At 62.3% G+C, this 115,343-nt stretch carries 86 protein-coding genes, 2 tRNA genes and 1 other RNA gene (2 of these 89 cut by a window edge); 28 read left to right on the top strand and 61 right to left on the bottom strand.

Features of this window, described 5'->3' with window-relative positions; genetic code table 11:
- The 6 genes from KB554_RS10705 to KB554_RS10680 all read right to left on the bottom strand — a co-directional run.
- Positions 1-438, bottom strand: the 5' portion of a protein-coding gene (locus KB554_RS10705; protein ID WP_141428388.1) for a DUF4136 domain-containing protein. Its footprint begins 204 nt before the window's first position; only the first 438 of its 642 coding nucleotides appear in the window; it begins with the start codon at positions 436-438; the stop codon falls past the left edge of the window.
- 278 nt (positions 439-716) lie between these two features.
- Positions 717-1,325, bottom strand: coding sequence for a GTP cyclohydrolase I FolE (gene folE / locus KB554_RS10700; protein WP_141428389.1), 609 nt, complete (start codon positions 1,323-1,325; stop codon positions 717-719).
- 17 nt (positions 1,326-1,342) lie between these two features.
- Positions 1,343-1,924 (bottom strand): RdgB/HAM1 family non-canonical purine NTP pyrophosphatase, encoded by a 582-nt coding sequence (gene rdgB, locus KB554_RS10695; protein ID WP_211036036.1) that lies wholly within the window; start codon positions 1,922-1,924, stop codon positions 1,343-1,345.
- Positions 1,925-1,934: 10 nt separating this feature from the next.
- On the bottom strand, positions 1,935-2,624 hold the full coding sequence (locus KB554_RS10690; RefSeq protein ID WP_141428391.1) for an ATP-binding cassette domain-containing protein: 690 nt from the start codon (positions 2,622-2,624) through the stop codon (positions 1,935-1,937).
- Positions 2,611-3,183 carry a hypothetical protein gene (locus KB554_RS10685; RefSeq protein ID WP_211036035.1) on the bottom strand — a complete coding sequence of 191 codons (573 nt, stop codon included), beginning with the start codon at positions 3,181-3,183 and terminating at the stop codon, positions 2,611-2,613. Before KB554_RS10685 ends, KB554_RS10690 begins: the two co-directional genes overlap by 14 nt.
- Positions 3,184-3,185: 2 nt before the next feature.
- The gene (locus KB554_RS10680) at positions 3,186-4,025 is read right to left on the bottom strand and encodes an HAD family hydrolase (protein ID WP_211036034.1); all 840 of its coding nucleotides are present in this window, start codon (positions 4,023-4,025) and stop codon (positions 3,186-3,188) included.
- Positions 4,026-4,105: 80 nt separating this feature from the next.
- Here KB554_RS10680 and KB554_RS10675 point away from each other — a divergent pair, with 80 nt between their 5' ends.
- From KB554_RS10675 to KB554_RS10665, 3 genes are all read left to right on the top strand, one after another.
- The gene (locus KB554_RS10675) at positions 4,106-4,633 is read left to right on the top strand and encodes a nitroreductase family protein (protein ID WP_211036033.1); all 528 of its coding nucleotides are present in this window, start codon (positions 4,106-4,108) and stop codon (positions 4,631-4,633) included.
- Positions 4,634-4,741: 108 nt separating this feature from the next.
- On the top strand, positions 4,742-5,059 hold the full coding sequence (locus KB554_RS10670) for a hypothetical protein (RefSeq protein ID WP_211036032.1): 318 nt from the start codon (positions 4,742-4,744) through the stop codon (positions 5,057-5,059).
- A gap of 188 nt (positions 5,060-5,247) precedes the next feature.
- Positions 5,248-6,156 carry a hypothetical protein gene (locus KB554_RS10665; RefSeq protein ID WP_211036031.1) on the top strand — a complete coding sequence of 303 codons (909 nt, stop codon included), beginning with the start codon at positions 5,248-5,250 and terminating at the stop codon, positions 6,154-6,156.
- A 185-nt stretch (positions 6,157-6,341) separates the two neighbouring features.
- On the opposite strand, the gene recJ is transcribed toward KB554_RS10665, so the two are convergent.
- The 5 genes from recJ to KB554_RS10640 form a co-directional block, all read right to left on the bottom strand.
- A complete protein-coding gene (gene recJ, locus KB554_RS10660) occupies positions 6,342-8,108 on the bottom strand; it encodes a single-stranded-DNA-specific exonuclease RecJ (protein ID WP_179954797.1) in 1,767 nt (588 codons plus the stop codon).
- 8 nt (positions 8,109-8,116) lie between these two features.
- Positions 8,117-8,887, bottom strand: coding sequence for a lipoyl(octanoyl) transferase LipB (lipB, locus tag KB554_RS10655; RefSeq protein ID WP_211036029.1), 771 nt, complete (start codon positions 8,885-8,887; stop codon positions 8,117-8,119).
- Complete coding sequence (lipA, locus tag KB554_RS10650) at positions 8,884-9,771, bottom strand: lipoyl synthase (RefSeq protein ID WP_141428397.1); 888 nt, start codon at positions 9,769-9,771, stop codon at positions 8,884-8,886. Before lipA ends, lipB begins: the two co-directional genes overlap by 4 nt.
- Positions 9,772-10,205: 434 nt before the next feature.
- A complete protein-coding gene (locus KB554_RS10645; RefSeq protein WP_141428398.1) occupies positions 10,206-11,132 on the bottom strand; it encodes an AraC family transcriptional regulator in 927 nt (308 codons plus the stop codon).
- Positions 11,133-11,288: 156 nt separating this feature from the next.
- Entirely contained in the window at positions 11,289-12,386 is a 1,098-nt protein-coding gene (locus tag KB554_RS10640; protein ID WP_211036026.1) for a hypothetical protein, read from the bottom strand.
- Positions 12,387-12,453: 67 nt separating this feature from the next.
- Between KB554_RS10640 and KB554_RS10635 the strand changes: the two genes are divergently transcribed.
- Complete coding sequence (locus KB554_RS10635; RefSeq protein WP_141428400.1) at positions 12,454-13,053, top strand: ribonuclease HII; 600 nt, start codon at positions 12,454-12,456, stop codon at positions 13,051-13,053.
- A 482-nt stretch (positions 13,054-13,535) separates the two neighbouring features.
- On the opposite strand, the gene KB554_RS10630 is transcribed toward KB554_RS10635, so the two are convergent.
- The 8 genes from KB554_RS10630 to dprA all read right to left on the bottom strand — a co-directional run bounded on the left by KB554_RS10630 (position 13,536) and on the right by dprA (position 19,517).
- Positions 13,536-13,997, bottom strand: a complete 462-nt coding sequence (locus KB554_RS10630) for a biopolymer transporter ExbD (protein WP_141429971.1) — start codon at positions 13,995-13,997, stop codon at positions 13,536-13,538.
- Positions 13,998-14,009: 12 nt separating this feature from the next.
- On the bottom strand, positions 14,010-14,615 hold the full coding sequence (locus KB554_RS10625) for a biopolymer transporter ExbD (protein WP_141428401.1): 606 nt from the start codon (positions 14,613-14,615) through the stop codon (positions 14,010-14,012).
- 11 nt (positions 14,616-14,626) lie between these two features.
- Positions 14,627-15,046: a hypothetical protein gene (locus KB554_RS10620; RefSeq protein ID WP_141428402.1), complete on the bottom strand. Its 420-nt coding sequence runs from the start codon at positions 15,044-15,046 to the stop codon at positions 14,627-14,629.
- A 27-nt stretch (positions 15,047-15,073) separates the two neighbouring features.
- Positions 15,074-15,808, bottom strand: a complete 735-nt coding sequence (locus tag KB554_RS10615; protein ID WP_141428403.1) for a MotA/TolQ/ExbB proton channel family protein — start codon at positions 15,806-15,808, stop codon at positions 15,074-15,076.
- 396 nt (positions 15,809-16,204) lie between these two features.
- Entirely contained in the window at positions 16,205-17,233 is a 1,029-nt protein-coding gene (locus KB554_RS10610; RefSeq protein WP_211036024.1) for a type I asparaginase, read from the bottom strand.
- 6 nt (positions 17,234-17,239) lie between these two features.
- Complete coding sequence (locus KB554_RS10605) at positions 17,240-17,554, bottom strand: TIGR04076 family protein (RefSeq protein WP_141428405.1); 315 nt, start codon at positions 17,552-17,554, stop codon at positions 17,240-17,242.
- Positions 17,551-18,420 carry a TatD family hydrolase gene (locus KB554_RS10600; RefSeq protein ID WP_141428406.1) on the bottom strand — a complete coding sequence of 290 codons (870 nt, stop codon included), beginning with the start codon at positions 18,418-18,420 and terminating at the stop codon, positions 17,551-17,553. The genes KB554_RS10605 and KB554_RS10600 overlap by 4 nt, the downstream gene beginning before the upstream one ends.
- The gene (gene dprA / locus KB554_RS10595) at positions 18,417-19,517 is read right to left on the bottom strand and encodes a DNA-processing protein DprA (protein ID WP_211036022.1); all 1,101 of its coding nucleotides are present in this window, start codon (positions 19,515-19,517) and stop codon (positions 18,417-18,419) included. The genes KB554_RS10600 and dprA overlap by 4 nt, the downstream gene beginning before the upstream one ends.
- A gap of 260 nt (positions 19,518-19,777) precedes the next feature.
- On the opposite strand from dprA, the gene KB554_RS10590 reads away from it, so the two are divergent.
- Positions 19,778-19,848 (top strand) — tRNA-Cys (locus KB554_RS10590).
- A gap of 1,003 nt (positions 19,849-20,851) precedes the next feature.
- On the opposite strand, the gene KB554_RS10585 is transcribed toward KB554_RS10590, so the two are convergent.
- The 5 genes from KB554_RS10585 to KB554_RS10565 all read right to left on the bottom strand — a co-directional run bounded on the left by KB554_RS10585 (position 20,852) and on the right by KB554_RS10565 (position 25,810).
- The gene (locus tag KB554_RS10585) at positions 20,852-21,877 is read right to left on the bottom strand and encodes a hypothetical protein (RefSeq protein ID WP_211036020.1); all 1,026 of its coding nucleotides are present in this window, start codon (positions 21,875-21,877) and stop codon (positions 20,852-20,854) included.
- Positions 21,878-22,129: 252 nt separating this feature from the next.
- A complete protein-coding gene (locus KB554_RS10580; protein WP_211036018.1) occupies positions 22,130-22,396 on the bottom strand; it encodes a hypothetical protein in 267 nt (88 codons plus the stop codon).
- Positions 22,397-22,790: 394 nt separating this feature from the next.
- A complete protein-coding gene (locus KB554_RS10575; protein ID WP_211036016.1) occupies positions 22,791-23,240 on the bottom strand; it encodes a hypothetical protein in 450 nt (149 codons plus the stop codon).
- 68 nt (positions 23,241-23,308) lie between these two features.
- A complete protein-coding gene (locus KB554_RS10570; RefSeq protein WP_211036014.1) occupies positions 23,309-24,592 on the bottom strand; it encodes a site-specific integrase in 1,284 nt (427 codons plus the stop codon).
- A 30-nt stretch (positions 24,593-24,622) separates the two neighbouring features.
- Positions 24,623-25,810: a site-specific integrase gene (locus KB554_RS10565; RefSeq protein ID WP_211036012.1), complete on the bottom strand. Its 1,188-nt coding sequence runs from the start codon at positions 25,808-25,810 to the stop codon at positions 24,623-24,625.
- Between the two features lie 133 nt (positions 25,811-25,943).
- On the opposite strand from KB554_RS10565, the gene KB554_RS13290 reads away from it, so the two are divergent.
- A complete protein-coding gene (locus KB554_RS13290) occupies positions 25,944-26,804 on the top strand; it encodes a toll/interleukin-1 receptor domain-containing protein (RefSeq protein WP_242116333.1) in 861 nt (286 codons plus the stop codon).
- A gap of 499 nt (positions 26,805-27,303) precedes the next feature.
- Here KB554_RS13290 and KB554_RS10555 read toward each other — a convergent pair whose 3' ends face one another.
- Complete coding sequence (locus KB554_RS10555) at positions 27,304-29,508, bottom strand: alpha-galactosidase (protein ID WP_211036011.1); 2,205 nt, start codon at positions 29,506-29,508, stop codon at positions 27,304-27,306.
- A gap of 196 nt (positions 29,509-29,704) precedes the next feature.
- On the opposite strand from KB554_RS10555, the gene KB554_RS10550 reads away from it, so the two are divergent.
- Positions 29,705-30,967: an anaerobic sulfatase maturase gene (locus KB554_RS10550; RefSeq protein ID WP_211036010.1), complete on the top strand. Its 1,263-nt coding sequence runs from the start codon at positions 29,705-29,707 to the stop codon at positions 30,965-30,967.
- A 55-nt stretch (positions 30,968-31,022) separates the two neighbouring features.
- On the opposite strand, the gene rnpB is transcribed toward KB554_RS10550, so the two are convergent.
- The 9 genes from rnpB to KB554_RS10505 form a co-directional block, all read right to left on the bottom strand.
- Positions 31,023-31,443: RNase P RNA component class A (rnpB, locus tag KB554_RS10545), an RNA gene on the bottom strand.
- A 130-nt stretch (positions 31,444-31,573) separates the two neighbouring features.
- Positions 31,574-32,956, bottom strand: coding sequence for an aldehyde dehydrogenase (locus KB554_RS10540; RefSeq protein WP_211036009.1), 1,383 nt, complete (start codon positions 32,954-32,956; stop codon positions 31,574-31,576).
- Positions 32,957-33,019: 63 nt separating this feature from the next.
- Positions 33,020-33,193 (bottom strand): hypothetical protein, encoded by a 174-nt coding sequence (locus KB554_RS10535; RefSeq protein WP_211036008.1) that lies wholly within the window; start codon positions 33,191-33,193, stop codon positions 33,020-33,022.
- Complete coding sequence (locus KB554_RS10530; RefSeq protein WP_141428411.1) at positions 33,190-34,236, bottom strand: VWA domain-containing protein; 1,047 nt, start codon at positions 34,234-34,236, stop codon at positions 33,190-33,192. The genes KB554_RS10535 and KB554_RS10530 overlap by 4 nt, the downstream gene beginning before the upstream one ends.
- 13 nt (positions 34,237-34,249) lie before the next feature.
- Positions 34,250-35,245, bottom strand: a complete 996-nt coding sequence (locus KB554_RS10525) for a VWA domain-containing protein (protein WP_141428412.1) — start codon at positions 35,243-35,245, stop codon at positions 34,250-34,252.
- Between the two features lie 15 nt (positions 35,246-35,260).
- The gene (locus KB554_RS10520; protein ID WP_211036007.1) at positions 35,261-36,067 is read right to left on the bottom strand and encodes a tetratricopeptide repeat protein; all 807 of its coding nucleotides are present in this window, start codon (positions 36,065-36,067) and stop codon (positions 35,261-35,263) included.
- A gap of 12 nt (positions 36,068-36,079) precedes the next feature.
- The gene (locus tag KB554_RS10515) at positions 36,080-37,048 is read right to left on the bottom strand and encodes a hypothetical protein (protein WP_141428414.1); all 969 of its coding nucleotides are present in this window, start codon (positions 37,046-37,048) and stop codon (positions 36,080-36,082) included.
- Positions 37,045-37,929, bottom strand: coding sequence for a DUF58 domain-containing protein (locus KB554_RS10510; RefSeq protein WP_141428415.1), 885 nt, complete (start codon positions 37,927-37,929; stop codon positions 37,045-37,047). Before KB554_RS10510 ends, KB554_RS10515 begins: the two co-directional genes overlap by 4 nt.
- Positions 37,930-37,931: 2 nt before the next feature.
- The gene (locus KB554_RS10505; RefSeq protein WP_141428416.1) at positions 37,932-38,930 is read right to left on the bottom strand and encodes an AAA family ATPase; all 999 of its coding nucleotides are present in this window, start codon (positions 38,928-38,930) and stop codon (positions 37,932-37,934) included.
- 109 nt (positions 38,931-39,039) lie between these two features.
- Between KB554_RS10505 and KB554_RS10500 the strand changes: the two genes are divergently transcribed.
- From KB554_RS10500 to KB554_RS10475, 6 genes are all read left to right on the top strand, one after another.
- Positions 39,040-41,658: a UvrD-helicase domain-containing protein gene (locus KB554_RS10500; protein WP_211036006.1), complete on the top strand. Its 2,619-nt coding sequence runs from the start codon at positions 39,040-39,042 to the stop codon at positions 41,656-41,658.
- On the top strand, positions 41,655-42,596 hold the full coding sequence (locus KB554_RS10495) for a glycosyltransferase (protein WP_333844592.1): 942 nt from the start codon (positions 41,655-41,657) through the stop codon (positions 42,594-42,596). Before KB554_RS10500 ends, KB554_RS10495 begins: the two co-directional genes overlap by 4 nt.
- Entirely contained in the window at positions 42,593-43,252 is a 660-nt protein-coding gene (gene nth, locus KB554_RS10490) for an endonuclease III (protein WP_211036005.1), read from the top strand. The genes KB554_RS10495 and nth overlap by 4 nt, the downstream gene beginning before the upstream one ends.
- Before the next feature lie 192 nt (positions 43,253-43,444).
- Positions 43,445-44,476 (top strand): DHH family phosphoesterase, encoded by a 1,032-nt coding sequence (locus KB554_RS10485; protein ID WP_141428419.1) that lies wholly within the window; start codon positions 43,445-43,447, stop codon positions 44,474-44,476.
- 5 nt (positions 44,477-44,481) lie between these two features.
- Positions 44,482-45,369, top strand: a complete 888-nt coding sequence (locus KB554_RS10480; RefSeq protein WP_211036003.1) for a LysR family transcriptional regulator — start codon at positions 44,482-44,484, stop codon at positions 45,367-45,369.
- A 145-nt stretch (positions 45,370-45,514) separates the two neighbouring features.
- Entirely contained in the window at positions 45,515-46,585 is a 1,071-nt protein-coding gene (locus KB554_RS10475) for a YeiH family protein (protein WP_211036001.1), read from the top strand.
- 128 nt (positions 46,586-46,713) lie between these two features.
- Here KB554_RS10475 and KB554_RS10470 read toward each other — a convergent pair whose 3' ends face one another.
- The 7 genes from KB554_RS10470 to KB554_RS10440 all read right to left on the bottom strand — a co-directional run bounded on the left by KB554_RS10470 (position 46,714) and on the right by KB554_RS10440 (position 58,188).
- Positions 46,714-47,280, bottom strand: coding sequence for a GNAT family N-acetyltransferase (locus KB554_RS10470; protein ID WP_141428422.1), 567 nt, complete (start codon positions 47,278-47,280; stop codon positions 46,714-46,716).
- Between the two features lie 263 nt (positions 47,281-47,543).
- Entirely contained in the window at positions 47,544-49,025 is a 1,482-nt protein-coding gene (locus KB554_RS10465; RefSeq protein ID WP_141428423.1) for a hypothetical protein, read from the bottom strand.
- A 12-nt stretch (positions 49,026-49,037) separates the two neighbouring features.
- Positions 49,038-49,946 (bottom strand): DUF4843 domain-containing protein, encoded by a 909-nt coding sequence (locus KB554_RS10460; RefSeq protein ID WP_211035999.1) that lies wholly within the window; start codon positions 49,944-49,946, stop codon positions 49,038-49,040.
- A 13-nt stretch (positions 49,947-49,959) separates the two neighbouring features.
- The gene (locus KB554_RS10455; RefSeq protein WP_211035997.1) at positions 49,960-51,399 is read right to left on the bottom strand and encodes a RagB/SusD family nutrient uptake outer membrane protein; all 1,440 of its coding nucleotides are present in this window, start codon (positions 51,397-51,399) and stop codon (positions 49,960-49,962) included.
- A 13-nt stretch (positions 51,400-51,412) separates the two neighbouring features.
- Positions 51,413-54,739, bottom strand: a complete 3,327-nt coding sequence (locus KB554_RS10450; RefSeq protein ID WP_141428426.1) for a SusC/RagA family TonB-linked outer membrane protein — start codon at positions 54,737-54,739, stop codon at positions 51,413-51,415.
- 59 nt (positions 54,740-54,798) lie between these two features.
- Entirely contained in the window at positions 54,799-57,438 is a 2,640-nt protein-coding gene (locus KB554_RS10445; protein ID WP_333844609.1) for a zinc-dependent metalloprotease, read from the bottom strand.
- Between the two features lie 678 nt (positions 57,439-58,116).
- Positions 58,117-58,188, bottom strand: a tRNA-Thr gene (locus KB554_RS10440).
- A 119-nt stretch (positions 58,189-58,307) separates the two neighbouring features.
- Between KB554_RS10440 and KB554_RS10435 the strand changes: the two genes are divergently transcribed.
- Entirely contained in the window at positions 58,308-59,738 is a 1,431-nt protein-coding gene (locus KB554_RS10435; protein WP_211035995.1) for a carbon starvation protein A, read from the top strand.
- Entirely contained in the window at positions 59,719-60,420 is a 702-nt protein-coding gene (locus tag KB554_RS10430) for a tetratricopeptide repeat protein (protein ID WP_211036045.1), read from the top strand. The genes KB554_RS10435 and KB554_RS10430 overlap by 20 nt, the downstream gene beginning before the upstream one ends.
- Positions 60,421-60,506: 86 nt before the next feature.
- Here the strand turns inward: KB554_RS10430 and KB554_RS10425 are convergent, their stop codons facing one another.
- Both KB554_RS10425 and murA read right to left on the bottom strand, forming a co-directional pair.
- On the bottom strand, positions 60,507-61,091 hold the full coding sequence (locus tag KB554_RS10425) for a thymidine kinase (protein WP_141428429.1): 585 nt from the start codon (positions 61,089-61,091) through the stop codon (positions 60,507-60,509).
- Between the two features lie 114 nt (positions 61,092-61,205).
- Positions 61,206-62,522: a UDP-N-acetylglucosamine 1-carboxyvinyltransferase gene (gene murA / locus KB554_RS10420; protein WP_141428430.1), complete on the bottom strand. Its 1,317-nt coding sequence runs from the start codon at positions 62,520-62,522 to the stop codon at positions 61,206-61,208.
- Between the two features lie 179 nt (positions 62,523-62,701).
- Between murA and rpmH the strand changes: the two genes are divergently transcribed.
- Together rpmH and KB554_RS10410 are read left to right on the top strand one after the other, a co-directional pair.
- The gene (rpmH, locus tag KB554_RS10415) at positions 62,702-62,863 is read left to right on the top strand and encodes a 50S ribosomal protein L34 (RefSeq protein WP_010261331.1); all 162 of its coding nucleotides are present in this window, start codon (positions 62,702-62,704) and stop codon (positions 62,861-62,863) included.
- 58 nt (positions 62,864-62,921) lie between these two features.
- On the top strand, positions 62,922-63,464 hold the full coding sequence (locus KB554_RS10410; protein WP_242116336.1) for a GNAT family N-acetyltransferase: 543 nt from the start codon (positions 62,922-62,924) through the stop codon (positions 63,462-63,464).
- Positions 63,465-63,633: 169 nt separating this feature from the next.
- Here the strand turns inward: KB554_RS10410 and KB554_RS10405 are convergent, their stop codons facing one another.
- The 10 genes from KB554_RS10405 to KB554_RS10360 all read right to left on the bottom strand — a co-directional run bounded on the left by KB554_RS10405 (position 63,634) and on the right by KB554_RS10360 (position 78,964).
- The gene (locus KB554_RS10405; RefSeq protein WP_141428432.1) at positions 63,634-64,209 is read right to left on the bottom strand and encodes a DUF4924 family protein; all 576 of its coding nucleotides are present in this window, start codon (positions 64,207-64,209) and stop codon (positions 63,634-63,636) included.
- Between the two features lie 39 nt (positions 64,210-64,248).
- Positions 64,249-66,477, bottom strand: coding sequence for an inorganic phosphate transporter (locus KB554_RS10400; protein WP_211035993.1), 2,229 nt, complete (start codon positions 66,475-66,477; stop codon positions 64,249-64,251).
- A gap of 532 nt (positions 66,478-67,009) precedes the next feature.
- The gene (locus KB554_RS10395) at positions 67,010-69,169 is read right to left on the bottom strand and encodes an elongation factor G (protein ID WP_211035991.1); all 2,160 of its coding nucleotides are present in this window, start codon (positions 69,167-69,169) and stop codon (positions 67,010-67,012) included.
- A gap of 313 nt (positions 69,170-69,482) precedes the next feature.
- Positions 69,483-70,613 (bottom strand): DUF418 domain-containing protein, encoded by a 1,131-nt coding sequence (locus tag KB554_RS10390; protein WP_211035990.1) that lies wholly within the window; start codon positions 70,611-70,613, stop codon positions 69,483-69,485.
- Positions 70,614-70,679: 66 nt separating this feature from the next.
- Complete coding sequence (locus KB554_RS10385; RefSeq protein ID WP_211035988.1) at positions 70,680-72,071, bottom strand: aminopeptidase P family protein; 1,392 nt, start codon at positions 72,069-72,071, stop codon at positions 70,680-70,682.
- A 172-nt stretch (positions 72,072-72,243) separates the two neighbouring features.
- Positions 72,244-73,470 carry an LD-carboxypeptidase gene (locus KB554_RS10380; protein WP_211035986.1) on the bottom strand — a complete coding sequence of 409 codons (1,227 nt, stop codon included), beginning with the start codon at positions 73,468-73,470 and terminating at the stop codon, positions 72,244-72,246.
- Entirely contained in the window at positions 73,467-74,843 is a 1,377-nt protein-coding gene (locus KB554_RS10375) for an MFS transporter (RefSeq protein ID WP_141429975.1), read from the bottom strand. Before KB554_RS10375 ends, KB554_RS10380 begins: the two co-directional genes overlap by 4 nt.
- A gap of 611 nt (positions 74,844-75,454) precedes the next feature.
- Positions 75,455-76,594 carry a DUF5009 domain-containing protein gene (locus tag KB554_RS10370; RefSeq protein WP_211035985.1) on the bottom strand — a complete coding sequence of 380 codons (1,140 nt, stop codon included), beginning with the start codon at positions 76,592-76,594 and terminating at the stop codon, positions 75,455-75,457.
- A gap of 3 nt (positions 76,595-76,597) precedes the next feature.
- Entirely contained in the window at positions 76,598-77,863 is a 1,266-nt protein-coding gene (locus KB554_RS10365) for a peptidase U32 family protein (RefSeq protein WP_211035984.1), read from the bottom strand.
- Between the two features lie 129 nt (positions 77,864-77,992).
- Positions 77,993-78,964, bottom strand: a complete 972-nt coding sequence (locus tag KB554_RS10360) for a polyprenyl synthetase family protein (protein ID WP_211035983.1) — start codon at positions 78,962-78,964, stop codon at positions 77,993-77,995.
- Between the two features lie 118 nt (positions 78,965-79,082).
- Between KB554_RS10360 and KB554_RS10355 the strand changes: the two genes are divergently transcribed.
- Positions 79,083-80,087 (top strand): ROK family protein, encoded by a 1,005-nt coding sequence (locus KB554_RS10355; RefSeq protein WP_211035982.1) that lies wholly within the window; start codon positions 79,083-79,085, stop codon positions 80,085-80,087.
- Between the two features lie 301 nt (positions 80,088-80,388).
- Here KB554_RS10355 and KB554_RS10350 read toward each other — a convergent pair whose 3' ends face one another.
- From KB554_RS10350 to KB554_RS10330, 5 genes are all read right to left on the bottom strand, one after another.
- Positions 80,389-81,327 carry a hypothetical protein gene (locus KB554_RS10350; RefSeq protein ID WP_211035981.1) on the bottom strand — a complete coding sequence of 313 codons (939 nt, stop codon included), beginning with the start codon at positions 81,325-81,327 and terminating at the stop codon, positions 80,389-80,391.
- A 101-nt stretch (positions 81,328-81,428) separates the two neighbouring features.
- On the bottom strand, positions 81,429-82,226 hold the full coding sequence (locus KB554_RS10345) for a DUF3108 domain-containing protein (RefSeq protein ID WP_211035980.1): 798 nt from the start codon (positions 82,224-82,226) through the stop codon (positions 81,429-81,431).
- Between the two features lie 44 nt (positions 82,227-82,270).
- Positions 82,271-84,469 carry an ATP-dependent DNA helicase RecG gene (gene recG, locus KB554_RS10340; RefSeq protein WP_277927722.1) on the bottom strand — a complete coding sequence of 733 codons (2,199 nt, stop codon included), beginning with the start codon at positions 84,467-84,469 and terminating at the stop codon, positions 82,271-82,273.
- Positions 84,470-84,725: 256 nt separating this feature from the next.
- The gene (locus tag KB554_RS10335) at positions 84,726-85,853 is read right to left on the bottom strand and encodes an aldose epimerase family protein (RefSeq protein ID WP_211035977.1); all 1,128 of its coding nucleotides are present in this window, start codon (positions 85,851-85,853) and stop codon (positions 84,726-84,728) included.
- A 40-nt stretch (positions 85,854-85,893) separates the two neighbouring features.
- On the bottom strand, positions 85,894-87,705 hold the full coding sequence (locus tag KB554_RS10330) for a sugar-binding domain-containing protein (protein ID WP_211035974.1): 1,812 nt from the start codon (positions 87,703-87,705) through the stop codon (positions 85,894-85,896).
- A 533-nt stretch (positions 87,706-88,238) separates the two neighbouring features.
- Here KB554_RS10330 and KB554_RS10325 point away from each other — a divergent pair.
- The 10 genes from KB554_RS10325 (at position 88,239) to KB554_RS10280 (ending at position 109,189) form a co-directional block, all read left to right on the top strand.
- Positions 88,239-89,270, top strand: a complete 1,032-nt coding sequence (locus KB554_RS10325) for a glycoside hydrolase family 130 protein (protein ID WP_211035972.1) — start codon at positions 88,239-88,241, stop codon at positions 89,268-89,270.
- Between the two features lie 46 nt (positions 89,271-89,316).
- A complete protein-coding gene (locus KB554_RS10320; RefSeq protein WP_141428448.1) occupies positions 89,317-90,990 on the top strand; it encodes a GxGYxYP domain-containing protein in 1,674 nt (557 codons plus the stop codon).
- Positions 90,991-91,243: 253 nt separating this feature from the next.
- The gene (locus KB554_RS10315; RefSeq protein ID WP_211035971.1) at positions 91,244-94,276 is read left to right on the top strand and encodes a TonB-dependent receptor; all 3,033 of its coding nucleotides are present in this window, start codon (positions 91,244-91,246) and stop codon (positions 94,274-94,276) included.
- Positions 94,277-94,297: 21 nt separating this feature from the next.
- Positions 94,298-96,100, top strand: coding sequence for a RagB/SusD family nutrient uptake outer membrane protein (locus tag KB554_RS10310; protein ID WP_211035969.1), 1,803 nt, complete (start codon positions 94,298-94,300; stop codon positions 96,098-96,100).
- Between the two features lie 194 nt (positions 96,101-96,294).
- A complete protein-coding gene (locus KB554_RS10305) occupies positions 96,295-99,237 on the top strand; it encodes a discoidin domain-containing protein (RefSeq protein WP_211035967.1) in 2,943 nt (980 codons plus the stop codon).
- Positions 99,238-99,241: 4 nt separating this feature from the next.
- Positions 99,242-100,684, top strand: coding sequence for a sialate O-acetylesterase (locus KB554_RS10300; protein WP_141428452.1), 1,443 nt, complete (start codon positions 99,242-99,244; stop codon positions 100,682-100,684).
- 82 nt (positions 100,685-100,766) lie between these two features.
- A complete protein-coding gene (locus KB554_RS10295) occupies positions 100,767-101,486 on the top strand; it encodes a GDSL-type esterase/lipase family protein (RefSeq protein ID WP_141428453.1) in 720 nt (239 codons plus the stop codon).
- A gap of 82 nt (positions 101,487-101,568) precedes the next feature.
- Positions 101,569-103,551: a sialate O-acetylesterase gene (locus tag KB554_RS10290; protein WP_211035965.1), complete on the top strand. Its 1,983-nt coding sequence runs from the start codon at positions 101,569-101,571 to the stop codon at positions 103,549-103,551.
- Positions 103,552-103,761: 210 nt separating this feature from the next.
- Complete coding sequence (locus tag KB554_RS10285) at positions 103,762-107,790, top strand: two-component regulator propeller domain-containing protein (protein ID WP_211035963.1); 4,029 nt, start codon at positions 103,762-103,764, stop codon at positions 107,788-107,790.
- 112 nt (positions 107,791-107,902) lie between these two features.
- On the top strand, positions 107,903-109,189 hold the full coding sequence (locus KB554_RS10280) for an MFS transporter (protein ID WP_211035962.1): 1,287 nt from the start codon (positions 107,903-107,905) through the stop codon (positions 109,187-109,189).
- A gap of 418 nt (positions 109,190-109,607) precedes the next feature.
- Here KB554_RS10280 and KB554_RS10275 read toward each other — a convergent pair whose 3' ends face one another.
- The 3 genes in view from KB554_RS10275 to KB554_RS10265 are tightly spaced (at most 28 nt apart) and all read right to left on the bottom strand, a layout consistent with a single transcriptional unit that may run on beyond the window.
- Positions 109,608-110,990: an SGNH/GDSL hydrolase family protein gene (locus tag KB554_RS10275; RefSeq protein ID WP_211035961.1), complete on the bottom strand. Its 1,383-nt coding sequence runs from the start codon at positions 110,988-110,990 to the stop codon at positions 109,608-109,610.
- Between the two features lie 28 nt (positions 110,991-111,018).
- Complete coding sequence (locus tag KB554_RS10270; protein WP_211035960.1) at positions 111,019-113,181, bottom strand: GH92 family glycosyl hydrolase; 2,163 nt, start codon at positions 113,179-113,181, stop codon at positions 111,019-111,021.
- Between the two features lie 21 nt (positions 113,182-113,202).
- Positions 113,203-115,343 carry the 3' portion of a GH92 family glycosyl hydrolase gene (locus KB554_RS10265; protein ID WP_242116337.1) on the bottom strand. 187 nt of this gene lie beyond the right edge of the window, so 2,141 of the gene's 2,328 nt are visible here — the last part of the coding sequence; the start codon falls outside the window, past its right edge; the stop codon is at positions 113,203-113,205.

Raw genomic sequence — 115,343 nt, 5'->3', positions numbered from 1 at the left:
GTAGGGGTAATGCCATCCGGCCCAGTCGCCCCAGTATCCGGGCGTCCAGTAGTAGGGGTAGTACCACCACCAGTAGGGGTCGTTGTACCCCACGAAGTAGGTCACCTTCTCCACGTAGCTCAACTGAAGGCCGACGTCGGCCGTCTCCTTGTCGTCGGTGCGCGTGTAGCCGGCTTCCTCCATGCGGTCGGCCACCGTGCCGACGATTTGCAGGGCGTCGGCGTCCTTCCAGTATTCGGTCCGGTCGCTGTTGCCGATGATGAGGATGCTGTCGGGCAGGTAATAGGTGTCGATGGCGGCGAAGTCCGTCCCGGTGTCTCGGGCGGTATAGACCAGATAATCCCTGTGGAGATCCGATGTCGAGGGCTCTTTCTGGCAGGAGCAGAACGCGATTGCCGCGAGTGCGATTGCCGAGTAGCGTAAATTTTTGACGATCATGTTGTTTGATTTTTGTTGGTTTACTGTCGTTTCGGTCGCTTCAAATTCTGTTCCCCGATGGCGTGGAATCGGACTTTGCGCCCGTTTTGCGTATAAAGAGGTGATTTTCAGATATTAAATCCGGCCTTCGCGGGCTGTGCCTTGTCTTCGCGGGGCCGTATCCTCTCGCATGGCGGCAGGAACTTCGCCGCAGCGCCCCTCGCGGGCGGGATTCATCCTGCAAACGGAAAAAGCCCGCAAGATATTGCGGGCTTCCGTATGGTTCGGTTCGGGACGGGTTACCGGTACCGGTGCGAGATGAGCGTCATGAACTCCTCGCGGGTGCGCTGGCTCGAGAGGAAGACGCCCGTGAAGGCCGAGGTCGTGGTGGCCGACTGCTGTTTCTCGATGCCGCGCATCTGCATGCACATGTGGCTGGCCTCGATCACCACGGCCACGCCCATCGGGTCGAGCGCCTCCTGGATGCAGTCGCGTATCTGCACCGTCAGCCGCTCCTGCACCTGCAGGCGGCGGGCGAAGCACTCCACGACGCGGGCGATCTTCGAGAGGCCCGTGATGCGGCCGTTGGGGATGTAGGCCACGTGCGCCTTGCCGTAGAAGGGCAGCATGTGGTGTTCGCAGAGCGAGTAGAGCTCGATGTCCTTGACGAGCACCATCTGCCGGTACTCCTCGCGGAAGGTGGCCGAGCGGATGATCTCGAGCGGGTCTTCGTCGTATCCCTTCGTGAGGAACGCCATCGCCTTGGCCACCCGTTCGGGCGTCTTGAGCAGCCCTTCGCGGGCGGGGTCTTCGCCCAGCAGCCGCAGGATTTCGGCGTAGTGGTGCTTGAGGGCTTCGACTCTGCCGGCGTCGAAACGCTCCTCCTTCGTGTAGTTTCTGCCTTCCATAGTGCGGCAAAGATACCCTATTTCCCGATGGAATGCAAATAGTCGGCGAGTTTCCGCACGGCGCGGGCGCGGTGCGAGACGGCGTTTTTCTCCTCGGTGGTCATCTCCGCGAAGGTGCGGTCGTAGCCGTCGGGCACGAACAGCGGGTCGAATCCGAACCCTTCGTGTCCGGTTTCGCGGTCGATGATGCGTCCTTCGACGATTCCTTCGAAGAGGCGCTCCTCGCCGCCGAGGATCAGCGAAATGACCGTGCGGAAACGTGCCCGGCGGTTCGCGACGCCCTCCAGGTTGCGGAGCAGCAGGCGGTTGTTCGCGGCGAAGTCGTGCCCGTCGGTGGCGTAGCGGGCCGAATGGACGCCCGGCGCGCCGCCGAGCGCCTCGACCTCGAGGCCCGTGTCGTCGGCGAAGCAGTCGCACCCGGTGCGGTCGTGGAGGTAGTGCGCCTTCTGCGAAGCGTTGCCTTCGAGGGTTTCCTGCTCTTCGGGAATCTCCTCCGTGACGCCGCATTCGCGCGGCGTCACGAGCGTGAAGCCGTCGCCCAGAACGGCCTGCACCTCCTTGAGCTTGTGTGCGTTGTTGGTTGCAAAGATGATCTTCATATCGGTTTTTCTAACTGATTTTTCCGGAAGTCGTCACGCCGTAGCGCAGGGCGAAGAGCCGCTCCAGTTCCTGCCCGGCGCGGGCATATTCGCCGCGCCGGTATTCGGCGGCGATGCGGCCGCCGTCCGTGAGGCGGATGTCGTCGCAGACGGGTTCGAGCGCCGGAAGCAGACGCGACGCGACGAGCACCGTGGCTCCTTCGGCCTGCCGCCGCAGGATGAGCCGCTGGGCGGCTTCGAGGCTCTCCGCGTCGAGGCCGTCGAACGGTTCGTCGAGCAGCAGGACGGGTTTGCGCTGCATGAGCGTCGCCGCGAGGGCCGTCTTCCGCTGTACGGCGGCCGGCAGCGCGGTCAACTGCCGGTCGGGAGGAAGTCCCAGCAGCCGGATGCAGGTTTCGGGGTCGGAACCCGGATGGCGGCGGGCCGTGAGGTCGAGCAGGTCGCGGACCGTCAGGCCGTCGAAGAAGCGTATCCTGCGCTCCAGATAGGCGGTCTCGCTCCGCCGCAGGGGACGTCCGAAGCGGGTGACGCCGCCCGCGTCCGGGCGGACGAGCCCGAAAAGGGCGTCGAACAGCGCCGTCCACACCGCGTCGTCCGTGCCGGAAAACCCGTGCACGGCCCCTTCGGCCAGGTGCATGGTCACGCCGTCGGACAGCGTGCGGCCGTCGCGGCGGACGGAGAGCGAGTCAATCGTAATCATAGAGGTAGCGGTCGAGGTTTCTTTCGGCCCGCACGGCGTAGCTCACCGTGAGGCAGAGCGTCACGGGGAGGAACACCGGGACGAGGAATCCGGCGAATCCCAGCCGGGTGGCCGCGGGGAGCGGCGTCTCGGGGATAGCCGGATCGTAACGGGCGTATTTGGCCAGTACGGCATAGGCCAGCAGCAGGGCGGCGAACGGCAGCCAGAGCGCCGCCAGCCAGGCGGTCCGGGGATGGAGTGCGGCGGTCAGCGCGGCCGCCGGGAGCGCGGCGAGGAAGTAGTTGCGCCATGCCGTGCCGATTTTGCGCACCAGCAGCCGCGCGCCGCTGCATTCGCAGAGCAGCAGGAGCGGCAGCGGTTCGTTGCGGGCGTACAGTCCGGCGCAGAGCAGCGCCGCGGCCGCGAGCGCCGGAAATCCGGCATAGGGCACGAAGGCGCAGCCGATCGTCGCGGCGGGCAGCGCCGCGGCGAGGCCGGGGTGTCTGCGGACGCCTGCCGTCCACTCCGGGGAGTAGCCGAGCAGGGCCGTGCGGAGCCATCGCAGTCGGAGGGGCTTCATCGTCACTTCACCGCTTCGAGTTGTTCGAGCCGGTCGTCGAGGTCGATCTTGTCGATGATCGTCTTCACCAGCACGTCCATCTCCGCGCCGTCGGAGTAGTCGGCCGGGCAGACGTGGCTCACGCGGTTGTCGTGGATGAGCGAGGCCATCTCGCGCCGCGCCCCCTTCTGGTCGGGGTTATAGACCGCGATCGAATGGCCCCCGAAGTTCTTCACCAGCCGCATGCAGGGGATGTCCGTGGTTCCGTCGCCGACGTAGATCATGCGCCGGAACGGCACGGGGCGTTCGTTTTCGGGAATGTAGCGGTTCACCAGCTTCGAGTCGAAGACCGATTCCACGCCCTTGTTGATCTTGAAGATGAACTGCGTCTTGTTGGTGTAATTGACCGCCACGGCGGGCCAGTAGGCGATGCCGTCCACGTCGTAGAGGAACGAGCAGGCGTAGATCTTGCGGAATTCGTGCGCGATCTCCGTTCCCTCGATGATCTCCTTCAGCCCCGAGGAGTTGATGTAGTGCAGGATGCGGATGCCGCGCCGTGCGCCGTAGGCGTTGATCCGCGCGAACCACTCCCTGACGCCCTTGTAGAGCGTCACGCGGCGGCCCGATTCCTGGAACGCCTCGCGGCGCAGCGACAGCCCCTTCGACTTGGCCTCCTGGATCATGCGGGCCATGTAGGTCAGCACCATGTCGGCGTCCTGCCTCTCGGCCAGCGTGTTGGCCTCGGTCCAGAACTCCTTGTTGCTCTTGCCCACGGCGGGAATGAAATCGTACTCCTGCATGTTGCCCGGCGAGAGCGTGCCGTCGAAATCGTAGATGAGGGCTATGGTGAATCTGAAATCCATCGTCATTCTCCTGTTTTTGGAATTCCAAATATACCCTTTTTTCACTATTTTTGCAAAAAGAGTCTTAAAACCTACCGATTATGGAGTTCAAAGAGTTGATGGCCGCACGCCGCAGCGTCCGCAGGTTCTCGGACCGCGCCGTGCCCCGCGAGGTCGTGGACCGCATCCTCGCCGAAGCCCTCACGGCCCCCTCGTCCCGCAATTCGCGTTCGACGCGTTTTCTGGTGGTGGACCGCCACGACCTGATAGCCCGCATGGCCGGGATGCGCGATTACGGATCGGCCTTCATGGAGGGGGCGCCGCTGGCGGTCGTCGTGCTGGGCGACACCGCGGCGAGCGACCTGTGGCGGGTGAACGCCGCGATTTCGGCCACAGTGCTGCAACTGGCCTGCGTGGACGAGGGGCTCGCCTCGTGCTGGGTCCATGTGGACGGCCGTCCCCGCCGCAAGGACGATCCCGAGGGGGAGCGGGCCGCGGACTACCTGCGGACGTTCCTGCCGATTCCCGAAGGGTGCGAGCCGCTCTGCGCCGTCGCGCTGGGTTATTCGGATTTCCGGCCCGCGCCGCTACCCGCCGCGGACGACGAGGCGCGGATTATCCGGCTGTGATGCGGTAAAACGTTTCTTTTATTGATGCAATGGGCTTTTTGAAAAAATATTTGTATTTTTTGATGATTTTATTGTATTTTTAGACATAAAATTTATAAAATAAAAGTTATGAAAAAGAATTTGGTTGTATTGATTGCTGTGTTTATAGTTATAAGTGGAATCTCTTTTTTTTATAGCTTAAATAATCAGAATAGATTATTAATGGCTAATATTGAAGCATTAACGTTAGACGAAGAATTGAATGGAAATGAAAGTTCCGGTTTGGTGTTTGGAAATTGTTTAGGGTTAAGTACTGCATATAAATGTGCTGCCATGTGTTTGTCTTGTCAAGGTATTTGGGAAACAGGGTCGTTTAGTGGTGGCCCTGCATCAGATGTTAGAGGTCGATGTTTTTGTGGAGGGACGCATTTTGTAGTAATTCGATAAATAAAATGGCGATGTATTGCAAAGTCGTATCGTCTTTTTTGATTCTATCGTGTCTTGGCGGGTGCTCTTCACAGGAAGGTCCGTTGTATGCGCCGCCTGAGTTTGGATGCGAACGCAGCGGGAAGTTCGAATTGCTGACCGGCGAACTGCCGGTAGGGAACGTTACCGATATATGGGAATACGGTCCGGTGCTGATCGTGCAGGGGTCGGGAGGGGGCTTCCTGTTTCATGTCTTCGACAAACGCAGCGGAGAGCCGTTGTGCGGGTTCGTGCGGAACGGAAGAGGTCCGGGGGAGGCCGTGTCGCTCCTCAATGCGCATCTCGGAGAAGACGGGGTATTCACGTGCTATGATTACCGGGCGCGGAACGTACTGACGGTCCATGCGGACTCGATGCTTGCACGGGGTGTCGCGGCGGTCGCCACGGAGCGTTATGAAATGCCCGATTGTTGCCGGGCGATCGTTCCGCTGGACGGGAAACGGCTTTATATGAACCGTACAGTCGTGAAGAACGAACATACGGAGACGATCTCCCGCCTCGAGTTGAAGGATGCCGGGAATCGGGTCGTTTCCCGTTACGATACGTATCCGGCCGTGGACAGGGAGATTCTGCTGCGGATTTACGGGCTTCCGCCTTTCGCCGTCTCTCCGGACGGTCGCCGGCTGGCCGTGGGGACGCTGACGGGAGGCATTTTGGAGACTTTTTCCCTGGAGCGGGGAATTGAGCCGCTGGCGACCCGTTATCTGGTCGAACCGCACGTGAATACGGGGGAGGCATTCGCTTTCGATGAGCGGGAGGTGAATTGTTTCGTCGATCTTTTTGCCACGCGGGACCGGATTTACGCTCCTTACGACGGGGAGCTTCGGGTGAAGGAGTTTTTCGAAACCCCGGTGGAACGGCGACCGTTGCAATTCCACCGGATCGCCGTGTTCGACTGGGACGGGCATGCGCTGGAGCGGATCACGACCGACTGGAACATCCGGGCGATGTGCGTGGGCGCGGACGGGACGATCTACGCCGCACTGTACGACAACCTCTCGCGCATCTTCCTGGGCCGGATCGTTCCTTCGGAGGGCGAAGAGGCCCTTCGGAGATAACCTTTGCCGCGCCGTCCGAACGGGGCCGGATCATACGTTTCCGCCCTGCCGCAATTCCTTGCGGCAGGGCGGAAACGTAGTATGGGACGGTTCCGGACGCCACCCCGCCGCCAAGACGGGATGTCCCTTCGGATACGCCTTCCTCCCCCTCCTTTTTTCTCCGGTCTTTCTCCGGGGCGGGTGTCTTACCGGTTCAGCACCGGCTTGATGTCCTTCACGCGCAACTGCGTGGTGACCGTGCCGCGGTAGTGGTTCTCGACGATCTGGTAGCAGACGTCGATCGGCCGTCCCGAGCGGACCCACTCGTAGTGGGTGGGCTGCTGGAAGGCGATGGCTTGCAGCCGCGTGTTGGGCTTCTGCCGCTGGATGAGGTCCATGCGCAGGTGTTCGCGCTCCATGCCCACCAGTTTGGCGTCGCCGTGGTTGCTCACGCCGTAGGTCACGAACACGGGCGACACGTTGCCCGGCCCGAAGGGCTGGAAGCGGTTCAGATCGCGGCGGAAGGCCGGCGTGACGTCCGAGAAGAGCAGCTCGCTGTCGATGTCCACCTGCGGCATGAGCATCTGCGGGTCGATGTTCTCCTCGACGTAGGCGTTGAAGCGCCGCGTGAACTCTTCGACGTTTTCGGGCCGCATCGTCAGCCCCGCGGCGTACATGTGTCCGCCGAAGTTCTCCAGGAGGTCCGAGCACGACTCGACGGCCTGGTAGAGGTCGAAGCCCGGAACCGAGCGGGCCGAGCCCGTCACGAATCCGTTGCTCATCGTCAGCACCACCGTCGGGCGGTAGTAGGTCTCGATCAGGCGCGAGGCGACGATACCCACGATGCCCTTCATCCAGCGCGGGTTGTAGATCACCGTGCTCTTGAGCTGTTTCATCGCGGGGTTGCGCTCGATGTAGTCGTGCGCCTCCTGCGTCACGGAGCGGTCGATCGACTTGCGGTCCTGGTTGTAGGAGTCGATGACGTTGCCGAACTCCTCGGCGACGCTTTCGTTGCCCTCGATGAGCAGCTCGACGGCCGCATGTCCGCCCGAGGGCGAGGCGTTCTCGTCGTTCTCGTCCATCCGCATCCGTCCGGCGGCGTTGATCCGCGGGCCGATCTTGAATACGATGTCGTCGATGGTGATGTTGTGCTTGTCCAGTCCGCAGATCTTGATGATCGACAGCAGCCCCTTCGACGGTTCGCGGTTGAGGTTCTTCAGCCCGAAGTGGGCCAGGATGCGGTTCTCGCCCACGAGCGGCACGATGTCCGAGGCGATCGACACGACGAGCAGGTCCAGCAGGTCCAGGATCTGCTCGAAGGGGATGCCGTTGCGCTGCGCATAGGCCTGCACGAGCTTGAAGCCCACGCCGCAGCCCGACAGTTCGTCGAACGGGTAGGAGCAATCGACCCGCTTGGGGTCCAGAACGGCTACGGCGCGGGGAATCTCCTCGGCCGGGAGGTGGTGGTCGCAGATGATGAAATCCACGCCCTTCGTCTTCGCATAGACAACCTTTTCCGTGGCTTTGATGCCGCAGTCCAGGGCGATGATGAGCCCCACGCCCTTGCGGGCCGCGAGGTCGATCCCTTTGACCGAAATGCCGTAACCTTCGGTATAGCGGTCGGGAATGTAGAACATCAGGTTTTTGTGCCCGATCTGGCGCAGGAACTTGTAAACCAGCGCGACGGCCGTGCAGCCGTCCACGTCGTAGTCGCCGTAAACCATGATCTTCTCGTGGTCGCGCACGGCGCGCTCGACCCGCTCGACCGCCTTGTCCATGTCCTTCATCAGGAACGGATCGTGGAGGTCCGCGAGGTTGGGTTTAAAGAACTTGTCCGCCTTTTCTACGGTGTCTATGCCTCTCTGTACGAGTAGATTGGCCAGCACGGGCGAAATCCGCAGCGCGGCAGCGAGCATGGCTGCCGTCGCGGGGTCGCCCTGAGGCTTCACTACCCAGCGTTTTTCTGTAGGCATACGAATTGTTATTTATATATTTCAACATTTAATATCTCGCTTAAATGGGTCAAAACCCGTGTTTTGACTTCGTTCATGGGGACCTCGCGTCCCGTTTCCGAGGCGATCGACGCCATGCCGCGGTCCGTGAATCCGCAGGGGTTGATGCGCGAGAACCACCTCAGGTCGGTCGAGACGTTCAGCGCGAACCCGTGCATGGTGACATAACGCGACGAACGCACTCCTATTGCGCATATCTTGCGCAGGCGTCCCTCTCCGTCCGGTGTGGCCCCCTCGCCGATCCAGACGCCCGAAGCGCCTGCGATGCGGCCCGCGGCGATGCCGTAGCGGGCCGTCGTGCGGATCACGGCCTCCTCCAGCGAGGCGATGTATTCCCTCAGGCCGATCCCGAGCCGTTCGAGGTCGAGAATCGGGTAGCAGACCAACTGCCCCGGGCCGTGGAAGGTGATGTCGCCGCCGCGGTCGATGTGAAAGAACTTCGCGCCCATCGCTTCGAGCGCCGCCTTCGGGATGAGCAGGTTCTCCGCACGGCCGCTCTTGCCGAGCGTATAGACCGGCGGATGCTCCACCAGAAGGATCGTGCCGGCATCCTCCGCCGGGATCGCCGCTCCGTCCGTTTCCCGGGCGGCATCGGCCGCGGAAGCCTCTGTTCCGGTCGCGTTCCGGACGGTATCGGCCGCGGGCCGCTTGCGGGCCGTGAGGCTGTCGAACAGGGTCTGCTGCAAATCCCAGCAGGCTTTGTAATCCATCTGTCCGAGGTCCCGGAAGGAGACTTTCATCGCTGCAACCCTTTCACGCTCCGGAGAGCCTCTTCGGCCATGTACGACGACCGCACCAACGGCGCGCTCGCACAATAGCTGAAGCCCATCTCCAGCGCTCGGAGTCTGTACCATTCGAATTTTTCGGGAGTGATGTACGCCGCTACGGGGTAGTGCTCCAGAGTGGGCCGAAGGTACTGACCGAGTGTTACAATACGCACGCCCGCTTCGCGCAGGTCGCGCAGTGTTTGCAAAACTTCGTCATCGTTCTCGCCGAGTCCGACCATCAGTCCGCTTTTCGTCACGACACCCTCTTCCGAGAGGTGGCGCAGCGTCTCCAGACTGGTGCGGTACTTCGCCCTGGAGCGCACCACGGGGGTCAGTCGCTCGACGGTTTCGATGTTGTGCCCGATGATGTCGGGCTTCGACGCCGCGACCGCGTCCAAAAGTTCGGGGCGGGCGTCGAGATCGGGAATAAGGAGCTCAATTACGGCGTCGGGATTCTGCGAGCGGATGGCCTCCACCGTGGCGGCCCAATGGCTGGCGCCGCCGTCCGGGAGGTCGTCGCGCGTCACGGATGTTACGACGACATACCGGAGTTTCATCAGTGCGACGCTTTCGGCCACGCGGGCGGGCTCTCCGGCGTCGGGGGCGAGGGGACGTCCCGTTCGGGTCGCGCAGAAGCGGCAGCCCCGCGTGCAGATGTCGCCCAGAATCATGAAGGTCGCGGTCCTCCGGCTCCAGCATTCCGCCTGGTTGGGGCACATGCCGCTGCTACAGATCGTGTGCAGCCTGTGCTTCTCGACGATATGCCGCACCTCGGCCCATTCCGGGGTACGGTGGAGCCGGATCTTCAGCCATCCGGGTTTTTTCAGTGCGTCCGCCCTGTCATAAAACTTCGGCATTTAAGTTCATTATTTTCCAATTGATGCAAAAATAAGAAAAAATATCGGATATTCCTTGTGATCGGCCCTTTTTCTTGCACGGCCGGGAGACGGAAGGGCGCGGCGGTCGGCGGGCCGGTTTCCCGGCACGGCCCGGAAGGGGGCGGGAGCGGTGTGCGGCCGGGAACGGCGGTTTCCCGTTCCCATGCGCTTCCGGGAGGGATTCGGCCGGCGGCGGAGGACGAAAGAAGAGGCCGGATACCGGGCGGTATCGGGCCTCTCTGGTTAGGTTAGTTAGGTTAATGAGAGTGGGAATCCCACATTCGTTGAAACAAAAGTAATCCGAATTTTACGAAAAACCAAATTTTTCGGGAGGTTTTTCCGAAAACGGGGCGTGTTCCGTTCGCAAATCGTAATTAAAAATTTTGAATAACTACGAATTTATAAGTTTTTGATTAAAGCGCCTCGCGGATCGCCTCGTTCTCCTGCACCTGCCGCATGACCGGCTTCGGTTCGCTGTCCGGCGTCGAGAGGTGGCGGTGGCGGTACGTGGCGGGTGTCATCTGGTACTCCTTCTTGAAGAGCTTGATGAAATGCGACGTATTGGGGAAGGTGCACTCGTTGCCGATCTCCGAGACGGATTTCGACGTCGAGATCAGCAGCAGACGCGAGTGCATCAGCCGCTGGCGGATGTACCACTTGTGGGGAGGCATCTGGAAGTGGCGGCGGAACTCCTTCTTGAACGAGGTCAGCGACCGGTTGGTGAGTTTGGCCAGCTCCTCGATCGAGATGTCCTTGAAGATGTGGTCGTAGATGATCTGTTCGAAGTTCTCCTTCGCCGCGTCGATGTTGCTCAGCAGTTTGCTCTTGATGCAGCAATCCTCGTGCGAGGCGATCAGATAGATCAGTTCGGTCATCTTGATGCTCTCGCCGGTCTCGTCGTGGCGGCACTCCTCGTCGCGCAGATAGTTGTTCGCATTGATGAAAAAGTTGCGCAGCGAGTTCCATGCGGGCATGGCGACGTGCGTGCGGTTGCGGCAGTTTTCGCACGAATGCTCGTTCGAAATGTTCAGCCCGTAGGTGATGTTCAGGTGCATGAGGATGCGTTGCAGGTCCCCGGGCGTGTAGTAAAAGAGTACCTCTTCGTAGGGTTGTCCTCCTTCGGGCACGTTTTCGATATAGTGGTGGCCGATGCCCAGATAGAAGACGTCGCCGCGCGAAAGTGTCTGACGTTTATCCCCGTCGTAGATGTATTTGGTGCCGCGTAGGATGTAACCGATTGCGTAACGCGAGAGGATCTGGGATTGGATTCCGTTGTGAAGCGATTCTAAATACTTCACGATCATCGGCTGTTGTGCCGATGAAGTCATTGAATTCTTCATGCTAATTGTAATTTAAGTTTTTTTGAACAGAGCGTTGCGTCACCTTGTTCAACTTCAAATATACAATTAAAACTTTTTAATCTACCATAGCGTATAGCACAAAAAGGCAAATTTAACTAAATGCGCCCGTTTTGACTATCATGCAGACTAAATAGATTATTGTAAAATGGATGAGATCAGGGTAAAGGCGAGTAAAATCAGGTAGAGCGGCCAGACGATGGCCCGGTGAATCCGGACGAAAAGGAACGGCAGCAGGATGGCGGCCGGCACGGCGATCAGCGTCGTGTCGGTCCGTACGGCGCCGGGGCCGCAGAGGACGGCGGCGGTCAGCGCCAGCAGAACGATGTTGTAGATGAGAATGAACCGGGGCTTCGTGCCGACGGCGTAGAGGTCCGAAAGGACGAACAGCGCGGCGAGCAGCCCGAGCGCTCCGATCGCGGCCGTCGGCAGCAGGTTCGGCAGGGGCAGCGCGGAGAAGAGCGCGAGCGGTCTGCCGGCGAGGAAAGCGGTTCCGAGATACGAAAGCGGAGCGGAGAACTCCCCGCCCGCTCCCCAGTTGATGTAGCAGAGCGCGGCGGCGGGCAGCAGCAGCCCGGCGCAGGCCACGGCCGCTTCGCGCAGCGTCCGCCGGAAGATCAGCACGGCCAGCGGCAGGGCGGCCGCCAGCGGCAGGGCCGCGGGCAGCAGCAGCGGCAGCGTTCCGAGATAGAGCGAAGCCCGGAACACGGCGTCGAAGGCGTATCCGTTGCGGAACGAGCGGCAGTAGTTCTTGGTGGCGAAGGCCAGCAGGGCCGCGCCCGCGAGTGCGGTCAGGAAGTCTCCTCCGAATCCTGGAGCGCAGGCGGCGATGGCATAGAGCGGGATGGCGAGGCAGGTTCCGACCGAGTAGAGGTTGTTGCGCACGGTGAGTCTCCCCGTGCACATGCCGCCGAAGATCAGGAGCAGTCCGCCGATCCAGCGGGCCCATCCCGGGTGGTTGTGCTGAAATTGCGACGACCATACCGCCGGCATCCGCACGGCGAGTCCCGGGCGGACGTTTTCCGTCTCCGCAGGTTCCGTCCCGGGGGCATCGTTCCGCTCCCGGAGCGCGGCCGGGGGCGTTTCCGTTCCGCTTGCCGCCGCACAGTCCGTCGTCGGTGGGATGATCCGGTCCGGCAGGGCGTGCGGATCCGCTCCCCGCATTGCGACGACGGCAATCAGGAGGAGGGTCAGAAAAGCCGGAACGAGCGGCTGTCGGGCGATGTCGAATCTCATGACGGTATGGACGTATCGTGGCAAATGTAGCTAAAAATGCCGGAATATTGTGTATTTTTGCATCGCTATGTTGGAGAATCAATTTCAGTACGAGCTGACGGAGGCGGGATGCGACGAGGCCGGGCGCGGTTGTCTGGCCGGACCCGTGTTCGCCGCCGCGGTGATTCTGCCGCCCGATTTCCACGATCCGCAGCTCAACGATTCGAAACAGATGACCGAGCGGAACCGGGACCGGTTGCGGGCCGTCATCGAACGGGAGGCGGTCGCCTGGGCGGTCGAGGCCGTGTCGGCCGCACGCATCGACGAGATCAATATTCTGAACGCTTCGTTCGAGGGAATGTCGCTGGCCGTGGCGCGGCTCGATCCTGCACCGGCGTTTCTGGCCATCGACGGCAACCGGTTCCGCACGCGGCTCGGAATTCCTTTCCGCTGCATCGTGAAGGGAGACGGCAAATACGCCGACATCGCGGCGGCTTCGGTGCTCGCCAAGACGCACCGCGACGAATATATGTACCGGCTTGCCGAGGAGTTTCCCCAATACGGCTGGGCGCGGAACAAAGGGTATCCCACCCGGCAGCACCGGCTGGCGATCCGCGAGTTCGGGCTTACGCCGCACCATCGCCTGACCTTCAACCACGAAATCGACCAACTGGAGTTCGGTTTCTGACGCCCTCCGGCATCGTGCGAAGAAGAAGACGGACGGTCCCTTCCGGAAAGCCGTTTGCCGTCCGGGAGCTTTCGCCGCCGGGGCCCCGCCGAACGGTTTTCTGTCGGCGGATTTTCTGCCGGATGGCTTTTCGGACAGCGGATTCTGCCGTCCGTATCTTTGTTGTGAGCCGGAACCTTCCGGTAGCGGGGCGCTTGTGTTTTTCGGGGTTTGTTTGCCGGGTGTCTGCATGTCGTGGCTGTTGGAGGAGTGTTTCGACCTTCGCCGCGTTGCTCCGATTGGATCGTATGGGGCCTTGGGGGCCTGTTCCCGGGTTTGGATGGACGCCTTCCGTGCCGGATTGTGCCGGATTGTTCCGGACCGTCGTCCTGTCCTCCGTGTCCGGACGGTGGCAGGAACGGGGCGAGGCGCCTTTCGGGTAAAAGAAAAGAGCAGACCGAAACGGCCTGCTCTTTCCGTTGAGAGTTCTTCCGGTCTCCGGATCAATAACCCAGCGACTTGGCTGCCGCATAGGAAATCTTCAGGGCGTTGGCACGACGCAGCTCCTGCTTGACGTCGGTCACAATACCCATCTTCGTGGACTGGTCGGCCTTGAGGCACACCGTCATCGAAGCGCGGTCGGCTTCGCTGAGCTTGTCGCGCTCGGCGGCCACGAAGTCCAGAATGTCCCGGGTCGTTTTGTACGAATCGTTCAACTGGATGCGCGGAGCGGTTCCGAACTGCGCCTGCATGGCCAGCGTCGGCTGACCGATGTGGATGTAGCTGACGAGCGATTTCTTCTCCAGCTTCTGCACTTCGGTCGCTTCGGGAAGTTTGTATCTCACCAGCAGCTCCTGATCGCGCATGGTCGTCGAGACCATAAAGAAGAAGAGGATCATGAAGATCACGTCGGGAAGCGATGCGGTCGAGATAGGGGGCAGACTCTTGTCGCCCTTCTTTTTCATTACTGCCATAGCTTACTTCTTTATGTTACGCGGTTCGGCCTCCGAAATCTTCAGGGGCACTGCTTTGGACACTGCATTGCGCTGATCCTCGTTGAGCTCCGAGAACTTTGCGCCGAATTTGCGTTGGGCCACGTCGTCACGCACCTCGTTGAACGCGCGCGTGAGCTCGTTCTGCACCATGATATAGGCCTGATAGCCCGTATCGCGGGTGGTCTGCAGGGAAACGACGCCTTCGCTTACCGGATAGGTCCATTTGCTGCCGTCGGCCATGTCGATCTCGCGATCGACCTTCTCGGGCAGGTTCTCGTCGTCCATCGGGTTGGTGATGAACTCCTTGGCCATATCCTTCAACTGGCCGAGCACGATCTGCTCCTGCTTGCCCGGAACTCCCGCCATGATGTTGCCGCTGCCCGAAATGAGCACCAGGAACAGGTTGCGCTCCTTGACCTTGATCTCCTCCTGCTGTTGGTTCTCGGGAGGCATCGGCGGAAGCATACGCATCAGACCCGTATCGGTGTTCATGGTAGTGGCCACCAGGAAGAAGATAAGCAGCAGGAAGGAGATGTCGGCCATCGAACCGGCATTGATTTCCTGTACCTTTCTTTTATTAATAGCCATCGTTCACTCCATTATTTGAAGGCGCCCCAGATCTCCGTCACCACGGCGGTCAGGAACGCTGCGACCACGGCGACATAGGCCACCAGGACGCTCGTTTCGGTAATTACGGTTTCACTGCGCGGGAAGAAATCGTTGTTCTGCAGGTCGACGATGTTCACCGTGTGGCCGGCGGCGATGAAGTACGACACGCCGACTACGACGATGATAAGCGCCAGGGAGAGGATCGTCCCCTTGATGCCCGCAGGGTTCTGGATCATTCCGAAGACGGCGCAGAAGATGGCGGCCGCAATGCCGAACACCAGGAGGAAGTAGCTCCACATGAGGTTCGCGCTGATGGCCGCATCCGAGCCGCCGGTGGCGATCGCGTAGACCAGAAGGACCGCCGTGATCACCATCAGAATGCCCAGCATTATGTTAAGTATCTTTTTCATAATTGCTTTCGAATCTTTAGCGTTGGATTATTTCTTGTTGTAAGCCGTCAGAATATCCATCAGCGTGATGGACGAATCCTCCATATCGTTTACCAGAGAGTCGATCTTCGAAACGATATAGTTGTAGAACAGCTGAAGAACAACCGCAGCGATAAGACCGAAGAGCGTCGTCAGAAGGGCGACCTTGATACCGCCGGCAACGAGCGTCGGGCTGATATCGCCGGCAGCCTGGATCTGGTCGAATGCCTGGATCATGCCGACTACGGTACCCATGAATCCCAACATGGGCGACAGGGCGATGAACAGACCGATCCACGTCAGACCCGACTCCATCTGTCCGGTCTGAACCGAACCGTACGATACGACGGCCTTCTCGACCGAGTCGAGCCCCTGGTTGTAGCGGTCCAGACCCTGATAGTAGATCGAAGCGATCGGGCCGCGCGTGTTGCGGCAAACTTCCTTGGCAGCCTCGATGCCGCCGTTCTTCAGAGCCTCCTCCACGCTGGCGACGAGCTTCTTCGAGTTGATCGTCGAGAGCGACAGGTAGAGTACGCGCTCGATGGCTACGGCCAGACCGACGACCAAACAGAGAAGCACCGGAAGCATCCACTCCCAGCCACCTTCGAGGAACTTCTGCATCATCACGTGGTGCATGCTTTCGCCTGCGACCTGAGTTTCAGCTGCGGCGGCTGCCTCCTGCGCGAACGCATTAACGGTTCCCAATACGGACAGGGCAACCGACGAAATAAGGAATTTTTTCATAGTTGTGTTTAGATAAATGATTTGATTAGTTGAATTTTTATTAGTTTGTGTTTTTTCTGGTTTCTTCTTTTTTCCCTCTTCCGGTCCGGGGCTTTCCCGCAGGGTCCGTGCCCGCCGGTTTCCCTCCGGTCGTCCGGTCCGTTTATTTTTTATTAAAAATTCGTCATTTTACACTTTCCTCCTTCCGCCGGAACGCCTTTTCTGCGTTTCGCACGGTTCCGGGCATGTCGCCTTCTTATGCATTCTCAAATCCCGAAGCGGAATTCCGGATTTGTGCAATTATCAGTCAGCCAGTTATTTGCCCTGCCGCAGGCCCGTCCGTCTCCCCCGAGGGGGCCCGAAAAGGGTCCATTAGCAGTGCGAAATATAGGAAAAAATTTTGTTCCGTGCAACGGTTCAATCCGTAAATTCTCCCCGCAGGGGCCTCCGCAGCAGCCGTTCGGTCTCTTCGCGGGGGAGTTCCAGTCCGAGTACGTACATGAGTTTGGTGACGGCGGCCTCGGAGGTCATGTCGCAGCCGCAGAGGACGCCGGTTTCCTGGAGCCGCAGTCCGGTTTCGTAAAGCTCCATCGAGACGCGTCCGCCGCCGCACTGGGTGATGTTCAGCACGATCACGCCGCGGGCGATGGTCTCCCGCAGCAGGCGGATGAACCACCCGGAGGTCGGGGCGTTCCCCGCGCCGTAGGTTTCGAGCACGACGGCCCGCAGTCCCGGGGCCGAGAGCGCCGCGCGCAGGATCCCCTCGTCGAGCCCCGGGAAGAGCTTGACGAGCGCGATGCCGCGGGCCAGGCGGGTGGCGATGCGCAGTTCGGCAGCCGGGGCGGCGGGGCGCAGGATGGCCGGGAGGTTGTAGGCGATGTTCACCCCCACCTCGGCCAGCGGCGGATAGTTGTCGGAACAGAAGGCGTTGAGCGCCTCGGCGCTCCGTTTCGAGGTCCTGTTGGCGCGGAACAGCCGGTTCTGGAAATAGAGCGACACCTCGGGGACCACGGGCCGGCCGTCGCGCTGCGCCCCGGCGATCTCGATGGCCGTGATGAGGTTCTCGCGGCCGTCGGTGCGCAGTACGCCGATCGGAATCTGGCTGCCGGTGAAGACCACGGGCTTGGCGAGGTTCTCGAGCATGAAACTCAGCGCCGAGGCGGTATAGGACATGGTGTCGGTCCCGTGCAGTACGACGAAGCCGTCGTAGCGGGCGTAGTTGTCGCGGATCAGCCCGGCCAGCGCCGCCCAGTTCGACGGCTCGACGTTCGAGGAGTCGATCACGGGCGACATGGTCAGCACGTCGATGTCCACGTTGAGCCGCTTGAGCGAGGGAAACTCGTCGTAGATGCCGCTGAAGTCGAAGGGAACCAGCGCACCGGTCTCGGCGTCGGTCTTCATGCCGATCGTGCCGCCGGTGTAGATAATCAGGATGGAAGAGCGCATGTCGTCTTATTTCTCGTTGTTTTCGATGGTTTCGATCAGGAAGCTCACGGGCCGGAACCCGTCGTTGCAGGAGAGCATCGCCGAGGCGGGGTTCCGCATCCATCCGTCGTAGAAGTCCGTCGCGCCGTGCGCGAGCGCCATGACGAAGGGCGAAAGGGTCTGCCAGGCGCTTGGGCACAGCCCTTCGGGCCGCTGCATGCCGTCGGAGACGAAGACCTGCCCCTCGTGCAGGTCGCAGGCGTGCTCGATCGGGTTTTCGTAGCGTTCCATCAGGTCCTTGTGGCAGACCTTGCGGATGACGGTGATCCGGACGTTTTTCATGGGCGGGTGTCGTTTGGGGTTTTTCCGTGGCCGGACGGAGCGTCCTCCCGCGCGGGGGAGCCGGACGGCATCTGCGGCCGGCCGAACATCCGCCGGGCGTTGGCCGTCGTCGCGGCGGCGACCTCCTCCGGGTCGAGCCCCTTGATTTCGGCGACCTTGTCGCAGACGTAGCGCACGTAGGCCGATTCGTTGCGCCGGCCCCGGTGGGGAACGGGTGTCAGGTAGGGGCAGTCGGTCTCCAGCACGATGTCGCGCAGCTCCATTTCGCGCACGGTTTCCGCCAGGAGGCTCTTCTTGAAGGTCACCACGCCGCCGATGCCGAAGACGAAGTCGCCCAGCGTGCGCAGTTCGCGGTAGGTCGCGGCCGTGTCCGAATAGGCGTGGAAGACGCCCCGCAGGCCGCGGCCGCGGTACTCCCGGACGATCTCCAGCGTCTCGGGCCACGCCTCGCGGGTGTGGACGGCCACGGGCAGGCCGTATTGCAGCGCCAGGTCGATCTGCCGCCGGAAGGCCTCCGTTTGCTCCGCCCGGAAATCCCGGCTCCAGTAGAGGTCGAGACCGATCTCGCCCACGGCGCAGAAAGGCGGAATCCCTTCGGGCGGGGTTTGCAGGAGGCGTTCGACCGTCGCCAGCTCCTCCCGCCAGCGGGGATTGCCGTTCACCGACGTCGGGTGAAGCCCCATCATCGGAACGCACCGCCCGGGATGGCGGCGGCACAGCCCGAACAGCCGTTCGTGGCTGCCGGAGTCGATGGCCGGCAGCAGCAGGCGTTCCACGCCGGCTTCCGCGGCGCGGGCGAGCGCCTCTTCGCGGTCGGCGTCGAATTCGGGTTCGTACAGGTGCGAATGGGTATCTGTCAGATTCATAGCTTCATGTAACGGTTTCCGGGAAGCTGGCGCACGGCGCCCGCCAGCTCCAGCCCGACGAGGAGCGTCGCCAGCGTTCCGGGGTCGAGGCCGCTCGCTCCGGCGAGGTGTTCGGTCGTGACGGGGTCGTTCGTGCGGAAGCATCCGAGCAGTCCCGCTTCGTCGGGCGTCAGCTCCGGCGTGGGAACCTTTGGCCGCAGCGTCGCGGGGTCGGGGCCGAGGTCCCACATGAGCTCCCGGACGATGTCCCCGGCCGTCAGCACCAGTTGCGCCTTGCGGTTGCGGATCAGGTGGTTGGTTCCGGCCGAGCTCCGGTCGGTGGCGCGTCCCGGCACGGCCATCACCGTCCGGTCGTAGGAATCGGCGCAATGGGCCGTTACGAGCGACCCGCCGCTGTCGGGCGACTCGACGACGACGCATCCGGCGCCGAGCGCGGCGATGATGCGGTTGCGCGCGAGGTAGAACGACCCGTTCTGCTTCGTCTGCGACGGCAGCTCGGTGACCAGCGCGCCCCCGTGGTCCAGAATGTCGCGCGCCAGTCCCGCGTGCTGGGCCGGCGTGACCCCCGGAAGCGGATTGGCCAGCACCGCCACGGTCCGCACCCCTGCGGCGAGCGCGGCCCGGTGGGCCGCCGCGTCGATGCCGAAGGCCAGCCCGCTGACGATGCAGAGTCCCGGAACCCGTTCGGCCAGCCCTTCGATCAGCCTGTTGCACATGTGCTGGCCGTAGGGCGTCGCGTCGCGCGTCCCGACGACCGCAATGCAGCGGGCCGTCAGGGCTTCCGCATCGCCCTTGATGTACAGGACATGGGGGTAGTCGGGCGTCTCCCGCAGCAGGGCGGGGTATTGCGGGTCGGTCGATGCGACGGCTGTCAGGCCGTTGCGGCGGCAGTGCTCCAACTCCCGCTCCGCGGCCGGAAACCCCTTGCGGCGCACGATCTGCCGGGCTGCTTCGGGCCGGAGCGCCGCCCGGCCGGTCAGTTCCTCCTCGGTCGCGGCGAAGATCCGCGCGGCGCTGCCGAAACAATCCAGGAGGTGCACGGCGCTCTTCACGCCGATTCCCGGGGTCATCTGCAATGCTATATCTTCGGGGGACATGGCTCGCTGGATTCTTTTGACGAAGTAAAGGTACTGATTTTTGCGAAATAACATGAATCCTCGCACGAAATAACGTAAAGTTCGGCGGAAGTTTTGCAGATTCTGGAAATGTTTGTATATTTGCACTCCCGATGCGCCGAAGCGTCCGGTCGTCCGAGTTCCGGAGGAGCGGTTTTTACCGGTCCGGGAAGGGCGGATCCGAAGAAAATAGGTTGGGTTTGTGTTGTAATTGTAATCGGCCGCACGGGATGGAACGAGTTGGTCTGATGGCCGAGTGGCTAGGCAAAGGTCTGCAAAACCTTGTACAGCGGTTCGAATCCGCTTCAGACCTCAAAGAGGGCTTCTAATCAGCTAATTTACAGCGATTAAGGAGCCCTCTTTTATTCACAGGGGCGCAAATAGGGGTGCAACTTCTCCAAACGATTAACTTCCAAAGAATCAAAATGCTACTAAAATTTCACCGCCAATAGAGAGATTCCGTCAAGATTCTTTACAAAATTTCTCTTCGGATTTTTCAACAGAATAATATCACCTTTATAATAGTTAATAATAAATCACACTTTCAATAGTGCACCATTACACCCTCTATTCGTCCGGATCGCTGGGTAGGCTTCAATAGTACACCGCCGTAACAAACGCTCCAACGCAGCACTCGCTATTACAGCCGTCAATTCCAATAGAGCGACACCCCTTTTAGTACACGTCAATCCTCCACGTCAGCGACAGATCGTCCATACAACGACAAAAGGGACGATCTCCAAGCGTTTCCATATCCGACCGGGCAAGTAGTTCGCCGGAGGCTTCAACGATCTAAAATCGGTCTCTCCAAGAGTTTCCCGTATTCACGCCACGACATCGCGCCAAACGTAGGTATAGGCAGGCTGGCAGATAACAGTCGATCTCCAACAACACACCGTCCCGCGGCCCGAAATAATATCCTTTCGTATTTAGGCACTCTCCAATACAAAGACCGCATAGGTTCGTTCACGCATTCTCCAACAATACTCCCCGAGCGCCAATAATCAGGAGCTTCGCCTACAAGGCCGAAAACAACGATTTCCAGGAGGCGTTTCCTTCGGACGGGTAAATACTCCCTCGAGGCGGCAGGTGCGTAGAAATCGGCATCTTGGCCGAGGGCGCGTATTATAGAACGTCGAGGGGCTGGGAGGGGCGCGGCGCGAAATAATATACGACGTTCCTCCTATTAGACGAGGACGAGATTATCAAGAGGCGTAGATACAGCGTTCACGCAGTTTCACGTTACTATATTCCCCTTTATCCTATCAAAGCATTATAGCTATTACATAGATTACTTATTCCCCTTATTATTATTATTATCGGAGAGACCGCCGCGGCCGCCCTGTGAACAGCTCCCGGAGGGTTTGGGGGAGGTTCAGCGCCGGGTCGTGCTTACTTATTCTTAGGAGGTTCCGCCCAAGGTCTGCCCGAAACTGACGGCTTCCGTAGTTCCCGGCGTCGTATCGGTCGATGACGCTTACTAATTCCCTCCGTACTTTACAGCGGGCCGTTTTCAAGCCTTTCCGCGTGGCAGAGCTGCAAGCCTCCCGCCGCTTCGCAAGATATTCGGCATATCCGTATTCGTTCAGCCCCTCGGCGATCTCACGTTCTTTCGGGGTCATTTCATCCGTTATTTCGATCCGTTCGAACAGCACGAAATTCCGGGCTTCCCGGGCGAGGAACAGATAGAGATCGCCGTAGCTGGCTACAAGGTCGGCCACGGAGTGAATATCGAGCCTATTCAGCGCGAGGGCCTGCCGGTCGGCCAGCTTAAATTCGTAACGCGGGAAATAGTAGCCATACCGGGCGAGAATATCGAAGATCTCACCCTGCCGGGCCCGGTTCCGCAGCGGCGTTTTAGCGACGATCTCGGCCGTTTTATTATAGACTATGACTTTCTTATAGCTCCGGTCGCCGAAATAGACGGTTTCATCCTTAAAGACGTTTCTCGAACGAGTCTTATAACCTGCCATCAGGCGGATCAGCCGACGGCACGGGATTCGCGTCCGCAGGTTCAGCCCGACCTCTACCTGGGTAACCCGGCCCCGTTTCAGTTCCTCGTAGGAGATATTCAGATCGGCCGCTAACCGCTTCAAGGCATGGACAAGGGTCTCGGAGGTCAGATCAAACAACGAGGTTCTTCCGCAGTACCATTTACGGAGGCTATTTACAATATAGAGCCTTCCGCTCCTCCTTATGTAGATCAGCCGGAGTAGGTGAGGCGCGATACGGGAGGGGCCTTTCAGTCGGTAAATACCAATATTATCGAACACTTTCACGATCTCGCAGTTCTCGAAATTTCCCGAGAACTTTTCTAACATTATCGTTAAATTATCTACCATAAGCAGACGTTTTTAATTTTTACAAAGATACGCAAATAACAGCCTCAATATTCGCCCTCACGCCGCTACAACCCCTAAAACGGCTCAAAATCGACGCTCCGAATCCCGCGAAATCCCAATAAATTCTGGGGCCATTACGAGGCCTAAAATTTTTTATAATATTTTCTTATAATTCCTTAAATCTATATTTTTCAATATTCGGTCAAGCACAAAAAAACCGCCCCAACGGAGCGGTCAAATAATCAATTTCAGTTAGTTTTCTTCTAAATCCTTCAAAAATTTTCTTTTTTGGAGTTCCATCGTTTTCCAATCCTTAAATTCCTTTTCCGGAGTTTTCCCTAACGCAGCCAGCCAAATAATCGCAATTATCGGTGAGAAACAGAGCGCAACCGTAAGCCAGGTCGGCCCAAATCGGCCGTATTTCTCGGCCATAACAAACGTAGCATACAAGCCAATTAGCACCCCGAAGATAGCCCATACAATAAATAGAAATCCGATTAACAAATCAAAATCTCCCATAACATAATATTTTTAGAGTTAGTAACTTCCTAATTCCACAAAATTACCCGTCGCTTCCGTCAACTCACGGCGCAAGGTTCGGTTATTTTCGCAGTCGAATAATTTACTACTCAACGCCAAACGTAGTAGGGTTAAACAAAGAAAGCGTGGCGCTGAAGGCTTATTTTAGAAGACAGGTTCTGGAATACCCTAACAATAAAATAAGCGACAGCCCACGCCCTTTTTCAAGGACATAGGAATAAATACGCTTACTCTCTTGTTAGATAAATTTTCCAGATTCGTCTTCGAGAATAAACTTACGCTTTCGCGTCAATTCGTATGTAGTACAAAGGTAGTAAAGAGTTTCAAAACACCAAAATAATAAAGGGATTAGCATTTCACTAATCCCTTTATATCATCGTTGCAGTTCCAGGGGGAGCGCCAAAGAAACCAGAACTTTCGTCTCTTTATCGGCATCAACCATTTTCATACTCTCTTCGATAGGCGATATATCGAGCGTTTTCAGCCGGTTCCCCTTCGTAAGGACGATTTTCAACTCCAGGTTATTCGACAAATCGAGTTCATCGATAGAGTTAAAACGGCAGTCCAATTCTTCCAACTTCGTATTCCGGCTTATATCTAAATTTATAAGCCGATTAAGAGGGCAATCCAAGCGGGTCAGGTTCTCGAAATATTCAATTCCTTTGAGGGACTGGATACCAGCCGCAGGACAGATTATTTCCAAGACGTTTTTCGCTTCTTCGACGGATATTTCACCGTCGCCGTCTAAATCGAAATTCTCGACCAAATAGGCGAAGAACAACGGATCGGGAATTTCAATGACTTCAATCGGAGTTTCTTCCATAATCAATTAAATTTAATCGGGTTACGATTATCTATAATTGGCTATATCCGGATTTTACCCTTATCTCGTCATTTCTTCTTCGAGTTTTTCCCTAAGATTTTCGTTATATCGATCTCCCTCCCGGTTTTAGCGGATTCGAGCGCGAGCTGCTTACTCCATTTCATATAGCGTTCGGCCATCGCCACGCTTTTATGACCTAAGTAATTCTTAATCGTGTAGGCGTCCGCGCCTGCTGCCGCAGTCAGCGTCGCAAAGGTCCTTCGGGCGGAATGGAAAGTAATATTCTTTTCCACTCCGGCCATCTTCGCTAATTTCTTCAACGTAGGGTTTATCGTCGCTTCCGAGGATACGCGGAACATCAGATTTTCGTATTCAACCCGATTATAAGGGATTCTATCGTCATCATCAAGAGCGGCCCACTCTATAATCGTCTCTCCGAAGGACGACAAAGGCACATGGATTTCGCGGTTTCTCTTTTCCGGCCTATCTCCTTTTTTCGGGATCAGGTCCACGATAATCGTTTCTTCAGACACATCGAGGTTTCCCCATTTTATCCGGAGGGCGTCACTCAAGCGAATCCCTACCGCACACGAGAAAAGATACATTACCAATACCCGAAACTCGGTCGAGCCGATTTCAGCTTCGATTCCCAGTAACCGACACATCCGGCTCAATTCGTCGTATTCGAGGAACGTATCGTTTACGGCGGCCTCGGGTACAACGCATTCACGCGTCCGGTAAGGGTTCTTTATCGGGACGCCGCGGCGTTCAATATCGAGGACCACCGTCCGGACGTGCTTCAATCGGTTCGCCCGCGATCCCAAGACATCCCCGCGACCGTTTTCCCGACCTCGTTTTATCAAAAATCGCTCGAAGCCATTTATCAGTTTCGCGTCAATATCTTTTATCCGTATCTCTTTCTTAAATTCTTTCAACGCCCGGCGGGTCGTATCATATCCTTTCTCCGTCGCGCGGCTTATTCGTCCGGCCTGCATTCGTTCCAAGACATATTTATCGAAATAGCCGTAAAACGAAGCGTTTCCCGGATTCTCGGATTTTTTATTCACTACGATTTCCCGCAGGAGCAATTTCGTCAATTCTTCACCGTTTACCAGCGCATTATATATCCGGGTCCTAATTCGGGTGAGTTCTTTTTCGACAATCAGTTTCAACGCTTCGTCATACGGGCACTTCGCCGTATCGTCCCACTCTTCGGGCAGAAGATCGATCCCCGTCGGAAATTTCGGTTCTTCACCGTCAATCCGCGGAAACCGGATATACAGAGGCATTCGCCCGTCTTTCTTCCGTTTATCAATACGCAGGTATAAAGTCGGTTTCGGTAATTTAATCATCCCCGGAATTTTTCACGAATATAGCTTATTTTATTCATTTTTACCAGAGAACGTGCTGATATTCTTCGCCGATTCCTTGGCTATCGAGAGGTCGTATTTCAGATAGCGCTGGGTCATATTCACCGATTTATGGCCCAAGTACTTCGAGATCGTATAAATATCGACTTTATCAATCACCAGGAGCGTGGCGAAGGTATGGCGCGAGGAGTGATAGGTCAGGTGCTTATCTATTCCGGCCTTCTTCGTGTGCTCCCGCAGCGTCTTATTTACCGTCGGCTCGGCATAGTTATAAAAGATTTTTTCATCACTACCCAGCAACCGTCCGCCGTCGGATTTTTCCATCAAAATATCCCGCGCCATCGGAAACAGCGGCGTTATCACTTCGGATTTAGTCTTAATCATTTTCTTCCGGATCAGTTCATTCTCGAAATCTACATCCCGCCAGCGCAGGTCCATCGCGTCGGAAAACCGCAGACCGCAAAAACACGAGAACTGATACATCTTCAAGATCAGGTACTCTTTCGAATTTTTCGCCAAGCGTTCGGTATAGTCGATAAGACGCGATAGTTCCTCTTTTTCCAAATAGACCTCCTTAACCGGGGAGTTCGGCATCTTAAACCATTTATAGGGGTTCTCCACGGGGATATTCCGCTTTATTATATCCAAGATCACGGTTCGCAGGTTCTTATGCTTTGGGTTCCGGCCTCCGGGAGAGTTCCCGTTCACTTCGTGCATATAGTTATCGAAATCTTCAATCAGGGTCAGCGAAATATCCGAGATTCGGAACTCGGGCTTAAACTCCTTCAAGACGTGAAAGGTCGTCATATAGACCCGTATCGTTTCGGGATTCAGACCCTCTTTCCGCTTCCGTTCTACAAAGTCGAGGTAATAATCATAGAAGGAGCCGTGTTCGGGTTTCAATCTCCGCTTCCTGGCATAAAACCCCTTTACAAGGTCCATCGTCAACTCCGTTCCGTCAGCCAACAGTCGGTTAATATAGAGGTCAAGCTCCATTATTTTCCGGTTTAGCTGGATGGCAAGGGGTTTATCCTTCGGTTCCATCCGTTTCGCGTCCCAGCGTCCGTTCCAAACCTCCAGCCCCGTCGGTATCTTCGTATTCCGGGAGCCTACCCGTACCCGAAGGTACACGGGGTATTTCCCGTTTCGCTTCAAGGGCTTATCATTTCGAATACATTTACAGATCGAGTAATCCGCCATTCTATTTTACAACACAATTTAACTTGCAGGGACTAAATTAGTTACAAGTCGGCAGTGGGCAAAATATTTTACAAGAAATTATTAGTTTACTCGAAAAAATCCATATCTTTACAAAATCTAAAATTAGTTATCTATGAGTTTCTCTTCTTATCAAAATACGGTAAATCGTTTAGAAAAAGAGATTGCAGATTTACAGAAAAGAATCGCAGATGAAAGTAAGCGAGAGGTTGATAAAAACAAACAAATCGATTCCACTAATCGTAGTATTACTAATAATACGTCTCTATCATCTTTACAGTCTAAACAAAGACAAATACAAGGATACCAACGGGATATTTCTAATATTCGGTCTAAAATAGCAAATTATCAAAAGAAAATAGCTTCTAAATCTTCAGATTTAGGGCGAGCGCGACAATCTTTATTAAGAGCACAGCAAGACGAACAGAAAAAATTACAGCAAGAGCAGTTAAATTTTCAACGGAATATCCAACGAAGTATAGAGGAACAAAAATTACAATTAAGTACGTTAATTTCGATGAATTATTCTTCCTCGAATACTCCTGAAGGAATAGACGTTGGAATGACTAAACAGTATGATTTTTTCATTTCTCACGCATCCGAAGATAAGGAAGATATTGTAAGAGCATTAGCAGATGCTTTAGTTAATAACGGATTTAAGGTCTGGTACGACGAATTCGAATTAAGAATAGGGGATAGTCTTCGAAAGAGTATAGACCGGGGTTTAATAAATTCCCGGTATGGTATCGTTATTATTTCTCCATCATTTATAAAAAAGAATTGGACAGAATACGAACTAAACGGGATGGTAGCACGCGAGATGGATGGTCATAAAGTAATCCTACCAATTTGGCATAAAATAACCAAAGACGAGGTCTTAAAATTTAGCCCAACATTAGTGGATAAGATGGCACTAAATACAGCTATTCATACAATATCCGATATCGTTTCTCAACTTAAAGAATTATTCCAATAGGGGCGCAACAAGGGGCGCAGATTATAAAAGTAACATAAATACCAAGTAATCTCAATATTACAAGCGTAAAAATAGAGCGATAAACAATAGTGTTATAAGCGATAACTATCATATAATCAATCAATATAGGGTTTCGCTTCAGACCTCGTATAATCCCCTCTGCATTGCAGAGGGGGTTTTCATTTCCCCCCCCCTCCTCCGCATTTTTCCGGAGCCGTGCTTTTTCGGGATTCCGCCTTTTTCCGTGTTTTCAGGGGACAGGAAGCTCTTCCGGAACCGTTCGGGCGGGGATGGCTGCCGGTCTTCTGCTCTCCGCGTGCGGTTCCGCGGATGCGGTTTCGGGCGAAACGGGTCGAAGGATGCCGTTCGGCGTCGTCCGGTCCCGGCGGGGGCGGAGCGGGATGTGTCCGCCCCGCCGGCCGTATTGTGCGGCGGCGGGAATATCGAATGCCCCGGGCCTGCAAGGCCCGGGGCATCGGAATTCGGGGAGAGCGGGGCGTCAGCGCGCCTCCAGCAGGAAAACGGCGCTGTCGTAGATCCTGGAGAGTTTGGGGTTGAGGCCCATGCGGGAGAGCAGTTCGCCGCTGAACGTGCCGCCGTCGAACCAGAAGCGGGGTTCCTCCGTATTCATTTCGCGCACGGTGTACCGGGTGTCGGGATCGAGTCCCCGGATGCGGAACTGCGGGACGGTACGGCTCTGGTAGAGCAGGCAGTAGGTGAACACCACGGCCCGGCGCTTGTCTTTCGAGACATAGGCCAGTCCGTAACAGCCGTTCTCGTCGTAGGGCGAACCGATCCGGTAGAGGTCGCCCTGCATGACGATGTCGCGGTACTCCTTGTAGTCGGCGATGGCGCGGCGGGCCTCGGCGCGCTCCTCTTCGGTCATGTGCTTGGGCTGCAGCTCCATGCCGAGGCGTCCGGCGCACGCGATGTCGAACCGGAACTTGAGCGGCGTGGAGTTGCCCGTCTGGAGGTTGGGCGTCACGGAGACGTGCGAACCCATGACGAGCGCGGGGAAGAAGAGGCTCGTGCCGTACTGGATGCGGGTGCGCGAGAGCGCTTCGGTGTTGTCGCTCGTCCACACCTCGTCGAAGTACCGGAGTGCGCCGTACTCCACGCGCCCTCCGCCCGAGGCGCAGGACTGGATGAGCACGTCGGGGTATTTGGCGCGGATGCGCTCCATCACCTTGTAGAGTCCCTGCGTGTATTCGATCCAGAAGTGCGACTGTTCGTCGGGCCGCTGGAATGCGGAGCCGATGCTGTTCGCGCAGCGGTTGGCGTCCCACTTGATGTAGTCGATGTGTTCCGAGAGCCGCATCGTGTTGTCGAATACCCCGAAGACGAAGTCCTGCACCTCGGGGTTCGAGAGGTCCAGCAGCCACTGGCTGCGCGTCAGGGGCGCTTCGCGGCCGGGCGTGCGGACGATCCATTCGGGGTGCTTCTCGGCCAGCTCGCTGCGGGGGCTGACCATCTCGGGTTCGATCCAGATGCCGAATTTCAGCCCCTTGTCGTGGGCGTAGGAGGCGATGTGGTCGATGCCTTCGGGCAGCTTCTCGCGGTTCACCTCCCAGTCGCCCAGCCCCGCCTTGTCGTTGTTGCGCGGGTATTTGTTGCCGAACCAGCCGTCGTCGAGCACGAACATTTCGAGCCCCATGGCCGCCGCGTCGTCGATCATGTCGGTCAGCGTCTTCGCGTCGAATGTGAAGGCCGCGCCCTCCCAACTGTTGAGCAGCGTGGGTGCGGGGACGTGGCCGTGCCATACGCCGTAGTTGCGGGCCCAGTCGTGGAGGTTGCGGCTCGCGCCGCCCGCTCCGCGGAACGAGTGGGTGTAGATCATTTCGGGGGTCGTGAACGACTCTCCGGGGCGGAGCCGGTATTCGGAGGCGTCGGGGTTGGCGCCCGCCAGCACGGTGAGCGTCTGACACTCGTCGAGTTCGAAGTTGAGGCGGAAGTTTCCGCTCCAGGCCAGCGAGCCGGCGACGACCTCGCCGCAGTTCTCGTCGAAGCGGTCGTTGCCGAGCGTCAGCATGAAGGAGGGGTTTTCGGCGTGGGTCGTGCGCAGGCCGCGTGTCGAGGCGATGCTCTTCGATCCGTGGGTCAGCAGCGTGTGCTCCACCTGCGCTTCGCGCGTCCAGGCGCCGTGGAGGTGGGTCAGCAGGTATTTCTCGGCCCGTAGAGGCATCGCCGACGAGTAGAAGCTGTGCAGCGTCACGGGACCCTTCTCGCGGTTGCGGATGACGGCGCGGGTCGTGATGACGTTTTCGCGGGCGTAGGCCGTATAGACCAGTTCGACGTCCAGCGGCTGCACGGCGTCGGTCATGCGGACGACGGTTTCGGTCACGTTGTCGTCGGCCAGTTTTCGCGTCCGGTGCGAGACGTAGCGCAGTTCGGTGTTCAGGTCGCCGTCGGCGTGGGTCACGCGCAGGGCCGGTTCGTGGTAGTTGCGGCCGCCGAAGGCGGGGTAGGCCACGTCCTCGGTGTTGTGGTCGGGGTGGCGGTAGCTTCGGTATCCGGCCAGCGGGGCGGGGTCGTCGATGCGGCCTCCGAAGTGGAGGAAGCGGACCTCCTCTCCGGGGGCTGCGCTCAGGATGAGCGAAATGTCGTCGGTCCGGATGTCGATGATCCGTTGCGGGGCGGCGGTCTCCGCCGCGCCTGCCGTGAGGGCGGCGCCCAAGGCGCTCAACAGGTACGGTAGTTTTCTCATGTGAAAGGTTCGGTGTTAACGCTGTGAAGGACAAAGATAGTAAAATGTCGAAATAAAACGAAATGTTCCGTAATTCCTCCGCGTTTCGATCTGTATGCGGCGCGTCGCCGTCGGAGGCCACCCGCCTCTTTTGCTCCGTCCGGAGCGGAGGACGGCGGTTTTATTCCTATCTTTGGGCCGTAAACTCGTCCGGACGATGAAGAACAAGGATATTTTCACTTTCCGCGATGCGGAGAAACAGGCGGGCCCCGTGGCGTTCTCGACGATGCTCAAGCCGGCCGGTTCTGCCTGCAACCTCGATTGCGGCTATTGCTACTACCTCGACAAGGCCGCACAGTACGGCGGCCGGCAGGCGGTGATGGCGGACGACCTGCTGGAGCTCTACATCCGGCAGTACATCGAGGCCAACGAGGTTCCCGTGGTGACCTTCTGCTGGCACGGCGGCGAGCCGCTGCTGCTCGGCAGGGACTTCTACCGCCGGGCCGTGGCGCTCCAGCGGAAATACGCCGCGGGCAAGCGGATCAAGAACACGTTGCAGACCAACGGGACACTGGTGGACGAGGCGTGGTGCGAGCTTTTCGCCGAAAACGGCTTCCTGGTGGGGCTGTCGCTCGACGGGCCGGAGGACATTCACGACGCGTTCCGCCGGACGAAGGGCGGGCGCCCCACCTTCGCGCGCGTGATGCGGACGGTCGGGATGTTCCGGCGGACGGGCGTGGAGTACAATACGCTGAGCGTCGTGAACCGGGCCTGCGAGGGGCGCGGCGCGGAGATCTACCGCTTCTTCCGCGATACGGTCGGAAGCCGCTACATGCAGTTTCTGCCCGCCGTGGAGCATGTCGTCGATCGCGCGGGGCTGCACCGTCCGCTGATCGTTTCGCCGGAGACGCAGGGGGCGCGGCCGGCCGAATGGTCGGTGACGGCCGAGGGCTACGGGACGTTTCTGTGCGATATTTTCGACGAGTGGGTCGTCAGCGATGTGGGGCAGTGCTTCGTGCAGCTCTTCGACGCCACGCTGGCCCAGTGGTGCGGCGTGCAGCCGGGCGTCTGCTCGATGGGCGAGACGTGCGGCGATGCGCTCGTGGTCGAGCACAACGGCGACGTCTATTCGTGCGACCACTTCGTCTATCCCGAATACTTGCTGGGGAACATCCGCGAGACGCCGCTCGCGGAGATCTACCGCTCGCGCCGCCGGATCGACTTCGGACTGGCCAAACGCAACGCGCTGCCGGCCGAATGCCTGCGCTGCCGGTACTACTTCGCCTGCCGCGGCGAATGTCCCAAGCACCGGTTCGAGACCGGGTCGGACGGCTGCCGCAAGAATTCGCTCTGCGAGGGGCTTTTCCGCTATTTCCGCCATGCCGAGCCTTACATGGACTACATGCGCGACCTGCTCGCCCTCGAGCAGTCCCCCGCGTGGGTCGTGCCGTTCGCCCGGCGGCGCATGGGGCTGATGTAGGGCGTGCGGCCCGGACGCGAACGGAAGGGGCGCCGCTCGGAAGCGGCGCCCCTTCGTACGTGCAGGTCCTGTAAGCCGGGTTCTGTCCCCGGGGCGGACCCCGGGTCTCTGTCATTTATCTACGGCGGCGGTCTCCCGCCGTCTCAAGCAACCTACCCCCCGACATCGGGCGAGCAACCCTTGATTGCCGGTATACACGGTCTTGCAACCCACGGGACGTACTGCCGGGCGACATCGCTGCCCCCGCGGTGGGCTCTTACCCCGCCTTTTCACCCTTACCCGCCGGACACTCTCCGGAGCGCGGCCCGGAACCCCGAAGGCTCCGTCCGTTCCGCGAATGCCCGCCTGCGGGCGGTCGTTCTCTGTTACGCTCCCACAACCTCACGGCTGTCAAGTCATTAGCTTGCGTGGCGCTCTGCGTTGCCCGGACTTTCCTCTCCCGGCCGGCGGCCGGCAGCGACAGAGCGGACCTGCACGGCAAAGATAGGTATTTCGGCGGGAAAAACCTGCGGCGGCGACGCATTTTTCCTCCGTGCGGCCGTCGGCCCTCCGCGCGGCCGTTCCGGCCCGGGCCCCGGGCGGTCGTTTTCCGCCTCCGTGCGGCGGTCAGAGGATGCGCTTTACGTAGCGGAAGAGTTTGTAGGGCATGTAGCGGAACGGCGGGTCGATCCAGGTCGGCGTCTCGACCACCGCACGGCGGTGCGAGAAGGCGTCGAAGCTGTCGCGGCCGTGGTAGCGGCCCATGCCCGAATTGCCCACGCCGCCGAAGGGCAGGTGCTCGTTGGCGATGTGCATGATCGTGTCGTTGAGGCAGGCTCCGCCCGAAGAGGTGCGCCGCAGTACTTCGCGGCCGCTTTTTTCGGGACCGAAGTAGTAGAGCGCCAGCGGTTTTTCGCGTTCGGTGACGAACGCCACAGCCTCGTCCGTCGTCCGGAACGGGACGACCGGCAGCACGGGGCCGAAGATCTCCTCTCGCATGACCGGGGCGAGGGGATCGACCTCCGTGAGCAGCGTGGGTTCTATGTAACGTTCCGCGCGGTCGGTGCGGCCTCCGAGGCGGACCGTACCCTGCGCGAGGTAGCTTGCCACGCGGTCGAAGGCCCGGTCGTTCACCAGCCGGACGTAGTGGGGGCTTTGCCGGGCGTCGTCGCCGTGCAGGCGCCGCAGCGCCCGGGCGTAGGCCGCGGGGAACGCATCGGCGAGCGATTCGTGGAGCAGCAGGTAGTCGGGGGCGATGCAGGTCTGCCCCGCATTGAGGGTCTTGCCCCATGCGATGCGGCGCGCGGCGGTCTCCACGTCGGCGCCTCGGTCCACGATGCAGGGGCTTTTGCCGCCCAGCTCCAGTATGACGGGCGTGAGGTGCCGCGCCGCGGCGGCCATGACGATCCGCCCCAGCGCGGGGCTGCCCGTGAAGAAGACGAGGTCCCAGCGCCGGTCCAGCAGCAGCGTATTGACGTCGCGGTTGCCCTCGACGACGGCGACGTAGCGCTCGTCGTAGATTTCGCCGATCATCGCGCGGAGCGTCGCCGAGACGTGCGGCGTGTAGGGCGAGGGTTTCAGCACGGCGGTGCAGCCCGCCGAGATGGCTCCGACGAGCGGGTTGAGCAGCAGTTGCACGGGATAGTTCCACGGCGAGACGATGAGCGCCGTGCCGAGCGGCTCGGAGAGGATGCGGCTCGCCGAGGGAAAGAGCTTGAGCGGCGAGGGCCGCCGCTCGGGGCGCATCCAGCGGCCGAGGTGGCGGAGGTGGTTCCTCACTTCGCTCCGCACGATGCTCAGCTCGGTGAGGCCGGCCTCCTCGGGGGATTTGCGCAGGTCCTGCCACAGGGCGTCGCAGAGCCGCCGCTCCCATTGCCGCAGCGCCTGCTCCAGCCTTCGGAGCATGATGCGGCGGAAGTCGGCCGGGAGGGTGGCTCCCGAGCGGAAATAGTCCCGTTGTGCGGCGTGGATCGCCGCGATGCGTTCGGCGGAGGTGTTTTCCAGAGGCATGGCGGTGGGGATCGTTTTATCCGGTGAAGCGGTCCGTCGTGCGGCAAATGCCGGCCCGGCGGTCTATGACGGGACCGAACAGGTACGCGGGAGCGCGCCCTGCGTGAAGCGGCGCGGATGGAATCCCCGCGGGATGCCGCGGGGCGTGCGGTCGCGTCCGAGGGCCGTCCGTCCCGTGATACGCCCGATGCCGGAACCGCCGGTGACGGGCACGCATTTGTCCTTGAACCGGGTCATAGGCCGGGCTCTTTCCGTTCCGGTTCGCGGAAGATGTTCAGGTGCGCCAGCAGCGGATTCCGTCGGTCGAGCACCAGGAATTCCGCCAGGAGCAGTACGAGCGCCGCCAGGAGCAGGTATTGGTACTGTTCGTTGAACTCCTCGAAACGGACCGTCGAAAGCTCGGAGCGCTCCATGTCGTTGATCTCCCGCACGATCTCGTCCAGGCCGATGTCCTGCTTCGTGGCGCGAACGTAGGCGCCGCCCGTCGTCTCGGCGATCTTCGAGAGCATCTCCTCGTTGAGCTTCGAAACGACCATCTCGCCCTGCTCGTCCTTGATGAATTCGCCGTCGATCTGGATCGGCGCGCCTTCGGGCGTGCCGATGCCGATGGTGTAGATGCGGATGCCCTGCCGGGCGGCGCGTTCGGCCACGGCCAAGGCGTCGTCCTCGTGGTTCTCGCCGTCGGTGATGAGCACCACGACGCGGCCGTGCCCCGCTTCCGTCTCGCCCGAGAAGGCGAGCAGCGCCTGTTCGAGGGCCTTGCCGACGGCCGTGCCCTGCACCGGCACGAGCGACGGGTCGATCCGCCGCGCGAAGGCCCGCGCCATGCGGTAGTCGGAGGTGATCGGCAACTGCACCTTCGGCTCGCCGGCGAAGACGATCAGTCCCACGCGGTCCTGCCGCAGCCCTTCGAAGAGCTTGCCGATGGCGTATTTGGTCCGTTCGAGGCGGTTGGGTTCGAAATCCTCGGCGAGCATTGAGTTCGAGACGTCCACCGCGAGCATCATCTCGATTCCCTGCGCCTTCTCCTCGCGGAGTTTGGAGCCCAACTGCGGCCGCGCCGCGGCCAGCGCCGTCAGCGCCACGGCGGTGCAGAAGAGGACGAACCTGAATTTCACGCGCCCGGTGGAGACCTCGGGCATCAGTTCGCCGAGAGTCTCCGGGCGGCCAAAGCGGGCGAGCCGCCTGCGGCGGTTGCGCATCGCCAGCCAGAAGAGCGCGACGAGCGCCGGGACGGCTGCGAGCAGCCAGAGGTATTGCGGATTTGCGAATCGGAACATAGCGGTCTTTTCTTTACGGAATCCGTTTCAGCACGAGATTCGAGAGGAGGAATTCGAGCAGCAGGGCTCCGAGGGCCGCCAGTGCCCACACGAGGAACCGCTCGTGGTAGGAGATGCGCTCGGTGACCTCCACCTTGCTCTTTTCCAACTGGTTGATTTCGTCGTAAATGGCTTTGAGCTTGGCGTTGTCCGTGGCGCGGAAGTATTTGCCTCCCGTCAGGTCGGCCATGGCGCCGAGCGTCTTCTCGTCGATCTCGACCTTGGCCATCACCACGTCGCCCGTGGGCTGTCCGTAGATGTCCACCGCCGGGTAGGGGGCCGTGCCTTCGGTTCCGACGCCGATCGTATAGACGCGGATACCCTGCGCCCGGGCGATTTCGGCGGCGGTCATGGGAGCGATCTGTCCGCGGTTGTTCACGCCGTCGGTCAGCAGGATGATGACCTTCGACTTGGCCTCGCTCTCGCGCAGGCGGTTGATCGCCGTGGCCAGTCCGTTGCCGATGGCCGTGCCGCTGTCGTCGATCAGTCCGCTGCGGATGCGCGCCAGGAGCGTCTGGAGCGTGCTCTGGTCCGTGGTCAGGGGGCTTTGCGTGAAGGCTTCGGCGGCGAAGACCACCAGTCCGATGCGGTCGCCGTAGCGGTCGGCGACGAACGAGCCGGCCACCTCCTTGGCGGCCGTGATGCGGTCGGGCCGGAAGTCGCGGGCGAGCATCGAGGCCGAGACGTCGATGGCCAGCACGATGTCGATGCCCTCGGTGTTCGTGCGGACGTTCTGTTCGATGTCCTGCGGCCGCGCCAGCGCCACGACGAGCAGCGCGAAGGCCGCCGCACGCAGCGCGAAGGGCAGGTGGCGCAGGTAGTGGCGCACGGTCTTCGGTGCGTGCAGAACGCCTGCCACGGTCGAAATCCGGATCGCGGCGCCGCCCTGCATCGTGCGCCAGACGTAGTAGGCGGTCATCGGCGCGAGCAGCGTGAGCAGCCACAGATAATGGGGTGATGCGAATTGCATGGTCGTTTCGTTTTTTTACCAGTTCTTCCTGCCGCGGACCACGACGCCCCGTTTCTCCTTGAGTTTCTCCTGCGTCTTGTCCTCCTGGGCCTGAATGGCGTCGAGAATCTGCTCCTGCTCCTGCGGCGAGATGCCCGGAGCCTGCTGCGGCGAACCCTGTGCGTCGCCCTGCTCCCCCTTGTCGGATTGCGGGGGCTGCTGCGGGTTTCCGTCCTGCCCGGGATCCTTCCGGTCCTGCTGCCCCTGCTGCGGGTCCTGCCGTCCCTGTCCCTGCTGCGGATTCTGCTGCCCCTGCTGGTTCCGATCCTGGTTCTGATTCTGATCCTGATCCTGGTTCTGATTCTGATCCTGGTTCTGCTGGTCGTTGCCGCCTCCGCCGTTCTGGTCCTGGTCGAGCAGCCGCTTGGTGTAGGCGTAGTTGTACTTGGCCTCCATGTCGGACGGGTTCAGCCGCAGCGATTGCTTGTAGCTTTCGAGCGCCTCCTTGTACTTCTGCTGCTTGAACTGTGCGTTGCCCAGATTGTAATAGGCTTCGGCCAGCTCCGTCTCCGGACGCAGCGTGTCGGCGGCGGCCTGCCGGAGGGTCTGTTCGGCGCGGTCGAAGCGTTCGGCCTTGTAGAGGGCGTTGCCGAGGTCGTAGGTGGCCTCGAACTGCCCCGGGACGGCTTCGAGCGCCTGTTCGTAACGGCGGATCGACTCCTCGTAATTGCCCTTGGCGTACTGCCGGTTGCCTTTGCGGACCAGCGAACGTTCGGGCATCTGCTGCGCTCCGGCCGCGGCGGCCGTGAGCAGGAACAGGAGCGTATAGAGTGACTTCTGCATCGTTGTCGCGGTTTAGTTTTGCGTCGGGTCCGCCTCTCCGGCCGGGGTCTCCTCCTCGACGGGTTTGGTCTCCTCGACGAAGTAGTAGGCTTTCAGATAGTCGGCCTCGTTCTCCTCGGCCGGCGGCGTCGCCTTGGCGAACTTCACCAGATCGGCGTCGCGCAGGATCGCCGTGAGGTCCATGCGGGCCTTGTCCGGAAGCTCCTCCGCGCGCATCGCGTCGATGATCTCGTCGGAGGTCATCTCCATCGCTCCGATGTCCCAGCGCGCCGCGATGTAGGTGCGCAGGATGTCCGTCAGCCCCGAATAGTACTGTTTGTGGCGGTTGTTCTGCCACAGTTTCTGGTTGTGGAGCGCTTCGAGCGCCTGGATGGCCGCGACGTGCGGCGGCAGCGGCGGGGCGGGTTTGAACAGGTCGCCGAGCCGTTTGCCGCGGGCCGCGAGCCAGCGGTGGAGGGCGTAGGCCGCGGCGGCCAGCAGCGCGAGCGCCAGCAGGCTCCAAAGGACGTAGCCGCGGATCTCGCGGAACCGGAACGGCAGGGTGCGCTGTCCCTTCAGGTCGTAGATCGACTGCGACGTGGAGTCGATCTGGAACGTCGTCACCTCGAGATAGACCGAGTCGCGGCTCGAAAGCGTGTCGAGGATGTTCTTGTCGGCGTAGAGCACCCGCGCCGTGCCGAGGTTGTAACGGCCCTCGTCGAAGGCCGCGAGGCGGTAGCGCTTGCGCAGCTTCAGGCGGCGTCCGTCGCGTTCGAGCGTATCGACCGGCAGGCTCTCGACCACCTCGATCTTGCCGTCCCGGTCCTCGAACTCCGGGAACTCCACCACCTGCACGAGGTCCTTCTCCACGTCGATCACCAGATCGAAGCGGTCGCCGATCAGAATGCTGTCGGGTTCGGCGTGCGCCGTGACCGTCGGCGTGTTCTGCGCCGCGGCCGGCACGCCGGCCAGCAGGAGGAGCGTTGCTAAGAGTCGTCTCATCGCTGTTTGAAGAGTTTCATCAGTTCGGCCACATAGTCCCCGTCGGTGGAGATCGTCGCCGTGTCGATACGGTTGTGCTTGAGCGTCTGCTCGATGCCGGCGCTGCGCCGTCTCCACGATTCGGCGTAGTGCTCGCGCACGGCGCGCGAGGAGGTGTCCACCCAGACCTTGCGCCCCGTCTCGGCGTCGCGCAGCTCGACGATGCCCACGTCGGGCAGCTCCGTCTCGCGCGGGTCGTAGATGCGGATGCCCACCAGGTCGTGCCGTCCGCCGGCGATCTTCAGCGCGTCGTCGAGGGCCGAGCGGTCCTGCGAGGAGTCCATGAAGTCCGAGAGGATGAAGGTCGTGCAGCGCTTCTTGTTCACGTTGGTCAGAAAGCGCACCGGCTCGGAGAGCTTCGTGCCCGCGGATTCGGGGCGGAAGCCGATGAGCTCGCGGATAATCATGAGGATGTGGCTGCGCCCCTTCTTCGGGGGGATGAACTTCTCGACCTTGTCCGAAAAGAAGATGCACCCCACCTTGTCGTTGTTCTGCGCGGCCGAGAAGGCCAGCACGGCGGCGATTTCGGTGATGATGTTTTTCTTGAGCCGCTCCGTCGTGCCGAACATGCGCGACGCGGAGACGTCCACGAGCAGCATCATCGTCAGCTCGCGCTCCTCCTCATAGACCTTGATGTGGGGCTTGCGCGAGCGGGCCGTCACGTTCCAGTCGATGTCGCGCACGTCGTCGCCGGCGCGGTACTCCCTCACTTCGGAAAACGACATGCCCCGCCCGCGGAAAGCCGTGTGGTACTTTCCGGCGAAGATCTCGTTCGAAAGACCGCGCGTCTTGATTTCGATCTTCCGGACCCGTTTCAGAATATCGTTTTCGCTCTCCTGCATCGTCAGGGTACGATTACGTTGTTCAGGATGTCGGTGATGATCTCCTCCGAGGAGATGTTCTCGGCTTCGGCCTCGTAGGTCAGGCCGATGCGGTGGCGCAGCACGTCGTGGCAGACGGCGCGCACGTCCTCGGGGATGACGTAGCCGCGGCGGCGGATGAAGGCGTAGGCGCGGGCGGCCCTGGCCAGCGAGATCGACGCACGGGGCGAGCCGCCGTAGGCGATCAGGTTCTGCAACTTCCCGAGGTTGTACTCGGCCGGCTCGCGCGTGGCGAAGATGATGTCGATGATGTACTTCTCGATCTTCTCGTCCATATAGACGTCCTCGACCACCTTGCGGGCCTTTACGATGTCTTCGGGCGCGATCACCTTGTTCACCGCGGGCATGCCCGTGCCGGCGAGGTTCATGCGCACGATGTCGCGCTCCTCCTGCTTGTTGGGGTAGGAGATCTTGGCCTTGAGCATGAAACGGTCCACCTGCGCCTCGGGCAGCGGATAGGTTCCCTCCTGTTCGAGCGGGTTCTGCGTGGCCAGCACGAGGAAGGGCTGCGGCAGCGGGTAGGTGTCGTCGCCGATGGTCACCTGCCGCTCCTGCATCGCCTCGAGCAGCGCCGACTGCACCTTGGCCGGCGAGCGGTTGATCTCGTCCGCCAGCACGAAGTTGGCGAAGACGGGACCCTTCTTGACCACGAAATCCTCGTTCTTCTGCGAGTAGATCAGCGTGCCCAGCAGGTCGGCGGGCAGCAGGTCGGGAGTGAACTGGATGCGCGAGAACCCGGCATCCACGGCACGGGCCAGCGTGGTGATGGCCAGCGTTTTGGCGAGTCCCGGCACGCCTTCGAGCAGGATGTGTCCGTTGGAGAGCAGACCGATCAGCAGCGTATCGACCAGATGGCTCTGTCCGACGATGACCTTGCCCATTTCGGTGCGCAGCGTATCGACGAAGACCGATTCGCGTTCGATGCGCTCGTTGAGTTCCTTGATGTTGATGACTTCGCTCATGTTTTATCGTTTGTTGTATCGTTGTCGCGGTTACCCTTTTAACGTTCGTCATGCAAAGTTATTATTTTTCCCGAAAAATTCTTCGCCGATTCTTATTAACTTTGCCCGCATGGAATCCAACGAATCGAAAATCCTGCAAGGGCTCAATCCGGCCCAGCGGGACGCCGTGGTCAATTTCGACTCCCCGTCGCTCATCATCGCCGGGGCCGGCTCGGGCAAGACCCGCGTGCTGACCTCGCGCATCGCCTACATGATCGAGCGGGGCGTGGCGCCCTTCAACATACTCGCCCTGACCTTTACGAACAAGGCCGCCGAGCAGATGCGCGAACGCATCGCGCAGATGCTGCCCGACAACCGCAGCCGCCATATCCGCATGGGAACCTTCCACTCGGTCTTCTCGCGCATCCTGCGCGAAAACGCCGGACGGATCGGCTTCCCCGAGTCGTTCACGATCTACGACTCCTCGGACAGCCGGAACCTGGTCAAGACCGTGGTCCGCGAGCTGAACCTTCCGGACGAGAAGTACAAGCCCAACGCCGTGGCTTCGCGCATATCCTATGCCAAAAACTGTCTGGTGACCCCCGGGGCCTATCTGGCCAATTCGGCCTATGCGGCCGAGGACCGGCAGATGCAGATTCCCGAGTTCGGCAACATCTACAACATCTACTGCCGGCGCTGCAAACACAACGGGGCGATGGACTTCGACGACCTGCTGCTGCAAACCAACGTGCTGCTGCGCGACTGTCCGGACGTGCTGGCGCGCTACCAGGAGCAGTTCAAATACATTCTGGTGGACGAGTACCAGGACACCAACTATGCGCAGTACGTCATCATCCGCCGTCTGTCGCAGACCCATTCGAAAGTCTGCGTCGTGGGCGACGACGCGCAGTCGATCTACTCGTTCCGCGGGGCCAAGATCGAGAACATCCTCTCTTTCCAGAAGGACTACCCCTCGGCGAAGGTCTTCAAGCTCGAACGGAACTACCGCTCGACGCGCACGATCGTCGATGCGGCCAACTCGGTGATCGTCCGCAATTCGAAGCGCATGGAGAAGCACTGCTTCTCGGAAGGGGCCGAAGGGGAGAAAATCCGCATCCTGAAGGCCTACACCGACCGCGAGGAGGCCGAGATGGTCGTTTCGGACCTGCGCGACAAGGTGCGTGCGGCGGGCGCCGAATGGTCCGAGGCGGTGATTCTCTACCGCACGAACAACCAGTCGGCCGTGCTGGAGGACAACCTCCGCCGCCGCGGCATCCCCTACCGCATCTACAAGGGTTCGTCGTTCTACGACCACAAGGAGATCCGCGACATGCTGGCCTATATCCGGCTGGTCATCAACCCGCGCGACGACGAGGCGTTCCGGCGCATCGTGAACTACCCCGCGCGGGGCATCGGCGACACGACCGTGCAGCGCATCGCGCAACTGGCCGCCGAACGGGGCGTGTCGATGTGGGAGGCGGTCGATGCGCTGGTCGCCGAACCCGCGGCCGACGCCGTGCAGCGGGCCATCGCCCGCAAGGCGGCCGACTTCGTGGCGATGATCCGTTCGCTGTCGCTGGCCCGCAACGACAAGGGACTGTACGACTTCGGCCTGGAGATCGCCTCGCGGTCGGGCATTCTGGCCGCCTACCGTGCGGAGAACACGCCCGAGGCGGCTTCGGCGCTGGACAATATCGAGGAGCTGCTCAACTCGATGCAGGAATTCAGGGAGCGCTGCGACGCCGAAATCCGCAACGGCGAGCGCAGCCCCGGGGAGGAGGCCACCATCGAGGAGTGGTTGCAGCAGATGATGCTGATGACCGACATGGACAAGGACAACCCCGAGGACCGGAACAAGGTGACGCTGATGACGGTCCATTCGGCCAAGGGGCTCGAATACGAATACGTTTACATCGTGGGCATGGAGGAGAACCTCTTCCCGTCGCTGCGGGCCGCCGAGTCGGCCGACGGCATCGAGGAGGAGCGGCGGCTCTTCTACGTGGCCCTCACGCGGGCCAAGGTCGCGGCGACGCTCTCCTATGCCGAGATGCGTTTCCGGTGGGGCAACATGGAGTTCTCGCGGCCGAGCTGCTTCCTGCGCGAGATCGACCCGCGGTATGTGGAGTCCGACGTCGATTTCGCTCAGGAGGCGGTGCGCCGCCGGGCCGACGACGGGGAGGGCCCCTCGGCGCTCGACGAGCTGCGCCGCCGGTACGACTACCGTTACCAGCAGCGGCGGCAGGACGGCGCGGGCGGTTACGGCGGTCCGCGCGGCGGCAATGCCGGCGTCCGGTCCGGAGGAGGTCCGGACGCGGCGGGACGGGGAGCCTACGGCGGCGGTTCGGCCGGCCGGAGCGCTTACGGCGGCGGCCGTTTCGGCGCCCCCTCCGACGGCGAGTCGGGCGTTGCGCGGCGTTTTCCGCGCCCGGCGCAGCCGCAGTCGCAACCCCGCGCGCAGCGTTCCGCCGCGCCCGATCCGGCGCTGGTGCAGCCGCCGCGCCCCTCGGTGGACGGAATGCGCCGCGTCGGCGTGCGGCAGGCGATGGACGGCGGACCGGCGGTCGGGAGTGCGGCGCCCGCGAGCGGCGGATATGCCGTGGGAGAGCGTGTCGAGCACCCGAAGTTCGGGGTGGGCATCGTGCGCCGCATCGAGACCCTGGCCACGGACCACAAGCTGGTGGTGGCGTTCGACAACGCCGGCGAGAAGACGCTGCTGGCCAAATTCGCCAAACTGACCAAACTCGGATGACGATGCAGACGCCGCTCGTATCGGTCTGCATGACCGCCTACAACCACGAACCCTACCTGCGGGAGGCGATCGAAGGGGTGCTCGCGCAGCGGACGGATTTCGCCGTGGAGCTGGTCGTGGGCGAGGATTGCAGCACGGACCGCACGCGGGCGATCGCCGAGGAGTACGCCGCCGCCTGCCCCGGCCGCGTGCGGCTGGTGACGGGGCCCGGAAACATCGGCTGGCGGGCCAACTACCTCCGCACCTTCGAGGCGTGCCGCGGGAAGTACGTGGCCTACTGCGACGGCGACGACTGGTGGTGCGACCCCGGGAAGCTGCAGCGGCAGGTCGATCTGCTGGAGGCCGACCCGGCGTGCGGCATGTGCTACACGCGGGCCGACAACTTCTATCAGGCCACGGGCCGCCGGGAGCCGGACGAGGAGGTGCACTTCACCGATTTCGGCCGCCTGCTCCGCAGTCTGACGATCTGCAACTGCACGACCGTGGCGCGGCGGGAACTGATCGCCCGCTATTACGACGAGGTGCGCCCCGCGGAGCATCCCGAGTGGTGTACGGACGACGCGCCGATGTGGCTCTGGTTCGCGGCCCGCAGCCGGATCGGCTACCTTCCGGTCGTGACGGCCGTGCACCGCCGCCTGCCCGACAGCGTGAGCCACAGCACGGCCTACCGCCGGAGGATCGCCTTCTGCGACTCGCTCATGGACATAAGCCTCTGGTTCGACGCCCGCTACGGCGACGGCAGCCGCCGCTTCGCCCTGCTGCGCAAGCGCTCCTCCGTGGCGTTGTGGGTGCTGTCGTACAACGGTCCGGTCGGGGAGTACCTCGCCCGCTGGTGGCGCGACCTGCGCGCCTGTCCCCGTCTGGCGCTCTGCCCCGAAGGGGCGGGGCTGCTGGTGAAGAAGATTCTGTTCCGCCGATCCAAAAAGAAGAAGATATGACTGTCAGACAGCGTTACGACGGCATCGTCGCCTGGTTTTCGGAGCACATGCCCGCGGCCGAAAGCGAATTGCGCTACAAGGACCCCTACCAGTTGCTGGTGGCGGTGATCCTCTCGGCGCAGTGCACCGACAAGCGGGTGAACATGACCACGCCGGCCCTGTTCGAAGCCTTCCCGACCCCGTTCGAGATGGCGAAGGCCACGGCCGAAGAGATTTATCCCTACATCCGGAGCATTTCCTATCCCAACAACAAGGCGAAGAACCTCGCGGCGATGGCGCGGATGCTCTGCTCGGAGTTCGGCGGCGAAGTCCCGTCCGATCTGGAGCAGATGCAGCGGCTGCCCGGCGTGGGCCGCAAGACGGCCAACGTGCTCGGGGCGGTGTTGTGGCAGAAGGAGGTGATGCCGGTCGATACGCACGTCTTCCGCGTGTCGGAGCGCATCGGCCTCACGACCGGCTCGAAGACGCCGCTCCAGACCGAGCTGACGCTCGAGAAGCATATTCCGGGCCATCTGCTGCCCGTCGCGCATCACTGGCTGATCCTGCACGGCCGCTACGTCTGTACGGCCCGTGCCCCGAAGTGCGGCGAGTGCGGCATCAGCGCGTGGTGCCGGAAGTACGCCGCCGACCGCCGGGCGGAGCGGGATGGGGAGTAGCCCCCTGAATGGCGCTCCCTGCGGGTTTGCGGCGTAGTCCCGCGTGGTTTCCGGGCGGATGTCGGGAGAATTTCCGGCCGACGGCCGGAAAGCGGGCGGGTGCCGCGCATCCGCGGGCCGCACGGCGGCGGTTTGGTATCTCCCTCTTTTTTGTTACCTTTGTCCGACTGTTATTAGCGAAGGAGGTCCGGAATGAAGTTATCGGAAAAGCATATCGGCTCACTGCGGGAGCTGCTCGCGCGGCCCCGGCTGCGGATCGTGACCGTCTCCCACGCCAACCCCGACGGCGACGCCGTCGGTTCGTCGCTCGCCTGGGCCGAGGTGCTGCGGGGACTGGGCCACGAGGTGACGTGCATCGTGCCGAACAAATACCCCTATTTCCTCGACTGGATGCCGGGCATCGGCGAGGTCGTGGTCTTCAAGACCGACGCCGAAGGGCGCGCGGCGAAGGCCGTGGCCGAGGCGGATGCGATCTTCTGCCTCGATTTCAACGCCGTCTCGCGTCTCGAGATCCTGAGCGCGACGATCGAGGCGAACACGACGGCCTGCCGCGTGCTGATCGACCACCACCTGCAACCCGACGAGGGTTTCGACATCGTTTTCTCGCATCCCGAGGCGTCGAGCACCTGCTTTCTGGTTTACTGCCTGGTCGAGGCCCTCTACGGCCGGGAGGCGGTGACGCGGCGGATGGCCGAACTGCTCTACGTCGGGATGATGACCGACACGGGCAACTTCGCCTTTTCGCACCTCACGCCCGAGCTGTTCCGCGCCGTGGCCGCGCTGGCCGAGACGGGCATCCGGATTCCCGAAATCTACAACAACGTCTATAATGCCTACACCGAAGGCCGCGCGCGGCTGTTCGGCTATGCCATCAACCGCAAGATGAACCTCATAGAGGACGGTACGGTGGCCTACATGTCGCTGATGGAGAACGAAATGCGCCGTTTCCAGTTCCAGCAGGGCGACAGCGAGGGGTTCGTCAATTACGCCCTGACGATCAAGAAGGTCAAAATGTCGGCCATGTTCCTCGCGCACCGCAAGTTCATCCGCATCTCCCTGCGTTCGCGGGGCGACGTGGACGTCAATCTCTTCGCCCGCAGGTATTTCAACGGCGGCGGACACAAGAACGCCGCGGGCGGCAAGTCGTTCCTGACGATGCAGGAGACGATCGACCACTACGTGCGCTCCGTGCGTGAGTTCGCCGAAGAGGGCCGTCTCGGCTGACGGCCATGGACGATTTCCGTCTGAAAGTCTTCATCACGGCGGCCCGGACGCTGAGTTTCACGCGGACCGCCGAACGGCTCTATATCTCCCAGCCCGCCGTGAGCAGGCATATCGGCGAACTGGAATCGCGTTACAGGGTTCCCCTCTTCGTCCGCCGCGGCAGCCGCCTGGAGCTGACCGCTGCCGGGCAGGTGCTGCTCGAGGCCGCCGGACGCATCTCCGACGACTACCGCCGGCTGGAGTACGAAATGAGCCTCTGCGCGAATCAGGCCGAGGGCGAGCTGCGCCTCGGAGCCAGCACGACCATCGCACAATACCTGCTGCCGCCGGCGCTGGCGCGCTTCACGGCGCGTTTTCCCGGCGTGCGGGTTTCGGTCCTGTCGGGCAACAGCGGCCAGATCGAACGGGCGCTGGCCGACCGCGAGATCGACCTGGGCATGGTCGAGAGCGTCAGCCGCCGGCAGGGGTTGCACTACACGCTCTTCCGGCCCGACGAGCTGGTGCTGGTGGCGCGTCCGGGCGGGAGGTTCGCCCGCACGGAATCCGTGACGCCCGAGGCGCTGTGCCGGATTCCGCTCGTGCTGCGCGAGGACGGCTCGGGGACGCTCGAGGTGATCGCCGCGGCGCTGGCCGGGGTCGGACTGCGGCTCTCGCAGCTCGAGGTGGCGATGCGGCTGGGCACGACCGAGGGAATCAAGTCCTTCGTCCGCAACAGCGACGCGATGGCCCTCGTGTCGGTGATCTCGGTCGTGGACGAGCTGCGCAGCGGGGCGCTGCGGATCGTGGACATCGAGGGACTGACCCTGACGCGCGACTTCTCGTTCGTGCACCTCGCGGCGGAGCCCGCGCCGCTCGCCCGGCAGTTCGCCGACTTCGCCCTGTCCGGTCTCTGACGGTCCGGCGCCCTCCGTCATAACACGAAGTTATTCCGCATAACGAAATCTTGTTGTATTTCAGGCGTAAACGCGCGATCTTTGCCTCCGGTATTCTTGAAAAGTCGTCGGGAGGCGTCTCCTCCGACTCAAATTGCGAAACGTTATGCTGGAAAAAGGTAACAGAGCCAATACGCTGCACGGGATTCTGCTCATTGCGCTCTTTTCGTTCGCGGCGTTCTACATCGCCGGATTCCCCTTCGTCGAACGGCTCTCGCTCAGCCCTCTGATCGTCGGCATCGTGCTGGGGATGCTCTATGCCAACAGCCTGCGCAACCGGCTTCCCGAAACATGGGTTCCGGGCATCCGGTTCTGCACGAAACAGGTGCTCCGCTGGGGCATCGTTCTCTACGGTTTCCGCCTGACGCTGACGCAGGTGGCGGCCGTCGGGCTTCCGGCCGTCGCGGTCGATCTGGTCGTCGTGGCGGGAACGCTTCTGGGCGGCGTCGCGCTCGGGCGGCTGCTGGGAATCGACCGCGACACGGCGCTGATGACCTCGACGGGCAGTGCGATCTGCGGCGCGGCGGCCGTGCTGGGCGCCGAGCCGGTGGTGCGGTGCGAAGGGTACAAGACCGCCGTCGCCGTCTCCACGGTGGTCGTTTTCGGCACGCTCTCCATGTTCCTCTATCCGGTCATGTACCGCACGGGCCTGCTCGGCGGCATGACCGACACGGAGGTGGCCGTCTATACCGGAAGCACGCTGCACGAGGTGGCGCACGTGGCCGGGGCGGGCAATGCGATGGATCCGACCGATGCGCTGGGCATCGCCGGGGTGGCCACCATTACCAAGATGATCCGCGTCATGCTGCTGGCCCCCGTGCTGGTGGTCATGAGCCTGCTGCTGGCGGGCCGGCGGCGTACGCCGGGCGGAACGGAAACGCGGGGGCGGATCGCCGTGCCGTGGTTCGCCTTCGGGTTTCTGGGTGTGATCTGCCTCAATTCGCTGCTGCAATACGTGTGCGGTGCGGAGAGCGTCCGGGAGATTCCGCTCAACGGCGCCGTCGAGTACCTCGACACGTTCCTGCTGACGATGGCCATGACGGCGCTGGGGACGGAGACGAGCATCGACAAGTTCCGTCAGGCCGGGGCGAAACCCTTCGTGCTGGCGGGGCTGCTCTACGTCTGGCTGGTTGTGGGAGGGTATTTCGTGACGAAGGGGCTGGTCGGCATGTTTTAGGACCGGTCCCGGTCCGGAAATGCGAAGCGGGCGGAACCTCCGGAGGTTCCGCCCGCTTTCCGTGTCGTTGCGGCGGGAACAGGTTCGGACCGCATGCGGTTGCCGTTGCCGGGGAGGTCCGGTTCCGCCTACGGAAGCCGGGGAAGCTGCGGGGCCTCGTGCTCGGTGTAGCGCAGCACCGTCTCGCGGACGAAATCGGCGAAGCGGCGGGCCTCGTCGTCGGTCAGCGGCGAAGGATAGCTCATCAGCACCAGCCTGTGCTGCTCGAAGGGGCGGCGGAACGAAGGGTGGATGTACTCGTGCGGATTCTCGACGAAGCCGAGCCGCCGGTAGAAATGCAGCCGCCGGATCGAGATTTCGTCCGCCGGAGGATCGATCTCCAGAATGACGCGCCGGCCTTCGCAGAAGGCCGCGAGGGCCTTCGAACCCATGTTCCGGCCGCGCAGGGCGGGCGATACGGCGAGGTGTTCGACATAGTGCCATCCGTCGCCCTGCCAGTGGTAGAGGATGCCGACGAACTCGTCGCCGCACCAGATGCCGTCGGCCCGGAAGTGCGGATCCCGGAGGGCGCGGACGTGGTCCTCCTCGGAGCGCTGCTCCTTGTAGGGGAACGACCGGCGATAAATCTCCATCGCTTCGGCCCATCCCCTGTCGGCGGGGGAGGTAAAGGGGATGAATTGCAGTTCTTCTGTCATGGTTCCGTATTTTTCCCGCAAGATACGACGAATTCCGTACATATCCTAATCCGCCGCCGGGGGAGGCGGGACCGCATCCCGGCGGGGAGGGGCTCCGGCGTCCGGTTTCCGGAATTTCCGCAGTGCCTGCCTCCCCGGTTCTCCGGATGTCTTCCCGATTTTCCGGATATTCTGCTCCGGAATGCCGGCCGTCTGCGCCCTGCCATGCGAAGACGCCCCTTCCGGAGAACCGGAAGGGGCGTCCTGCGCTGCGTGCCGCCGCGTCAGTTCGACGTGGGGAATTTGTAGGTCACGGCCACGGGCTTCTCGCAGATGCCTTCATACTTTTTCACCTGCTCCAGCGTCTTCAGGTTGTAGATGTAGAGGCTGCCCGGCTTGCGGTCGGTCGCCGCGGGGTTGTAGGTGGCGATCAGCAGCAGGTCGTCATCCACGGTCGTGGCCGAGGTGGAGGGCATGGCGTTCGAGCAGATGGCCATGATCCGTTCGCCTTCGGGAAGCGTGATGTCCGGCCGGTCGCCCTCGGCCGGAAGCGTCGGGGTGACGCTGAGCATCGCCCAGTGGTAGATTTTGTCGTCGTAGTTGTAGTAGATGTTGTTGCTTACCTTCGTCGGGACCATCGTGGAGTTCCGGTCGATCAGCATGGGGCGCGACTCGTCGTATTCGAGCACGGTGCTCTGCGACGAGATGCCGGAGTTGGACTTGATGATCTGCACCTTGCGCGGCTCTCCCGCCGTCGAGCGGGCGATGACGTAGTACTCCTCCGTGCCCACGCGGGTTCCGGCGGCGTTGATTACCTCGTAACCGTCGGGGACGCCGAATCCCTTGATGTTCGAGTTCGGAAAGCCCACCACGCCGCTCTCGCTGAACATGAGCGGCACGCGCGTGCCCTGCACGGTGTTGGCGTAGTAGCTCTGGTAGCCGTATTTCACCGGATAGGGCGTCTGACGCACGGCGAGCAGGTCGGAGGCGAATTCGTAGCGGTAGGCCTTTCCGTCGTCGCCGATGACGTAGGAGTAGTGGCCGCGCGAAGTCTTTTCGCCCAGAATCCTGCCCGTGCGTGTGCCGTATTCGTCCATCGCACGGAGCCGGAACGTCACCTCCAGCGAGGTGGGGTCGAGGTGGTAGATCGACCCTTCTTCGTCGCCCGAGGTGATGAGCACGCCCGATTCGGACGAAGAGGAGAATACATAGACGTCGCGCAGGTCACGGAATGCGTAGCTCGGGTTGATCGTCGCCAGCAGGTCCTCCCAAACCTCCTGGGCGCCCTCGGCCTCCTCCTGCGGCGAGCGTTTCTTGACGAAGGCCATCGAACCCTTGCCCTCTTCGTCGTTGCAGAGGATCAGGTACCCTTCGTCGAATCCCGCCTGCACGCGCAGTTCGTAGTAATGGAAGCCGACGCTCTCGCCGTTGTCCACCTTCAGGCGCAGCACGTAGCTGCCCGCGCTGTTGAAGGTGTAGTCGAGCGTGGGCGAGTCGGAAAGGTAGATCGAATCGGCCATCCCCGGGAAATCGCCTTCGGGTTTGCCGTAGGCCCATTCGCAGGCGACCTCGCGGTCGTTGGCGCTCTCGATGCGGATGCCGTCGAGACGGAGCGTCTCGGTCGCTTTCGCATAGATCACCTCGTCCACGCCGCTGACCGTCACCGGGGCCAGCTCGCGGTAGTGCTCCTCCTCGATTCCGTAGCAGGAGATCAGCGCCGTGCCGCAGAGAAGCGGCAGCAGGTATTTCAGTATCTGTCTTGTCATGGTAGCTCGCTGTTAATAGTTATACGCGGGGTCGCGCCAGCCCTTCGTCGTGACGCTCACGGACTTGTCGGTGTAGACTTCGGCGTCGGGGAAATTCTCCTTGTAGTAGTCGAACGTCGGACAGAGCACGTAGCGTACCCAGGCCAGTTTCTGCGGATTGTTGCTCCGGACCATGAATCCCATGGTCAGGTCCGCCTGTCCGCCCGTGGTGGTCGTGTAGTGTTCGTTGTCGATGTTCTCGCCGAACTGCTCGACCATCGTCTTGTAGAGCGAGGGGTTCGTATCCTCGATGCCGTGGTAGAACTCCAGCACCTTGCGGTACTTGTCGGGCGTGAAGTTGCCCAGGTACATGTACCACTCGTTCTCGGCGTCGTAACGCCACCAGATCGGGCAGGTGGGGGTGCCGTCCGAGATGAGTACGCGGAAGACGTTGCGCGGGACGCCTTCGAACAGGTCGGTCTCGACGATCTGGAGCACGAGCGAGGCGGTTTTCGTCAGGATCTTCTCCGAGCGCTTCGCCGTGACGACGATCTCGCCTTCGACCTCGCCGGCGGGAATGACCAGCTCGCCCAGCGTGTAGTCCTCGCCTTCGACGGCATCGACCAGTTCGCGCTGCACGCCGCCCGAGATGTAGTTCGTCGTGGTGTCGTGGATCGCCGCGACCTCGAACGTGCGGTCGCGGTCGGAGACCGTGCCCAGCAGTTTGACCGGGACCTTCCGCTGGATCTCCTGCACCGTCTCGTCGTAGATGGCGAACGAGATGTCGGTGGAGATATACTGGTCGAGGTTGAGCGGACCCTCCGTGAAATAGAGCTTGTTTTTCTGCGACGTGTCGTATTTCAGCCACGTATCGCCGCAGGAAACCGCTCCGGCGGTGACGGCCAGCAACAGGGCCGTATCGAAAAGGAATGAACGTTTCATAAAGCCTCGTCGTTTAGTTTCGGTAATTGTCCTCCACGCTTTTCGGAATGGGAATCGTATAGGTGGCGTCGTCCGTGCCGGAGAAGACGCCCATGCCCGGAAGCTCCACGTCCGACTGGAGGTGCTTCATGTCGAAGAAACTCTCGCCGTCGGCATAGAACTCCTTGCGGCGTTCGTTGTAGATGTTCTCCTCGGTGATCGAACCTTCGCGGTCGGCGAAGGCGGTCAGCTCGCGCGACGTCACCACGTAGTCGAGGTATTCCACCGCCTTGTCGGGGTCCTTGGTGAGATTGGCCTCGGCGACGATGTAGTACATTTCGGGAATCCGGATCAGGCTTAGGCCCGGGATCGAGTTGCCGGTGTAGGTGGCGTTCGTCTCGCCGTTGGCGTACATTTTGCTGTAATGCTTGATGCACTGTCCCGTGCTGGTGTTGAACCAGAGGGTGTACCGCTTGTCGGTGCCGGCTTCGTCCGTGGCGTACACCTCCTTGTACTCGTCGGAGAGTTCGAGCGTGGCGCCGCTGTAGATGTGTTTGTCGTAGTAGTTCTTGAGGAACTGCGTCGAGTAGAGCCCGAAGAGGGTCTCCTGCATGTTGAGCGTGCCGGTCTCCACGGCATTCCACGCCTCCGCGGTCCGCATCAGGGGGAATTTCCCGCTGTCGATCACCTTTTCGGCATACTTTTCGGCCAGTTCCAGGTTGCCCGCCGTCCAATATACGCGGGCCAGCATCGCCTGCACGGCGTAGAGGTTCAGGTGGGTGATGCGGCAACTGGTGAAGCCGTCGGCGGCGTTGGTGCGCACCGGGGTGACCAGCTCCTCATCCTCGGCGAGGTACTTTTCGGCTTCGGTGAGGTCGCCGACGATCTCCTCGAACACCTTGTCGAGCGAGCTGTACGGGGTGACTTCGATGCCGTAGCTCTTCACGTAGGGAATGGCCTTGGCCTTGGCCGCGGTGTCGCCCGAGCCGGACGATACGGCGAAGAGGCGCACCATTTCGAAGTGCATGAAGGCGCGCAGGGCGAGCAGCTCGCCCTTGTAGAGCCTGATATGGGGATATACGTCGTCGGCTTTGGGCAGAATGTGCATCAGGGCCTTGTTGATGTGCCCGATCACCTTGTAGCCTGCCACCCAGATGTCTTCGGCGATGGTGACGGCGTCGTCGGTCGTCCACTGGCGCTGCACGGCGTAGGCCATCGGGTCGGTCTGCGGTATGGTGAAGTTGCCGATCATCGTCTCGGGGTATTCGAACGAGAGTTTGCGGCCGTAGAGGTCCTTGTCCGCGCCCATCTCGGCGTAGATGCCGTAGATGGCGTCCTCGCAGCCTTCGGCCGTCGCGTAAAGTTCCTTGTCGGTCACCTCCGATTTGGGATTGACGTCGAGGTAGGCCTCGCAGCCGCCCAGCAGCGGGAGCAGGGCCAACAGATAGAAACGGTATTTTTTCATGCGTGACATAATGCTGTGCGGTTTAGAAAGTGGGTCGGAACACCAGGTTGATCGTCCGGCTGTAGGGATAGCTCGTGCCGCGTTCGTACTTGACGGTCGAGAGGCGGAAGATGTCCGAGACGCCCACGCCGATGGCCAGCCGCTTGAAGCCGATGCGCTTGAGGAACTTGGCCTGGAACTCGTAGGTGAGCATCGCGCTCGAGAGCCACAGCTCGTTGAGGCGCTCGACGAAACGCTCCGAACTGTAGGAGGAGTCCTCCGGCCGGATCTCCTTGATGGCCAAGAAGCGCGAGAGGTCGCCCGGGCGCTTCCAGCGGTCGGTGAAGGCGCGTGCGTCCACGTTGTAGCGCGGGTCGATGTCCTCCACCTTGGACCAGAGCGTCTTGTTGTAGGTGTCGCCGCCGAACTTGTAGCTGAACACGAGGTTCAGCGACCAGCCCTTGTAGCGGAGCGTGTTGAGCCACGTTCCTTGCAGCTTGGGCTGCGTGTTGCCCACCACCACCTCGTCGTCCGCATCGTACCGGAAGGTGTATTCGCCGTTCCGGTCGATGAATATTTCCTGACCGGTCGCCGGGTCGATGCCGGCCGAGCGCACGGCGTAGATATCGTACTGCGAACCGCCTTCGCGGAAGCGCAGACGCAGCGGGCTGTCCTCCTCTATCTGGTACGACGTGTTCTTGAGCGTGGTGCTGATGCGGTTGATGCGGTCCTTCACGTGCGAACCGTTGATGACCGTCGTCCAGGCCCAGTTCTTGCTGCGGATCACCTGTGCGGCCACCGAAAACTCGTAGCCGACGTTCTGGTTCTCGCCGAAGTTCACGGTGATGTCCTCCGCACCGGTCGATGCCGGCAGGGGGATCGACATGAGCTGGTCCTTCGTGGTGTTGCGGAAGTAGTCGAAGCCGATGACCAGCCGCTCCTTGAAGAGGGTCATGTCGAGGCCGAAGTTGTTCTTCAGCACGCGTTGCCACTTCAGTTCGGGGTTGCCCATGCGGATCGGCACGGCGCCCACGCCCGTGTAATAGAGGTAGTCGTTGTCGTATTTGTAGGTCGTGATGGCCTGGTAGGGGTTTCCGGTCGTCTGGCCGTTGTAGCCCCACGACCACGTCAGGCGCAGCACGTCGATCCACTTGGCCCGCTCGAGGAATGCCTCCTTGTGGAGGTTCCATCCCAGACCGAACGACCACATGGGCGCGAAGCGGTTCTCCGAACCGTAGGCCGACGAACCGGAGGTGCGGTAGGAGATGTCGGCGAAGTAGCGGTTGCGGAAGTAGAAGTTGCCGCTGGCGAAGAATCCCACCTTGGCCAGGAGCGTCTCGGTGCCCGACGGCAGGGAGGACGGGCTGTACCCGAGCGCGTATTTGATGTCCGACAGGTCGTCCTTGAGGAAGCCTATCGCCGTGGTGTACGACGTGGTCGTATTGGTGTGCTGGATGTCGGCGCCGGCATTGACCACGAAGCCCGTGCCGCGGTCGTCGAGGTTGCGGCCGTAGTTGAGGACGATCTTGCCGTCGTAGTTGAAAGCCTTGCCCGTGCCGAGCCGGTACTCGCCCCGTTTGGCCGGATCGGTTTCACCGAGGTATGTCGCGTCCTCGGGCGAGGTGTAGCGGTCGTACTGGTTCGTCTTGATATCGACGTTGAACTGTCCGGTGATGAAGAAGTCCTTCGTGACGTACCATTTGGCGTCCACGGTGTTGCGCAGGGTCTGGTCGCGCGTGGTCTCGAAGCTCGACAGCGTGGCGTTGTAGAGCGGATTGACCTGATGGCCGTCGCCCGAGGTCGAGGTGTCCTCCGGATCGAAGTTGAAGGCCTTGACCAGGTTGCCGTACTCGTCGAAGGGCGTGTCGTAGGGGTTGAGCCGGGTGTAGGCGCTGAAATCGCCGTAGGGCGACTCCTTGGCGTCGGTGAGCGAGTAGTTGGCCGTGTAACGCAGCGTGAGCTTGTCGCGCATGTGGTAGCCGATCGAGAAGTTGAGCGTGTAGTTGCGGCGGTTGTCGCCCTTCATCACGCCGTACTTGTCGCTGAAGCGCAGCGAGGTGCGGTAGTCGATCTTCTGGGCGCGGCCGCTCAGCGACAGCGAGTGGGTATGGCTGAACGGAACGCGGAGCGGGGCGCGTATCCAGTCGGTGTTCACGCCCCGGCGCACGTTTTGCAGCTTGTAGGCGTAGGCTTCGTCCATCGAGCCGTTCTCCGTGGTGTAAAGTCCGGCCAGCCGCTCCAGCTCGAGTTTCTGCGCGGCGTTGCAGAGGTTCATCGAGCTGAGGTCGGGGATGCTCAGTTCGGGGACGAAGTTGTAGCTCAGGCGGGGCTTGCTGTCGGTCACCTGCTGGCGCTCGATGACGATCACGCCGTTGGCGGCGCGGTCGCCATAGACGATGGCCGCCTGGGCGTCCTTCAGCACGTCGATCCGTTCGATCTCGTACATGTCGAGGTCGTAGAGCTCCTCCATGGTGATCTCCGCGCCGTCGAGGATGATGAGCGGGTTGTTGTAGGCCTTCTCCTCGGCCGACGTGGCGATGGAGTTCGAACCGCGTATGAGGATTTCCGGAATGGCGTTGGGGTTCGAGCCGAGGGCGTTGTTGTCCACGACCACCATGCCGGGCGTCACGGCGCTGAGCGCCGTCATGATGTTGGTGTTCGAGATAGAGACGAGGTCCTCGCCCTTGATCGTCGTCACCGAGCCGGTGTAGGTGTTCTTGTTGCGGGTGAACATGCCGTTCACCACGACGTCCTCGATCTGTGTGCCGCCCTCCTTGAGCGAGACCTTCAGTCCCTTGGCCGAACCGGTCACGGCGATCCGGCGGCTCTCCATGCCGAGGAAGCCGATTTCGAGCACGGCCGGACTGGTCTTCGACGTGAAGGTGATCGAGAAGCGTCCGTCGCCGTCGGCGGAGACGCCCTGTCCGTTGCCGCCCTTCAGGATGACCGACGCACCGGCCAGCGGATTCTTGTTCGGGTCGTAAACGGTTCCCGAGACAGTGAACTTGCGGGTCTTGCCCGAGGTGTCGTAGATGACGACGAAGTCGTTCTCGGTCTCGTACTTGAAGTTCGTGCCTTCGAGGCATTTTCCGAGCAGCTCATAGACGCGGATGTTCTTGAAGTGGCCGGTCACGGCGGGCAGTTGCCGGATGTCTTCGGGATCGTAGGCGAAGCGGATGCCCTTCTTGCGGGTGATTTCGTCCAGTACGGCGGTCACGGGCGTCCCTTCGGCGTCGATCGTCAGCGTGGCGTTCATGTCCACGGGTTCACCCCCCCCCTGCGCCTGCGCCGTAAGGACCGCGCGGCACAACAGGGTCACGAGTAACAGCAGCCGGGGTATCCGGCTGAAACGGAACGTAAATGTGTGCATAGGCTTTGGGTTATGGACGGGCCGGCCCGCGGGGTCGGCCCGTCCGGGTTTTCACGAGTTTAGTTTTGCGACGGATAGAGACTGCGCTCGATCACGTAGATCAGCGACTGGTAGTGCGCCTTCGTATCGCCCGTGGCGCCGTTCACGCGGCTGCGCAGCAGTTTGAGGATCCGGTCGTTCACGTGGTAGAACAGCGCGCGCGACTCGTCGATCGACCGCAGGTTGACGTTGTACTGCCAGCCGTAGCCGTCCGAGAGCATCTCGTCCTTCCACAGTTGCGAGGCCACGTAGCCCTTGCCGTTCGCCTCCTCGATCTCGCGCAGCGGGGCGAGGTAGCGCTCCACCAGCCCCGTGTCGTCCAGTCCCATGAGGGCGATCTCGTCCACCGAGGGGGCGTAGGCCTCCGCGATGCCGCCCAGCTTGATGCGCTTCGACTGGCTCGAGGCCACGTCGGTGGCCGTATCGACGAACATGCGCTGGATGAGCCGCTCGGCGGGCGTCGCCGGACGGCCCTTGATGGCGCTCTCCCAGACGATCCGGTAGAGGTCGTCCATGTACTCCTGCGGCGTGTAGGGGTTTTGGGCGATGTGCGACGAGAGGATCACGTTCTTGTAGCTGTTGAAGAAGGCGCGGCAGAAGTTGAAGCGCAGGATGAACGAGTAGTCCACGTGCAGCGGCATCTTGCCCGTCAGCGAGGGCTGCTCGAGCCATTCGGAGTGCTTCATCTGCTCGAGCACCCACCTGAGCGAGGCGCGCTGCTCCTCCTTGGGGATGGCGATCGCCTGCGGGCCGCCCGCCGTGTTGCTGTTCACGTCCGTCAGACGGATTCCGCCGACGTTGAGCATCGCGGCGTTCACGTAGCGGGCGAACTGTCCGGCGATGGCCTCGTAGAGCGCCGTGCGGTGCTTCATGTCGGGGTCTTCGGCGTCGGGGATCCACTCCTCCATGCGGGAGAGGATGTACTTGAGGTTGGCGATGCCGTAGTCGCCGGCCTTGAGGTGGTCGTCGCCGAGGTCCTCCTCCAGCGCCGTGGGGTCGTAGCGGGCGACGAGCTGCTGGCGGCCGTAGCGGTACATCGGGTCGCCCGCCTTCTCGTCGATCCAGCCGCGCAGGGTCTCCTCCTCGTCGAACAGATCCTTCTTGTCGGGCAGCGGACGGTAGGCGTATCCGATGGCGTAGTAGTCGTAGGGACCGAGGTCCGGCGGGGTGAGCTTCACGCCCTTGTCGCCGGGCTGGGCCACGTAGTTGAAGCGGGCGTAGTCCATGATCGAGGGCGTCGTGCCGTACCGCTGCGTGAAGGTCGCGCTGCGGAGCGAGTCCACGGGGAAGGCGTCCGATGCGGCCATGTTGTGCATCAGGCCGAGGCAGTGGCCGATCTCATGCGCCAGAATGTACTCGAGCGACTCCTGGAACACGTCGTCGGGCAACTCCTTGCCGCGCACGCGCTCGTCCACCTGCGAGGTCTGCACGAAGCGCCACGTGTTGGCCAGGCGCACCACGTCGTTGTAAACCAGCACCGAGGCGTTGATGATCTCTCCCGAGCGGGGATCGACCCACGAGGGGCCCATGGCGTTGGCCACGGCGGCCGGCACGTACCGGATGCAGGAGTATTTCAGGTTGTCGGGATCGAACTCGGGGTCGTCCGTCGGGAAGTCCTCGATGCGCATGACGTTCTTGAATCCGAGCTTCTCGAAGGCCTTGTTCCAGCGGAGCACGCCGCGGCGGATCGGCTCGCGCCACAATTCGGGGAAGGCGTCGTCGAGGTAGAAGACGATCGGCTTGACCGGTTCGACGAGCTCGCCGCGCTTCCATGCCTCCATGTCGGAGGGCTGCACGCTCCAGCGGTTGATGACCGAGAAATCCTCGATCTGATCCTTCTGGCCGTTGAACCGGGACATGCCGGTGAGGAAGATGCCGATGCGCGAATCCGCCACGCGGGGCTGCGCCGGCTTCTCGGGCAGCAGCAGGATCGTGCGCGTCACCTTCATGGTCATCGGCTCGTCCTTCTTGAGCTGGATGAGTCCCAGCAGGTCGGCCGAGACGGAGTAGGAAAGGTAGGACTTGACCGAGACGTTGTCCTCGAAGGCCTTGATCTGGTCGATGGCCGAACCTTCGCTCTTGAACTTGCCGGTGATGCTCACCATGCCGCTCGAACTCTCGATCGGGGCGAGGGGCTTGTTGTCGCCCGCGAAGAATTTGGTCATGTCCACCACGATGGCCGAGCTGTCGCGGTTGTAGCAGACGAACTTGTAGGAGTCGATGATCGGCGGCAGGGTGCTGCGGCCGATGGCCTTGAGCCGGGCCGAGTCGCGTGGGTCGCAGAAGGGCGGCACGACGGCCTCCGAGAGGTAGAGCGTCGTGTCGATACGCGTGAATTTCACGTGCATCGGGTCCTTGGGCTTGTAGCCGATGGTGCCCAGATTGATGTCGCTGGCCTCCGAAATGGTGGAGGCGATGAGCATCTCGCGGCCGATCGTCTCCAACGGAACTTCCGCGTAGAGCTTGCCCTTGAGCTTGTGCAGCGTCAGGAACGGACTGCGGGCCGTCTGGCACGACTTGTCATTGACGAACATTTTGGTGTATTTGTCCACTTTCGGCTTTTCGGCCTGTTCGGTCTTCGATTTTTTCTTCTTCGATTTCGATTTCGAAGCGGCCAGACCGGTTGCCGGAGCGATCAGCAGGGCTGCGGCCAACAACAAAACACGGGATTTGGAGAGAATTCGCATATAAAAATTTTTAAAGAATATTTCGCTTCATGTTATTATTCGTAACCGGTTTTTCGACCCGGAAATCCGACTGTAACGAAAAGTCCGTTTTTGCCTTATATTTTCGCATTTTGAACACCCGGTTTCTGGGAAAACCTATCGGGGCAAAGATATAAAAAATAGGACAAATGGTTCTCTCGGGGCGATTTTTTTATTCGGTGGAGTTTCGGATCGGTCGTTTCCGGCATCGGGTTTCGGCCGGTTTCCGTTCCGAAAAGTCGTACCGGCCACCGGCCGGCCGGATGCGGTTTTCAACTGTTCGGAAGGTTTTTCGATTTTTCCGGACTTTCGCGGAGCCGCCGGCCCCTTCCGTCCGGAACCGCCGGCTTTCGGGTGACACGGCGTCCGTTTCGTTCCGCCGGCCGCATTTCGGTTCGGGAGACCGGGTTTCGGATTGCCGGGATGCCTTCCGGCTCGTCCTGGCGTTTTTTTCGGTTTTCGGGAGTCGTTCCGGTCTGTTCCGGGACCGGTCCGGATTGCCGGGGCGGCGTTCCGGCCTGTTTGGGGCTTCCGGCCTGTTCCCGGGACGCTGCGGTTGCGGCCGCCTTCCGAAGATTCCGGACCTCCCTGTACGTAAAAAGGCCGCCGGACATGTCCGGCGGCCTTTTTACGAGCCGAATCCGAGATTTGAACTCGGGACCCCTTCATTACGAGTGAAGTGCTCTACCGCTGAGCTAATTCGGCCTGCGGGGAATTTCCTTCCCGTTTGGGACTGCAAATATCTGAAAAAAATTCTTTTCCCGCAAAAATTTTGAGAAAAATCTCGCATTTCTTGCTATATTCGCGCTAAATCTGACCCGGAAATGGTAACCTTTCTGCTTTGTCTGGCCCTGCTCGTCGCGGCCTATTTCACTTACGGACGCTACCTGGAGCGGCTCGCGGGGGCCGATGCGCGGTCCGAAACGCCCTGCCGGCGGCTCTACGACGGCGTGGATTACGTACCGCTGCCGCGCTGGCGGATCTTCCTGATCCAACTGCTCAACATCGCCGGCACGGGACCGATCTTCGGGGCCATTCTGGGAGCCTGCTTCGGTCCGGTGGCCTTTCTGTGGATCACTTTCGGCGGAATCTTCATGGGGGCCATGCACGATTACCTGTCGGGCATGATGCTCGTGCGCAACGACGGGCTGAGCATTCCCGAGGTCGTCGGGCGTTATCTGGGCGGCGGGATGCGGCAGTTCATGCGCGTCTTCTCGGTATTGCTGCTGGTGCTCGTGGGGGCGGTATTCCTGCTCAGTCCCGCGCAACTGCTGGCCAACATCGTGCCGGCCGTTTCCTGCCCTGCGTGGGTGTGGATCATCCTGGCCTACTATTTCGTCGCCACGCTGCTGCCCATCGACAAGATCATCGGCAAGGTCTATCCCGTCTTCGGCGTGGCGCTGGTCGCCATGGCTCTGGGACTTCTCGGGGCGTTGCTTTTCGGCGGTTACCGCATTCCCGAGATGACCACCTTCGCCAATTTCCAGCTCGACGCCTCGTCCGTGCCGATCGTTCCGACGCTCTTCATCACCATCGCCTGCGGCGCGATTTCGGGCTTCCACGCCACGCAGTCGCCGCTCATGGCCCGCTGCGTGGGCAACGAACGCGAATGCCGGTCGGTCTTCTACGGGGCGATGATCTCCGAGTCGGTCATCGCGCTGATCTGGGCCGCCGTGGCGATGGCCTTTTTCGGCGGCGCGGGCGGGCTTTCGGAGGCCCTCGGCGAGCACGGCAACAGCGCTGCCTGGGCCGTGGATACGATTTCGAACGGCACGCTGGGCGTCGTGGGCGGCATCCTGGCCCTGCTGGGCGTCGTCGCGGCCCCGATCACCTCGGGCGACACGGCGTTTCGCTCGGCCCGCCTCATTATCGCCGACATGCTGCATATCGACCAGCGGAGCAAGCTGAAGCGGTTTTATATATGTATCCCTCTTTTCGCCGTGGGATACGGCATCACGCTGGTCGATTTCGACGTCGTGTGGCGCTATTTCGCCTGGACGAACCAGACGCTGGCGACCATCGTGCTGTGGGCCGTCGTGGTCTATATGGTCCGGCGGCGGTCCAACCGCTGGGTGGCGCTGCTTCCGGCGGTCTTCATGACTTTCGTCTGCGCTTCGTTCGTCTTCGTGTCGGGGCAGTTCTTCGGCATGGAAAACCGCACGGCGGCCTATCTGCTGGGCGGTGCGGCGACGCTGGCGGTCCTTGTTCTCATGCTTTTCAAACTGCGACGCGATGATGCGCAAAGCCTCTCTTAACCCTACGGCCGACCAGACCTTCGAGGTGGTCGGCGAAGGCCCGTACGATTTCGCCCGGGTGCTGGACCGTGCCCGGAAGATGCAGGAGGCGGGCGATGTCGAAGGAGCCTGCAACGAACGTTTCCGGGCCTTCCAGCGCCTCGCGGAGCTGATTCCCGACGACGAGGAGGTGAACCTCGAATGGACGCACCGCAATTCGCGGGCGGCGCTGGAGCTGGTCCGTGCCTCGGCCATCGACCACTTCCTGATAAACGATTTCGAAATGTCCGCCGCGCTGCTCGAGCTCCTGCTGGAACTGGACCCCGAGGACCATCTGGAGGGGAGCGAGCTGCTGGCGTTCGACTACCTGGCCATGGACGAACAGGAGCTGTTCGACGAGGTTATCAACGACGTGTCGGACAAATGCGCCAGCCGGGAGCTGTTGCTGCTCTGGTCGGCCTACCGCCGCGACGGCCGGTTGCCCGAGGGGGAGCTGAAGCGATTCCGGACCCGTTTCGCGCCCTACTTCGCGGAGTTCACGGCCGCGGAGCATCCGGCCGACGAGACCTACCTGCGGGACATCGAGAGCGAACGCCCTTCGCAGGCGGCGCAGGCCCGGGAGCTGTGGTTGCAGACCGAGAACCTCTGGACGCTCTGGCCCGGATTCGTCGAGGCGTTGCAGCGCAGCCGCGACGGGGCGTGACCCCTCTCCGCCGGCCGCCCGAACGGGAAAACGCCCCTGCCGCAAACCGTAGCGGCAGGGGCGGTGCGTTTTCCGGGTGGGGCGGGTCACCGTTCCGGTTCCTGCTTCCGGCGCATCAGCTCCCGGAAACAGTGGCGGCAGATCGGTTCGTAGGTGTCCTGCGCGCCGAGCATCACCTGCTTCTCGTCGCTGGTGAGGCGGTGCGAGTGGTGCGCGAGGTTGCCGCAGCGGACGCAGATGGCGTGCACCTTCGTGACGTATTCGGCCGTGGCCATCAGCGCCGGCATCGGGCCGAACGGCCGGCCCGTGTAGTCCATGTCCAGCCCCGCGACGATCACGCGCACGCCGCTGTCGGCCAGTTGCCGGCAGACGTCCACGATGCTGTCGTCGAAGAACTGGGCTTCGTCGATTCCCACCACGTCCACGTCCGAGGCCATGAGCAGAATGTTCTGCGGCGACTCGACCGGGGTGGAGCGGATGGCGTTCGCGTCGTGCGAGACGACCTCTTCTTCGGAGTAGCGCACGTCGATGCGGGGTTTGAATATCTCGACCCGCTGATGGGCGAATTGCGCCCGTTTGAGGCGGCGTATCAGCTCTTCGGTCTTACCCGAGAACATCGAGCCGCAGACAACTTCGATCCAGCCCTTGCGGCTGGCGTTTTCCAGAAACATAGTGTGGTAATGAGTATTGCTGAATGGTCGTCGTTTGGGGGACGGTCCGCTTCCCGACATGCGGATTCCCGTGCCGGATCGCTCCGCGGCACGGGAATCCGCCGGAAAACGGGGTCACAGGCACTCTTCGAGCCGTTCGATCCGGGCTCCGAGGGCGTTCAGTCGTCCGTCTATGTCCTTGTATCCGCGGTCGATCTGGTCGATGTTCTGGATCGTCGAGACTCCTTCGGCCGACATGGCGGCGATCAGCAGCGCCACGCCCGCGCGGATGTCGGGCGATGTCATGCGCGTCGCGCGGAGCTGCAACCGGTGGTCGTGGCCGATGACCGTCGCGCGGTGCGGGTCGCAGAGGATGATCTGCGCCCCCATGTCGATCAGCTTATCGACGAAGAAGAGGCGGCTTTCGAACATTTTCTGGTGGATCAGCACCGCGCCTTTGGCCTGCGTGGCCACCACCAGGAAGATCGACAGCAGGTCGGGCGTGAGCCCCGGCCACGGGGCGTCGGCGATGGTCATGATCGAACCGTCGAGGAACGTCTCGATGCTGTAGTGGTCCTGCTGGGGAATGTGGATGTCGTCGCCGCGCTGTTCGAAGCGGATGCCCATGCGGGCGAACTGCGCGGGAATGATGCCCAGGTTTTCGTACGACACGTTGCGGATGGTCAGCTCCGAGCGGTTCATGGCGGCCATGCCGATGAAGCTGCCCACCTCGATCATGTCGGGCAGCAGCGCGTGTTCCGTGCCGCCGAGCGCCTCGACGCCCTCGATGGTCAGCAGGTTCGAGGCGATGCCCGAGATCTTCGCTCCCATGCGGTTGAGCATGCGGCACAACTGCTGGATGTAGGGTTCGCACGCGGCGTTGTAGATCGTCGTGAAACCCTTGGCCAGCACGGCCGCCATGATGATGTTGGCCGTACCCGTCACCGAGGCCTCGTCGAGCAGCATGTACGTTCCCCGCAGCTCGCGCCCCTCGACCATGAAGAATTCGTCGGCGACGTCGAAGTTGAACTTCGCCCCGAGTTTTCGGAAGCCGAGGAAGTGGGTGTCGAGGCGTCGCCTGCCGATCTTGTCCCCGCCCGGTTTGGGGATGTATCCCACGCCGAAGCGGGCCAGCATCGGGCCGATGAGCATGACCGAACCCCGCAGGCGGGCGCAGCGGCGGCGGTAGTCGTCCGTGCGGAGGTAGTCGAAGTCGATCTCCCGGGCGCGGAACGAATAGGCGTCGTCCGAGAGCCGTTCGACCTCCACGCCCATCGCGCGCAGCAGCTCGATGAGCTGCATGACGTCGAGTATCTGGGGAACGTTGCGCACGGTGACCCGTTCGGAGGTCAGCAGCGTGGCGCAAAGGATCTGGAGCGCCTCGTTCTTGGCGCCCTGGGGGGTGATGGACCCGTGGAGGCGGTGGCCTCCTTCGACTTTGAACACTGCCATATGTTTCGCGTTTTTCGCCTGCGCGGGAATGCCGCCTGCTTGACAAAGTTAGCAAGATTTCATGCTTTTCCCGGGGATTTTGAAATATTTTCGTGAAAAATTTTTGCGGAACGTTTTTTTGTTGTACTTTTGCAATCCGTAAAAATGTCTGAAACTATATAAATTATACAGCTATGGCAATGAAGAGAACTTACCAGCCTTCGCGTCGCAAGCGTATCAACAAGCACGGTTTCCGCGCTCGTATGGCTACGGCGAACGGCCGCAAGGTGCTGGCAGCCCGTCGTGCGAAGGGCCGCAAGAAGCTGACCGTATCGGACGAGTCCACGTTCAAGTACGCTTGATTTCTTGCAGGAAAAGAGACATAGGTCGGCCCCGGGCCGGCCTTTTTCCGTTTAGCCTGTGCTTACCGTTCGCCGCATCGACGAAGAAGGGATTCCGGCGATCCGCCGGATCGCCGCCGTCGCGTTTCCCGCGACCTACCGTGACCTGCTGAGTCCCGGGCAGCTCGACTACATGATGGAGTGGATGTACTCCGAGGAGAGTCTGCGCGGGCAGTTCCGGGCGGGGCACGTGTGGTTTGTCGTTTCGGCCGACGGGGAGCCGTGCGGCTACGTCTCGGTCGAACGGCAGGGCGGGCGGCTCTTCCACCTGCATAAGATTTATGTTTTGCCCCGTTTTCAGGGTGTCGGGGCGGGGGCGCTGCTTTTCCGGAGCGCCGTGGCGTATGTCCGTTCGGTGTGTCCGGAACCCTGCCGGATGGAGCTGAACGTGAACCGGCATAACCGGGCGCTGCATTTCTACGAACGGATGGGAATGCGCAAACTCCGCGAGGGGGATTTCCCCATCGGCGGCGGTTACTGGATGAACGACTATATCATGGGGTTGGAGATCGCCGGGACGGACACGGACGACTGCCCCGGAGCGGACGGACAACGACGCTGAGGACGGCCTTGTCCGGACCTGCCCGACTTCCGTCCCGCCGTTTTCCGGCAGCGGGCTTTTCCGGCGGCATTCCGTTTTCTTTTCTCTTTGTCCGCTTCGTGGCCCTCTTTCTGTTGTTTCGGGTCTCTCTCTTCGGGTTCCTCTCTTCCTGTCCGCTTCGTGGCGCTCTCTATCGGTTTTTCTCCTCTTTCCCGTCTTTGAACAGGTCGATCTCTCCGGTCTCGGCCTTGCGGTGCATCTCGGCCAGTTCGGCGACGACGGGAGAGATGTACTCGATCGTATCGCTGACGGCCGATTTGCCGCCCTCTCCCTTGATGCGGTAGAGCATCGCCGCGTAGAGGGCCCGGAAGCAGAGTTCCGTGTCGCTGATACCGGGATTGCCCAGCACGGCGCGCAGCCGCGGCAGCTCGGGTTCGAGCCGCGCGTAGGTCCGGCGGTAGTGTTCGCCCGCGGGGAGTTTGAGCAGTTGCAGATGCAGGTCGTGCAGGTCGCGGATCAGATGGAGCGTGTGTTCCAGATGGCCCTTCTCCTCCTTGCCCTCCTGCCGGAGCAGGTTGGCGAGGTCCAGATACCAGAGCAGGAAGACGTGCTTCTGCTCCTCGGCGATGTCCCTGCGCGGGGCGACGAGCGTCGAGAAGATCGCCTCGGGGCTGAATTGCAGCGCCCGCAGCAGGTCTTCCAGTTGCCAGAGGTAGAGTATGTATTCGGCGATATTTTCCCGCCGTTTGGCTTTCGCTATGTCCATTTCATCGGAATTTGTATGGGTTGCGGCCCGCCCCTTCCGCTATTTGATCCAGTTTTTCGGCTCGTTGCGGTGGCGGAGGAAGTATTGCTGCGACTTGAGCAGGTTGCGCGACTGGAGCACCATGTTCTTCGTCTCGTTGAGTATCGTCAGATAGAGCATCGACGCCTTGGTGTTCGACCGCGCCTCGTTGATGCGCGTCAGCTCCGACTTGATGGCTTCGGCGATCGACTCGAAGAGCTGGTCGCGCAGCGTCAGCACCGTCTCGATCTCCGAGAAGTCGCCCTCGCGCAGCATCTGGTTGATGCGGCGGTAGATCGTCTCCACGTCGTCGTTGATCGACATGAGGTCGCGCGTCTGCTCCATCGAAAGGCCCTCGTGGTTGTTGTCGATGTGCTCGAACGCCGGGCGCGTGATGTGCATCAGCGCCTTGGTCATCTCGTTGAGGTAGTCCACCACCTGCACGTAGTAGTGGGCCGTATTGACGTCGCCGCCCTGCAGCTTGCGGAGCGTCGGCAGCAGCGTGTATTTCCGTTCGCGCGACTGGTAGAATAGGTCGTTCGACTCCTTGACCATGTCGCGCAGCACCTTGCGGTTCTCCTTGAAGACGGCGATCAGCGTGCGGTCGTAGATGCGCGTGGCGTTCTCCATCGTGCTGCACACCTCGTCGCGCAGTCCGGCGATGATGTCTTCGTTGGTTTCGGCGCGCCGGGTCGTCGCGGCCGCCTCCTTGTTCTTCTTCAGGAAGTTGCTGTGGACGATCATGTATCCGCAGAGGAGCGTGATGAGGACGAAGGCCGGGATGCCGCCGTAGATGAGCGCCAGTCCGACGACGAAGGCGATCAGGAAGCCGCCGAGCGCCGTGACGAACCAGCCTGCCACGACGGTCATGACGCCCGAGATGCGGTAAACGGCGCTTTCGCGGCCCCAGGCCCGGTCGGCCAGCGACGAGCCCATCGCCACCATGAAGCTGACGTAGGTGGTCGAGAGCGGGAGCTTGAGCGATGTGGCCAGCGCGATGAGCAGCGCCGAGGTCGTGAGGTTCACCGTGGCGCGGATCATGTCGTAGGGGGCGCCGCTGTGCTCGATGTCCTCGTATTCGAACCGTTTGGCGATCGCCGTGCGCAGCCGTCGGGGGATGACCCGTTCGACTCCGGCGTTGATGTTGAGCGCGGCGCGGACGATCGTGCGCGAAAAGAACGACGAGCCGTACTGCTGTTCGGACCCTTCGTCGCTCTGCGTCGAGAGCGACAGCTCGGTGGCCGAGACGTGCATCGACTTTTTCGAGGTCCACAGCGTCGCGATCATCACGCCGCCGGCGGCCAGCAGGACGAGGAAGTTGGCCGGGACGTTCTCGTTGAGGGCGCCCATGAGCATCGAGGCGTCGCCCGTGCGGTGGGCGATCGAATAGGCGTCGAAGCCGGCGACGGGTACGCCGATGAAGTTCACCAGGTCGTTGCCGGCGAAGGCCAGCGCCAGGGCGAAGGTTCCCGAGAGGATCGTGATGCGCAGGATGTTGATCCGGAAGCGCTGGATCACGTAGAGCAGAACCGAACAGGCCGTCCAGCAGATCAGTACGGCGGCGGCCAGATGCCGGTCCACCGTCTGGATGAAGTCGTGGCCCGCGAGCACGGTCTTGAGCCCCTTGAAGACGGCGAAGTAGATGATCGCCGTGAGCGAGGCGCCGCACCAGATGGCCCCGTAGCGGCTGAAGAGCGCCGTGTAGCGGAACGAGAAGATCACGCGCGAGATGTACATGACGACCGTGCCGCAGGTGAAGGCGATGACCACCGACAGCAGGATGGCCGACACGATGCCCATGGCGCGCGAGGTGTTGATGTACTGCCCGAGCGAGGAGACGCCCTGCGCGGGGTCTCCGGCGATCTTGTAGATCGACACGGCGATGGCCGAACCCAGCAGGCAGAAGATGAGCGACACGGTGGTCGAGGTCGGCAGCCCCCACGAGTTGTAGAGGTCCAGCAGGATGATGTTGGCGAACATGACCCCCAGGTAGAGCATCATCACTTCGTGGAAGGTGAAGAGTCCCGGGTCGAACATGCCGTTGCGGGCGACCTCCATCATACCGCTCGAGGTGATGACGCCGATGAGGATGCCCGCGGTGGCGACCAGCAGGATGACGCGCATCGAAGCGGCCTTGGAGCCGATGGCCGAGTTGAGAAAGTTTACCGCGTCGTTGGTGACGCCGACGAAGAGACCGGATATGGCGAGAATTCCCAGAATGCCGACAATGACGGTGTAGATTTCGCTCATGCTTGGGTTCGTGCAAATTGTGAACAAATTTACAGAGAAAAAGCCGATGAAACCGTTTCGTATTCGATTGTTAACGTTAATTTAACGTTGCGGCGCACCGAAGCGGCGTTCCGGACGTTTTGCCGCCGGGCGGAGCGAAAAAAGAACAGCGGCAGGTCGCAACAGTTTCCCGCCCCCTGAAGAATTCGAAGTGGGTGCGAAAAACTTCCTGCCGCTGTGTATGTGCGGGCGATTCCTTGCTGCCCGTGATTGAGGAGAGGTACGGCCGTATTCCGGAGCCGGAGGACGCCGTCCTTTGTCCGGAATGACGGAAGCGGATGTTTCGATCGTTGCGTCGGCAAGCCGGTCGCTTCCGTGTGAACTGAAAAACAAAAGTAACAAAAAGTTCGGATAATACAAATTTCGTTCCCGGCGAGCGGAGAAAACCGCGCGTTCCGGTGTTCGGCCGCAAGCCGGGCCGGCGCCGGACGGAAAAGCGCCGCAACGGGCATCGGCCCGCTGCGGCGCTTGCGGAGACAGGGAGCGCGGGGCGTTACTCTTCGTCCGTGTCGGTGTAGGCTTTCAGCAGTTTCTCCTGCACGTCGGCGGGAACCTGCTCGTAGGAGGCGAACCGCATCGTGTAGGTGGCCGATCCCGACGTGAGCGACGAGAGCGTGGTCGAATAGCGGTAGAGCTCGGCCAGCGGCACGAGGGCGTTCAGCCGGTCGAATCCCTTGTCCGACTCCATGCCGGCGATCATCGCGCGGCGGTTCTGCAGGTCGGACATCACGGCGCCCATGTAGTCCGACGGCACGAGGACCTCGACGTTGTAGATCGGCTCCATGATCTTGGGCCCGGCGTTGCGGAAGGCCTCCTTGAAGGCGTTGCGCGCCGCCAGCTTGAACGAAATCTCGTTCGAATCCACCGGGTGCATCTTGCCGTCGTAGATCACCACGCGGATGTCGCGGGCGTAGGAGCCCGTCAGCGGGCCTTCGTCCATCTTCTCCATGATGCCCTTGAGGATGGCGGGCATGAAGCGCGCGTCGATGGCGCCGCCCACGATCGCCGAGTAGAACTGCAACTTGCCGCCCCACGGCAGGTCGTACTCCTCCTTGGTCTTGACGTTTACCACCATGTCGCCCTTGCCGGGGACCTTGTAGCTCTTCGGTTCGGGAATCCCCTCGTAGTAGGGTTCGATGATCATGTGCACCTCGCCGAACTGTCCCGCGCCGCCCGACTGCTTCTTGTGGCGGTAGTCGGCCTGCGCGACCTTCGTGATGGTCTCGCGGTAGGGAATCCGCGGGGCGATGTATTCGAACTGGAGCTTGCCGTTTTCGGAGAGGATGCGCGACCGGAGGATGTTGAGGTGGTGTTCGCCCTGGCCCTGGACGATGGTCTGCTTGAGCTCCTTGGAGTACTCCACCAGAATCGTCGGGTCCTCGAACTTGGCGTCGTTGAGCAGCTTGCCCAGCTTCTCCTCGTCGCCCTGCTCCTTGCACTTGACGGCGGCGCGGTAGCGCGGTTCGGGGAAGACGATGGGTTCGATCGTGACGGGCGCCGCCGCGGCCGCGAGGGTGTCGTTCGTGCGCGTGCCCTTGAGTTTGACGGTGCAGCCGATGTCGCCGGCCGAGAGCTCCGTGACCTTGATGCGGTTCTTGCCCGCCACGGCGAAGAGCTGCGAGAGCTTCTCCTTGTTGCCCGTGCGGGTGTTCACCAGCTCCGTGCCTTCGGCGATCCGGCCGCGGACGACGCGGAAGTAGGTGATCTCGCCGATGTGCTGTTCGATCTGGCTCTTGAAGACGAACGCCGCGGCGGGTGCCGTCTCGTCGGCCGCGATCTCCTCGCCTTCGGTCGAGAGGAACGCCGGGGCCTTCAGCGGACCGGGAGCCACGTTGATGATGAATTCCATGAGGCGTTTGGTTCCGATGTCGTATTTGCCGCTGGTGCAGAACACGGGCATCACCTCGCGTTTCGAGACGCCGATCTTCAGCCCCGCGCGGATGTCGTCCTGCGTGAGGGTCCCCTTGTCGAAATAGAGCTCCATGAGCGCCTCGTCGTGCTCGGCGGCCATCTCCACCAGCTCCTTGTTCAGCATCTGGGCCTTCTCCAGCTCCCCGGCGGGAATCTCCAGCTCCTCGCGGTGGCCGTCGTGGTCCTTGAAGCGGTACATCTTCATCATCAGGACGTCGATGAACGAGTCGAAGCCCGGGCCCTGATTGACCGGATACTGCACCAGGACGGGCTTCACGCGCGAGGCGGCCCTGATCGACTCGAAAGCCGCCTCGAACGAGGCCTTGTCGGCGTCGAGCTGGTTGATTACGCCGATGACGGGTTTCTTGAGCAGCCGGGCGTAGCGGGCCTGGATTTCGCTGCCCACCTCCCAGCCGTTCTGGGCGTTGAAGAGGAAAACCCCCACGTCGCCGACCTTGAAGGCCGAGAAGAGGCTGCCGCAGAAGTCGTCCGACCCCGGGCAGTCGATGATGTTCAGCTTGCGGTCCATGAATTCCGTGAAGAGGATCGTGGAGTAGATCGAGCGTTTGTATTCGTGCTCGATGTCCGTGTTGTCCGAGAGCGTGTTGTTCGTCTCGATACTACCCCTGCGGTCGATGACCTTCCCCTCGTAGGCCATCGCTTCGGCAAGGGTAGTCTTTCCCGTGCCGGGCGCGCCGATGAGTACGATGTTCTTGATCTCTTTTGCTGAATAGTTTTTCATATTCCGACTATGTTTTAAGGTTGATTTCCGGTTAGCCGACTATAAATATACGAAAAAATCGGAACAAACAAGTCCGCCGCCGCTTTTTTGTGGCTTTCGGGCGGGTAATTTGTCTGTTTTCGGGGATGACGGGAGCGCTCTCCGTATGCGGTGCGGGGGATTCGCCCGGCCCGGCGCTTCCGGTCTCCGTACCGGGCCGGCCGGGCTTTCCGTTCCGGCGGGGTCCGCCGCGGCATGGTGTCTGCCGCGGGGCGGAAAGCGACGGGACCGCCTGATCAGGCGATCCCGTCGCAGCGTGTGTTCCGTGTGGCCGTCAGAGCCACGTCAGCTTTTTCCAGAGCCATTCGACCGGACCGTGGGAGAAGCGCCGCAGCCAGAGGCGCGAGAACTGGTATTGCACGACGACGAGACCCGTGCCGATCAGCAGCGCGTAAACGATCCCCACCTCGCGGTAGAGCCCCAGCCCCCAGTTGTAGAAGACGGCGGTTCCCAGCACCGATTGCAGCAGGTAGTTCGTCAGGCTCATGCGTCCGATGGCCGAGATGGGCCCCACGGCGCGGCGGAAGGCGCCGAATCCGTACCAGAGCAGCACGACGGAGGCGACGAGCGCCATCGTCTGCGCGAGGTTGTACCATGCGGAGGTCATCACCCGCAGGGGCGATCCCTCCCCGCCGAAGTCGGCCGCCAGGGCGACGGCCGCGAGCAGGCTTCCCGCGAGGATGCCGCCCCAGACGCGGCGGTTGCCCGGTTCGTCGTAGAAGAGCCGGCGGCGGCCCAGCAGCATGCCGAGCAGGAACATGGCCAGCGTCTGCGTGATGCGGCCGTTGTTGAGATACCAGGCGAGGGTCATCGGCTGCCCGTAGCGGAGGCTCGCCCGGAGCGTATCGCCCAGCGTGCCCTCCGTGAAGGCGGGCAGGGCGGCGTCGCCCCAGACGTCCGCATCGACGTAGAGCGGGCGTGCGGCGGCGATCTGGAAGAGTTCGAGCGGCTGGAGCGCCAGTATGCCGAAAAGCGCCCACAGCCACCGCGTCGGGAGCTTTCCGAGCCACGGCAGCAGGACGCCCAGCAGGGCGTAGAGCACGAGTACGTCGCCGTTGTAGAAGGCCGTATTGACGAGGCCGATGCCCAGCAGGAGCACCATGCGCCAGGTGAAGCGCCCCGTGAAGCTACGTCCCCGCTGGGCCTGGTTGTCGCTCTGCACGTAGAAGCTCAGGCCGAACAGCAGGGCGAAGATCGTGTACATCTTGCCCGCCAGCAGCCACCACATGAATCCTGCGACGGGTTCCTCCAGTCCTTCGACGAGTGCGCGCCGGTACGGCAGCCCCGCCCAGTAGAGGTTGAAGTGCTCGCAGGCGTGGATGAGGATGATGCCCGCGACGGCGATGCCCCGCAGGGCATCCGCCACGCGGATACGGGTGTTGGGAAGTCCTGTTGTGCGGTACATGGTTCGGGCGGAGTGTGCGCGGAGACGCCCGGCGAGGGTTCCGGCCTCTCTCTTTGCGGCGGTCCGTTACTTGCCGACGACGGCTTCGAGTTCCTCGGCCGTGACGGGTATCTTCCTGTCGCCCAGCATCCGGCTGCCCTCCTCCGTGACGAGAATGTCGTCCTCGATGCGGATGCCGCCGAAGTCGCGGTAGGCCTCCAGCGCGTCGTAATCGACGATGCCCTTGTACAGCCCTTCGGCGCGGCACTTGTCGATGAGCGCCGGGATGAAGTAGAGGCCCGGTTCGTCGGTCAGCACCGTGCCCGGCTCGATGCGCCATGCCGCGCGGTAGATGCAGGTGGCCGAGCGGGCGGCGCGTTCGGCGATCGAGGCGAAGTCGAACGACCGTTCGCCCATCGCCTCGCAGTCGTGTACGTCCATGCCCAGCCCGTGTCCCAGCCCGTGAGGCATGAGCATCGTCATGGCGCCCGACGCCACGGCGTCCGCGGCGGTGCCCCGGAGCAGTCCGAGGCCGATCAGCCCCTCGGCCAGCGTGAGGTAGGCGGCGTTGTGGATTTCGGTGTACATCATGTGCGGCTTGACGATGCGGGCCACGTGGTCGTGGGCCGCCAGCACGATGTTGTAGACGTCCTTCTGCTTCTGGGTGAAGCGTCCGCTGACGGGATAGGTGCGCGTGTGGTCCGAGCAGTAGTTGTTCACCGTCTCGCCTCCGGCGTCGCACAGCAGCAGGCGTCCCTCCTCGAGCGTGCCGTCGCAGTGGAGGTTGTGCAGCGTCTCGCCGTGCTGCGTCACGATCGACGGGAACGAAAGTCCCGCGCCGTAGGATTTGGCGATGCCCTCGATGGTGCCGGCGATTTCGCGTTCGACGACGCCCGGACGGCACATCTTCATCGCCAGCGTGTGCATGCGGTAGCCGATCTCGAAGGCGCGTTCCATCTCCTCGATCTCCTCGGCGCTTTTCTTCTCGCGCATCTCGGCCACGGCGAACATCAGTTCCACCGACTTGTAGTCGTGCAGCAGGGCGGGGTTGATTCCCAGCAGCGCCGAGAGCCGGAGCTTCGTCTCGCCCCGGTAGGGCGGCAGGTAGTGGATGCGGCGGCCCTGTGCGATCGCCTTGCGCAGCCGCGCTTCGAGCGCCGCCGTCGGGAAGGTCTCCGCGACGCCGACCCCGGCGCCCAGTTCGCGCAGGGTGGGCTGCGGACCGGTCCAGATGATGTCCTCCACCGTGAAGTCGTCGCCGTAGAGCGCCTCCTCGCCCGTGTCGGCGTCGATCACGCCGACCAGCGCGGGGATGTTCAGCCCGAAGTAGTAGAGGAACGACGAGTCCTGCCGGAAGTAGTAGGCGTTGTTGGGGTAGTTGTTCGGGGCCAGCCCGTTGCCCGGGAGCAGGACGATGCCCTGTCCGATCTTCGTGCGCAGCTCGCTGCGGCGCGCGGTATAGGTTTTTGCAGAGAACATAAGATTTGCTGTTTTCCACAAAAATAGGCAAAAATCCCCGAATCTGTTCCGCCGGAGCGTATTTTTCGTGCGGCTGCGCGCTCCGTGCGTCCGGACTGCCGGCTTTTCCGGGATTCGGCGGCCCGGGCGTTCTCCGCGGTCCCTTCCGTCGGCCGGTACGGTTTCCGCGGCGTCAGAACTCCACGCAGCCCCCTCCGTCGTCCACCGTGACGGTCACCTCGCGCCCCAGGTAGAGCGACAGGTTCGGCTCGTCGTGTCCGGCCGGGAAGCCGAAGAGCACGGGGATTCCGAGCTCCTGCGTGTAGTCCGAAATGATCCGGCAGGCGTCGGCGACGCCGAATTTCTTCTCGCCCATCATGTCGGTCAGGTGTCCCACGACGACCGCCCGGAGGTTGCGGAGCTTTCCGCTGCGGGCGAGGCTCTGCATCATCCGGTCGATGCGGTAAACGAACTCGCCGACCTCCTCGATGAAGAGCACCGTCGGCGAATCGGTGAGCAGCTCCTCGGGAGTTCCCGTCGCCGCGCAGATCACCGCGAGATTCCCGCCCGCGAGGCGTCCCGTCGCCCGTCCGGGGCGGTTGAGCGGATGCGGCGGCGTGTCGATGCGCCGCGTGAGGCCGAAGAGGGCTTCGCGGAGCGATTCGGCCGAGGGGTCCTCCGTCCCTTCGTCGAAGAGGAATCCCGCGGGCATCTGCCCGTGGATGCTCTCGATGCGGAGCCTCCGGAGGACGAGGTGCAGCGTGGTGATGTCGCTGAACCCCGCGAGCCATTTGGGGTGCTCGCGCAGCCTCCGGAGGTCGAGGTGCGGCAGCAGGCGCACCGAGCCGTATCCGCCGCGGAAGGCGATGACCGCCTTCACCGACGGATCGTCGAGCATCCGTTGCAGGTCGGCGGCCCGTTCGGCGTCGGTCCCGGCGAAGTAGGGCTGGCTGCGGTCGGCGTAGTGCGTGCCGAAGAGCACGTGCAGACCCCACGACTCGAGGCGTTCGCGCACCTTCGCCGTGTCGGCTCGGGCCGCGATGCGTCCGGAGGGGGAGACGACGGCTATGGTGTCGCCTTCGCGGAGATAGGGCGGACGGAGGTAGGCCGCGGTGTCGGCCGGGGCGGGGGCGTTCGCTGTGCCGGCCGCGGCCGTTCCGGCGGCGGGTTTTGTGTCCGGGACATCGGCCGGGGCGGGGTTCGTTCCGGCCGCGGACTCTGTGTCCGGCGTGTTTGCCGAAGCGGCTTTTCCGTCCGGCAGGCACTCTTCCGGGGTGCGGGCTGCCGGGCGGAGACTGTCGGCCGGGATCCGGGCGGTTGCGGCCGTGTCGGTGCGGTCCGCGACCGTTCCGGCGGCGCAGGGGCGGAAGGCGGCGGGAAGGCCGGCGAAGAGTGCGGCGAGCAGGAGGGTTCGTATCATTGTTTTCCGGGGTGGCGTTTGCGGCGGGTGAGCCCTTCGGGCAGCGGGAGCGAGAGGCGTGCGAGGCTTACGACGGCTCCCGTGAGAGCCAGTCCGGCGGAGAGCAGCAGTGCCGTATGGGTGCTGTCGTCGGGTACGATATGGAACAGGAACGCCATCAGGGCGGCTCCCGTGGTCTGTCCCAGGAGGCGGGCCGTGGCGAGCATTCCGCTGGCCGAGCCGCTTCGCTCGGGAGGCGCCGAGGCGATCAGGATGCTGTTGTTGGGCGACTGGAACAGCCCGAATCCCGCACCGCACAACACGAGCCGCCACACGATTTCGAAGTCTGTGGGGTGTTCGGGCAGGAAAGCCAGCAGGAGCAGCCCCGCGGCCATCGCCGCGAGGCCCGTTCCGCCGAGCAGGCCGGCGTGGACCCGTTCGACGAGCAGCCCGGCCACGGGGGCCACGACCATGATGACCGCGGGCCAGGCCGTGAGCAGCAGGCCGGTGGCCACGTCGTCGTAGCCGCAGGCGTGTTGCAGGTAGAAGGGCAGCGCCACCATGGCGAGCATCTGTGCGAGGAACGAGCAGATCGACGTCAGCACCGAGACCGAGAAGATCGGGATGCGCAGCAGGTCGAACGGCAGGATCGGGTACGGCTCGCGTAGCTGGCGGCGGATGAATACGAAGCCGACGGGGACCAGCACCGCCGCGCCGAGCGCGACGATCCGCGGATCGAGTCCGTGCGAGAATCCCTCGACCGAGGCCATCAGCAGTCCGAACACGAGGGCGTTCATCGCGGCGTCGCGCCAGTCGAAGCGGCGGTCGCGCACCCGGACCGGATTGGCGGGCAGGAAGCGCCGGCTCAGCGCGAGGGCGACGAGCCCCACGGGGATATTGACGGCGAAGAGCCACGGCCATTCGGCCGCCGAGAGGACGCCGGCGGCCAGCGTCGGACCCGCCACGGAGGAGACGGCCACCACCGTGGCGTTGATGCCCATGCCGCGCCCGAGGCGGTTGCGGGGGTAGATGATGCGGATGAGGGTGGTATTGACCGACGTCACGGCCGCCGCGCCGAATCCCTGCAGGACGCGTCCCGCCACGAGGGTTCCGAGCGACTGCGAGAGGGCGCAGCCCACCGACGCCGCGGTGAAGAGGGCCAGGCCGCCGATGTAGATCTTGCGGTAGCCGACCAGGTCGCCCAGCGCCGAGAAGGAGAGCAGCGAGACCACGATCGCCAGCTGGTAGGCATTGACGACCCAGATCGAGTCGGCCGAGGAGATGCCGAGGGCACGGGAGATCGTCGGCAGGGCCACGTTGGCGATCGTCGAGTCGATCACCGAGAGCGAGACGCCGAACGCCACGGCCAGAATGGCCCAGATGCGGCGGGGCATCGGAATCCCGTCTGCCGGCGGGGCTATGTGCTGCGGAGGGGTCATGGCGGCGCAAAGATACGAAAAAAACGAAAACCCGGGTTCTCCGGGCTTTCGCCACACAACTATCCGGGGCTTCCGCGACCGCGGCCGGTAAGATAACCGCCGCCGGGGTTCCCCTGCTTGAACTTTTTATTTTAAATGGTTGTGGTTCATAGGTTTGTATCGTATGCACCCCGGTCTTCCCGCACTCCTCCCGCGTAAACGGGCGGCGCGATCCGCACCGGCGGCGAAAAACTGCCGTCCGCCTCGGAGAACCGGCGCCTCGCGGCGATATGCACGGCGAAAGCGGCGGCGGGCAGCGGAAGAATCGGGATGCGGATGACGCATTCGGTTTCCATAGTGAAAGCGTTCGTTTCGGGTTCGGCGTTGCAAATATACACAATGAAATCCGAAAAACAAATAAATTTTATTGTTTTTCGATAAATTATTTTCGAAAGGCGGTCGCAGACGTCTCCGGGCATGAAAAAGCGCGCCGTGCGGCGCGCTTTTCGAATCGGAACGGTCCCCGATCCGGCCCCGTGCATCTCCCGGAAGGGGCGGCGCGGGGCGGAAATCCGCCCGCCGCAGCGTCACACCTTGAGGTAGATCCTCTGCCGGTCGAGGAACCAGAGCAGCAGCCAGCAGCAGGCGATGTAGCCGATGCCGAGCACGACCGCGCCCGCCTCGGGCGGGAGTTTGGAGGCCGCGCCCCCGAAGAAGAATTTCGAGGTGTAGCCGAAATTGACGATCATCTGCCCGAGGTAAATCGTGATCGAATTGACGCCGATCACCTTGAAGAAGAAGGTCCAGCGGCGCCATTGCCTTACGTCTATCATATAGTAGAACAGCGCGAACATGCCGAGCGAGTAGGCCCCGGCGGCGCAGACGAACGATCCGTTCCAGAGGCTTTTGTTGATCGGCTGCCACATGTTCCAGAGCAGTGCGGCGGCGAGCAGCGCGGCGGCTCCGCAGGCCATGCCGAGCGCCTTGCGGCCGCCGGTGAGGCGTTTGTCGCTCCGGCGGACGAACTCCCCGGTGAACATGCCCAGCATGGCCGTCACGACGGCCGGGAAGGTGCTCAGGATGCCTTCCGGATCGAAACCGTCGAGATAGAGGTGCGAGGGCATGATCCGGCGGTCGATATAGCCCGCGATATTGCCTTCGAGGGTGAGCGTGCCGGCTCCGGGGGCGTCGGGCGCGCCGACGAAGTGCAGCACGAGGCTGTATGCGGCGAGAATGCCGGCCGCGAGGACGATGCGCGTGCGGAGGCCGAAGCGCATGTAGAGCAGCGCGGCGAACATCCACGCCAGTCCGATGCGTCCCAGCACGCTCGGCAGCCGCAGCGTGGCGAAGTCGAGCCGGAAAAGTCCGTTATAGACCAGTCCCAGCAGGACGAGCGTTAGGCCGCGGCGGACGATCTTCGCGAGGATGGCCCTCTCGCTCGTTCCCTTCGAACGCTGTTTGGCCAGCGAGAAGGGGAACGAAATGCCCGCGATGAAGAGGAACAGTGGGAAGATCGTGTCGTGGTGGAAGAATCCGTCCCATTCGGCGTGGCCCATCTGCGCGATGAGCCAGTCGGAGAAGCCGCCCGGCCAGAGACGGCAGAGCGAAACGACGAGGGCGGCGAAGCCCATGATGAAGAACATGTCGAAGCCCCGGAGCGTGTCGAGCGACAGCAGCCGTTGCGGGGCGGCGGTTTGCGGGGGCCGGTCGGTTTGAGGTCGGTTCATGCGTTATTCGGATTGGTTTGCCTGCGAATCGGTATCGACGAATTTGTAGAGCCGGTCGCCGCGGCGGACCGGTCCCGGAGTGCGGATGGCGCAGAGCCGCCCCTGCGAGACCTCCTGCGCCGGCGTGCCGTCGGGACCGTGCAGTTCCTCGAGCCGCTGTTCGGCCATGCCCGTCGTCGCTCCGAGGAAGAAGAGCTCCTCGCCGACGGCGAGCGGCGCCGCCTCGACGAGCACTTCGGCCACGGAGAGTTTTTTGTAGAAATTCGTCACTTTCCCTACATAGACCTTGCGGCGCGTGGCCGAGGAGCCGTAGGCCGGGCTGTGTTCCGCGACGGGGCGTCCGGCGTAGTAGCCTTCCCAGAAGCCGCGGTTGAATACCGTCCGCAGCCGCTCCTTCAGCTCCGCGGCCAGGCGGGGCGTGTAGCTTCCCGCCTCGATGGCGCGCAGCGCCTCGTCGTAGCACTCCACGACGCGCTTGACGTACTCCGCGCCGCGGGCGCGTCCCTCGATCTTCAGCACCCGGACGCCCGCCGCGAGCATGCGGTCGAGGAAGTCGATCGTGCAGAGGTCCTTGGGCGAGAGGACATAGCGTCCGTCCACGTCCAGCTCGGCGCCGGTCTCCTTGTCGCGCACGGTGTACTTCCGGCGGCACAACTGGCGGCAGGCGCCGCGGTTGGCCGAGCAGCCCGTTTCGTAGAGCGAGAGGTAGCATTTGCCCGAGATCGACATGCAGAGCGCGCCGTGGGCGAACATTTCGATCTCGACCAGTTCGCCGCGCGGTCCGCGGATGTCGTTCTCCACGATGCGGCGGCGGATTTCGGCCACCTGCTCGAGCGACAGCTCGCGGGCCAGCACCACCGTGTCGGCCCATTGGGCGTAGAACTTCACCGCCTCGGAGTTCGAAATGTTGCACTGGGTCGAGATGTGCACCTCCTGTCCGATGCGCCGGGCGTAGAGGATCGCCGCCATGTCCGAGGCGATGACGGCGTCCACGCCCTCGGCCCTGGCCCGGTCGATCACCTCGTGGACCGTTGCGATCTCCTCCTCATAGACGACGGTGTTCACCGTCAGGTAGGCCTTCACCCCCGCGGCATGGGCCGTGGCGACGATCCGCGCCAGGTCGTCGAGCGAGAAGTTGGCCGCCGAAGCCGAACGCATGTTGAGTTTCCCCACGCCGAAATAGACGGCGTCGGCTCCGGCCTGAATGGCTGCGGCGAGCGATTCGTACGACCCCACGGGGGCCATGATCTCTATGTCGGAACGTTTCAATTTTTCGGATTGTTTTTCGGTTGTCCGGCCTCTTCGGGCCGTATTTTCGCCCGGTTTCCCGGCCGGCTTCGGCCCCGGGCCGTTTCTGCCGGGAGCCGCCGTGCGTTTTGTCCGGACCGCTTCTTCCGGTTATTTCTTCCGGTCCACCAGGCTTTCGGCGTATTCGCGCATCCGCAGCGTGCGCGCGGGGTCCACCGAGAGGGAGCCGAGGACCGCCAGCGCGCGGTCGAAGCGCAGCGAAATCTGCTGTTCGGTGAGGTGGCGCACGTCCAGCCGGTCGTAGATCCGCTTCACGGCGGCGATCTTCTCCGCGTTCGTGAGCCGCTCGTCGCGGTAGGTCCGGCGGAGCACTTCGCGCGTGGACTCGTCGGCGCGGCTCATCGCCGTCACCATCAGGTAGGTCTTCTTGCCTTCGAGGATGTCGCCGCCGATGGCCTTGCCCAGCTCCTCGTCGCCGTAGCTGTCCAGCAGGTCGTCCTGCAACTGGAAGGCCAGCCCCAGTTCGAGGGCGAAGCGGCGCAGTTTGCGGCAGTCCTCCTCCGAGGCGCCGCCCAGCATCGCGCCGATGGCCACGGCGCCGGACAGCAGCGCCGAAGTCTTCAGCTCGATCATGTGCATGTAATCGACGACCGAAACTTTGGATTTCAGTTCGAAATCCATATCGTACTGCTGGCCCTCGCACACCTCGAGCGCCATTTCGTTGAACGTGGCGAGTATCTGCGGCAGCAGGCGCGGCGGCACGCCGCTCAGCAGCCGGTAGGAGCTGATCATCATGGCGTCGCCCGAGAGGATCGCCACGTTCTGCCCCCACCGGGCGAAGACCGACGGCTTGCCCCGCCGCACGGCGGCGTTGTCCATGATGTCGTCGTGCAGGAGCGTGAAATTGTGGAACATCTCGACGGCCGCCGCCGCGGGAAGCGCTTGCAGCGCATCGTCGGAGAAGATGCCGCACGAGAGCATGACGAGCATCGGCCGCAGCCGTTTGCCGCCTCCGGAGAGCGAATAGCCGATCGGCGCGTACAGCAGTTCGGGTTCGGCCGGGAGTTCGGTTTGTGCCAGGTAATTCTCGATCACCGAGAGAAGTTGCTCGTTGGTTTGCATGGTTTACTGGATGCGTTTTGAATCTGAATCAGTCCCAAAAGTAGGAAAAAAGTTTGGAGTGGCCGAATTTTCCACTAACTTTGGCCTTACATTTTTAACTTTTAACCTGAAACCTGCTATGAAAAAACTCGCTATCGGCGTGGATATCGGCGGTATCAACACCGCCTTCGGTCTTGTGGATGAAAACGGCGACCTCTATGCCGAATCGGTCATTTCGACCAAGAAATATCCGTATGTGGACGATTATCCGGCCTATGTGCGGGACCTGTGCGACGCCATGCATGCCATGGCCAAGAGCCTTTCGTTCGATTACGAACTGACGGGCATCGGCATCGGCGCGCCCAACGCCAACTACCACAAGGGAACGGTCGAGACGCCCGCCAACCTGTGGAAATTCCGGGACGGAGACCCCAATCCCGACGAGAGCCGCCGCATCTTCCCGCTGGCGAGCGACATTTCGAACTGTTTCGGCGGCGTGAAGACGCTCATCACGAACGACGCCAATGCGGCGACGATCGGCGAGATGATCTACGGTAACGCCAAGGGCATGAAGGATTTCATCATGATTACGCTCGGCACGGGGCTCGGTTCGGGTTTCGTGGCCAACGGCGAGATGATCTACGGCGACGACGGCTTCGCCGGCGAGTTCGGCCACATCATCGTCGAACGCAACGGCCGCGAGTGCGGCTGCGGCCGCCGGGGGTGTCTGGAGGCTTACGTCTCGGCGACGGGCATCAAGCGCACGGCTTTCGAGCTGATGGCCAAAATGACCGCTCCGAGCAAGCTGCGCAGCATCGCCTACGACGATTTCGATGCTTCGATGGTTTCGGCCGCCGCCGAGCAGGGCGATCCCGTCGCGCTCGAGGCGTTCCGTTTCACGGGCGAGATGCTGGGCCGGGCGCTGGCCGACGTGGTGACGGTCACCTCTCCGGAGGCGATCTTCCTCTTCGGCGGGTTGTCGAAGGCCGGCAAGCTGCTCTTCGAGCCTACGCAGTGGTATATGGAGGAGAACATGCTCTTCGTCTTCAAGAACAAGGTGAAGCTGCTCCCGAGCGGCATTCAGGGCAAGAACGCCGCCATCCTCGGCGCCTCGGCGCTGATCTGGCAGGAGGCTTCGAGATAAAGTCTTTCCGGCGGAGTTTTCCCCGGAAGCGAGGGGCGGGACGCGGGTTCCGCCCCTTTTTCACGGGTTGCCATGAAGAATCCCGGCCCACTTGTTATGGACCGGGATTCTTTTCGTGTATTCTGTATTTGCAGTCGGGAGGGGACAGGCGCTGTCCGGGTCTCTCCGTCCGTGTTTCCCGGTCGTTCCGTCCTTTCCGTCGGGTCCCTCCCGCTCCTTCGTGTCGGTGCGTTCTTGCCGCTCTTTCGGCCGGTACCGTCCTTGCCCGCTCCTAAGTCGGTGCCGGATTTTTCGCTCCGGGCTATCGCATCGCCACGTCGGTCTGGCCGATCAGGCGGCCTTCGCAGTAAATCTGGATCTTGTAGGTTCCGGCGGTGAATCCCGTGCTGGTGTAGAAGATACCCACGCCGAGGTCCTTCGTGTTGTCGTATTCGACCTCGCGCATGGCCGAATAGCTCAGCCTTTCGCCCTCGAATTCGAAGGTCGGCATCTCCTCGGTGGTCAGCACGTAGCCGTCGGGCGAGGTGATGCGCACGTAGAGCGCCTTGTTGCCGGGCGAGGCCAGCTCGTTGGCCGAGAGGGTGAAGTCCACGCGCAGGCGCGAGGCGTTCTTGATGCGCGAGACATCGCGGCTGTTGTTGTTGAGTGCCGCGAGCGAAATGTCGCGGGCGCGGAGCACGGCGCCGATCCGCACCTTGTTGTCCAGCTCGGCGGCCTTCTCTTCAGCCATCTCGGCGCGCAGGTTGGCCGAGGAGATCTCCTTGCGGAAGCCGACGTTCTCCTTGATGAGCTTCTTGTTGAGCGTGTTGAGCGAGTCGATCTGGCGGACGTAGCCCCGCATGATCGTGCGCAGCGTGCCCACCTCCTTCTCGTACTGCTTGATCTTGGCCAGGTTCCACGACCGCTCTTTCTTCAGACGCGTCATCAGCGAGTCGGCCCGTTCGCGTTCGAGGGTGAGGTTGGCCGATATCGAGTCGTTCGAAATTTGCAGGTTGTCGTAGTCGGTCATCAGACGGCCCAGATCGTTCTGGATCGAGTCGCGGTCGGCCTGCAACAGCTCGTTGTCGATCATCTGCTGGCGGTGGATGCTGTAGTAGAGGACCGACAGCGCCACGAGGATCGCCGAGAGGATGATGATGACGATGCGGTAGCCGCGGATCGACTTGTCGGCCGCCGGCTGCGGGTTCATGTAGTCGTCGTCTTCGAATTCCGAAGGATCGTATCCCTGTCTGTTTTCCATAACGCGTTAGAGGTTTACGGGACAAATATAATAAAATTCAGTCACATGACCGCCGGGAACGGCAATTTTGCCGCCCTGCGGTGCGGTGCAGGGCCGGAGGGTCACTTCACGAGGCTCGTCATCGGGTATTTCAGCCCCTTGTACCCCGATATGTAGGCGTTGATGCTGCCCACCCGCACGGGGGATTCGATGTAGAGCGGGATTTTGTTCTCGTCGTCCGAGATCCAGATCGTGAAGACCGAGCCGTCGGTGAACGAGAAACCCTGCGAGGAGCCGAGCTGGCAGTTGAACTTCAGCGTGCGGAAGCGTCCCATGTTGCGGATTTTCTTGGTTTCGCGCCCCAGGTAGCGGTAGTGCAGCAGGCGCACGGTGTCCTCGAGCACCATCCGGAGCGTGGCGGGCTCTCCCTCGCGGAAGTCCTCGGCCGAGGCGCTCCGGAGGCTGAAAAAGAGGGCGATCGGGTCCATGCTCTCCGCCGTCAGGGGCATCTCCTTCTCCTGATAGGGGCGCTGGCGGCTGCGCCAGCGGGTGCGGACCACCGACCGGTCCCAGTCGTAGTCGTAGCGGCTGTCGAAGGTGTAGTCGCCCTCGCGGATGTCGCTCGTGAAGCGCACGGGGCGCAGCTCGTCGGCGGCGACCCACACGGTGTAGATGTCCTCGAGGTTGAAGAACCAGCGGTAGGTGGGCAGCGTGCGTCCCGCGCCCACCACCTTGTAGCGGGTCAGGCCGTCGTGCGTCTCCTCGGAGGTCGAGACCTCCACGGTTCCGACCTCCGTGTTGGGGAACATTTTTGCCTTGTAGCTCACGCGGTAGCTGAGCACCTCGCCCGGGTGGTAGAGCTGTGCGGCGAGCGGCGGGGCGGCCGCGAGCAGCAGTATGGTGAAGAGGAATCGTTTCATGTCGGTATCGGTTTGAATGTAAAACGCGTCGTGTCGGGAATATATTACGAAATGCGGGAGAAATCCATCTCTTCGCGGCCCGAGTAGCGGCGCCGCAGCTCCTGCAATCCCCGGTTTTCGGGCTTCGCGAGCGCGGGATCGGCCTCGAGGACCGAGACGGCCGCCTCGCGCGAGAGGGTGAGTATCTGCACGTCGGCCGTGGGGCTGGCGATCTTCAGATCAAATGCCATGCCGCTCTGCTGCGTGCCGTTGATGTCGCCCGCGCCGCGCAGTTTGAGGTCCAGTTCCGCCAGCCGGAAGCCGTCGTTCGTCTCGCACATGGCGTCGAGCCGCGCCCGCGACTCGCGCGAGAGTTTTTCGCCCGACATGAGGATGCAGTAGGACTGTTCGCCGCCGCGGCCCACGCGGCCCCGCAACTGGTGGAGCTGCGACAGTCCGAAGCGTTCGGCCGACTCGATCACCATGACCGTGGCGTTCGGCACGTCCACGCCCACCTCGATCACGGAGGTGGCGACCAGGATCTGCGCCTCGCCCTCCTTGAACTGGCGCATCGACTCCTCCTTGTCCGCGGGTTTCATCTTGCCGTGGCAGATCGCCGTGACGTACTGCGGCAGGGGGAAGTCGCGCGAAATGGCCTCGTAGCCGTCCGTGAGGTCCTTGTAGTCCATCGCCTCGGACTCCTTGATGAGCGGGTAAACGACGTAAACCTGCCGTCCCAGCGCGATCTGCTGCCGCATGAAACCGAAAAGTTTGAGCCGGGCCGCGTCGGTGTAGCGGAAGGTCTTGACCGGCCGGCGTCCGGGGGGCAGCTCGTCGATCACCGAGACGTCCAGATCGCCGTAGAGCGTCATGGCCAGCGTGCGGGGGATCGGCGTGGCGGTCATCACGAGGATATGGGGCGGCTGCGCGTTCTTGGTCCAGAGCCGCGCGCGCTGCTCGACGCCGAAACGGTGCTGCTCGTCGATCACGACGAACCCCAGGTCGGCGAACCGCACGCGGTCCTCGATCAACGCGTGCGTGCCGATCAGTATGTTCACCCTGCCCGAGGCGATTCCTTCGAGCGCCTCGCGGCGTTCGCGGGCCTTCGAGGCGCCGGTGAGGATCGCCGTCGTCACCTCCGTTCCCGCGAGCATCCGGCGGATCGTCGTGAAGTGCTGGCGGGCGAGAATCTCCGTGGGAGCCATCATGCAGGCCTGGAATCCGTTGTCCACGGCCAGCAGCATCGACATCAGCGCCACGAGGGTCTTGCCGCTGCCCACGTCGCCCTGCAGGAGGCGGTTCATCTGGAATCCCGTCACGGTGTCCTGCCGGATTTCGCGGATCACGCGCTTCTGCGCTCCCGTGAGCGGGAAGGGCAGTTTTTCGTTGTAGAAGGTGTTGAACGCCTTCCCGACCTTCGGAAAGAGGAAGCCGTCGCTCTTGGCCAGCCGCGCCGTGCGCCGGGACTGGATGTTGAGCTGCACGCCGAGCAGCTCGTCGAACTTCAGCCGGTACTGCGCCTGACGCAGCAGCTCCTGCGACTGGGGGAAGTGGATGTTGTAGTAGGCCTCGCGCAGCGGAATCAGTCCGTAGCGGGTGCGCAGCGCTTCGGGCAGCGGGTCGGCGATGCGTTCCCGCACGAGCGTCCAAAGGTTGCAGACGATCTGGTACATGCCTTTCGCGCCCAGCACGTTCGAGAGTTTCTCGGTCGAAGGGTAGATGCCCTGCATCCCGCTCTCGGCCTTGTGCGAGAGGGCCTGTTCGACGGTCTCCAGTTCGGGGTGGGCCATCGACAGCTCCCCGCGGTAGAACGACGGCCGTCCGAAGACGAGGTACTCGCGTCCGACCTCGATCCGCTTCTCGATCCACTTGATTCCCTGGAACCACACCAGCTCGGCCGAGCCCGTCGGGTCCTGCACGCAGGCCGTGAAGCGGCGTTTGCGTCCCGCTCCGGCGTAGCCGACGCCCGTGACGCGGGCGCGGAACTGCACGTAGGAAAGTCCCGCCGCATCGGTGATCTCGGCGATGCGGTAGATACGCGTGCGGTCGATGTAGCGGAAGGGGTAATGGCGGAGCATGTCGCCGAGCGTGCGGATGCCCAGCTCGCGCTCGAGCACTTTCGCCCGCGCTTCGCCGACCCCCGCGACGTACTTTATGTCGTTGTCGAGATACTCCATCGGACAAATATACGAAGTTTTCCGCGATTCCGGATTCCGCGGCTCCGATTCCCGCCTTCCGGGCGTGTATCCCGGGCGAACCTTCAGGACGGATTCCCCCGGGGCGTGTTTTCCGGGTGAATCTTCAGGGTGTTCCTCCCCTGGGCGGGCGTATTTTCCGGGGGCGTGTTTTCTTCGGGGCCGGGCCCCTCCCCCTCCGGTGTGCCCGGGACGGCGCCGGAGCCCGCCCGGACTGTTCCGGATCGCTTCCCGCTTCAGCCTCCTGCCTCCGCGGAGGGAGAAACCGGAACCCCCGGCATCCGCGGAGGGAAACCGGGGGCTCGGGGGATGCGGCGCTTCGGCGTCATTCGGCGCCGAAGCGGTAGATGCAGGTATGGGTGTAGGTCTCCCCGGGCCGGAGCGTCGTGGAGGGGAAGGCCGGGTGGTTCGGACTGTCGGGGTACTTCTGCGTCTCGAGGGCCACCGATTCGCGGTAGCGCAGCGGTTTGCCCGTCTTGCCGACCGACGACCCGTCGAAGAAGTTGCCGCAGTAGAACTGGATGGCGGGCTGGTCGCTCCATACTTCGAGCGTGCGGCCCGTCGTCGGCTCGCGGAGTCTGGCCACGAACTCCACGTCGCCGTCGGTCGTGCGGTCCGCGATCCAGTTGTGGTCGTATCCGCGGGCGTTGCGCAACTGCGGATCGTCGGCTCCGATCCGCTCGCCGATGGCGTGCGGTTCGCGGAAGTCGAAGGGCGTGCCCGTGACGTCGGCTGTTTCGCCCGTCGGGATGAGCAGCGAGTCCACCGGCGTCGTGCGGCTCGCGCGGAGCGTCAGTTCGTTGTCGAGCACCGTGCCGTTGCCCTCGCCCTTGAGGTTGAAGAAGGAGTGGTGCGAGAGGTTCACCACCGTCGGAGCGTCGGTCGTCGCCTCGTAATCGACGCGGAACTCGTTCTCGGGCGTCACGGAGTAGGTCATCCGGATCCGGAGGTTCCCGGGGAATCCCTCCTCGCCGTCCTTGTGCAGGTAGCTGAGGACGAGCTGTCGTTCGTCGGCCGACACCACGTCCCAGACGACGCGGTCCAACCCCGTCATGCCTCCGTGGAGGGTCTGTCCGTGGTCGTTCGTCGGCAGCGTGTACTGTTTGCCGTCGAGCGTGAAGCGGCCCCCGGCGATGCGGTTGGCATAGGGACCCACGACGGCCCCGAGGAAGCGTTCGCCCCGGTTGTCGATGTAGCGGTCGAGCGATTCGTAGCCCAGCACGATATCCTCGTAGCGGCCTTCGCGGTCGGGCGTCCAGAGCGCCACGACGCGTCCTCCGTAGTTGGTCGCTTGCAGTGCGATGTCGCCCGCGCGGAGGGTGTACAGCTCCACCGCCTTGCCGTCCACCGTGCGGCGGAAGGCTTCGGCGGGCAGCAGCCGGATCTCGTCTGTTCCCGTGTCGGAGCCGCAGGCGGCTAGAAGCAGCGCCGCGGCGATAAGCGTTCGTTTCATCTTTTTCGTGTCGTTGGCTCCCGGACGGGCCGGGAGGCGGTTATTCGTTCAGTGCGTTGCAGACCTTGCGGTTGATCTCCCGGATGCGTTCCGGCTCGACCTTCATCACCTTGCGGTCGTAGGTCATCAGGCCGTTCACCTCGGTCTCGACGTCGGAGGTCTGCGTATAGACCGCCGCCGAGAAGTAGCGCAGGTGGCGGAGCAGCTCCTCGGCGTACTTTTCGTACTCGTCGGTCACTTCGCGCGGCGAGTTGAAGCGTACGTAGCCCCAGTTGCGGTCCTTCTCCCAGAGGTGGCCTTCGACGACCTGGCCGATGCCGCCGAATTCGCCCAGCACCGATACGCGGTCGGTGTCGAAGAGCAGCAGCGCGGGCATGGGGTAGTTGTGCTGGTCGAGCATGTCGCCCGCCCGGTAGTGGTTGCCGCCGCTGGCGGCGTTCACGAGGCGCGTCGGGTCGTAGGCCTTGGTCCACGCGGCGATTTCGGGCGTCTTGAACTGGCCCCACGTCTCGTTGAAGGGAACCCACACGCCGATCGAGACGAACGGACGGAGGCAGTCGATGATCTCGCGCCACTCCTTGCGGTAGCAGGCTTCGGATTCGGGCGACCGCTGCTTCTCCTTGCCCGTGAAGTACCGGTTCATCTGCCAGCGGGGCGAGCCGGGGGTGATGTCGCCGCTGGGCATGTCCTGCCAGACGATGATGCCCGCCTTGTCGCAGTGGTAGTACCAGCGTGCCGGCTCTACTTTCACGTGCTTGCGGATCATGTTGTAGCCCAGCTCCTTGGTCTTCACGACGTCGTAGGCCAGCGCCTCGTCCGTCGGGGCCGTGTAGAGCCCGTCGGGCCACCAGCCCTGATCGAGCGGGCCGAACTGGAAGAGGGGCTTGTCGTTGAGCATCAGCCGCGGGACGTTGTGGCGGTCGCGTCCGGTCGAGAACTTGCGCATCGCCGTATAGCTGCGCACCTGGTCCACGATGCGGCCGTCGTGGCGCAGCGTCACCTTCAGGTCGTAAAGGAAGGGCGTGTCGGGGCTCCAGAGCTTCGGCTCCGCCACGGACAGCTCCACGGGGACGCCGTTGAGCGCGCGGCCGGCGGCCACCTGCGTCTCCCCGTCGTAGAGCGCGACTTCGACGAGGTCTCCGGGAACCGCCTCCGAGAGGGGCGCTTCGACGAGGAACCGTTTCTGGTCGAGATCGGGCGTCGTCCGCACCTCGCGGATGTACCGCTGCGGCACGGCTTCGAGCCACACGGTCTGCCAGATGCCGCTCACGGACGAGTACCAGATGCCTTCGGGTCTGTCGGACTGTTTGCCGCGCGGCTGGTAGCTCTTCTCGGTGGGGTCCCAGACCCGGACGCGGAGGGTGTTGCCGTTTTTCGCCAGGGCTTCGGTGATGTCGAACGCGAAGGGGGTGAAGCCGCCCGTGTGCGAGCCGACGGCGATGCCGTTCACCCAGACGTCGGTCTTCCAGTCCACGGCGCCGAAGTGCAGCAGCACCCGTTTGCCGTGCCATTTCCCCGGAACGGAGAAGGTCCGTTCGTACCAGAGGCCGTTCGCGGCGCCGGGGCACTGGCCCACGCCCGAGAGCGCCGACTCCGCGGCGAACGGCACGAGAATCTCGCCGTCGAATTCTTCGGGCGTTTCGCCCAGCGGACGGATCGCGTAGTTCCACAGGCCGTTGAGGTTCTGCCACTCGCCGCGGACCAACTGCGGGCGCGGGTATTCGGGCAGGACGTTCTGCGGGTCGAGATTCTCGCCCCAGACGGTTTTGATGCGGTCGCCGGCGGGCTGCCATTGCGCCGCGGCGGAGAGTGCCGCCAAAATGGCGGCGGTCAGCAGGAAGGTTCTTTTCATAATAAAAATAGGTGTAGCGGGATTGATCTTTTCGAATCCTAAAAATAGAAAATTCCCGCCGTTTTTGCAAATTTGCAGCCCGATTTCCGGCTTTCGGCCTCTCCGGCGGGAGCGCGGGGTCCGGGAACGGGCCGGACGACGGCCTCGCTGTATCCGGCGTCGGCACGGTACGTCCGGGTGTCGGCCTCGTCGCGGAGGCGTTTCCGGCAGACCCGCCGATTTCCGGCTTCGGCCGGGAAGGGAAAGTGTCCTCGGACGGCTTTTCCGGCGACGGCGGCGCGGTGTCCGGATATACTCCGCACATACGCACCGCCGGACGCGGAAAAGGGGGCCGCACATGTGGAAGTGTACGGGCATCGCAGCGGCGTATAATGGGATTTATGGTTTGTATTGTGTTGATGTGTAGTGTGTTATGTTTTGTATCGGGGGGGGGGTGAAACGGGCTTTTGTCTCCATATTATACTCTTTTGGGAGGATAGTATACAATTCGGCACAGGAGAAAATCTACCTTTGTTTTACAAAAATCAGCCGCTATGCGTTACGCGAACAACCCGATTCTGACACCCCGCGACCTTGCGCCGAGTCAGGAGTCCATGAAGATCGAATGTCTGCTCAATCCGGGCGTTTTCCGCTTCGACGGAAAGACCTGGCTGCTGATCCGGGTCGCCGAGCGGCCCGAACAGCGCGAGGGCGAGATCAGCTTCCCGCTGCTCGACGACGCGAACCGGATTACGGTCATGCGCGTGCCCTCCTCCTCGCCGGAGCTGGACCTGTCGGATCCGCGGGTCATCAGCTACAAGGGCAGCGATTACCTTACGACCATGTCCCACCTGCGGCTCATGAGCAGCACGGACGGCGTCCGTTTTGCCGAAGAGCCGGGCTACGGGCCGATCTTCGGCAGCGACGCCTACGAGTCCTACGGCATCGAGGACTGCCGCGTCACGCTGCTCGAAGGGACGTATTACCTGACCTATACCGCGGTGTCGGCCAACGGCGTGGCTGTGCGGATGCGCAGCACGACGGACTGGAAGCGTTTCACCGACTACGGGCTGGTGCTGCCTCCCCACAACAAGGACTGCACGCTTTTCGACGAGCGGATCGGAGACCTATATTATATGCTCCACCGTCCGAGCAGCCCCGAGATCGGCGGCAACTACATCTGGATCGCCGAGAGCCGCGACCTGCGCCACTGGGGCAACCACCGCTGCGTGGCCCGCACGCGCAAGGGCATGTGGGACAGCGCGCGCATCGGGGCGGGCTGCGCCCCGATACGGACCGGCGAGGGGTGGCTCATGATCTACCACGGCGCCGACGGCGACAACCGCTACTGCCTCGGGGCCATGCTGCTCGACGCGGCGGACCCCTCGAAGATGCTCGCACGCAGCGACCGGCCGATCATGGAGCCGTCGGCCCCCTACGAGCTGACGGGGTTCTTCGGAAACGTCATCTTCACCAACGGCCACATCGTCGAGGGCGACCGCATCGTCATGTACTACGGCGCGTCGGACGAGGTGATCTGCCGGGCCGACCTCTCGGTGCGGGAGATTTTGGAATCGCTGAAATAGATCAGTTCAAACAATAATCAATAATCCATTAACCGACTTAAAACCAATGAAAAGCTCTCTGACTCACTGCTTCGGTTCGCTGCTTTGCCTGCTGGCGCTGGCCGGCTGCCAGGGCGGCGATGCGTGCTGCGGCGGCGTCCGTTCGACGGCGCTCGACGTCGATCTGACCAACCGTCTCTATCCCAAGGTGAAGACCCCGACCCGATCGCTCGTGGTGGTGGACCTTCAGAACGACAATATCGAAGGCCAGGTGGCGGCCATCGGCTTGCAGGGCATCGTCAATCGCGACAGCGAACAGAAGGTGTACGTGATGAACAGCCGCTGCAAGGATAACCACGGCGGCTGGAAGATCGGCCCGACGGCGATGGCGCAGATGGGGCAGTTCTGGCTCGACCGCGTGCTGACGGACATCCCGCAGGAGACGCTGACGCTGGACAAGACGAAGACCAACCCCGCTTTCACGGCGATGGTGGAGCGTTACAAGGACAAGATCAAGGGCGTGGTCATCTACGACCCGAACCTCGTGCAGGCCACGATCGAGGCCGCGACGACGATCGCCGCGCAGACCGACGGCCTGATCGTCTCGCCGGCGCTCTACGAGCAGGTGAAACCCTACGGATTCCCCGTGATCCAGGACCTGCGCGGCAAGTTCCGCAGCAACATCGAGTGCGTGGACTGGCTCGTGGAGAACTACTTCGACTCGGCCTGCCACGACGTGGCCTTCACCTGGTCGCACATGACCCTCGACTTCGAGGAGAGCTGGGGCGCCGCCAACAAGGACTACGTGGTGGCCAACCGCCTGTTCACCTACTTCCTCGACATCCAGATTCCCGAGGAGTGCCACTACTACGAGAACATCGTGAAGCGTTACCCCGCCGGCACGCAGATCATGGGCTGGACCGACGAGCTGAAGGCCGACAAGCTCTTCGCCGACTACGGCTACGTGATGATTCCCTTCATCTCGGTGGAGAACATGACCGTCATGTCGTCGTTCCCCTCGGTGCAGGGCACGCCCATCGAGCCGAAGGCCTACGAGGCCGATCCCAACACGACCTATGTGGCGATGCTGGTGGCCGACGGCGACAACCTGCTGCATACGATGATCTATGAGCCCTATACGATCGAGGAGTCGGAGCACTTCGGCGACGTGCCCCTGACGTGGGTCATCAATCCGGGCATCGTCGATCTCGCGCCGCGCGTCTTCACGTGGTACGACAAGGTGCTCAAGGAGGCCGGACAGGAGATGGCCGCCATGATGGGCGACGGCTCGCCCAACACGGACCGTTACAGCGGCTTCTCGTTCTACTGCGCGCTGACGCGTCACTACCTCGACCAGGCAGGCATTCTGACCATGAAGCAGATGATCGACGGCGAGTCGGTGGCCTGGAACGTACAGCCCTACTGCGTCGAGGGCGGCTATGCAGGTACGGACTGGCGCGGCATCGAGTCGCACGAGTACCACATGGACGGCAATACCTTCCATATCGGCACGACCAACTCGCGTCCCGAATACCTCGACAAGGCGCTGGCCCGCACGCCCGAAGGGGAGCCGTATTTCCTCTCGGTGATGATCGGGACGGCCAGCGAGGACGCTGCGACCTATGCCACGGAGGTGAAGAAGTACCTCGAGTCGCGCAACGACGGCCGCAAGTACGTCTTCGTGCGCACGGCCGATCTGGCCGCCACCTACCGCGCCTACAAAGGACTTCCGATCAAGTAGATCCGTAAAAACGGCCGATTCCGTTCCGGTGTGCCCGTCGTGCGGGCGCACCGGAACGATCGGACATCCCCGGCCTGCGCAGGCCGCGATCCGCGAAACCGAGGCAAACGACAAAATAACAACCTGAAACCGACAAAAACGAAACTCCGGAAAAATCAAGGAAAACAGACCACCGACCGGTCCGCGGGACACAGTGTCCTTGCGCGACCCTGAAATGACAACCGATCAAACTTCTTAACGATTAAAAAATGCTATGAAAAAAAGCTTACTGAAATTGGCTTTTGCAGCAGTGATAGCGGTGCTTGCGGTTCCGTTCGCAGGCAGCCGGGCTGTTGCTCAGACCCGCAATCTGACGGGAACCGTCGTCGATAAGCAGGGCAATCCCGTGATCGGCGCGGCCGTAGTCGTCGAAGGAACGACGAAAGGAACCTCGACGGGGGTGGACGGCTCGTTCTCGCTCGACGGGGTGAAGGAGAACGCGAGCCTTACGGTCTCCTTCATCGGTTACAAAACCCTCACTACCCCCCCCCTCGGGGCGAAAACATCCATCACGATCACGCTGGAAGAGGATACGCAACTGCTCGACGATGTGGTGGTGATCGGTTACGGCGTGCAGCGTAAGAGCGACGTGACGGGGTCGATCACTTCGATCAAGGAAGACGTCTTCCAGTCGCGTTCGGTCGAGAATGCGCAGCAGGCGTTGCAGGGCAAGGCTCCGGGCGTGCAGGTGCTCTCCTCGTCGGCCGCTCCGGGTTCGTCTCCTTCGATCCGTATCCGCGGTTTCTCGTCGAACAACTCGGGTGCTTCGGAGCCGCTGTATGTGGTGGACGGTCTGAAAGTTTCGGACATTTCCTACCTGGATCCCTCGTCGATCGAGTCGATGGAGATCCTCAAGGACGGCGCTTCGGCCGCCATCTACGGTGTCGAGGCCGGTAACGGTGTCATTCTCATCACGACCAAGAAGGGCAAGAAGGGCGAGGGCCGCATTTTCTACGATTTCACCTACGGCATCACCTCGCTGGCCCGCAAGGCCGATCTGATGAACGCCGAGCAGTATGTGGCCTATCAGACGGCGGCCGGAAACAGCCAGGTGCTCACTCCGTGGGACGGCAAGACCGATACCGACTGGTTCGACGTGCTCTACGGAGACAACGGTTCGTTCCAGCGCCATACGGCCGGAATCGAAACGGCCAACGACAACGGATCGGTGTACGCTTCGCTGTCGTATATGGACAACGACGGTATGTATTACGGCGACAAGGACTGGATGAAACGCATCACCTTCCAGCTCAACGGCGACTACAAGATCAAGAAGTGGCTGACCTTCACGACCAACAATACGATCGAGAGTTCGCGTTATCAGAAACAGACCGACGGCGTGGGTACGGGCAATCAGGCGATCAACCCCTACGGTATGGACCCGCTGCTGCCCGCTTTCTACGACAAGGACAATCTGCCTGCGTATATGACCGAACTCATCGCACAGCAGGGCGACGATCTGTTCATGAAGAACGGGAACGGGGACTATGTGGCCGTTCCCTTCGCCGCCAAGGATGCTACCAGCCCGCTGACGCACTATTACAGCAATACGGGAAATCATAAGGATTTCGCTCTGCGCGGCACTTCGTCGCTGATTCTCACTCCCGTCAAGGGCCTTACCGTCACTTCGCGTGTCGGCTACCGGCTCGAATCGACCAATTACAGTTTCTACGGAGAACCGACCTACATGGCCGTATCGTCGCGTACGAATCTGCAATTGGAGGGTAAGACCACGATGAACCGGTTCTACATGTGGGAGAACTTCGCCAACTACAACCGTACGTTCGGCAAGCATGCGATCAGTGCGATGGTCGGTATGGCCTATCAGTACGAGTGGAGCAACTACACTTCGGGTTCGACCAACGGACTGACGAACGATGCCGATAACTTCCATCACCTCGACTATGCTTCGGCCGATGCGACGAAGGGTGTGGGCGGCAAGGTCGGCGAATCCTCCAGCATCAGCTATTTCGGTCGTGTCGGCTATACGTTCGACGACCGTTACAATATCATGGTCAATTTCCGCGCCGATGCTTTCGACCGGTCCAAGCTGGACAAGAAGGCCCGCTGGGGCTACTTCCCCTCGGTATCGGCCGGCTGGACCATTTCGAACGAGCCTTTCATGCGCGATATCGACCCCAAGAGCCTTTCGTTCCTGAAACTTCGTGCATCCTACGGTATTAACGGCAATATACGGACATTGTCCGGTTTCCCCTATCTGTCGTCGATGAACGTGGGCGAGTACTATCCGATGAACGGTCAGTTGATTACCACCATTTATCCTTCGGATGTACTGGCCAACAAAGACCTGAAGTGGGAGACGGCCCGGCAGGTCGATGTCGGAGTCGATGCGCGCTTCCTGAACAACCGACTGACCTTCGGTATGGACTTCTACAACAAGAATACCGTGGATCAGCTCGTTATCCTGACTCCCCCGCTTTCGACGGGAACCACGAGCATGGCTAAGAATGTGGGTAAGGTGAACAACCACGGTTTCGAATTCGAGCTCGGCTGGCAGGATCAGGCCGGCGAATTCTCTTACGGAGTCAATGCGAACCTTGCGACGATCAACAGCGAAGTGAAGAAACTGGAGGGACCCCGTATTCTGGACGGTATCGTCGCTTTCGACAAGGGCCAGCCGATGTGGAGCTATTACGGTTGGAAATACCTCGGCGTCGATAAAGAGGACGGCAGCGCCATCTATTACGACAAGGATGATAACGGCACGATCGACGACAAGGATAAAGTGTACCTGGGATCGGCTATTCCCGACTTTACCTACGGCATCACCCTCAATGCCGCTTACAAGGGCTTCGATCTGACCGTATTCGGCAGCGGCAGCTACGGCGGCGAGCTGATGCTCAGCGCCGCCCGCAATACGCCTGCCGCCAACAAACCCTCCGTACTCTGGACGGAGTCGTGGGACGTGATGGGAGCTAAGGCCAAATATCCGCATCCCGATCCGATCGGCGACAAGTATGCCGGCGATTCGAGCATGTGGCTCAAGAGCGGTTCCTACTTCAAGATCAAACAGATCCAGCTGGGATACACGCTACCGTCCTCGATTACGAAGAAGATCGCCATTTCGCGCCTGCGCGTATATGTTTCGCTCGACAACTTCTTCTGCATCTCTTCTTATTGGGGTATGGATCCGGAGGCTGTCAGCGCTACTTCCGCGATCGGTATGGACTACGGTGATTACCCGACTCCGAAGACTCTGACGTTCGGCGCAAACCTTTCGTTCTAACCTAAAAACATTACGACTACCATGAAAAAGCATATTATAGCGTTGGCCGGTCTGCTTGCCGGGGCGATGATGGTGACCTCCTGCTCCCAGGCGCGTCTCGATGACGTGGAACAGCTCGGAGCTATCGAGGTGGACAAGACCTATGCGGAAGCGGACGATGCCACGGCGCAGCAGTTGATCGCAAACGTTTACGTCACGGTCAAATACCTGATGATGGGCGACTGGGGCGTGCATTACATAGCAACCACTTCGGCCAAGACGGCCGAGTGCTGGCCGGGCGGTTCGGGCCCGAACGACGGTACGGACTACCATCGTATGTCGGCCATGATCGACGACTCGGAGAACAACGCCTACAAGGAGATGTACACCCGGTTCTACAAGATCATGTATAAGTGCAACCGCATCGTGGACCAGCTCAACGACGGTTCCGACGAGCGCAAGCGCGTGATCGCCGAGGCGAAGGCCTGGCGCGCGTGGGCGATGATGCGTCTGACCCAGCTCTGGGGTTCGGCTCCGTTGGTGGAGCATGTGCTCGACGGAGACAAGTATTCGTTCTACCCCGGCAACTCGGACCCCGAGGAGAACTGGAAGTGGATCATGCAGCAGTTCGACGAGGCTCAGGCCGTGCTTCCTTCGAAGAGCGGTCTGGGCGGCCAGAAGGCGATCGGCGGCCGTTGGACCAAGGAGGCTTGCTACGCTTATATGGCGCAGGGCTATATGTGGCGGAACGATTACGAGAACGCCAAGATCGAATTGGCCAAGGTCATCAACTCGGGCAAGTACGAACTTTGGACCAAGACCGCGACCATGGGTCCGTCGAGCTACGGCGTGAATATGGAGCTCGCCAAATCGAACAATGCGGATACGTGGAAGGACGGCAATGAAGAATACGAGTATCTGACGCTCTACCGCGCCGAGGCCGACTTCTGCGACGAGTTCCTGCTCGAGCTGGATATAGACGGCGATGCCACGACGATCGCCAACACCGAACCTTACTGGTTCCGTGCCTACATGAACTGGCGCAAGGACGAGGTGAATCTGCCGGGCAATACCACCACCGCTTCCGACGGCTGGGGGTTCATCAACCCCACGAAGACCTTCGCGCAGGCTTTCGCAAGACATGACGGCAACAGCATCCGCCGTCGTGCGAACGTCGCCACTTACAGCGAGGTGTACCACGATTTCCCCTATCTGAGCGAGAGCGCCCGCGGCGTCATGTCGAGCGGCCTGTTCGAGAACGAGGGCTATTTCCGCATGAAATACTACGATTTCGTGGACGATGTGGTCCCCGAGCGTTTCGCTTCCGGCCAGACGAACGGCAATACGACCAACTTCCCGCTGATGCGTTATGCCGACGTGCTGCTGATGTACGCCGAGGCATGCTGCATGTCGGGCGAAGGTACGGCGAATATCTCCGGTTTGGAGGCGCTGAACAAGGTGCGCCAGCGTGCCGGACTGACACCTGCTCCTGCGCTGGATATGGACAACGAGGAATACGGTATCAAGGCCGAGCGCCGTTTCGAACTCTGGCTCGACGACTGCGACCGCTATGTGGACCTGATCCGCTGGGGCGATTACAAGGATTTCATCACCGATACTTCGGACAAGGGCGTGAGCGAGCACTGGGGCAACGAGTGCGTCTGGCTGCTCGGAATGAAGGATAAGAATGTGCGTACGGACGATCCGCTGGATGTCAGCAACTACGAGGTGCGTTACGACCCGCTGTCCGTGCGCGGTTCGTGGAACGACCGTCTTTATCTCTTCCCGTTCCCGTACGCCGAGACGACGCAGAACCCCAACCTGGACCAGAATACCGGTTGGTAACGGATAGCGGTTCCGGAGGTTCCGGAACGGCATGACGATCCGGCGATGGCGGTGGAGCGATCCTGTTTTCACATGGCCGTCGCCGGATTTTCCGAAATCCGGGAATCATTGAACCGGTTCCCGGGTACGAAGGGCTTCGCGGTCCGGACATGCGGTCCGGGGCGGAGCCGAAACCTGAAAATACAACCGAACGAATGAAAAGAATCGTATTGATCGCGGCGATGCTGTCGGCGGCTTTCCGTCTGCCGGCCGCCGTGGAGCGGACGTCGCTCGACAGCGACGGCGGGGTGGCCGGCTGGAGGCTGCTGCCCCAGGACGAGGTGCGCGACGCACGGGCCATGATGGAGGCCGGATACGACGTGTCGGAGTGGATTCCGGCCGTCGTTCCCGGAGCCGTGTTCACCTCCTATGTCGAGGCGGGAATCGAGCCCGACCCGAACTTCGGCGACAACGCCTACCGGGCGGACCGGAAGAAATACGACCGGAATTTCTGGTATCGGACCGAACTGGCTACCGAGGAGCTTCCGGCGGGCGGGCACTGCTGGCTCTGCTTCGAGGGGGCGAACCGCCGTGCCGAGGTCTATTTCAACGGCGAACGGCTGGGCGGTCTCGACGGATTCATGGACCGCGGGCGGTTCGAGGTGACGGAGCTGCTCCGCCGCGACGGGCGGAAGAACGTGCTGGCCGTGCTGGTCCGTGCCCCGAAGACGCCGATCGCCAACCATGCCAGTCCGACCTATATTTCGAGTGCCGGATGGGACTGGATGCCCTATGTCCCCGGCCTGCTGAACGGCATCACGGACGACGTGTGGTTCGAGACCTCGGGCGGCGTTTCGATCGTCGATCCGTGGATACGGACGAAAGTCCCCTCGAAGGGCGAGGGCATCGTGTCGCTCGAGACCGAGCTCTGCAACCATTCGGACGAGACGGTGCAGGGCGTGCTCCGGGGCGTGATCCGTCCCGGGGAGATCGTCTTCGAGAAGCCGTTCCGGATCGACGCCGGGCAGCAGCGCGCCGTGGGCGTGCATCCCCGCGAGTTCCCGCAGCTGAAGATCGCCGATCCGGCGCTGTGGTGGCCCAACGGTTACGGCGACCCGAACCTCTACACGTGCGAGCTGACCTGCGAGGTCGGCGGCGAGGTCTCCGACCGCCGGACGGTGACGTTCGGCATCCGCGAGTACTCCTACGACTTCGCGGAGGGAGTCTTCCGGCTCTCGGTGAACGGCGAGCGCATCTTCTGCAAGGGCGGAAACTGGGGCATGAGCGAATGGCTGCTCCGCTGCCGCGGCGGGGAGTACGACCTGAAGGTCCGGCTGCACCGCGAGATGAACTACAACATGATCCGCAACTGGATCGGTTCGACCACCGACGAGGAGTTCTACGAGGCGTGCGACCGCTACGGCATCATGGTATGGGACGATTTCTGGCTCAACTCGCACCCCAACCTGCCCGACGACCTCTTCGCCTTCAACCGCAACGCCGTGGAGAAAATCAAGCGGCTGCGCAACCACCCGTCGATCGCCGTCTGGTGCGGCGACAACGAGGGTGTGCCCCTGGCGCCGCTGAACGAGTGGCTGCGCGAGGACGTGCGGACCTTCGACGGCGGCGACCGCTGGTATCAGCCCATTTCGCGCGAATACGGTTTTTCGGGCAGTGGCCCGTGGACCAACGCGCACCCGATCTGGTACTTCACGGCCTATCCTTCGGGATTCGGCGAGCACAAGCTCGACGGATGGGGCTTCCGCACGGAGATCGGCACGGCGGTCTTTACCAACTACGAGAGTTACAGGAAGTTCATGCCCGACCCCGACCGCTGGCCCATGTCGCAGGAGATGCTCGACAAGCACTTCTTCGGCCGTTCGTCGTTCAACTCGCGGCCCGACCGCTATTTCGCCACCGTGGAGTACAACTACGGAAAGGCGTCCGGCACGGAGGATTTCTGCCGCAAGGCCCAGCTGCTCAATATCGAGGCCAACAAGGCCATGTACGAAGGGTGGCAGCACCACATGTGGAACGACGCCACGGGCGTGCTGACGTGGATGAGCCAGTCGGCCTATCCGTCGTTCGTATGGCAGACCTACGACTACTATTACGACCTCAACGGCGCGTACTGGGGCGTGCGCAAGGCGTGCGAGCCGGTGCACGTGCAGTGGAGCTATGCCGACAATACGGTGAAGGCGGTCAATGCCACGCTGCGCGGCTACGAAGGGGCGCACGTCACGGCGACGGTTTACGACATGGAGGGGCGCAAAGTGAAGCGTTATTCGCGCGAGGCGACCCTCACGGTGCATCCGAACAGCGCCGTGGAGGCGCTGCGGCTTCCTCTGCCGGCTGACGGAAACCTCGCGCGCGGCAAGCGGGCCGTCTGTTCGTCGTCCGGCGTGACGGATTACCACGCCGCCGAGGCGGTCACGGACGGCAATACGGGGTCGGCGTGGTCGGCCACCGGAGGCGAAGGGGAATGGGTCTATGTCGATCTGGGCGCTCCGACCCGTTTCTCGACGATCGTGCTGTCGTGGGAGAGCGAGGTGGCCGCACGGTACGACGTGCTCGTCTCGGACGATGCCGAAACCTGGCGGACGGTCCATGTCGGCGACAAGGGCTCTTCGCCCATCGACGAGATCACGATCGAACCCGTGACGGCGCGCTACGTCAAGGTGCTCGACGTGAAGAGCTGGCAGCCGGGCCGCAAGATGGCGCTGTACGAGATCGAGCTCTACGACACGGAGGCGGAACCGGCCGGGCTCTCGCCCGTGCACTTCATCCGGCTGCGGCTGACGGACGCCGCCGGGAAGCTGCTGTCGGAGAATTTCTACTGGCGTTCGAACCGGCTGGGCGACTACCGCGCGCTCGACGGCCTGGAGCCCGCGCGGCTCGACGTGCGCTCGAAGGAGGAGACCGTCGGCGCGAAGCGCATCGTCCGGACGACGGTGACGAACCGCGGCCGCGGCGTGGCTTTCGCCGTGCGTGTCATGCCGACCTACGCCTCGACGGGCGAACAGCTGCTGCCCGCCGTCATGGACGACAACTATTTCACGCTCCTGCCGGGCGAGAGGCGGACGGTGACGACCGAGTTCGACGCCGCGCTGCTCGGGGAAGACGCGTGCCGCGTGATAGCGAGACCCTATAACGATTGATACGATGAGACGTTTCTGGTTATTGTTTTCCGTGCTGCTCGCGGCGGCATGGACGCCTGCCGGGGCGAAAGTCCGGCTCCCGGCCGTCGTGGGCGACAACATGGTGCTGCAACAGGCGACGGACGTGAAGGTCTGGGGCTGGGCGGCCCCGGGTTCGGAGGTGCGGGTGGCCCCTTCGTGGGGGGCTGCCGTGCGGACGGAGGCCGACGCCGAAGGCCGCTGGTGCACGACGCTGCGCACGCCTGCGGCGTCGTTCGAGAAACGCACGATCCGCATCGGCGACGGCGACGGCGAACCGGTCGTGCTGCGCAACGTGCTGATCGGCGAGGTGTGGCTCTGCTCGGGCCAGTCGAACATGGAGATTCCCGTGCAGGGCGGACGCGACTGCCCGATCGAACACTCGCTCGAGATCATCGCCGAGAGCGCGCAGTATCCCGACGTGAGGCTCTTCTCGGTGAAGATCGACGGCGGCCTCACGCCGCGCGAGGACGTGACGGGCGCCTGGTGCGAGGCTTCGCCCGCCACGGTGAAGACCTTCAGCGCCGTCGGCTACCTCTTCGGGCGCAACCTGCGCCGGGCGCTCGGCGTGCCCGTGGGGATCATCAACAGCAGTTGCGGCGGCACGTGGATCGAGGCGTGGTTCCCGGCCGAGCTGCAGAAACATTTCGGGGATTTCGACCCCGCGTCGCTCCCCACGCGCGAGGGGCAGAGCGGCATGACGACTGTCGAGATTCTCTACAACGGCATGATCTATCCGCTGCACAACTTCGCCATCAAGGGCTTCTGCTGGTATCAGGGCTGCACGAACGTCGGACGCAGCACCTACTACGCCGAGAAGATGGTGGCGATGATCGACCATTGGCGCGACCTGTGGGGCGGCGACCGCAAGCCGTTCTACTACGTCGAGATCGCTCCGGTGGAGAACGGCGAGCAGAACGTGGACTGCGCGCTGGTGCGCGAACAGCAGGCCCGGGTGATGGAGATGACCGACAACGTGGGCATGGTTTCGACCAACGACCTGGTGTACGACTACGAACGCTGGAACGTGCACCCCTCGCAGAAGGAGCCGATCGCGCAGCGGCTGGCCTACTGGGCGCTGAGCCGCGACTACGGCTACGGCGACGCGATCAAGACGATCGGGCCGCGCTACAAGTCGATGGAGGTGCTCGAGGGCGGCGTCGTGCGGCTGTCGTTCGACGGCAGCGACTGCGGCTTCCTCGTCAAGGGCGAGATCGAGGGCTTCGAGCTGGCCGGGGCCGACGGGAAGTTCCACCCGGCCCGCGCCGAGCGTCGTCGTCCCGATCCCACGGTGCTCTACGTCTCGACCTATGCCGTAGGCGAACCCAAATACGTGCGCTACAACTTCAAGAATTGCAGCATCGGGCATCTGTGGGACGCCTTCGGGCAGCCCGTGATTCCGTTCCGCACGGACGATTTCGACGAATAGAACCGGTGCGGCGGGCGCGCCCCGGGAACGGAGCGTGTCCGCCGGGCCGGAGAAGATAACGGACTTAAATCAAACGACCGAAATGAAAAAACTGATTGCGACTTTCGCGCTCTGCCTCTTTGCGGCGGGCGCTTCGCGGGGGCAGAACTATTCGGACATGCTCTACCGCGACTGGGCCGGGCTGCGTGCCTTCGCCCAGGTGAACAGGAACCTGACCGTGGAACCCGAGGTGGTCTTCATGGGCAACTCCATCACCGAGGGGTGGTTCAACTACCATCCCGACTTCTTCAAGAAGAACAACTTCGCGTGCCGCGGCATCGGCGGGCAGACCTCCTCGGAGATGCTCGTGCGCTTCCGGCAGGATGTCATCGAGCTCCGTCCCCGGGTCGTGGCGATCCTCGCCGGAACGAACGACATTGCGATGAACAACGGCTATATCGCCCTGGAGAACACCTTCCAGAATATCGTGTCGATGTGCGAACTGGCCAAATTCAACGGAATCAAGGTGCTGCTCTGCTCCGTGACCCCCGCCGCCTATTTCAACTGGCGGCCGCAGGTCGAGCCGGCGAAGATCATCCCGAAGCTGAACAAGATGCTCAGGGAGTACGCCGAGGCGACCGAAGGCGTGGAGTGGGTCGATTACTTTACTCCGATGGTGGGCGAGGACAAGGCCATGCGCGCCGAGTATTCGCCCGAAGGCAGCCACCCCAACGGCGAAGGGTACAAGGTGATGGAGCGGATCGTCGTTCCGGCCATCAACAAGATCCAGGGAACGAACAAGAAATATTTCATCTACGAATAGGTCCCCGGCGCGCCTTCGCGCCGGAGGGCGGGACCGCTCCCCGGTGCGCGGCGCGCGCGACCTGGCGTCAAATTTCGAGACAATGAGAATCTGCAAACCGATTTTTCTGCTGCTGGCGGGGCTGCTGCCCCTCCGGCTGCTGGCGGACGTGAAGCTGCCCGCCATCTTTACCGACAACATGGTGCTGCAACAGCGGAGCGACGTGAAATTCTGGGGCGAGGCCGCACCGGGCCGCACCGTGCGGATCACTACTTCGTGGAACGGCCGCAGCTACGAGACCGCGGCCGATGCCTCGGGCCGCTGGACGACGGCCGTGGAGACCCCCTCGGCGGGCGGTCCCTACACGGTGACGATTTCGGACGGCAGGCCCGTCGAGCTGAAGAACGTCCTCGTCGGCGAGGTATGGATCTGCTCGGGACAGTCGAACATGGAGATGCGCGTGGCCGACCGCGTGACGAACATGGAGCGGGAGCTGAAGGAGGCCGACGGCTACCGGAACATCCGTCTGCTGCATATCGACAACTCGACCAGCCCCGCGCCGCTCGCCGACGCGAAGGTGCGCCACGGCGGCTGGCAGGTCTGCTCGGCGGAGAACGTGGCCGACTTCTCGGCGACGGGCTATTTCTTCGGCAAGGAGCTGCACCGGAACCTCGACGTGCCCGTCGGCCTGATCGAGACCTGCTGGGGCGGTACGCTGGCCGAGGCGTGGACCAGCGGCGGTGCGCTCGCGGACATCCCCTATTTCCGCAAGCGGGTCGAGAAGGTGAAGACGCTGCCCGAATCGACCGAGGCGCGCAACCGGATCTTCGTCGAGGACATGGAGGCGTGGCGCGGCGAGATGGCCCTCGTGGACCCGGCCTTCGAGAAGGGTAAGACCGGTTGGGTCGAGACGTCGTTCGACGACGCGGCCTGGCGCGAGATCGCCGCACCCGGGTTCGTGCAGGATCAGGGGCTCGACGGATTCAGCGGCTTCCTCTGGATGCGCAAGACCGTGGAGATTCCCGCGTCGTGGGCTGGCAAGGAGCTGAAGCTCGATCTGGCCGTCATCGACGACAACGACTTCACCTACTTCAACGGCGTGGAGGTCGGCCACACCGAGGGCTGTATGGCTTTCCGCAGCTATACGGTTCCGGCGTCGCTCGTCAAGGCGGGCAAGGCGACGATCGCCGTGCGCGTGATGGACACGGGCGGCAAGGGCGGCATCTACGGCGATCCGAACAGCATGGCGCTGCGCCGCTCGGATAAGGAGTTCATCCCGCTGGCCGGAGCGTGGAAGTACAAGCTCGGCCTGGGGCTGGGCGAGGCGCCCGAGCTGCCGGTCAATACCGCCACGGAGCCCAACTATCCGACGTTCCTCTACAATGCGATGATCCACCCGCTCGTGGGCTACGGCATCCGCGGCGCGATCTGGTATCAGGGCGAGGCCAACGTGGCCCGCGCCGCGCAGTACCGCGACCTGCTGCCGCTGATGATCCGCGACTGGCGCCGCCAGTGGGGCTACGACTTCCCCTTCTACATCGTCCAACTGGCCAACTACATGAAGGCGCAGGAGGGCCCCGAGGAGTCGGAGTGGGCCGAGCTGCGCGAGGCGCAGGCCGAGACGCTCAATCTGGAGAATACGGGGCTGGCCGTCATCATCGACATCGGCGAGGCGGAGGACATCCACCCGAAGAACAAGCCCGAGGTGGGGCGGCGTCTCTCGCTCATCGCCCGGGCGCAGACCTACGGCGAGCGGATCCCCTATTCGGGTCCCCTCTTCGAGTCCTACACGCTGGGCGACGGCGAGATCCGCATCCGTTTCTCGCATACGGACGGCGGACTGAAGACCGCGGACGGCGGTCCGGTCGAGGGCTTCTGGATCGCCGGCGGCGACCACCGCTTCCACGCGGCGAAGGCCGTGATCGAGGGCGACGAGGTGGTCGTATCGTCGGACGAGGTGGCCTTCCCCGTGGCCGTGCGCTACGCCTGGGCGAACAATCCCGTCTGCAACCTTTACAACGGCGCGGGGCTTCCGGCCGGACCGTTCCGCACGGACGACTGGACGAACGACGCGAAGCGTTACTGACCGTCTTTTCCCGGGGTGCGGGCGGCGCGGTCCGCACCTCCGGGCTCTTCGTGCGCCCCGGGCGCATCCATTCGCGCGCGGCACAGGATCGCGGCGGGCACGGCTCCGCCGCGATCCTCGTCTTTTCGGGCCGATTCCGTATCTTTCCGCGCCGGATGCGGGGTGCGGTTCCGGAAAAAGTCCTATCTTTGTACGCACCAGCCCGTGCGTATGACGAAAAAGCTTCTTATCCTGTTTCTGGGCGCGGCGCTCGCGGCTGCGCCGTTCGCCGGCGCAGCGATCCGCCGCGGCGCGCTCACCAACGACAACGGTTTGTCGAACAGTTCGGTGACCTGCATCTACCAGGACTCCTCGCAGCTCATGTGGTTCGGCACGTGGGACGGGCTGAACGTTTACAACGGCTCGGGGTTCCGCACCTACAAGTTCGAACCCGACAATCCGAACACGATCTCGAACAACGTGATCCGCAACATCGTCGAAGAGGCGGCGGGTATCGTCTGGGTGGCCACCGACTACGGCATCAACCGCATCGACACGCGCCGCGACCGCATCGACCGCTTCTATCCGGGATACGAACAGAGCGGTCCGGCCGGGGAGCGGGTCTTCTCGGTCGCGGCCTCTCCGGACGGGGAGGTCTTCTGTGCCGCTACGGGGTGGGGGATCGCCCGTTACGACGCCCGGACGCAGCGTCTGGCGGCGTTCAACATCCCGCATTTCAACTCCTCGGAAATACGCGGCGTCTATGCGCCCGCGCCGAACACGCTGCTGCTGCATACGGTCCGCGGCCGGCTGGTGCGGATGCGCTACGCCCTCCCGGCGGCGGGCGATCCGGAGGTGCGGGAGACGGAGGAGCTGTTCCCCGACGGGAGCGTCGAGGCGCTGTTCGAATGCCTCCGGACGATCTATGCGGCGACGGCGGATTCGACGATTTTCGCCTACGACCGCCGGACGGGCGGGGTCTCCGCGCTGGCGGAGGCTCCTCCGCCCTCGAAGGACGGCGTGTGCGCCGCGGCCGAACTGCCCGACGGGCGGCTGGTGTTCGCGTTCGGAGCCTCGGGCGCGCGGTTCTACGACCCCGTGACGCGGCGGTTTGCCGATGTGCCGGAGCTTGCGGGCGTCAATGTCCTGTCGCTGCTCAGCGGAAGCCAGCAGATCCTGTGGGCCGGGACCGACGGGCAGGGCGTTCTGGAGCTGTACGAGGACGACATCGAGTTCAACAAGACCGACAACCGGCGGATATTCGGCGGCAAGAGCAGTCCGGTCCGGGCGTTTTTCGAGGACGGCCGCGGCGACATGTATGTCGCCACGAAGGGCAACGGCATCTATGTCCTGCGGGCCGACGGTTCGCCGGGCGGGGTGTACGACCGTTCGAACGGGCTGGACAACCCGTTCGTCTATGCGCTGGCCGAGGGGTACGGGAACGACATGCTGATCGGGCACGACGGCGTGGGAATCGACGTGCTCGACTTCTCGACGGGGCGCATTTCGCCGATCGAACCGCTGGAGGGGACCCGCTTCGGATCGGTCTATGCGATCCGGCGCGATCCGGCGAACGGGATGCTCTGGCTCGGGACGAACGGCTACGGGCTGGTCGGCCTGCGGCTCGACCGCTCCGACGACGGCCGCTACACGATCCGCGAGCAGCGCATCTACGTCAATGACAAATCCGACGACACGTCGCTGGGCAACAACGTCGTCTTCTCGATCGCCCCGGCCGGCGACGGCAGGCTGTGGGTCGGTACGCGCGGCGGGGGGCTGAATCTGTTCGATCCCCGCAGCGGCCGTTTCGCCCGCTATACGACCTCTTCGGGCGACCGGCCGATCAGCAGCAACGACATACTCTCGCTCTACACGGGCCGCGACTCGACCCTCTGGGTCGGGACCGGCTACGGCCTGAACCGCCTCTGCCGCGACGCGGACGGCGGAATCGGCTTCGAACGCTACACCGAGAAGGAGGGGCTGCCGAACAACACGATACACGGCATCCTGGAGGACGATGTGGGCCTGCTGTGGCTGAGCACCAACAAGGGGCTGGCGCGCCTCGATCCCGTGTCGGGGCAGGTCGTCGGCTACTACAAGTTCAAGGCGTTGCAGAACAACGAGTTCTCCGACGGCGCCTACTACCGCGGCCGCGACGGGAAGATGTACTTCGGCGGCGTGGACGGCTTCAACCGCTTCGATCCGGACAATATCCGCATGCGGAGCTATGCGCCGCCCGTGCTCATCAATTCGTTCTCGGTCCGGCAGCGGCCGCTCTCCGATTTCCGCGCCGACAGGGAGATCGTCCTCTCGCACGGCGAGAACTTCTTCAGCATCCAGTTCTCGGCGCTGGAGTATATCCGCAACGAGAGCTGCGAGTATGCCTATATCCTCAGGGGATTCGACGACGACTGGGTCTATGCCGGAACGGACAATACGGCCGTGTTCACCAACGTGCCGCCGGGCTCCTACGAGTTCTCGGTGCGGGCGACCAACGGCGACAAGGTCTGGGGCGACCGCGTGGCGTCGCTGCGCATCCGCGTCCGGCCGCCGTGGTGGAACACGACGGGGGCCTATGTGATCTACCTGCTGCTGGCCGCCGGGGCCGTTTACGCGATCTATTTCATCGCCAACGAGCGCATCGAGCAGCGGCGGCGGCTCCTGATCGAGTCGATGACCCGCCGGCAGCAGAGCGACAGCTACGAGGCGAAGCTCCGCTTCTTCACCTCCGTCGCTCACGAGTTCTGCACGCCCCTGACGCTGATCTACGGCTCGGGCGAGCAGTTGCTGAGCAGCTACACGCTCTCGCCCGACGTCGCCCGCCACGTGCGCATCGTCAAGAACAACGCCGCGCGGATGCAGCGCCTGATCGGCGAACTGATGGACTTCCGCCGGGTGGATACGGGCCATTACGAACCGCGTTACGCCGAGGTCAATGTCTCGGAGCTGCTCTCCTCGATCGCCGACAACTTCAACGAGGTGAACGGGCAGCGCCGCATCGACCTGCGCATGTCGCTCCCCGAGGCCGACGTCGTGATCGTGAGCGACCGCGATGCGCTGGAGAAGATTCTCTACAACCTCGTCTCCAACGCCTACAAATACACGCCCGCCGGCGGCTGGATCGAAATGACGCTGCTCCGCGAACGGGGGCGGACGACGTTCCGCATCGCCAATTCGGGCAAGGGCATCAAGCCCGAGGACATCGCGAATGTCTTCAACCGGTTCGAGATTCTCGACAATTTCGAGCGTTCGGCCCACGAGGGGCGCATCATGCGCAACGGAATCGGGCTGGCGCTGGCGCAGAGTCTGGCCAAGACGCTCTCGGGCGAGATCGCGGTCGTCAGCAAGACGGGCGAAAGCACGACCTTCACGCTGTCGCTGCCCGAGGTGAGCCGCGACCGGATCGTGGGGACGGAGGCGCAGGCGGGAGCCGGCGTGCCGCTTCCCGAGGCGGAGGAGGAAACGCGGACCGAGGCGCAGCCGCACGACGAGGGGGACAGGGCCGTGATCCTGGTGGTGGACGACGAGGAGCAGATACGCGACCTGATCGGCGAGATTCTGGGCGGCGAGTACACCGTGCTGCGGGCCGCCGACGGCGTGGAGGCGATCGACATCCTCAAGCGCCGGCGTCCGGACCTGATCATCAGCGATATCAGCATGCCGAACCTCGACGGCCTCGGGCTGTTGCGCTACCTCAAGGAGAACGAAATCACGCGTTACATTCCGTTCGTCTTCCTCACGTTCAAGACCGACGTGGAGCAGGAGATACACGGCTACGAGCTGGGCGGCGAGGCGTACATCTCCAAGCCGTTCCATCCCAAGCACCTGCTGGCCGTGGTGCACCGGATTCTGACCGACCGGCAGTCGCTGCGCAACTACTACAACTCGGCGATCTCCACCTCGGACGTTTACGAGGGCAGCACGATCGACGCCGACGACAAGAAGTTCATCGTGCAGCTCACGCGGACGATCGAGGAGAACCTCGTGGACGAGAACCTGTCGCTGAACTTCCTTTGCGACAAGATGTGCGTGAGCCGCATGGGGCTTTACCGCAAGATCAAGGAGATTACGCAGATGACGCCGAGCGAGTATATCCGTTCGGTGAAGCTCAAGCACGCCACGCACCTGCTGCGGACGACCGGCATGACGATCCAGGAGATCATGTTCTGTTCGGGCTTCAACAACAAGTCCTACTTCTACCGCGAATTCGCCAAAGTGTACCGCATGTCGCCGAAGGAGATGCGCGAAAAGGAGCGCTGATCGCTCCCAAAAGCCGCTTTCCCCCGGCGGAAGATACGTTTCGGGTACAATAGTATACTCTGCGATCCCCCTCGGGGGCTATCTTTGCAGAGCAATACTACCAGCTACTGACATGAAAGAAACGACCGTCGCAGGCCCGAAAGGCGGTATCTTCAGCCGGGCCTTTTCGGAAATCAGACACTTCGGCACCTACCCGTTCAACATGCGGGTCCTGCTCCTGACGAACATGCTCTACGCATTCGTGCTGCCCGTCGTGGAGCTTTTCGTCGGCACGTATATCATGCGCAACAGTTCGGAGCTGGCCTACGTCGTGGGTTACCAGCTGGCCGTCTATACGGGCATCCCCCTTACGTTCTTTTTCAACGGATTCCTGATGCGGCACGTCCGGATCACGCACCTCTATTCGTTCGGCATGCTGCTCAGCGGCGTGTCGATGGCCGTGATGATGTCGCTCGAGACGCTCGCGCTGGGCGGAATCATCGTCGCGGGGCTTATCATGGGCCTCTCCTACGGCTTCTTCTGGGCCAACCGCGACTTCCTGGCCCTGAGTTCGACGGACGACGGCAACCGCAACTACTATTACGGTCTGGAGAGCTTCTTCAATACGGTGGCCAGCGTCGTCGTGCCGGGCATGATCGGCGCGTTTCTGGGCGCGACGGCCGATCACGGCTGGTTCGCGGGCAATATCAACTTCGCCTACAAGCTGGTGACGGTGTTCGTCTTCGTGCTGACGATCGTCGCTTCGGCGGTGGTCTGCCGCGGCCGTTTCGCCAGCCCGGCCAGGGAGCGGTTCATTTACTTCCGCTTCGACAGGCTGTGGAACAAGATGATGCGGCTGGCCGTGCTGAAGGGCATCGCGCAGGGCTACATCGTCACGGCGCCCTCGATGCTCGTGATGACGCTCGTGGGCAACGAGACGACGCTCGGGACGTTGCAGTCGATCGGCGCGCTGGTGTCGGCCGTGCTGCTCTACCTGCTGGGCCGTTTCACCTCGTCGCGTCACCGCGTGGCGATCTTCTCGGCGGGTCTGCTGCTTTTCGCGCTGGGCGGCGCCTTCAACGCCGTGCTCTACTCGGCGACGGGCGTGATCGTCTTCATGCTCTGTCTCGTGCTGGGACGCCCGCTCATGGACCTGGGTTATTTCCCGATCCAGTTGCGTGTGATCGACTACGTGAGCCGGAAGGAGAACCGCAACTCCTATGCCTATATCTTCATCCACGAATTCGCCCTCTACCTGGGCCGGTTTTTCGGTTGCGGACTCTTCATCGCATTGACCATATGTCTGTCGGATACCTTCGCGATCCGCTATGCGCTCCTCATCATCGGGGCCATCCAGCTGATCTCGATCTCGATCTCGCGGGACATCACCCAATCGCTCGACCGTCTCGAACGCAAGTAGGGACGGCCGGCGATCGCGGAGGGGACGGCGCAGCCCGCCGCCCCGATGCAAGGCAACAAGTAATTTGGTTTTGGTTGGGACGCCAGCGCCGTGAGGCAGCCGGCGTCCTTTTTTTGCGGCTTTTTTCGCGGAATCCTGCGCTTTTTTCCGGGCGGCACGCTTCGGGCGTAAGCTTTTTCTGCGCGGCGCTTTTTTTGGGGTGGTTGGCATTGTATGGACGGTTCCCGGTGTTTCTGCGGAGGGTTTTTCCGCTGTTCCCGCCGTGTCCCTCCTGGCGAGTGGAAACGGGCCGGGAACGGAGATGCGGTCGCTGCGCCGCTTCCGGACGCTTCGGGGTGCGCGTCGCTCATAAGGAAAACCCCGGAAATGCACCGTGCATTTCCGGGGTTTTCGGGGTTGTCGTCCCTGCGGGAGAGGATCAGTTCCTGTGCAGCTCGATCTTCCGCACGACGGGCTTGTTGATCCGGTAGATCTGCTCGATGAGCAGCTCCTGCTCCTTTTCGCGCGCCTCGCGGACGGCGGGGTGCATGAGCTTCGAGTAGTTCTCGCGGTGGATGCCCACCCAGCCGTTCTTGCTCTTCTCGCGGTCGAGTACCTCGACGGCGTGGCGGTCGTTGGCGTCGAGCAGCCCGTGGTCCTGGAAGAAGTCGTACTGCATCCAGGCGTAGTCGCGGAAGTTGCGCTCGATCTCCCAGCGGTACTCGTTCAGGTGCATCACGGCGAGCGCCTGCTGGTACTGCGGGGTCCATACGATTTCGGCGAGGTTGATGCCCTCGGCGAGTTCCCCGGCGCTCCACGTGCCGATCTTCTCGCCGTCGATCAGCACGGAGTAGTTGCCTTTGAGGCCCTTCACGGTGAGCATCTCGCGGTTCATCTCCTCGACGAAGGGAACCAGCTTCGCGGCATTGGCCTGTCCGCGCTTCATGCCCCAGCCGTGGGCCACGGTGTCCATCGGATAGGGCAGCGAGTTGGCCAGGTAGTCGAACGAAAGTTCGCGGCCGTATTTGCGGAGGTTCGAGATCTTGCAGTTCGCGCTTTCGAGCACCTCGCCCTTCGCGGCGTCGATGCGGATGTCGGCCACCTCCTTGCCGGCGAATCCCTGCGCCTTGAGGAAGAGGTAGGCCATCACCATGTGGCCGTCGTTGTCGGGGTGCACGCGGTCGCCGCCGGTGAGCGTGAACGACGGATCGACGGCCTGCTGCTGCCGGCCGACCTCGACCAGCGGAGCGTTGTAGTCGATGAACTCCCAGCCGTGGGCGTCGGCCGACGCCTTCTGGAACTCCACGACGCGCTGCATGACGGCGTTCTTGCCGCGCAGGGGCGTGTTGCCCTCGATACGGGCCGTCTCGTCGTAGGGCGAGCTGCCGATCATCACCACGCGCACGCCGTCGAGCCCTTCGAGGCGCTTCTCCATTTTCTTGTAGTTCTCGAAGCACTCCTTGTAGCGGGCCTCGCCGAATGCCTCGGGATTGTCGCCGTTGTACTCCATGTAGCCCGTGTCGTTCATGCCGAAGGTCACGGTCAGCACCGTCGGGCGCTTGCTGAACACGTCGCCGTCGAGGCGTTTGAACATGCCGCCGGCCGTCTCGCCGCCGATGCCCGCGTTGTACATGCGGAGGTTCATCTCCGGGAAGCGGGTCATGTAGTAGAGCCAGATGTAGGAGTGGTAGTGGCCGCCGTCGGTGATGCTGTTGCCCAGGTACACCACGCGGTCGCCGTCCTTGAACGGCGCGATCGTCTGCGCCGGGGCGGCCGTGCCCGCCAGCAGGGCGGCCGCCAGAATCCATGCGATTTTTTTCATATCCGTTTTCTTTTTTCGGGTTTTGTCGTTATTCGTAGGAGGGGGGAAGCTCGCTCTGCCCCCAGCGTCCGGCGGGTTTCGCCGACGTCGTGAACTCGAGCGTCGCGCCGTCGGAAAGCTCCTTCCAGTCGATCCATGCACGGTCGTGCGCGCGGCCGTTCACCTTCAGCCCCGTGGTGTAGATCTTCGTCTCCGAGCCGCCCGTGATCGTGAGGTCGCCGTGCTTGAGGTGCATCGTCACCCGCTCGAAGATCGGCGTGTTGAGCGTGAAGCCGCCCACGCCGGGGATCATCGGGTAGAGGCCCGAGCAGGCGAAGACGTACCATGCGCCCATCGTCCCCAGGTCGTCGTTGCCCGGAAGACCGTCGATCGCACTCGAATACTGCTCGTTGAGCGTGCGGTTGATGACCTTCGCGGTCTTGTCCGGACGGCCCACCCAGTTGTAGATCCACGGAATGTGGAAGCTCGGCTCGTTGCCCGAGGCGAACCATTCGTCGCCGTAGCCGGCGTCGAGGCGCACGAAGAACTCGTCGAGGCGCTTTTCGGCCGCGGCCTTGCCGCCGATCGTCTCGATCAGACCTCCCAGGTCGTAGGGAACCATCCAGAAGTAGTTCTTGTAGGTCGATTCGCGCCAGTCCTCGCCGAGCGATTTCCAGGAGCCGTCGGCGTTGCGCGACTGCAACCATCCGGTCTCGGGGTTGTAGAGGTTGCGCCACGAGCGGGCGTAGCCGAAATAGCGCCACGAGGCGAACTCGTCGCCTACGGCGTGCAGCGCGAACTGGCCGATGGCGAAGTCCGCGGAGGTGTATTCGAGCTGTTCGGAGGCATTCCAATACCCCTTTTCGAGGTACTGCCTGAGACCCGGGCGCTCCTCCACGCCCTGCGACGTGGCGCCGGGAACCTCGGCGTTCACGCGCATGATCCGGAAGAGGGGATAGGGGTCGTAGTCCTGCGCGCCGAAGGCCCAGGCGTTGGCGATGAGGATCGGCGTGGGGTCGCCCTGCATGACGCCGGTCTCGATGTTGGCCAGCACCCAGCGGGGGTATGCGCCGCCCGACTGTTCGGCGAAGGCGCGGTGCGACAGCACGACGTCCGACGCCACGTCGGGCGTGAGCATCGCCAGCAGCTGGATCTGCGTGCGGTAGGTGTCCCAGTTGCTGAAGGAGGTGTACTGCCGCGAGCGGGTCTTGTGGACGCGGAAATCCGCACCCATGTACTCGCCGTTCACGTCGCTGCACAGGTTCGGGTGGATCAGCGCCCGGTAGAGGTGCGTGTAGAACTGCCCGATGCGGTCGGGGTTCGTGCCTTCGACTTCGATCAGCCCCAGGCAGCGGTTCCAGGCCGCTTCGGCGGCGCTCCGCACGGCGGCGAAGTCCCACGTGTCGTTCTCGGCCCGGAGATTCTCGCGGGCGTTCTCCACCGAGACGTACGAGACGCCGATCCGGTACTGGACGTTGCGGCTCTTGCCGAGGTCGAAGGTGAAGTAAACGCCCGACGTGCTGCCCTCGGCGAAACGGCCGCCCGGCGTGAGCGTGTCGTCCTTCCAGATGCCCGTCTCGGCGGCCGGAGCGTCGAACTCGGCCACGAAGTAGATCTTGTAGGGGGTGCGGATGCCGCAGAAGTTGCCTCCTTCGGCGTATCCCTCGCAGCTCGAGGGACCCGTGACGACCACGGCCGCCTGTTCGATCGGCGTGGCGGCGATTCCGGCGCCGATGATGACCGTGCCGAACTCGTCCCCCTCGGGGTAGGTGTAGCGGGCCATGCCCGTCCGTTCGGTCACCGTGAGCTGCGCTCCGATGCGCTCCTCCACGGTGGCCTCGTAATAGCCGGCGTGTCCCCGCTCGGCGGAGATGTCCACGCGGTGGTCGAGGATGTTGCCCGGCGAGACGTCGAGCCGTCCGGGCAGGGGAACGGTCGGGAAGTTGCCCATGTGGGCGCATCCGCCGCCGCTCAGTTGGTTGATGACGAAACCGCCCCGCTTGGAGAAGTAGGTGGGGGTGAACTGCACCATGCCGAAGGGGTAGGTGGCCCCCGGATAGAGGTATCCGGAGGTCAGTCCCGCACCCTTGGTTCCGGTCAGGGTGTTCACCTTGCCGGCAAGTCCGGCGTCCGGCTGTGCGTATGCGCCGCCGGCTGCGAGCAACTGGGAGCCGGCGAGCAGCACGGCGGCGATTTTCAGGGTTTTGAACATAGTGTTGCTGTCTCTTTTTGCTTATTCGGGCCGGGAGAGCGAGAAGGGCGAAGCCTCCTTCGACGTGCAGCGGCTCTTGTTGGGCTCGGGGCCCATCTCGAAACGCATGACGCCGCCCCGGGCGATGTCTCCGTAGGTGATCCAGTTCTTCTCCAGCGGTTTGCCGTTGAGCGTGGCGGACTGGATATAGACGTTTTCGGGCGAGTTGCCGGCGGCCTCGATGGTGAACTTCCTGCCGTCCTCCATCGTGATCGTCGCCTTGCGGAAGACGGGGCTGCCGAGCACGTACTGGTCCGTGCCGGGGCATACGCTGTAGATGCCCAGCGAGCTGAGGATGTACCACGACGACATGCCGCCCTGGTCCTCGTCGCCCGGGTATCCGCGCTCGGAGGAGTTGTAGAGGCGCGAGGTGATCTGGCGCGACCAGTACTGCGTCTTCCAGGGCTGTCCGGCATAGCTGTACATGTAGATCATGTGCTGGATGGGCTGGTTGCCGTGGGCGTACTGGCCCATTTCGGCCAGCTGCATCTCCTTCATCTCGTGGATCATGCCGCCGTAGGTTCCCGGCTTGATGATGTTCGGACGGGTGAACACCGAGTCGATCTTCTGCGTGAACGTCTCGTCGCTGCCGTAGAGGTTGATCAGTCCCTGCACGTCGTGGAAGACCGACCAGTTGTAGTGCCATGCGTTGCCTTCGCAGTAGGGGCCGCCCCACTCGTAGGGATCGAACGGCGAGAGCCACGAGCCGTCCTTGAGGCGTCCGCGCATGAAGCCCGACTCGTGGTCGAAGACGTTGCGGTAGTTATACATGACGCGGGCGAAGATCTCCTCGTAGAATTTGTTGCCGGTCATGCGGGCCAGCTGCCAGGCGCAGAAGTCGTCGTAGGCGTATTCGAGCGTCTGGGCCGTCGAACCCATCGACTCGGGATAGGGGACGTAGCCCAGCTGCCAGTACTCCTTCCATCCGGCGCGGCCGTTGGCGCCGCCCCACGGGCCCTTGTTCATCGCCTCGTGGGCGTAGGCTTCGAGGGCCTTGGCCGGGTCGAACGTGCGGATGCCCTTGACCCAGGCGTCCGTCAGCAGCGAAATCGAGTGGTTGCCGAGCATGCCGCCCGTCTCGCCCGGAGCGGACCACGAGGGGAGCCAGCCGCACTGCTCCTGCGCGGCCAGCAGCGCCTGCATGTAGCGGCCCTGCATGGTGGGGTGCAGGATGTTCGTCAGCGGGAACTGCGAGCGGAACGTGTCCCAGAAGCCGTTGTCGGTGTACATGTACCCTGCGTGCACCTTGCCGTCGTAGGGGCTGTAATAGTAGGGGTTGCCCTCGGCGTCGCGCTCGTAGAACTTGCGCGAGAAGAGGTTGGCGCGGAACAGGCACGAGTAGAAGGTGCGGATCTCCTCGTCCGTGCCGCCCTCCACGTCGATGCGGCCCAGCAGGGCGTTCCACGTCGCCGCGCCGCGCTTCTTGGTCGCCTCGAGCGTCTTGTCGGCGCCCAGCTCGCGTTCGAGCGTTACGAGCGCCTGCTCGGGGCTGATGTAGGATGAGGCGGCCTTGGCCTGCACCTTCGTGCCGGGCTTGAAGCGCACGTAGGCTCCGTAGCCGTCGCCCGCGCCCTCGGTCTTGCCCGCGAAGACCTCGTCCTTGCGGTTCTCCCACGTGCCCCACTCCTCGAAGGGCTTGTCGAACTCGATGACGAAGTAGTTGCGGAAGGTCTCCGGATGGTTCACGAAGCGCTGGTTATTGACCCAGCCCGTGATGCGCCGCTTCTCGGGGTCGATCTTCACCTCGCTCTGGGCGAAGTAGCCGTCGAGCACCAGATAGGCCGCACCGCCCTTCCGGGGATAGGTGAAGCGCAGGTGCACGCCGCGCGTGGTGGGCGCCATTTCGGTCGTGATGCCGTTGTCGAGCGTCACCTTGTAGTAGTGGGGCTTGCCGATCTCGTTCGCATGGCTGAACTTCGAGGCGCGCGCCTCCTCGTCCACGACCAGCTTGCCGACCTCGGGCATGAGCGAATAGACGGCGTAGTCGCTCATCCACGGGCTGCACTGGTGGGCCTGCTGGAAGCCGCGGATCTTGTCCACGGAGTACTGGTATTTCCACCCTTCGCCGTTCGGGCCGGTCTGCGCCGACCAGGTGTGCATGGCGTAGGGCATCGCCGTGGTGG

It is taken from the genome of Alistipes sp. Marseille-P2263, from assembly GCF_018101075.1.
GTDB classification, from domain to species: Bacteria; Bacteroidota; Bacteroidia; order Bacteroidales; family Rikenellaceae; genus Alistipes; species Alistipes dispar.
This window is presented reverse-complemented; position numbering and strand designations above follow the sequence as displayed.

Bases quoted from the DNA above. Each gene is read 5' to 3' on its own strand.
- folE (WP_141428389.1), bottom strand. From the start codon at position 1,325: ATGGAAGGCAGAAACTACACGAAGGAGGAGCGTTTCGACGCCGGCAGA.
- rdgB (WP_211036036.1), bottom strand. From the start codon at position 1,924: ATGAAGATCATCTTTGCAACCAACAACGCACACAAGCTCAAGGAGGTG.
- KB554_RS10690 (WP_141428391.1), bottom strand. From the start codon at position 2,624: ATGATTACGATTGACTCGCTCTCCGTCCGCCGCGACGGCCGCACGCTG.
- KB554_RS10685 (WP_211036035.1), bottom strand. From the start codon at position 3,183: ATGAAGCCCCTCCGACTGCGATGGCTCCGCACGGCCCTGCTCGGCTAC.
- KB554_RS10680 (WP_211036034.1), bottom strand. From the start codon at position 4,025: ATGGATTTCAGATTCACCATAGCCCTCATCTACGATTTCGACGGCACG.
- KB554_RS10675 (WP_211036033.1), top strand. From the start codon at position 4,106: ATGGAGTTCAAAGAGTTGATGGCCGCACGCCGCAGCGTCCGCAGGTTC.
- KB554_RS10670 (WP_211036032.1), top strand. From the start codon at position 4,742: ATGAAAAAGAATTTGGTTGTATTGATTGCTGTGTTTATAGTTATAAGT.
- recJ (WP_179954797.1), bottom strand. From the start codon at position 8,108: ATGCCTACAGAAAAACGCTGGGTAGTGAAGCCTCAGGGCGACCCCGCG.
- lipB (WP_211036029.1), bottom strand. From the start codon at position 8,887: ATGAAAGTCTCCTTCCGGGACCTCGGACAGATGGATTACAAAGCCTGC.
- lipA (WP_141428397.1), bottom strand. From the start codon at position 9,771: ATGCCGAAGTTTTATGACAGGGCGGACGCACTGAAAAAACCCGGATGG.
- KB554_RS10645 (WP_141428398.1), bottom strand. From the start codon at position 11,132: ATGAAGAATTCAATGACTTCATCGGCACAACAGCCGATGATCGTGAAG.
- KB554_RS10640 (WP_211036026.1), bottom strand. From the start codon at position 12,386: ATGAGATTCGACATCGCCCGACAGCCGCTCGTTCCGGCTTTTCTGACC.
- KB554_RS10635 (WP_141428400.1), top strand. From the start codon at position 12,454: ATGTTGGAGAATCAATTTCAGTACGAGCTGACGGAGGCGGGATGCGAC.
- KB554_RS10630 (WP_141429971.1), bottom strand. From the start codon at position 13,997: ATGAAAAAGAAGGGCGACAAGAGTCTGCCCCCTATCTCGACCGCATCG.
- KB554_RS10625 (WP_141428401.1), bottom strand. From the start codon at position 14,615: ATGGCTATTAATAAAAGAAAGGTACAGGAAATCAATGCCGGTTCGATG.
- KB554_RS10620 (WP_141428402.1), bottom strand. From the start codon at position 15,046: ATGAAAAAGATACTTAACATAATGCTGGGCATTCTGATGGTGATCACG.
- KB554_RS10615 (WP_141428403.1), bottom strand. From the start codon at position 15,808: ATGAAAAAATTCCTTATTTCGTCGGTTGCCCTGTCCGTATTGGGAACC.
- KB554_RS10610 (WP_211036024.1), bottom strand. From the start codon at position 17,233: ATGCGCTCTTCCATCCTGATTATCTACACCGGCGGCACGATCGGCATG.
- KB554_RS10605 (WP_141428405.1), bottom strand. From the start codon at position 17,554: ATGAAAAACGTCCGGATCACCGTCATCCGCAAGGTCTGCCACAAGGAC.
- KB554_RS10600 (WP_141428406.1), bottom strand. From the start codon at position 18,420: ATGAATCTGACAGATACCCATTCGCACCTGTACGAACCCGAATTCGAC.
- dprA (WP_211036022.1), bottom strand. From the start codon at position 19,517: ATGTCCCCCGAAGATATAGCATTGCAGATGACCCCGGGAATCGGCGTG.
- KB554_RS10585 (WP_211036020.1), bottom strand. From the start codon at position 21,877: ATGGTAGATAATTTAACGATAATGTTAGAAAAGTTCTCGGGAAATTTC.
- KB554_RS10580 (WP_211036018.1), bottom strand. From the start codon at position 22,396: ATGGGAGATTTTGATTTGTTAATCGGATTTCTATTTATTGTATGGGCT.
- KB554_RS10575 (WP_211036016.1), bottom strand. From the start codon at position 23,240: ATGGAAGAAACTCCGATTGAAGTCATTGAAATTCCCGATCCGTTGTTC.
- KB554_RS10570 (WP_211036014.1), bottom strand. From the start codon at position 24,592: ATGATTAAATTACCGAAACCGACTTTATACCTGCGTATTGATAAACGG.
- KB554_RS10565 (WP_211036012.1), bottom strand. From the start codon at position 25,810: ATGGCGGATTACTCGATCTGTAAATGTATTCGAAATGATAAGCCCTTG.
- KB554_RS13290 (WP_242116333.1), top strand. From the start codon at position 25,944: ATGAGTTTCTCTTCTTATCAAAATACGGTAAATCGTTTAGAAAAAGAG.
- KB554_RS10555 (WP_211036011.1), bottom strand. From the start codon at position 29,508: ATGAGAAAACTACCGTACCTGTTGAGCGCCTTGGGCGCCGCCCTCACG.
- KB554_RS10550 (WP_211036010.1), top strand. From the start codon at position 29,705: ATGAAGAACAAGGATATTTTCACTTTCCGCGATGCGGAGAAACAGGCG.
- KB554_RS10540 (WP_211036009.1), bottom strand. From the start codon at position 32,956: ATGCCTCTGGAAAACACCTCCGCCGAACGCATCGCGGCGATCCACGCC.
- KB554_RS10535 (WP_211036008.1), bottom strand. From the start codon at position 33,193: ATGACCCGGTTCAAGGACAAATGCGTGCCCGTCACCGGCGGTTCCGGC.
- KB554_RS10530 (WP_141428411.1), bottom strand. From the start codon at position 34,236: ATGTTCCGATTCGCAAATCCGCAATACCTCTGGCTGCTCGCAGCCGTC.
- KB554_RS10525 (WP_141428412.1), bottom strand. From the start codon at position 35,245: ATGCAATTCGCATCACCCCATTATCTGTGGCTGCTCACGCTGCTCGCG.
- KB554_RS10520 (WP_211036007.1), bottom strand. From the start codon at position 36,067: ATGCAGAAGTCACTCTATACGCTCCTGTTCCTGCTCACGGCCGCCGCG.
- KB554_RS10515 (WP_141428414.1), bottom strand. From the start codon at position 37,048: ATGAGACGACTCTTAGCAACGCTCCTCCTGCTGGCCGGCGTGCCGGCC.
- KB554_RS10510 (WP_141428415.1), bottom strand. From the start codon at position 37,929: ATGCAGGAGAGCGAAAACGATATTCTGAAACGGGTCCGGAAGATCGAA.
- KB554_RS10505 (WP_141428416.1), bottom strand. From the start codon at position 38,930: ATGAGCGAAGTCATCAACATCAAGGAACTCAACGAGCGCATCGAACGC.
- KB554_RS10500 (WP_211036006.1), top strand. From the start codon at position 39,040: ATGGAATCCAACGAATCGAAAATCCTGCAAGGGCTCAATCCGGCCCAG.
- KB554_RS10495 (WP_333844592.1), top strand. From the start codon at position 41,655: ATGACGATGCAGACGCCGCTCGTATCGGTCTGCATGACCGCCTACAAC.
- nth (WP_211036005.1), top strand. From the start codon at position 42,593: ATGACTGTCAGACAGCGTTACGACGGCATCGTCGCCTGGTTTTCGGAG.
- KB554_RS10485 (WP_141428419.1), top strand. From the start codon at position 43,445: ATGAAGTTATCGGAAAAGCATATCGGCTCACTGCGGGAGCTGCTCGCG.
- KB554_RS10480 (WP_211036003.1), top strand. From the start codon at position 44,482: ATGGACGATTTCCGTCTGAAAGTCTTCATCACGGCGGCCCGGACGCTG.
- KB554_RS10475 (WP_211036001.1), top strand. From the start codon at position 45,515: ATGCTGGAAAAAGGTAACAGAGCCAATACGCTGCACGGGATTCTGCTC.
- KB554_RS10470 (WP_141428422.1), bottom strand. From the start codon at position 47,280: ATGACAGAAGAACTGCAATTCATCCCCTTTACCTCCCCCGCCGACAGG.
- KB554_RS10465 (WP_141428423.1), bottom strand. From the start codon at position 49,025: ATGACAAGACAGATACTGAAATACCTGCTGCCGCTTCTCTGCGGCACG.
- KB554_RS10460 (WP_211035999.1), bottom strand. From the start codon at position 49,946: ATGAAACGTTCATTCCTTTTCGATACGGCCCTGTTGCTGGCCGTCACC.
- KB554_RS10455 (WP_211035997.1), bottom strand. From the start codon at position 51,399: ATGTCACGCATGAAAAAATACCGTTTCTATCTGTTGGCCCTGCTCCCG.
- KB554_RS10450 (WP_141428426.1), bottom strand. From the start codon at position 54,739: ATGCACACATTTACGTTCCGTTTCAGCCGGATACCCCGGCTGCTGTTA.
- KB554_RS10435 (WP_211035995.1), top strand. From the start codon at position 58,308: ATGGTAACCTTTCTGCTTTGTCTGGCCCTGCTCGTCGCGGCCTATTTC.
- KB554_RS10430 (WP_211036045.1), top strand. From the start codon at position 59,719: ATGCGCAAAGCCTCTCTTAACCCTACGGCCGACCAGACCTTCGAGGTG.
- KB554_RS10425 (WP_141428429.1), bottom strand. From the start codon at position 61,091: ATGTTTCTGGAAAACGCCAGCCGCAAGGGCTGGATCGAAGTTGTCTGC.
- murA (WP_141428430.1), bottom strand. From the start codon at position 62,522: ATGGCAGTGTTCAAAGTCGAAGGAGGCCACCGCCTCCACGGGTCCATC.
- rpmH (WP_010261331.1), top strand. From the start codon at position 62,702: ATGAAGAGAACTTACCAGCCTTCGCGTCGCAAGCGTATCAACAAGCAC.
- KB554_RS10405 (WP_141428432.1), bottom strand. From the start codon at position 64,209: ATGGACATAGCGAAAGCCAAACGGCGGGAAAATATCGCCGAATACATA.
- KB554_RS10400 (WP_211035993.1), bottom strand. From the start codon at position 66,477: ATGAGCGAAATCTACACCGTCATTGTCGGCATTCTGGGAATTCTCGCC.
- KB554_RS10395 (WP_211035991.1), bottom strand. From the start codon at position 69,169: ATGAAAAACTATTCAGCAAAAGAGATCAAGAACATCGTACTCATCGGC.
- KB554_RS10390 (WP_211035990.1), bottom strand. From the start codon at position 70,613: ATGTACCGCACAACAGGACTTCCCAACACCCGTATCCGCGTGGCGGAT.
- KB554_RS10385 (WP_211035988.1), bottom strand. From the start codon at position 72,071: ATGTTCTCTGCAAAAACCTATACCGCGCGCCGCAGCGAGCTGCGCACG.
- KB554_RS10380 (WP_211035986.1), bottom strand. From the start codon at position 73,470: ATGATACGAACCCTCCTGCTCGCCGCACTCTTCGCCGGCCTTCCCGCC.
- KB554_RS10375 (WP_141429975.1), bottom strand. From the start codon at position 74,843: ATGCCCCGCCGCATCTGGGCCATTCTGGCCGTGGCGTTCGGCGTCTCG.
- KB554_RS10370 (WP_211035985.1), bottom strand. From the start codon at position 76,594: ATGAACCGACCTCAAACCGACCGGCCCCCGCAAACCGCCGCCCCGCAA.
- KB554_RS10360 (WP_211035983.1), bottom strand. From the start codon at position 78,964: ATGCAAACCAACGAGCAACTTCTCTCGGTGATCGAGAATTACCTGGCA.
- KB554_RS10355 (WP_211035982.1), top strand. From the start codon at position 79,083: ATGAAAAAACTCGCTATCGGCGTGGATATCGGCGGTATCAACACCGCC.
- KB554_RS10350 (WP_211035981.1), bottom strand. From the start codon at position 81,327: ATGGAAAACAGACAGGGATACGATCCTTCGGAATTCGAAGACGACGAC.
- KB554_RS10345 (WP_211035980.1), bottom strand. From the start codon at position 82,226: ATGAAACGATTCCTCTTCACCATACTGCTGCTCGCGGCCGCCCCGCCG.
- KB554_RS10335 (WP_211035977.1), bottom strand. From the start codon at position 85,853: ATGAAACGAACGCTTATCGCCGCGGCGCTGCTTCTAGCCGCCTGCGGC.
- KB554_RS10330 (WP_211035974.1), bottom strand. From the start codon at position 87,705: ATGAAAAGAACCTTCCTGCTGACCGCCGCCATTTTGGCGGCACTCTCC.
- KB554_RS10325 (WP_211035972.1), top strand. From the start codon at position 88,239: ATGCGTTACGCGAACAACCCGATTCTGACACCCCGCGACCTTGCGCCG.
- KB554_RS10320 (WP_141428448.1), top strand. From the start codon at position 89,317: ATGAAAAGCTCTCTGACTCACTGCTTCGGTTCGCTGCTTTGCCTGCTG.
- KB554_RS10315 (WP_211035971.1), top strand. From the start codon at position 91,244: ATGAAAAAAAGCTTACTGAAATTGGCTTTTGCAGCAGTGATAGCGGTG.
- KB554_RS10310 (WP_211035969.1), top strand. From the start codon at position 94,298: ATGAAAAAGCATATTATAGCGTTGGCCGGTCTGCTTGCCGGGGCGATG.
- KB554_RS10305 (WP_211035967.1), top strand. From the start codon at position 96,295: ATGAAAAGAATCGTATTGATCGCGGCGATGCTGTCGGCGGCTTTCCGT.
- KB554_RS10300 (WP_141428452.1), top strand. From the start codon at position 99,242: ATGAGACGTTTCTGGTTATTGTTTTCCGTGCTGCTCGCGGCGGCATGG.
- KB554_RS10295 (WP_141428453.1), top strand. From the start codon at position 100,767: ATGAAAAAACTGATTGCGACTTTCGCGCTCTGCCTCTTTGCGGCGGGC.
- KB554_RS10290 (WP_211035965.1), top strand. From the start codon at position 101,569: ATGAGAATCTGCAAACCGATTTTTCTGCTGCTGGCGGGGCTGCTGCCC.
- KB554_RS10285 (WP_211035963.1), top strand. From the start codon at position 103,762: ATGACGAAAAAGCTTCTTATCCTGTTTCTGGGCGCGGCGCTCGCGGCT.
- KB554_RS10280 (WP_211035962.1), top strand. From the start codon at position 107,903: ATGAAAGAAACGACCGTCGCAGGCCCGAAAGGCGGTATCTTCAGCCGG.
- KB554_RS10275 (WP_211035961.1), bottom strand. From the start codon at position 110,990: ATGAAAAAAATCGCATGGATTCTGGCGGCCGCCCTGCTGGCGGGCACG.
- KB554_RS10270 (WP_211035960.1), bottom strand. From the start codon at position 113,181: ATGTTCAAAACCCTGAAAATCGCCGCCGTGCTGCTCGCCGGCTCCCAG.